This window comes from Lysobacter korlensis (assembly GCF_042434515.1).
In genome coordinates this window covers 552600-667942 of record NZ_JBHLTG010000002.1, presented here as the reverse complement: position 1 = coordinate 667942, position 115343 = coordinate 552600, and the positions used below count along the sequence as shown (strand labels likewise).

At 70.4% G+C, this 115343-nt stretch carries 106 protein-coding genes (1 of these 106 only partly in view); 75 read left to right on the top strand and 31 right to left on the bottom strand.

All coding sequences use genetic code 11. The annotated features are described in order from the left end of the window. Positions 1-241 precede the first annotated feature (241 nt). The 8 genes from ACFFGH_RS12605 to ACFFGH_RS12570 all read left to right on the top strand — a co-directional run bounded on the left by ACFFGH_RS12605 (position 242) and on the right by ACFFGH_RS12570 (position 8934). A complete protein-coding gene (locus ACFFGH_RS12605) occupies positions 242-1282 on the top strand; it encodes a TerC family protein (RefSeq protein ID WP_386668744.1) in 1041 nt (346 codons plus the stop codon). Between the two features lie 73 nt (positions 1283-1355). Beyond that, a complete protein-coding gene (locus ACFFGH_RS12600; RefSeq protein ID WP_386668743.1) occupies positions 1356-2267 on the top strand; it encodes a hypothetical protein in 912 nt (303 codons plus the stop codon). A 148-nt stretch (positions 2268-2415) separates the two neighbouring features. After that, complete coding sequence (gene leuC / locus ACFFGH_RS12595) at positions 2416-3912, top strand: 3-isopropylmalate dehydratase large subunit (protein ID WP_386668741.1); 1497 nt, start codon at positions 2416-2418, stop codon at positions 3910-3912. Next, the gene (gene leuD / locus ACFFGH_RS12590; RefSeq protein ID WP_386668739.1) at positions 3912-4529 is read left to right on the top strand and encodes a 3-isopropylmalate dehydratase small subunit; all 618 of its coding nucleotides are present in this window, start codon (positions 3912-3914) and stop codon (positions 4527-4529) included. The genes leuC and leuD overlap by 1 nt, the downstream gene beginning before the upstream one ends. Then, positions 4526-5893: a UDP-N-acetylglucosamine 1-carboxyvinyltransferase gene (gene murA / locus ACFFGH_RS12585; RefSeq protein WP_386668737.1), complete on the top strand. Its 1368-nt coding sequence runs from the start codon at positions 4526-4528 to the stop codon at positions 5891-5893. Before leuD ends, murA begins: the two co-directional genes overlap by 4 nt. Before the next feature lie 7 nt (positions 5894-5900). Beyond that, entirely contained in the window at positions 5901-6656 is a 756-nt protein-coding gene (locus tag ACFFGH_RS12580) for a lysophospholipid acyltransferase family protein (protein ID WP_386668735.1), read from the top strand. Between the two features lie 115 nt (positions 6657-6771). After that, positions 6772-7773, top strand: coding sequence for an NAD(P)H-dependent glycerol-3-phosphate dehydrogenase (locus ACFFGH_RS12575; RefSeq protein WP_386668733.1), 1002 nt, complete (start codon positions 6772-6774; stop codon positions 7771-7773). An 81-nt stretch (positions 7774-7854) separates the two neighbouring features. Next, positions 7855-8934: a D-alanine--D-alanine ligase family protein gene (locus ACFFGH_RS12570; protein ID WP_386668732.1), complete on the top strand. Its 1080-nt coding sequence runs from the start codon at positions 7855-7857 to the stop codon at positions 8932-8934. A 2-nt stretch (positions 8935-8936) separates the two neighbouring features. On the opposite strand, the gene ACFFGH_RS12565 is transcribed toward ACFFGH_RS12570, so the two are convergent. Further along, positions 8937-9413 (bottom strand): DUF3515 domain-containing protein, encoded by a 477-nt coding sequence (locus ACFFGH_RS12565; protein WP_386668731.1) that lies wholly within the window; start codon positions 9411-9413, stop codon positions 8937-8939. A 24-nt stretch (positions 9414-9437) separates the two neighbouring features. Here ACFFGH_RS12565 and thiL point away from each other — a divergent pair, with 24 nt between their 5' ends. Both thiL and ACFFGH_RS12555 read left to right on the top strand, forming a co-directional pair. Further along, positions 9438-10418 carry a thiamine-phosphate kinase gene (thiL, locus tag ACFFGH_RS12560; RefSeq protein ID WP_386668729.1) on the top strand — a complete coding sequence of 327 codons (981 nt, stop codon included), beginning with the start codon at positions 9438-9440 and terminating at the stop codon, positions 10416-10418. Between the two features lie 111 nt (positions 10419-10529). After that, positions 10530-11837: a glycoside hydrolase domain-containing protein gene (locus ACFFGH_RS12555; RefSeq protein WP_386668727.1), complete on the top strand. Its 1308-nt coding sequence runs from the start codon at positions 10530-10532 to the stop codon at positions 11835-11837. Between the two features lie 17 nt (positions 11838-11854). On the opposite strand, the gene ACFFGH_RS12550 is transcribed toward ACFFGH_RS12555, so the two are convergent. Beyond that, complete coding sequence (locus ACFFGH_RS12550) at positions 11855-12076, bottom strand: hypothetical protein (protein ID WP_386668725.1); 222 nt, start codon at positions 12074-12076, stop codon at positions 11855-11857. Positions 12077-12097: 21 nt separating this feature from the next. Further along, positions 12098-12664, bottom strand: a complete 567-nt coding sequence (rsmD, locus tag ACFFGH_RS12545) for a 16S rRNA (guanine(966)-N(2))-methyltransferase RsmD (protein WP_386668723.1) — start codon at positions 12662-12664, stop codon at positions 12098-12100. Positions 12665-12884: 220 nt separating this feature from the next. On the opposite strand from rsmD, the gene ACFFGH_RS12540 reads away from it, so the two are divergent. From ACFFGH_RS12540 to ACFFGH_RS12505, 8 genes are all read left to right on the top strand, one after another. After that, positions 12885-14597 (top strand): acyl-CoA dehydrogenase family protein, encoded by a 1713-nt coding sequence (locus ACFFGH_RS12540; protein WP_386668722.1) that lies wholly within the window; start codon positions 12885-12887, stop codon positions 14595-14597. Between the two features lie 42 nt (positions 14598-14639). Next, positions 14640-16835 (top strand): ATP-dependent DNA helicase RecG, encoded by a 2196-nt coding sequence (locus tag ACFFGH_RS12535; RefSeq protein ID WP_386668720.1) that lies wholly within the window; start codon positions 14640-14642, stop codon positions 16833-16835. 106 nt (positions 16836-16941) lie between these two features. Next, a complete protein-coding gene (gene coaD / locus ACFFGH_RS12530; RefSeq protein ID WP_386668718.1) occupies positions 16942-17427 on the top strand; it encodes a pantetheine-phosphate adenylyltransferase in 486 nt (161 codons plus the stop codon). Between the two features lie 50 nt (positions 17428-17477). Beyond that, positions 17478-18467 (top strand): TIGR03557 family F420-dependent LLM class oxidoreductase, encoded by a 990-nt coding sequence (locus ACFFGH_RS12525; RefSeq protein WP_386668716.1) that lies wholly within the window; start codon positions 17478-17480, stop codon positions 18465-18467. Continuing rightward, entirely contained in the window at positions 18467-19297 is an 831-nt protein-coding gene (locus tag ACFFGH_RS12520; protein WP_386668714.1) for a coenzyme F420-0:L-glutamate ligase, read from the top strand. The genes ACFFGH_RS12525 and ACFFGH_RS12520 overlap by 1 nt, the downstream gene beginning before the upstream one ends. Next, positions 19294-20316 carry an AAA family ATPase gene (locus ACFFGH_RS12515; RefSeq protein ID WP_386668712.1) on the top strand — a complete coding sequence of 341 codons (1023 nt, stop codon included), beginning with the start codon at positions 19294-19296 and terminating at the stop codon, positions 20314-20316. Before ACFFGH_RS12520 ends, ACFFGH_RS12515 begins: the two co-directional genes overlap by 4 nt. 1 nt (position 20317) lies before the next feature. Further along, entirely contained in the window at positions 20318-21571 is a 1254-nt protein-coding gene (locus tag ACFFGH_RS12510; RefSeq protein ID WP_386668710.1) for a DUF58 domain-containing protein, read from the top strand. Next, positions 21561-23789: a transglutaminase TgpA family protein gene (locus ACFFGH_RS12505; protein WP_386668709.1), complete on the top strand. Its 2229-nt coding sequence runs from the start codon at positions 21561-21563 to the stop codon at positions 23787-23789. The genes ACFFGH_RS12510 and ACFFGH_RS12505 overlap by 11 nt, the downstream gene beginning before the upstream one ends. On the opposite strand, the gene ACFFGH_RS12500 is transcribed toward ACFFGH_RS12505, so the two are convergent. Genes ACFFGH_RS12500 through ACFFGH_RS12490 form a run of 3 tightly spaced genes read right to left on the bottom strand, consistent with a single transcriptional unit; the run spans position 23764 to position 26565 of the window. Then, positions 23764-24567 carry an ABC transporter ATP-binding protein gene (locus ACFFGH_RS12500; protein ID WP_386668707.1) on the bottom strand — a complete coding sequence of 268 codons (804 nt, stop codon included), beginning with the start codon at positions 24565-24567 and terminating at the stop codon, positions 23764-23766. The genes ACFFGH_RS12505 and ACFFGH_RS12500 overlap by 26 nt on opposite strands. Beyond that, positions 24564-25595 (bottom strand): putative F420-0 ABC transporter permease subunit, encoded by a 1032-nt coding sequence (locus ACFFGH_RS12495; RefSeq protein ID WP_386668705.1) that lies wholly within the window; start codon positions 25593-25595, stop codon positions 24564-24566. Before ACFFGH_RS12495 ends, ACFFGH_RS12500 begins: the two co-directional genes overlap by 4 nt. Next, the gene (locus ACFFGH_RS12490) at positions 25588-26565 is read right to left on the bottom strand and encodes a putative F420-0 ABC transporter substrate-binding protein (protein ID WP_386668703.1); all 978 of its coding nucleotides are present in this window, start codon (positions 26563-26565) and stop codon (positions 25588-25590) included. The genes ACFFGH_RS12495 and ACFFGH_RS12490 overlap by 8 nt, the downstream gene beginning before the upstream one ends. A gap of 224 nt (positions 26566-26789) precedes the next feature. Here ACFFGH_RS12490 and ACFFGH_RS12485 point away from each other — a divergent pair, with 224 nt between their 5' ends. From ACFFGH_RS12485 to mutM, 12 genes are all read left to right on the top strand, one after another. Next, the gene (locus tag ACFFGH_RS12485; protein ID WP_386668701.1) at positions 26790-27638 is read left to right on the top strand and encodes a nitrilase-related carbon-nitrogen hydrolase; all 849 of its coding nucleotides are present in this window, start codon (positions 26790-26792) and stop codon (positions 27636-27638) included. Between the two features lie 28 nt (positions 27639-27666). Further along, positions 27667-29100 carry a dihydropyrimidinase gene (gene hydA / locus ACFFGH_RS12480; RefSeq protein ID WP_386668699.1) on the top strand — a complete coding sequence of 478 codons (1434 nt, stop codon included), beginning with the start codon at positions 27667-27669 and terminating at the stop codon, positions 29098-29100. A gap of 107 nt (positions 29101-29207) precedes the next feature. Next, entirely contained in the window at positions 29208-30224 is a 1017-nt protein-coding gene (locus tag ACFFGH_RS12475; RefSeq protein WP_386668697.1) for a TIGR03842 family LLM class F420-dependent oxidoreductase, read from the top strand. Then, a complete protein-coding gene (locus ACFFGH_RS12470) occupies positions 30221-31138 on the top strand; it encodes an ABC transporter permease (RefSeq protein WP_386668695.1) in 918 nt (305 codons plus the stop codon). Before ACFFGH_RS12475 ends, ACFFGH_RS12470 begins: the two co-directional genes overlap by 4 nt. Next, positions 31135-31980: an ABC transporter ATP-binding protein gene (locus ACFFGH_RS12465; protein WP_386668693.1), complete on the top strand. Its 846-nt coding sequence runs from the start codon at positions 31135-31137 to the stop codon at positions 31978-31980. Before ACFFGH_RS12470 ends, ACFFGH_RS12465 begins: the two co-directional genes overlap by 4 nt. After that, positions 31977-32798 (top strand): ABC transporter permease, encoded by an 822-nt coding sequence (locus tag ACFFGH_RS12460; RefSeq protein WP_386668691.1) that lies wholly within the window; start codon positions 31977-31979, stop codon positions 32796-32798. Before ACFFGH_RS12465 ends, ACFFGH_RS12460 begins: the two co-directional genes overlap by 4 nt. Positions 32799-32827: 29 nt before the next feature. After that, the gene (locus ACFFGH_RS12455; RefSeq protein ID WP_386668689.1) at positions 32828-34003 is read left to right on the top strand and encodes an ABC transporter substrate-binding protein; all 1176 of its coding nucleotides are present in this window, start codon (positions 32828-32830) and stop codon (positions 34001-34003) included. Positions 34004-34111: 108 nt separating this feature from the next. Then, complete coding sequence (locus ACFFGH_RS12450) at positions 34112-35437, top strand: aspartate aminotransferase family protein (protein ID WP_386668687.1); 1326 nt, start codon at positions 34112-34114, stop codon at positions 35435-35437. A gap of 145 nt (positions 35438-35582) precedes the next feature. Then, on the top strand, positions 35583-36134 hold the full coding sequence (locus ACFFGH_RS12445; protein WP_386668685.1) for a YceD family protein: 552 nt from the start codon (positions 35583-35585) through the stop codon (positions 36132-36134). Between the two features lie 3 nt (positions 36135-36137). Continuing rightward, on the top strand, positions 36138-36341 hold the full coding sequence (gene rpmF, locus ACFFGH_RS12440; protein WP_386668683.1) for a 50S ribosomal protein L32: 204 nt from the start codon (positions 36138-36140) through the stop codon (positions 36339-36341). Positions 36342-36357: 16 nt separating this feature from the next. Beyond that, positions 36358-37053, top strand: a complete 696-nt coding sequence (rnc, locus tag ACFFGH_RS12435; protein ID WP_386668681.1) for a ribonuclease III — start codon at positions 36358-36360, stop codon at positions 37051-37053. Between the two features lie 16 nt (positions 37054-37069). After that, positions 37070-37987 (top strand): bifunctional DNA-formamidopyrimidine glycosylase/DNA-(apurinic or apyrimidinic site) lyase, encoded by a 918-nt coding sequence (gene mutM / locus ACFFGH_RS12430; protein ID WP_386668679.1) that lies wholly within the window; start codon positions 37070-37072, stop codon positions 37985-37987. Here the strand turns inward: mutM and ACFFGH_RS12425 are convergent. Next, a complete protein-coding gene (locus ACFFGH_RS12425; protein ID WP_386668677.1) occupies positions 37984-39090 on the bottom strand; it encodes a GNAT family N-acetyltransferase in 1107 nt (368 codons plus the stop codon). The genes mutM and ACFFGH_RS12425 overlap by 4 nt on opposite strands. A 130-nt stretch (positions 39091-39220) precedes the next feature. On the opposite strand from ACFFGH_RS12425, the gene smc reads away from it, so the two are divergent. Continuing rightward, entirely contained in the window at positions 39221-42829 is a 3609-nt protein-coding gene (smc, locus tag ACFFGH_RS12420) for a chromosome segregation protein SMC (RefSeq protein WP_386668675.1), read from the top strand. Positions 42830-42860: 31 nt separating this feature from the next. Here the strand turns inward: smc and ACFFGH_RS12415 are convergent, their stop codons facing one another. Genes ACFFGH_RS12415 through ACFFGH_RS12400 form a run of 4 tightly spaced genes read right to left on the bottom strand, consistent with a single transcriptional unit; the run spans position 42861 to position 46830 of the window. Continuing rightward, positions 42861-43289, bottom strand: coding sequence for an SRPBCC family protein (locus tag ACFFGH_RS12415; protein ID WP_386668674.1), 429 nt, complete (start codon positions 43287-43289; stop codon positions 42861-42863). Then, positions 43286-44158 (bottom strand): helix-turn-helix domain-containing protein, encoded by an 873-nt coding sequence (locus ACFFGH_RS12410; protein ID WP_386668672.1) that lies wholly within the window; start codon positions 44156-44158, stop codon positions 43286-43288. Before ACFFGH_RS12410 ends, ACFFGH_RS12415 begins: the two co-directional genes overlap by 4 nt. Positions 44159-44209: 51 nt before the next feature. Continuing rightward, entirely contained in the window at positions 44210-45865 is a 1656-nt protein-coding gene (locus ACFFGH_RS12405; RefSeq protein WP_386668670.1) for an alpha-amylase family protein, read from the bottom strand. Next, positions 45862-46830 (bottom strand): TIGR03885 family FMN-dependent LLM class oxidoreductase, encoded by a 969-nt coding sequence (locus ACFFGH_RS12400; protein WP_386668668.1) that lies wholly within the window; start codon positions 46828-46830, stop codon positions 45862-45864. Before ACFFGH_RS12400 ends, ACFFGH_RS12405 begins: the two co-directional genes overlap by 4 nt. Positions 46831-46952: 122 nt before the next feature. Here ACFFGH_RS12400 and ftsY point away from each other — a divergent pair, with 122 nt between their 5' ends. Beyond that, positions 46953-47828, top strand: coding sequence for a signal recognition particle-docking protein FtsY (ftsY, locus tag ACFFGH_RS12395; protein WP_386668666.1), 876 nt, complete (start codon positions 46953-46955; stop codon positions 47826-47828). A 1-nt stretch (position 47829) separates the two neighbouring features. Next, a complete protein-coding gene (locus tag ACFFGH_RS12390) occupies positions 47830-48129 on the top strand; it encodes a hypothetical protein (RefSeq protein ID WP_386668664.1) in 300 nt (99 codons plus the stop codon). Here the strand turns inward: ACFFGH_RS12390 and ACFFGH_RS12385 are convergent. Beyond that, on the bottom strand, positions 48122-48646 hold the full coding sequence (locus tag ACFFGH_RS12385; RefSeq protein ID WP_386668662.1) for a gamma carbonic anhydrase family protein: 525 nt from the start codon (positions 48644-48646) through the stop codon (positions 48122-48124). The two genes, ACFFGH_RS12390 and ACFFGH_RS12385, sit on opposite strands and share 8 nt — an antisense overlap. 34 nt (positions 48647-48680) lie before the next feature. Between ACFFGH_RS12385 and ffh the strand changes: the two genes are divergently transcribed. From ffh to ACFFGH_RS12370, 3 genes are all read left to right on the top strand, one after another. Next, positions 48681-50246 carry a signal recognition particle protein gene (gene ffh, locus ACFFGH_RS12380; RefSeq protein WP_386668660.1) on the top strand — a complete coding sequence of 522 codons (1566 nt, stop codon included), beginning with the start codon at positions 48681-48683 and terminating at the stop codon, positions 50244-50246. Positions 50247-50403: 157 nt separating this feature from the next. Then, positions 50404-51300 (top strand): META domain-containing protein, encoded by an 897-nt coding sequence (locus ACFFGH_RS12375; RefSeq protein ID WP_386668658.1) that lies wholly within the window; start codon positions 50404-50406, stop codon positions 51298-51300. Positions 51301-51347: 47 nt separating this feature from the next. After that, positions 51348-52130, top strand: coding sequence for an LLM class F420-dependent oxidoreductase (locus tag ACFFGH_RS12370; protein WP_386668656.1), 783 nt, complete (start codon positions 51348-51350; stop codon positions 52128-52130). A 28-nt stretch (positions 52131-52158) separates the two neighbouring features. Here the strand turns inward: ACFFGH_RS12370 and ACFFGH_RS12365 are convergent, their stop codons facing one another. Then, positions 52159-53295: a glutamate--cysteine ligase gene (locus tag ACFFGH_RS12365; RefSeq protein ID WP_386668654.1), complete on the bottom strand. Its 1137-nt coding sequence runs from the start codon at positions 53293-53295 to the stop codon at positions 52159-52161. A gap of 136 nt (positions 53296-53431) precedes the next feature. Between ACFFGH_RS12365 and ACFFGH_RS12360 the strand changes: the two genes are divergently transcribed. The 6 genes from ACFFGH_RS12360 (at position 53432) to ACFFGH_RS12335 (ending at position 58040) form a co-directional block, all read left to right on the top strand. Beyond that, positions 53432-54364 carry a DMT family transporter gene (locus ACFFGH_RS12360; RefSeq protein ID WP_386668652.1) on the top strand — a complete coding sequence of 311 codons (933 nt, stop codon included), beginning with the start codon at positions 53432-53434 and terminating at the stop codon, positions 54362-54364. Between the two features lie 125 nt (positions 54365-54489). Continuing rightward, positions 54490-55014 (top strand): 30S ribosomal protein S16, encoded by a 525-nt coding sequence (gene rpsP / locus ACFFGH_RS12355; RefSeq protein WP_386668651.1) that lies wholly within the window; start codon positions 54490-54492, stop codon positions 55012-55014. Between the two features lie 3 nt (positions 55015-55017). Beyond that, the gene (locus tag ACFFGH_RS12350; RefSeq protein WP_386668650.1) at positions 55018-55254 is read left to right on the top strand and encodes an RNA-binding protein; all 237 of its coding nucleotides are present in this window, start codon (positions 55018-55020) and stop codon (positions 55252-55254) included. A 1-nt stretch (position 55255) separates the two neighbouring features. Next, entirely contained in the window at positions 55256-55942 is a 687-nt protein-coding gene (gene rimM / locus ACFFGH_RS12345; protein WP_386668648.1) for a ribosome maturation factor RimM, read from the top strand. Continuing rightward, positions 55939-56856, top strand: a complete 918-nt coding sequence (locus ACFFGH_RS12340) for an NTP transferase domain-containing protein (RefSeq protein ID WP_386668647.1) — start codon at positions 55939-55941, stop codon at positions 56854-56856. Before rimM ends, ACFFGH_RS12340 begins: the two co-directional genes overlap by 4 nt. Beyond that, positions 56853-58040, top strand: a complete 1188-nt coding sequence (locus ACFFGH_RS12335) for a molybdopterin molybdotransferase MoeA (RefSeq protein ID WP_386668645.1) — start codon at positions 56853-56855, stop codon at positions 58038-58040. Before ACFFGH_RS12340 ends, ACFFGH_RS12335 begins: the two co-directional genes overlap by 4 nt. An 86-nt stretch (positions 58041-58126) precedes the next feature. Here ACFFGH_RS12335 and ACFFGH_RS12330 read toward each other — a convergent pair whose 3' ends face one another. The 6 genes from ACFFGH_RS12330 to nirB all read right to left on the bottom strand — a co-directional run bounded on the left by ACFFGH_RS12330 (position 58127) and on the right by nirB (position 68091). Next, a complete protein-coding gene (locus ACFFGH_RS12330; RefSeq protein WP_386668643.1) occupies positions 58127-59755 on the bottom strand; it encodes an FAD-dependent oxidoreductase in 1629 nt (542 codons plus the stop codon). Then, a complete protein-coding gene (locus ACFFGH_RS12325; RefSeq protein ID WP_386668642.1) occupies positions 59752-61875 on the bottom strand; it encodes a molybdopterin oxidoreductase family protein in 2124 nt (707 codons plus the stop codon). Before ACFFGH_RS12325 ends, ACFFGH_RS12330 begins: the two co-directional genes overlap by 4 nt. Before the next feature lie 37 nt (positions 61876-61912). Continuing rightward, a complete protein-coding gene (locus tag ACFFGH_RS12320) occupies positions 61913-63334 on the bottom strand; it encodes an MFS transporter (protein ID WP_386668640.1) in 1422 nt (473 codons plus the stop codon). Positions 63335-63575: 241 nt separating this feature from the next. Then, positions 63576-64715, bottom strand: coding sequence for a uroporphyrinogen-III synthase (locus ACFFGH_RS12315; protein ID WP_386668638.1), 1140 nt, complete (start codon positions 64713-64715; stop codon positions 63576-63578). Next, positions 64712-65491, bottom strand: a complete 780-nt coding sequence (gene cobA, locus ACFFGH_RS12310; protein ID WP_386668636.1) for a uroporphyrinogen-III C-methyltransferase — start codon at positions 65489-65491, stop codon at positions 64712-64714. Before cobA ends, ACFFGH_RS12315 begins: the two co-directional genes overlap by 4 nt. Further along, positions 65488-68091, bottom strand: a complete 2604-nt coding sequence (gene nirB, locus ACFFGH_RS12305) for a nitrite reductase large subunit NirB (RefSeq protein ID WP_386668635.1) — start codon at positions 68089-68091, stop codon at positions 65488-65490. Before nirB ends, cobA begins: the two co-directional genes overlap by 4 nt. A 200-nt stretch (positions 68092-68291) precedes the next feature. Between nirB and nirD the strand changes: the two genes are divergently transcribed. From nirD to trmD, 3 genes are read left to right on the top strand one after another with little or no spacing between them, the layout of a single operon-like run. Continuing rightward, a complete protein-coding gene (gene nirD / locus ACFFGH_RS12300) occupies positions 68292-68663 on the top strand; it encodes a nitrite reductase small subunit NirD (protein ID WP_386668633.1) in 372 nt (123 codons plus the stop codon). Beyond that, on the top strand, positions 68660-69400 hold the full coding sequence (locus ACFFGH_RS12295; RefSeq protein WP_386668631.1) for a sirohydrochlorin chelatase: 741 nt from the start codon (positions 68660-68662) through the stop codon (positions 69398-69400). Before nirD ends, ACFFGH_RS12295 begins: the two co-directional genes overlap by 4 nt. A 58-nt stretch (positions 69401-69458) precedes the next feature. Further along, a complete protein-coding gene (gene trmD / locus ACFFGH_RS12290) occupies positions 69459-70160 on the top strand; it encodes a tRNA (guanosine(37)-N1)-methyltransferase TrmD (protein ID WP_386668629.1) in 702 nt (233 codons plus the stop codon). Positions 70161-70268: 108 nt separating this feature from the next. Here the strand turns inward: trmD and ACFFGH_RS12285 are convergent, their stop codons facing one another. After that, positions 70269-70946: a phosphotransferase gene (locus ACFFGH_RS12285; protein ID WP_386668627.1), complete on the bottom strand. Its 678-nt coding sequence runs from the start codon at positions 70944-70946 to the stop codon at positions 70269-70271. A 112-nt stretch (positions 70947-71058) separates the two neighbouring features. Beyond that, a complete protein-coding gene (gene map / locus ACFFGH_RS12280) occupies positions 71059-71832 on the bottom strand; it encodes a type I methionyl aminopeptidase (protein ID WP_386668625.1) in 774 nt (257 codons plus the stop codon). Between the two features lie 97 nt (positions 71833-71929). On the opposite strand from map, the gene ACFFGH_RS12275 reads away from it, so the two are divergent. From ACFFGH_RS12275 to ACFFGH_RS12250, 6 genes are all read left to right on the top strand, one after another. Further along, positions 71930-72430, top strand: coding sequence for a hypothetical protein (locus ACFFGH_RS12275; protein ID WP_386668624.1), 501 nt, complete (start codon positions 71930-71932; stop codon positions 72428-72430). A gap of 192 nt (positions 72431-72622) precedes the next feature. Continuing rightward, entirely contained in the window at positions 72623-72970 is a 348-nt protein-coding gene (rplS, locus tag ACFFGH_RS12270; RefSeq protein WP_386668622.1) for a 50S ribosomal protein L19, read from the top strand. A 67-nt stretch (positions 72971-73037) separates the two neighbouring features. Beyond that, entirely contained in the window at positions 73038-73787 is a 750-nt protein-coding gene (gene lepB, locus ACFFGH_RS12265; protein ID WP_386668620.1) for a signal peptidase I, read from the top strand. 21 nt (positions 73788-73808) lie between these two features. After that, a complete protein-coding gene (gene rnhB, locus ACFFGH_RS12260) occupies positions 73809-74507 on the top strand; it encodes a ribonuclease HII (RefSeq protein WP_386668618.1) in 699 nt (232 codons plus the stop codon). Between the two features lie 121 nt (positions 74508-74628). Further along, entirely contained in the window at positions 74629-74952 is a 324-nt protein-coding gene (locus tag ACFFGH_RS12255; protein ID WP_386668616.1) for a DUF2469 family protein, read from the top strand. A 135-nt stretch (positions 74953-75087) separates the two neighbouring features. Next, the gene (locus tag ACFFGH_RS12250) at positions 75088-75504 is read left to right on the top strand and encodes an ester cyclase (protein WP_386668614.1); all 417 of its coding nucleotides are present in this window, start codon (positions 75088-75090) and stop codon (positions 75502-75504) included. Between the two features lie 21 nt (positions 75505-75525). On the opposite strand, the gene ACFFGH_RS12245 is transcribed toward ACFFGH_RS12250, so the two are convergent. Both ACFFGH_RS12245 and ACFFGH_RS12240 read right to left on the bottom strand, forming a co-directional pair. Then, positions 75526-75735 (bottom strand): hypothetical protein, encoded by a 210-nt coding sequence (locus tag ACFFGH_RS12245; RefSeq protein WP_386668613.1) that lies wholly within the window; start codon positions 75733-75735, stop codon positions 75526-75528. A 3-nt stretch (positions 75736-75738) separates the two neighbouring features. After that, positions 75739-76299 (bottom strand): GNAT family N-acetyltransferase, encoded by a 561-nt coding sequence (locus ACFFGH_RS12240; RefSeq protein ID WP_386668611.1) that lies wholly within the window; start codon positions 76297-76299, stop codon positions 75739-75741. A 106-nt stretch (positions 76300-76405) separates the two neighbouring features. On the opposite strand from ACFFGH_RS12240, the gene ACFFGH_RS12235 reads away from it, so the two are divergent. The 3 genes from ACFFGH_RS12235 to dprA are packed head-to-tail and all read left to right on the top strand — an operon-like array spanning position 76406 to position 79528. Beyond that, positions 76406-76762: a YraN family protein gene (locus tag ACFFGH_RS12235; RefSeq protein WP_386668609.1), complete on the top strand. Its 357-nt coding sequence runs from the start codon at positions 76406-76408 to the stop codon at positions 76760-76762. Between the two features lie 25 nt (positions 76763-76787). Continuing rightward, the gene (locus ACFFGH_RS12230) at positions 76788-78323 is read left to right on the top strand and encodes a YifB family Mg chelatase-like AAA ATPase (RefSeq protein ID WP_386668608.1); all 1536 of its coding nucleotides are present in this window, start codon (positions 76788-76790) and stop codon (positions 78321-78323) included. After that, a complete protein-coding gene (gene dprA, locus ACFFGH_RS12225; protein WP_386668606.1) occupies positions 78320-79528 on the top strand; it encodes a DNA-processing protein DprA in 1209 nt (402 codons plus the stop codon). Before ACFFGH_RS12230 ends, dprA begins: the two co-directional genes overlap by 4 nt. A gap of 19 nt (positions 79529-79547) precedes the next feature. On the opposite strand, the gene ACFFGH_RS12220 is transcribed toward dprA, so the two are convergent. Continuing rightward, positions 79548-80555, bottom strand: a complete 1008-nt coding sequence (locus tag ACFFGH_RS12220) for a serine hydrolase domain-containing protein (RefSeq protein ID WP_386668604.1) — start codon at positions 80553-80555, stop codon at positions 79548-79550. 289 nt (positions 80556-80844) lie between these two features. Here ACFFGH_RS12220 and ACFFGH_RS12215 point away from each other — a divergent pair, with 289 nt between their 5' ends. The 5 genes from ACFFGH_RS12215 (at position 80845) to ACFFGH_RS12195 (ending at position 87634) form a co-directional block, all read left to right on the top strand. After that, on the top strand, positions 80845-82095 hold the full coding sequence (locus ACFFGH_RS12215; protein ID WP_386668602.1) for an MFS transporter: 1251 nt from the start codon (positions 80845-80847) through the stop codon (positions 82093-82095). A 116-nt stretch (positions 82096-82211) separates the two neighbouring features. Further along, positions 82212-84764, top strand: coding sequence for a serine/threonine-protein kinase (locus ACFFGH_RS12210; protein ID WP_386668600.1), 2553 nt, complete (start codon positions 82212-82214; stop codon positions 84762-84764). 68 nt (positions 84765-84832) lie between these two features. Further along, on the top strand, positions 84833-85318 hold the full coding sequence (locus ACFFGH_RS12205; protein WP_386668599.1) for a VOC family protein: 486 nt from the start codon (positions 84833-84835) through the stop codon (positions 85316-85318). 124 nt (positions 85319-85442) lie between these two features. Beyond that, positions 85443-86621, top strand: a complete 1179-nt coding sequence (locus ACFFGH_RS12200; protein ID WP_386668597.1) for a class I SAM-dependent methyltransferase — start codon at positions 85443-85445, stop codon at positions 86619-86621. A gap of 74 nt (positions 86622-86695) precedes the next feature. Next, positions 86696-87634 (top strand): phosphodiesterase, encoded by a 939-nt coding sequence (locus ACFFGH_RS12195; protein ID WP_386668595.1) that lies wholly within the window; start codon positions 86696-86698, stop codon positions 87632-87634. A 71-nt stretch (positions 87635-87705) separates the two neighbouring features. Here the strand turns inward: ACFFGH_RS12195 and ACFFGH_RS12190 are convergent, their stop codons facing one another. Continuing rightward, positions 87706-88440 carry a hypothetical protein gene (locus ACFFGH_RS12190; RefSeq protein ID WP_386668593.1) on the bottom strand — a complete coding sequence of 245 codons (735 nt, stop codon included), beginning with the start codon at positions 88438-88440 and terminating at the stop codon, positions 87706-87708. Between the two features lie 111 nt (positions 88441-88551). Between ACFFGH_RS12190 and ACFFGH_RS12185 the strand changes: the two genes are divergently transcribed. After that, entirely contained in the window at positions 88552-90513 is a 1962-nt protein-coding gene (locus ACFFGH_RS12185) for a sensor histidine kinase (protein ID WP_386668591.1), read from the top strand. Then, positions 90510-91199 (top strand): response regulator, encoded by a 690-nt coding sequence (locus ACFFGH_RS12180; protein WP_386668589.1) that lies wholly within the window; start codon positions 90510-90512, stop codon positions 91197-91199. Before ACFFGH_RS12185 ends, ACFFGH_RS12180 begins: the two co-directional genes overlap by 4 nt. Before the next feature lie 56 nt (positions 91200-91255). Here the strand turns inward: ACFFGH_RS12180 and fdhD are convergent, their stop codons facing one another. Next, positions 91256-92116, bottom strand: coding sequence for a formate dehydrogenase accessory sulfurtransferase FdhD (gene fdhD / locus ACFFGH_RS12175; protein ID WP_386668587.1), 861 nt, complete (start codon positions 92114-92116; stop codon positions 91256-91258). A gap of 60 nt (positions 92117-92176) precedes the next feature. Between fdhD and ACFFGH_RS12170 the strand changes: the two genes are divergently transcribed. Together ACFFGH_RS12170 and ACFFGH_RS12165 are read left to right on the top strand one after the other, a co-directional pair. Beyond that, positions 92177-94498: an FdhF/YdeP family oxidoreductase gene (locus ACFFGH_RS12170; protein WP_386668586.1), complete on the top strand. Its 2322-nt coding sequence runs from the start codon at positions 92177-92179 to the stop codon at positions 94496-94498. 57 nt (positions 94499-94555) lie between these two features. Beyond that, positions 94556-95458 carry a tyrosine recombinase XerC gene (locus tag ACFFGH_RS12165; RefSeq protein WP_386668584.1) on the top strand — a complete coding sequence of 301 codons (903 nt, stop codon included), beginning with the start codon at positions 94556-94558 and terminating at the stop codon, positions 95456-95458. Between the two features lie 100 nt (positions 95459-95558). Here ACFFGH_RS12165 and ACFFGH_RS12160 read toward each other — a convergent pair whose 3' ends face one another. Continuing rightward, positions 95559-96050: a M23 family metallopeptidase gene (locus tag ACFFGH_RS12160; RefSeq protein WP_386668583.1), complete on the bottom strand. Its 492-nt coding sequence runs from the start codon at positions 96048-96050 to the stop codon at positions 95559-95561. 345 nt (positions 96051-96395) lie between these two features. On the opposite strand from ACFFGH_RS12160, the gene rpsB reads away from it, so the two are divergent. The 9 genes from rpsB (at position 96396) to ACFFGH_RS12115 (ending at position 103331) form a co-directional block, all read left to right on the top strand. After that, a complete protein-coding gene (gene rpsB / locus ACFFGH_RS12155; protein WP_386668581.1) occupies positions 96396-97499 on the top strand; it encodes a 30S ribosomal protein S2 in 1104 nt (367 codons plus the stop codon). 84 nt (positions 97500-97583) lie between these two features. Then, complete coding sequence (gene tsf, locus ACFFGH_RS12150; protein WP_386668579.1) at positions 97584-98411, top strand: translation elongation factor Ts; 828 nt, start codon at positions 97584-97586, stop codon at positions 98409-98411. 99 nt (positions 98412-98510) lie between these two features. After that, positions 98511-99215 (top strand): UMP kinase, encoded by a 705-nt coding sequence (pyrH, locus tag ACFFGH_RS12145; RefSeq protein ID WP_386668577.1) that lies wholly within the window; start codon positions 98511-98513, stop codon positions 99213-99215. Between the two features lie 84 nt (positions 99216-99299). Beyond that, complete coding sequence (frr, locus tag ACFFGH_RS12140) at positions 99300-99854, top strand: ribosome recycling factor (protein ID WP_386668575.1); 555 nt, start codon at positions 99300-99302, stop codon at positions 99852-99854. A gap of 2 nt (positions 99855-99856) precedes the next feature. Beyond that, positions 99857-100831, top strand: a complete 975-nt coding sequence (locus tag ACFFGH_RS12135; protein ID WP_386668574.1) for a phosphatidate cytidylyltransferase — start codon at positions 99857-99859, stop codon at positions 100829-100831. Between the two features lie 62 nt (positions 100832-100893). Further along, positions 100894-101445, top strand: a complete 552-nt coding sequence (locus ACFFGH_RS12130; protein WP_386668572.1) for a DivIVA domain-containing protein — start codon at positions 100894-100896, stop codon at positions 101443-101445. Between the two features lie 87 nt (positions 101446-101532). Further along, positions 101533-102234 (top strand): aggregation-promoting factor C-terminal-like domain-containing protein, encoded by a 702-nt coding sequence (locus tag ACFFGH_RS12125; RefSeq protein WP_386668570.1) that lies wholly within the window; start codon positions 101533-101535, stop codon positions 102232-102234. A gap of 51 nt (positions 102235-102285) precedes the next feature. Then, entirely contained in the window at positions 102286-102588 is a 303-nt protein-coding gene (locus ACFFGH_RS12120) for an Rv1322 family protein (protein ID WP_386668568.1), read from the top strand. Further along, the gene (locus ACFFGH_RS12115) at positions 102585-103331 is read left to right on the top strand and encodes an alpha/beta hydrolase (RefSeq protein WP_386668566.1); all 747 of its coding nucleotides are present in this window, start codon (positions 102585-102587) and stop codon (positions 103329-103331) included. Before ACFFGH_RS12120 ends, ACFFGH_RS12115 begins: the two co-directional genes overlap by 4 nt. A 3-nt stretch (positions 103332-103334) precedes the next feature. Here ACFFGH_RS12115 and ACFFGH_RS12110 read toward each other — a convergent pair whose 3' ends face one another. Continuing rightward, on the bottom strand, positions 103335-104402 hold the full coding sequence (locus tag ACFFGH_RS12110; RefSeq protein ID WP_386668564.1) for an AI-2E family transporter: 1068 nt from the start codon (positions 104400-104402) through the stop codon (positions 103335-103337). Positions 104403-104417: 15 nt separating this feature from the next. Next, entirely contained in the window at positions 104418-106304 is a 1887-nt protein-coding gene (locus ACFFGH_RS12105) for a hypothetical protein (RefSeq protein WP_386668563.1), read from the bottom strand. Between the two features lie 269 nt (positions 106305-106573). Here ACFFGH_RS12105 and ACFFGH_RS12100 point away from each other — a divergent pair, with 269 nt between their 5' ends. Both ACFFGH_RS12100 and ACFFGH_RS12095 read left to right on the top strand, forming a co-directional pair. Then, a complete protein-coding gene (locus ACFFGH_RS12100; protein ID WP_386668561.1) occupies positions 106574-108328 on the top strand; it encodes a DUF8094 domain-containing protein in 1755 nt (584 codons plus the stop codon). Next, positions 108325-109260, top strand: a complete 936-nt coding sequence (locus tag ACFFGH_RS12095) for a co-chaperone YbbN (protein ID WP_386668559.1) — start codon at positions 108325-108327, stop codon at positions 109258-109260. The genes ACFFGH_RS12100 and ACFFGH_RS12095 overlap by 4 nt, the downstream gene beginning before the upstream one ends. Before the next feature lie 20 nt (positions 109261-109280). On the opposite strand, the gene glgB is transcribed toward ACFFGH_RS12095, so the two are convergent. Both glgB and ACFFGH_RS12085 read right to left on the bottom strand, forming a co-directional pair. After that, complete coding sequence (gene glgB, locus ACFFGH_RS12090; RefSeq protein ID WP_386668557.1) at positions 109281-111515, bottom strand: 1,4-alpha-glucan branching protein GlgB; 2235 nt, start codon at positions 111513-111515, stop codon at positions 109281-109283. Continuing rightward, complete coding sequence (locus ACFFGH_RS12085; RefSeq protein WP_386668555.1) at positions 111515-113512, bottom strand: alpha-1,4-glucan--maltose-1-phosphate maltosyltransferase; 1998 nt, start codon at positions 113510-113512, stop codon at positions 111515-111517. Before ACFFGH_RS12085 ends, glgB begins: the two co-directional genes overlap by 1 nt. Before the next feature lie 142 nt (positions 113513-113654). Between ACFFGH_RS12085 and glgP the strand changes: the two genes are divergently transcribed. Further along, positions 113655-115343, top strand: partial view of an alpha-glucan family phosphorylase gene (gene glgP / locus ACFFGH_RS12080; RefSeq protein WP_386668554.1) — the 5' portion only. The gene runs 861 nt beyond the window's last position; the window shows 1689 of its 2550 coding nt (coding positions 1-1689); its start codon is at positions 113655-113657; its stop codon lies off the right edge, out of view.

The following is a 115343-nucleotide window of genomic DNA, read 5'->3' as shown; positions in this document are numbered from 1 at the left end:
CCGGAGCGGCCGCCAGTGCCGAAAGTCCCGGACACGTGGACCCGACGTTCAGCGCGCATGGAGCGCCCTCAAGTGTTCGGTCTCACCCCGTGCGGTAGCATTGGCACCGCGAAGGGGAGTATCCCGATTGCCGTGATCGTCATCACGAGCCGCTGTGCTGGGGCTCCGGGCACGGTGCATCCGATTCTCGGATGGGGAGAGACTTTCGAGTCTTGCCGACCCATACCCTGAAGGACGCTCATTGGAACTCGCCCTGCCCGCCTGGTTCGAGATCGGGACGTACATCGTCCTCCTGCTGATCCTGGCGATCGACGTGACGCTCGCGTACAAGCGTCCCCACGTCCCGTCGACCCGTGAGTCCGCGCTCTGGATCGGGTTCTACGTCACGCTCGCGCTCGTCTTCGCGGGGCTGATGTTCCTTCTCGGGGATGCAGAGCACGGCGGACAGTTCATCGCGGGATGGCTCACCGAGTACAGCCTGTCGATCGACAACCTGTTCGTCTTCCTCATCATCATGAGCAGGTTCTCCGTGCCGAGGAAGTACCAGCAGGAGATCCTGATGGTCGGCATCATCCTGGCGCTCGTCTTCCGCGGGATCTTCATCATCCTGGGCGCCCAGCTGATCGCGAACTTCAGCTGGATCTTCTATGTCTTCGGCGCATTCCTCATCTGGACCGCGGTCCGGCAGGCCTTCATGGACCACGAGGATGAGGAGGAGAAGGAGAACGCGATCATCCGCTTCCTCCGGAAGCGCATCCCGATCACCGACGAGTACTCGGGCGGCAAGCTGCGCATCACCAAGAACGGCGCCAAGGTGTTCACCCCGGTGATCGTCGTCTTCATCGCCCTCGGCACCACCGACCTGGTGTTCGCGATCGACTCGATCCCCGCCATCTTCGGAATCACGCAGAGCCCGTTCATCGTCTTCACCGCGAATGTCTTCGCGCTGATGGGCCTGCGGCAGCTCTACTTCCTGCTCGGCGACCTGGTCGACAAGCTCGTCTACCTCAAGTACGGCATCGCGTTCATCCTCGGCTTCATCGGCGTGAAGCTGTTCCTCCACGCGCTGCACGAGAACGAGCTGCCGTTCATCAACGGCGGCGAGCACGTCGAATGGGCGCCGGAAATCGGCACGTGGACCTCGCTCGCCGTCATCGTCGTCTCGATGGCCATCGCGGTGGTCGCGAGCCTCATCAAACTCCGCCGCGAGGGGCTCAAGGTCGTCAAGGACGAGCGGCACGAGGATGTCGCGGTCACCGTGGAGCCGGACGACACGAAGTAGGACCCACGTCCCTGGCCTGTCCGCACGCCGCCTGCTAGCGTGCCGGGTGCAGGCCGAGGGAGCGGGGAGTGTCATGGCGCAGCTGCTGGATCCTGAGCAGTGGGGGCGAGGTCAGCAGCCGCGATCCGGCTCCGACGAGCCGATCGACTCACGTCCGCCCGGACCCCGGCGCAGCGCCTCCTCCAGCGCGCCCACCCTGTCGGTTCCGCCCGCATCGGCTGCCGAGCAGTCGTGGGATCCGTTCGCTGACGAGCCGGGGGCTGCCGCAGCACCACCCCAGCCACCGCGCAGAACACCACCGCCGCCGACGAAACCGCCTCGCCGCGAGTCGCGGCTGCCGCTGATCCTCGCGATCGTGCTGGTCGCGCTGGCGCTGGTCGCGGGCGGCGTCTGGGCGGCCGCGAGCGGGCTCCTGCCGTTCGGCGGCGGGAACGGCGGCGCGGCGCCCGAGACACCCGGGGCATCCGCTCCCGCGACCGACGAGCCGCAGCCGTCCGAGACACCATCGACGCCGGCGGATCCCGCCGCAACACCGCTTCCCGCGTCCTGTGACGAGCTCTACAGCGACTCGATGCGCGGGACGATCGAGAACGCCGGGCTGGCGCTGAACCCGGAGTGGTACGTGTCGGGCGGTGACGTGCGACTGCCGTCGGAGGACAGCCAGCTGCAGGAACTCCTCGGCACGGTGGACCGGGTCGACTGCGCCTGGGTCCAGCCGGAGGGCGGCGGCGAGGTCGGTATCTTCACCTCCGTCTCGCAGCTGACCACGGACCAGGCGGCCGCCGCCAACGCGCGTCTGATCGAACTCGGCTACGGCGCGATCGAGGAGCTCGGCGGGGTGCGCTACGTCACCGAGACGACCGGAGAGGGCAACACACTGGGGGAGTCCCATTTCATCCGGGACGGGCTGTGGTTCGGGACCCTGTGGATCAACTTCGGGCCCGCCGGCTACACCGCAGACATGGTGACGCAGGTGCTCGGCTGACACGGCCGCGCACCCGGCTGGATGGTACCCTCGGTGAATGCTGTTCGATCGGCTTCTCCTTCGTCGCCGCGACGAGTCCTAGTTCTGGCCTCACTCGTCGCGGTGTCCGACGTCGGCCTCCCTCCCGATCGAAGAAGGACTTGCAGGAATGAACGACACTTCCGTGCGGCCGCGCACGCTGGCTGAGAAGGCCAGAACTCTCGCTGAGAAGGTTTGGGACGACCACGTCGTCGTCAAGGGCGAAGACGGAACCCCCGACCTCATCTACATCGACCTGCACCTCGTGCACGAGGTGACGAGCCCCCAGGCGTTCGACGGCCTTCGCGTCGCCGGCCGGCCGGTCCGCCGGCCCGACCTCACCATCGCCACCGAGGACCACAACACGCCGACCATCGGCATCTTCGAGCCCATCGCCGACCGCATCAGCCGCACCCAGATCGAGACGCTACGGACGAACGCGAAAGAGTTCGGCATCCGGCTGCACTCGCTCGGCGACGTCGAGCAGGGCATCGTCCACGTCGTCGGCCCTCAACTCGGGCTGACCATGCCGGGCATCACGGTGGTCTGCGGCGACTCGCACACCTCGACCCACGGCGCGTTCGGCGCGATGGCGTTCGGCATCGGCACGAGCGAGGTCGAGCACGTGCTCGCCACGCAGACCCTGCCGCTGAAGCCGTTCAAGACCATGGCCATCACCGTGGAGGGCGAGCTCCGCGATGGCGTCACCGCGAAGGACATCATCCTCGCCGTCATCGCCAAGATCGGCACCGGCGGCGGCCAGGGGTATGTGCTCGAGTACCGCGGCAGCGCCATCCGCGCGCTCTCCATGGAGGGCCGGATGACGATCTGCAACATGTCGATCGAGGCCGGCGCCCGCGCAGGCATGGTCGCACCGGACGAGACCACCTACGCCTACCTCAAGGGACGCCCGCACGCCCCGGAAGGTGCCGACTGGGACGCCGCGGTCGCCTACTGGGAGACGCTGAAGACCGACGAGACGGCGGTGTTCGACGCCGAGGTGTTCCTCGACGCGAACGAGCTCGAGCCGTTCGTCACCTGGGGCACCAATCCGGGCCAGGGGGCGTCACTGAGCGATCGGGTGCCCGACCCGACGACGATCCTCGACCCGAACGAGCGCGCCGCCGCCCAGCGGGCCCTCGAGTACATGGACTTGAAGGCCGGCACCCCGCTGAAGGACATCCGCGTGGACGCGGTATTCATGGGCTCCTGCACCAACAGCCGCATCGAGGACCTCCGCGCGTTCGCGTCGATCGTCCGCGGGCGGAAGAAGGCCGATGGCGTGCGCGTCATGGTGGTGCCCGGCTCCGCCCGGGTCCGGCTCGAGGCCGAAGCCGAGGGGCTGCACAAGGTGTTCGAGGATTTCGGCGCCGAGTGGCGCTTCGCCGGCTGCTCCATGTGCCTCGGTATGAACCCCGATCAACTCGCACCTGGGGAGCGCTGCGCCTCCACCTCGAACCGCAACTTCGAGGGCCGGCAGGGCAAGGGCGGGCGCACCCACCTGGTGTCCCCGCTGGTCGCCGCCGCCACCGCGATCCGGGGCACCCTGTCGAGCCCGTGGGATCTTCGGAATGAATCGGACGCCCGGCTTGTAGAACACAGCAGCGGATCGGGGGTGAACGCGTAATGGAGAAGGTCTCTCGCATCTCGGGCGTCGGTGTGCCGCTTCGCGGCTCGAACATCGACACGGACCAGATCATCCCCGCCCAGTTCCTGAAGCGGGTCACCAAGACCGGCTTCGAGGACGCGCTCTTCTCCGCCTGGCGCCAGGACCCCGGGTTCATCCTGAACACCCCGCCATACGACCAGGGACGAGTGCTCGTCACCGGGCCCGACTTCGGAACGGGGTCGAGCCGGGAGCACGCCGTCTGGGCGCTCCGCGACTTCGGGTTCCGGGCGGTGCTCAGCCCGCGGTTCGGCGACATCTTCCGCGGCAATTCCGGCAAGCAGGGCCTGCTCGCGGCAGTCGTCGCGGAGCCGGAGATCGAGCGGATCTGGTCGCTGCTGGAGGCGACGCCGGGTCTCGAGGTCCAGGTCGACCTCCCGACACAGACCGTCACAGTCGGCGAGCTCAGCGTCACCTTCGAGATCGACGCCTACACTAAATGGCGGCTGATGGAGGGGCTCGATGACATCGCCCTCACTCTCCGCGACGAAGCAGAGATCACCCGATTCGAATCCCGCCGCGAAAGCTGGCGGCCGGCAACGCTCCCGGTGAGAGAGCAAGCGAAAGTGGTCAAGTGAACTCACTTCTCCGTGATGCCCAGGAGCACGGCAAGCGCGTCGGGCTGAAGTCCGACAAGCTCATCGTGAACGGCGGCAAGCCGCTCAAGGGCACCATCACCGTCCGTGGCGCCAAGAACCTGGTGACGAAGGCGATGGTGGCCTCCCTGCTCGGCGAGACCGAAAGCCTGCTCCGTGACGTTCCGGAGATCAGCGACGTCAACATCGTCCGCGGCCTCCTCGAGGCACACGGCGTCCTGGTGACGAGTCCGGAGACCGGCGAGCTGCTGCTCGACCCCCGGAACGTGGAGAGCGCGCACTTCGCCGAGATCGACGCGCACGCCGGCTCCAGCCGCATCCCGATCCTGTTCTGCGGGCCCCTGCTGCACCGGCTCGGCGAGGCGTTCATCCCGGACCTCGGCGGCTGCCGCATCGGCGACCGGCCCATCGATTTCCACCTCGACGCGCTGCGAGCGTTCGGCGCCGTGGTCCACAAGGGCTATGAGGGCATCCACCTCACCGCCCCGAGCGGCCTGAGCGGCGCGAACATCGAGCTCCCGTATCCGAGCGTCGGCGCAACCGAGCAGGTGCTGCTCACCGCGGTGCGCGCGAAGGGCGTCACGGAGCTGAAGAACGCGGCCATCGAGCCCGAGATCATGGACCTGATCGCCATCCTGCAGAAGATGGGCGCGATCATCACCGTGGAGCCGAACCGCGTCATCTTCATCGAGGGCGTCGACTCGCTGCGCGGCTACACCCACACGGCGATCTTCGACCGCAACGAGGCCGCCAGCTGGGCGTCCGCCGCGCTCGCGACCGAAGGCGACATCACGGTCAAGGGTGCACGTCAGCAGGAGCTGATGACGTTCCTCAACATCTTCCGCAAGGTCGGCGGCGCATTCGACGTGGAGGAGGACGGCATCCGGTTCTACCACCCGGGCACGCCGCTGAAGCCCGTCGTCGTCGAGACCGACGTGCATCCCGGATTCATGACCGACTGGCAGCAGCCGCTCGTCGTCGCCCTGACGAAGGCGGAGGGCACCTCGGTCGTGCACGAGACCGTGTACGAGAACCGCTTCGGCTTCACCGAGGCGCTCATCGAGATGGGCGCGAACATCGAGGTGCACAAGCAGGGGATCGAGTCGATCACCCGCCGGGTGCCGCGCCGGCCGCTCGAGCAGGCCGCCGTCATCACCGGCCCGACGAAGCTGCACGGCGCCGACGTGCACGTCCCCGACCTGCGGGGCGGATTCAGCCACCTGATCGCCGCGCTCACCGCGGAGGGACGCTCCACGATCAGCAACGTCGGGATCATCAGCCGCGGCTATGAGCACTTCATCGACAAGCTGAACCTGCTGGGGGCCGACTTCGACTTCGCGAGTTAGGCCACCCGTGCCAGTCGGCAACCTCAAGGCCGGGAAGTCGGAGAAGACCTTCGGGTGGCGCGTGATCGCCGCGGTCGTGATTCCGCCGTTGCGGATGGCGGCGAAGTTCCGCATCATCGACGGCGGCAAGGTTCCGCGAACCGGTGCGTTCGTGCTCGCGCCCAACCACTACAGCGAGATCGACCCCATCATCATGGGATACGCGATGTGGAAGCAGGGCCGGGTCTCGCGGTTCCTGGCGAAGGCGTCGCTGTTCAAAGTCCCGATCGTCGGAGCGATCCTGCGCGGGACCGGGCAGATCCCGGTCGAGCGCGCGGGCAGCAGCCGCAACGCCGACCCGCTCGCCGCCGCGAAGTCGCTCGTGCAGAAGCACTCGGCGGTCATCGTTTACCCGGAGGGGACCCTCACTCGCGACCCAGACCTGTGGCCGATGCGCGGCAAGACCGGCGCGGTCCGGCTGGCACTCACGGCCGGTGTGCCTATCATTCCTGCCGCCCACTGGGGAACCCAGCATCTGATGCCGCGGTACGCCAAGCGCATCCACGCCTTCCCGCAGAAGACGATCGAGGTGGTATTCGGCGATCCCGTCGATCTCTCCGCGTTCGCCGGGCGGCCGCTCGACAACGCCACGCTGACGGAGGCGACCGCGGTGGTGATGGCCGAGGTGACGAGGCTGCTCGAGCGGCTCCGCGGGGAGACGGCGCCCGCCGAGCGCTGGGATCCGGCGAAGAACAACCAGAAGGAGACCGGCCGCTTTGAGTGATGCTTCGACAGGCTCAGAACCGGCGAGCGGCTCAGGGCAGGCTCAATACCTTCTGGACTCGGCGGAGTTCCCGCGCCCATACGCGGGGCTTCGGCGGGAGGAGGCCGTCGCAGGCATGCACCGGGTCGCCGTGCTCGGGGCCGGCAGCTGGGGCACGACCTTCGCCAAGGTGCTCGCCGACGGCGGCGCCAGCGTGTCGCTCTGGGCGCGGCGTCACGAGCTCGCCCGGGAGATCAGCGAGTCCCGCCGGAACAGCGACTACCTCCCGGGCATCGACCTGCCGCAGCACCTCTGGGCGAGCCCGCGCCTGCCAGAGGTGCTCGAGGGCGCCGAACAGGTCTACCTGTCGGTGCCGAGCCAGTCGCTGCGGGAGAACCTCAAGCTCGTGCGCGAGCTCATCCCGCGCGGTGTCCCGGTGGTGTCCCTGATGAAGGGCGTGGAAAAGGGCTCCGGATACCGCATGAGCGAGGTGATCCAGCAGGAGCTGCAGATCGACCCGGCGCGCATCGCGGTCGTCTCAGGGCCGAACCTGGCGCTCGAGATCGCCAAGGAGCAACCCACCGCGTCCGTCGTCTCGTCGACCGACTCCTCCACCGCCGCCGCTGTCGCGATGGCTGCGAACACCCCGTACCTTCGCAGCTTCGTCAACAACGACGTGATCGGCACGGAGTTCGGCGGCGTGCTGAAGAACCTCATCGCAGTGGCGATCGGCATCGTCGACGGGGTCGGCTACGGCGAGAACACCAAAGCGTCGATCATCACGAGGGGGCTTGTGGAGATGACGGACTTCGCGGTCGCGTACGGCGCTCGTCCGGAGACGCTCTCGGGGCTTGCCGGGCTGGGCGACCTGATCGCCACGTGCGAGTCGCCGCTGTCGCGCAACAACACCGCCGGGCGACTGCTCGGGCAGGGGCTCAGCTTCTCGGACGTCGTGCGGCAGATGAATCAGACCGCCGAGGGACTCGCCTCAGTGGCGCCGATCCTCGAGCTCGCCGCGGCGAAGGGCGTCGACATGCCCATCGTCGGGCAGGTGGCCGAAGTCCTGGCCGGCACCCTCGCGCCGCGCGACATCGCACCGCACCTCACCACCGACACCGACGAGCCGCAAGGCGAGTGAAGACCGACACCGACGAGCCGCAAGGCGAGTGACCGGCACAGCCCGGCCGCATCAGCCAGATCGACCCTTAGGAGCACACCCTTGATTCGAGTCGCCCTCCTCTTCGGCGGACGCTCCAGCGAGCATGCCATCAGCTGCGCCACGGCTGGGGGCGTGCTCGCGGCCATCGACCGCTCCAAGTACGAGGTGGTGCCGATCGGCATCACGGTGGACGGTGCCTTCGTGCTGGAAGAGGACGACGCCGAGAAATTTTCCCTCAGCCGGGAGCTCCCGTCGGTTGCTGACAACGGAAGCCGCATCCAGTGGCCGGCATCGGCGAGCTCCCGCGAGCTGCACGTCACCGACGCGTCGGGCATCCGGTCGTTGGGGGAGATCGACGTGGTGTTCCCGATCCTGCACGGCCGGTTCGGTGAGGACGGCACGCTGCAGGGCATGCTCGAGCTGCTCGGGCTGCCCTACGTCGGCGCCGGGGTGCTGGCCTCCGCCGTCGGCATGGACAAGCACTTCACCAAGACCGTGCTGCAGAGTGCCGGCATCCCGGTGGCGCCGTGGCGGACCGTGACCGCATCCGAATGGGCGGCGAAGCCGGACGCCGTCGTCTCGGCTGTGCAGCACCTGGGCTGGCCGCTGTTCGTGAAGCCGGCTCGCGCCGGCTCCAGCGTCGGCGTCTCGCGCGCGACGGACCGTGGAAGCCTCGCTGAGGCGATCCGCGTGGGACTCGCGGAGGACAGCAAGGTGCTCATCGAGACGGCCATCGTCGGCCGTGAGGTGGAGTGCGCGGTGCTCGCCAGCCGGAACGGCGGACGCCCGCGCGTCTCGGTCGCCGGAGAGATCGTGACGCCGGAGGGCCAGTTCTATGACTTCGAGGCGAAATACCTCGACGCGGATGCGGCGGCACTGGTCTGCCCCGCCGAGCTCCGGCCGGAGCAGCTGGCGGAGATGCAGGAGATCGCCGCGCGGGCGTTCGAGGCGATCGACGGCACCGGGCTCGCCAGAGTGGACTTCTTCCTCACTGATACGGGCTTCGTCGTGAACGAGCTGAACACCATGCCGGGGTTCACGCCGATCTCGATGTTCCCGAAGTGCTGGATCGCGAGCGGCATGAGCTATCCGCAGCTGCTCGACGAGCTCATCGAGCTCGGACTCGCCACCGCCCGCTGAGGTCATCGCACGTCGGTCACGTCCACGCATTCGCGCTCGGCGGGCACCTGCGACACGGCGCCCGCAAGGCCGGTCAGCACCGGTTCTCCGCCCACGACGGCGCCGTCGATGATCACCTGGACGGCGGGGTCGCGGCCGTAGGTGGTGAACACGGTGACCGGCTCATCGGCCGCGTCGCGGAGCCAGTCCACGCCGTCGACGGTGATGCACGGGAACTCGGCGGTCGGCGCGGGCACCGGCACGCCGCACCGCAGCCGCACGCTGGTCGGATCGCCCCACGCCTTGGTCGACTGCGCGTCGGTCTCCCGGGGCACGAGTCCGGCAAGCCGCTCCGGGACATTGACGATCACCGATGCGCATTCCGGGTTGTTCGCGTCGGGCGCCGGATCCATGGTGACCGGTCCGCTGCAGCCCGCCAGGGCGGCTGCCACGAGAGTGCCGAGCACGGCGGCCGAGATCGCCCCGCTCGTCCGTTTCATCGCCTCCAGGCTACCGTGGACCACATGCAGGCCGACGCGACCACTCTCGGCTCCGTCGGTGAGGTGGCGGCCCTCGCCCGGGTCTTCCCGCGGCTCCCGACCTCGACGGCGACCCTCGTCGGACCGGGCGACGACGCCGCGGTGCTCGCCGCCCCGGACGGCCGGTTCGTCGCGACGACGGACATGATGATCCACGGCCCGGACTTCCGGCTGGCCTGGTCGACGCCCTTCGACCTGGGCTGGAAGGCGGCCGCGACCAATCTCTCCGACGTCGCCGCGATGGGGGCGACGCCGACCGCCCTGGTGGTGGCGCTCGCCGTGCCGGCCGGCATCGAGCTCGAGTTCCTGGACCGGTTCGCGGACGGGCTGCGCGCCGCGTGCGAGGAGCTTGCGCCCGGCTGCGGTGTCGTGGGCGGCGACCTCAGCGTCTCCGACACGCTCACCGTCGCGGTCACCGCGTTCGGCGATCTCGGCGGACGCGCCCCGGTGCTGCGCTCGGGTGCGCGCCCGGGCGACACCGTCGCCGTGAGCGGGCAACTGGGGTTCGCAGCCGCGGGATTGCGGCTGCTGTTCGAACAGGCGGTCGATGAGTCGGGCGCGCCGGACGCCGCACTGGCGGCTGCAGCCGCGGAACGCGAGCCCGAACGGATCGGCGCGCAGCTGCGACCCCGCCCGCCCGTCCTGGACGGCGTGCTGGCCGCGGTCGCGGGCGCGACCGCCATGCTCGATGTCAGCGACGGCCTGGCTCTCGACGCCAGCCGCATCGCGGCCGCGAGCGACGTGGCGATCGACCTCTCCCGCGGGGCGGTGGGCTCGCCGGAGGCGCTGACCGGGGGAGAGGATCACGCCCTCCTCGCCACCTTCCCGGCGTCCGCTCCGCTGCCGGGCGGATTCCGGAGGATCGGCACGGTGGCGGACGGCTCCGGAGTTCTCGTCGATGGCCACCCCTACGACGACCGTGGCGGCTGGGATCCCTTCGAAGGCTGGAACGGCGCCGCCGGCTGACTGGCTGCACACGGCGTACGGGGTCCAAAGACCCTGTCCCTGTCCGCGCAGGCGGGATGCAATTGCCTCGAGGTCATCGGATGGGCCGGTGGCGACGAGGTGAGGCGAGCCATGTCCAGGTATGGCAGAGCCGCGTGCGTGGCGGTGCTGCTGGCCGCGCTCGTCGGCGTGAACGCGTCGAGTGCTTCGGCGGAACCGGCGACGTCGGTGTCCTATCCGCAGGCCGCCTCCGCCACCCGATTCAACGGCCTCGCCTTCGACGCCTGCGATGCGCCGTCATTGACCGCGATGCGGGCCTGGGAGTCGTCGCCGTACGGCGGTGTCGGCGTCTACATCGGCGGTCCGAACCGCACTTGCGCGCAGCGCAACCTCACCGCGCCGTGGGTCTCCACCGTGTCCCGGGAGGGATGGCGGCTGATCCCGATCTACATGGGGTCCCAGGCCCCGTGCACCACCCGGCCCAATTCCGTCGAGTTCACCGCAGCCACCGCGTCGGCACGAGGAACCACCGAGGCCGCGGACGCGGTCACCAGAGCGAAGGCGCTGGGGATGCTCCCCGGCAGCGCGATCTACGGCGACGTGGAGCATTACACCCCGACCGACAGCGCGTGCCGCACCGCGGTGCTGGCGTACGTGTCCTCGTGGACCAAGGAGCTGCACCGGCAGGGCTACCTGGCTGGCATCTACGCGGGCCTCAACTCGGGTGCGCTGCACCTCTCCCAGGCCTACAACTCCACGAGCACCGCTCGCCCCGACGCACTCTGGATCGCACGCTGGGACGAGATCTCCGCGCTCACCGGCTGGGCGGGGATCCCGAACACGCACTGGGCGAACCACCAGCGCGGCAAGCAGTACCGTGGCGACCACGACGAGACGTACGGCGGGGTGACGATCAACATCGACAACGACCGGTTCGACGCACCCGTCGCCACCGTGGCGCACTCCTATCTGCAGCGCGGATCCACCGTCGTCAGCGCGCGGCGGGGCCCGACGACCTCCAACACCATCGCCAAGCGCTATGAACCGGGGGCCACCGTCCAGGTCATCTGCCAGACGGCGGGCTCCAAGGTCGGCTCATCGACGGTGTGGGACCTGCTGGCCGACGGCTACTACGTCCCCGACTACTACATCAGCACCCCGTCCAACACCGGCTACAGCCGGCCGCTGCCGCGGTGCACGTATCCCTACCAGGTCATCTCCTCCGCGCTCTACGAGCGCACCGGACCGGGCACCGGGTACGCAGTGGCACGCACCCTCTACGCGGGCGGCCTCGCGTGGGTCTCCTGCCAGCGGTCCGGAACGCGGGTCGGCACCTCAGCGGTCTGGGATCGGCTCGAGTACGGCAACTTCGTGTCGGACTACTACGTCGCGACCCCCAGCTCGACCACCTACAGCCGGCCTCCGATCCCGCGCTGCTGAGGCGACCGGGCGGCGGCTCACCGCTTCGGCAGCTTCCGCAGCCCCACCAGGCTGAGCACGATGTTCAGCACGCCTGCCGCGACCATCAGCAGGCCGATCACGATCTCGAGCGTCGTGTTCTCACGCCCCCACAGCGGGTTGCCGAACGCATAGAAGAGCCCGACCACCAGCACGACGCTTCCCGCCCAGATGCGGATGCTGTGGGCGCGCCGCACCCGGGCTGCGGTGTCCTCGTCCATGGCCAGAAGTCTGCCACCCGCTCAGGCCGCGCTGAGCCAGTAGATCGCCGTCTCCCCGTAGTCCTTCCGCCGCTCGGCGGCGAGTCCCTCCGGCCAATCCGGCTCCGGGTCGCGGGCGCTCCGCTCGAGCACCACGACCGCGTCGGGGTTCAGGTGCCGGGCGAGCGCTTCCAGGTTGTGCAGCAGCTCCGCCTCGCGCAGGTCATACGGTGGGTCCAGGAACACCACATCCCAGGAATCCACGGCGGCGTTGAGGAACGACTGCACCGGCTGCGACGAGACCACGATCTCGACTTGGGCGTCCTTCGGCGCCTGTCGCCGGACGAGCGCCGCGTTCTGGCTGCCGATCCGGCTGGCCGCGTTGGCCCGGTCCACCAGGGTCACGTGGGCGGCGCCGCGCGACGCCGACTCCAGCCCCAGCGCCCCTGACCCCGCGTAGAGGTCGAGCACGCGCGCGCCCGCAAGCACGCCACGCGCATCCAGGGCACTGAAGATCGCCTCCCGCACCCGGTCGCTTGTCGGCCGGGTTCCCACCGGCGGCACTTTCAGCCGCAGCGAACCGGCGAACCCCGCGATGATCCGAGTCACCCGGCGAGCCTACCGAGGGCGGCTCGGCCGTGCCGTCCCGCGGATGATCGCGCTTCCGTCAGATGGTTGCGACGCTTCATGCCTCTTCGACAGGAACGCGCTCATTTCGTCGCGGCCAATGTGGGTGACGTATGACAGGGCGTCGGAGTGATCCGCCGCAGATTGGAGACTGACGACAACGGATTCGATCATCCGTACCCGCAGCTGAACAATACGAGACATGTCCAGCGTCGATCGTTCCGTCAAGCCCTCGTTCACCAAATCGATGTTCCTTGGGGCGCTGCAGTCCGAGCTCGTGATGCCGTACCCGCTGCTCGACGCGGAAGAGCGTGCCCGGGTCGATGAGGCGGTCACCACCGCTCGGGAGTTCCTCACCGCCACGTACGACCCGTGGCGCACCGAACGGGACGGCTGGGTCGGCGACGACACCATCCGGGAGCTGGGGGAGCGCAAGCTGACGGGCCTCTTCATCGACGAGCAGTATGGCGGCCGGGGCCTCAGTCAGAGCGGCTACTGCCGGGTCATGGAGGAGTTCGGCAAGGTCGACGGCACCCTCGCCGTCGTGATGGGCGTGCACCAGTCGATCGGCACCAAGCCGCTGCACCTCTACGGCACCGAGGAGCAGAAGGCGCGCTGGCTGCCTGACCTCGCCGCCGGCCGCAAGCTCGCCGCGTTCGTGCTGACCGAGCCGAACGTCGGCTCCGACGCCTACAACCTCGAGACGCGGGCCGAACGGCAGAGCGACGGGTCGTGGCTGCTCAACGGGGAGAAGCGCTGGATCGGCAACGGTGACAAGGACGTGCTCACCGTCTTCGCGCAGAGCGACCTCGGCCACGTGGCGCTCATCGTCGAGAAGGGCATGGAGGGGCTCTCCACCGGGCCGCGATTCGAAACCCTCGGCTTGAAGGGCAACTCACTGCAGCGGGTGCACTTCAGGGATGTGCGGGTGCCCGCCGAGAACCTGCTCGGCGAACCGGGAGACGGCTTCCGCATCGCGATGAACACCCTCAACAACGGCCGCATGTCGATGGGCACCTCGATCTCCGGCGGTATGAAGCGATTCCTCGACCTTGCCCTCGAGCACACGTCCACCCGCCGCCAGTTCGGCCGTGAGCTCATCGACTTCGAGATGGTCGAGGAGAAGCTCGCCTGGATGAACACCAGGATCTACGGCCTGGAGTCGGCCTCCTACCTCACCACGGGACTCGTCGACCGGGGCGAGGCTGACTTCTCGCTCGAGTCGGCGATGACGAAGGTGGAGGCGAGCGACCTCGGCTGGTACGGGCTGAACCGTGCCTTCCAGCTGCACGGCGGCACCGCGTTCATGGCGGACCACCCGCTCGCCAAGGCGCTCCGCGACTTCCGCATCTTCCCGATCTTCGAGGGATCGAACGACGTCATGCGCGCCTACGTCGCACTGAACGGACTGAAGGCGCTCAGCGAGGACCTGCCGGATGTCGCGAGCCTGAAGATCACCGACCCGGGGAAGGCGATCGGCGTACTGGGCCCGTATGTTGCGGGGCGGATCACCCGCCGGGTGCGCCCGGAGAAGCTGCGCGGCGCGCATCCGACGTTCGCCGGCCGGGTCAATGCGGTGTCGGAGCAGACGGTGCGGCTGCGGGACCGCGCGGAGGCGGCGCTGCGCAAGCACGGCAAGAAGGTGCAGGAGAAGCAGCTGATCCAGAAGCGGCTCGCCAACGCGGCGTCCGGCATCTACGCCCAGGTGGCGGTGATCAGCCGGGCGAGCGCGGTGTTCGAGCGTGACGGGCTGCAGATCTCCGGCGCTGAGAAGACCGTGGCGATGAACTTCCTGAAGTCCGCCGAGCGCGAGGTCAACCGGCAGCTGCGGTCCCTGGAGATCAACGACGACCGCTTCGTCCAGCAGATCGGCCGCGCCGTGCGCCAGACGAACGGCTACGCCTTCGACCTGTGACCAACGGGCGGTGAGGTCCGCCGTCTTGGGTAGCCTTCTCGGGTGACCTCGCCGCTCGACGCCAAGCTCGCGAACACGCTCGGCGGGCGCTCGGCGGGCGCGTTCGAGCGCGCGTTCGGGCACCGCACCGTCGGCGACCTGCTCAGCCACTACCCCCGCCGGTACGCGCTCCGCGGTGAGCTGACCGCGCTCAACACGCTTCCCGTCGACGAGAACGTCACCATCGTCGCCGAGGTCATCGAGGTGAAGAACCGGCCGATGCGGCAGCGCCGGGGGTCGATCCTCGAGGTGAAGATCACCGACGGGAAGGGCGTGCTGACCCTCACGTTCTTCAACCAGGCCTGGCGCGACAAGGAGCTGCGGCCGGGGGTGCGCGGCATCTTCGCCGGCAAGGTGGGCGACTACCGCGGCGCGCTCCAGCTGGCCCATCCGGACTACGAGCTCTTCGACGCGGAGGCCGCGGCCGACCCCGAGACCGCGCGCCGGTGGGCGGAGCACCCGATCCCGATCTACCCGGCGACCTCCACCGTGGCATCCTGGCAGGTGCAGAAGGCCGTCGGCGTCGTCCTCGACGGGCTCGGGGCGCTCGACGACCCGGTGCCCGAGCCGATCCGGGCAGACCGGAAGCTGCTCACGTTCGCCCGGGCGCTGGAGCTCATCCACCGCCCGGAGTCCGAGGCAGACTGGAGCTCGGCGCGGACGACGCTGCGCTTCCAGGAGGCGTTCGTGCTGCAGGCGGCGCTGCTGCAGCAGCGGGCGCAGCTCCGCACCCGCGCGGCCACCCCGCGCACACCTGGGCTGCTCGCCGGCCAGTTCGACGGCGCCCTCCCGTTCGCGCTGACCGGAGACCAGCGGCGGGTCGGCGAGGAGATCGCGGCCGACCTCGCCGGGAACGCCCCGATGAACCGGCTGGTGCAGGGTGAGGTCGGTTCCGGCAAGACGCTCGTCGCGCTCCGCGCCATGGTGACGGTCGCCGACTCGGGCGGCCAGAGCGCGCTCCTCGCCCCGACGGAGGTGCTGGCCGCGCAGCACCTGCGCTCCATCGTGCGGTCCCTGGGGCCGGATCTCGCGGCGCGGCTCCGGCCGACCCTGCTGACCGGGCAGATGCCCGCCGCCGAGCGCCGGAAGGCCATGCTGGCCGTGGTGTCGGGGGCCGCGCACATCGTCGTCGGCACGCACGCGCTGCTGAGCGAGAACGTGTCGTTCTTCGACCTCGGGTTGGTGGTCGTCGACGAGCAGCACCGCTTCGGCGTCGAGCAGCGGGAGGCGCTGCGCCTCAAGGGCAACACGCCGCCGCACGTGCTGGTGCTCACCGCCACGCCCATCCCGCGCACGGTGGCGATGACGGTGTTCGGCGATCTCGATGTCTCCACCATCGCGGAGCTGCCGGCCGGCCGGTCGCCGATCGCCAGCCACGTCGTTCCGCTCGCCGACCGGCCGGGCTGGCTGAACCGGGTCTGGGAGCGCACGGCGGAAGAGCTCGAACAAGGGCGGCAGGCGTTCATCGTGTGTCCGGCGATCGACCGCACCACCGACGAGCCGGCCGATGCGCCGGAGGCCGACACGGATGCGCCGCCCGCGCCGAGTGGGAACGGCGGCGGCGCGTGGACGGGGATGGGCACGGAGCGGGCGAACGTCACGGACGTCACGGCGGCGGTCCGCGCGCACCCGCTGCTGGCGGCACGTCGGGTGGAGCCCCTGCACGGGCGGATGCCCGCCGACGAGAAGGACGCCCGGATGCGCGACTTCGCCGCTGGGCGGATCGACATCCTGGTCGCCACCACCGTGATCGAGGTGGGCGTCGACGTGCCGAACGCCTCGACCATGGTGGTGCTCGACGCCGACCGGTTCGGGGTCTCGCAGCTGCATCAGCTGCGCGGCCGGGTCGGCCGGGGGAGCGTGCCCGGCCTCGCCCTGTTCGTCACGGCGGCGGAGCGGGAGACGCTGGCTCGCGAGCGCGTGGAGGCTGTGGCGTCGACGACCGATGGATTCGAGCTGGCGCAGAAGGACCTGGACCTCCGGCAGGAGGGCGACGTGCTCGGCAGCGTCCAGTCCGGCGGGCGGTCGTCGCTGCGGCTGCTGCGGGTTGCGAAGGACGGCGAGCTCATCGCGGATGCCCGCGCCCTCGCCACCCCGTTCGTCGAGGCCGACTCGGAGCTGACCGGACATCCGGCACTCCTCGAGGCGATCGGGCGCCGCCTCGACGACGGCGAGCGGGACTTCCTCGCGAAGAGCTGAGGCTGCTCCACCGGGTTCCTGAACCGCCGCGGGCCGACGGCGGGCGCGGCCGGCGCCAGCGCGCCTGTAACGGAACGGTAACAAGCGACCGATAGGGTGGGCGATCATGAGCAGGATCGCGGTCGTTCCTGGGTCGTTCGACCCTGTCACCAAGGGCCATCTGGACGTCATCTCCCGGGCGGCGCGGCTGTTCGATCAGCTGCATGTGGTGGTGGTGCACAACCCGGAGAAGTCGGCGATGCTGCCGATCGCGAAGCGGGTCTCACTCATCCAGGAATCCTTGGACGACGCCCGTGTGCAGGGCGACGTGGTCGTCACGGCCTGGAGCGTCGGCCTGCTGGTCGACTACTGCACCGATGTCGGGGCCAGCGTGCTGGTGAAGGGCGTCCGGTCGCAGATCGACGTCGCCTACGAGACGCCCATGGCGATCGTGAACCGCAACCTCGCGAACGTCGAGACGATCTTCATGCTGCCGGATCCCGCCAACGCCCACGTCTCCAGCTCGCTGGTGCGGCAGGTGGCGGCGCTCGGCGGTGACGTTTCCCCGTACGTGCCGCGTGCGGTGTCGACCTACCTGACCAGCCCGAAGTAGTACCCGGACGCCACCGCGCAAGCTCCAGCGCGCAGTGGAAGGATGATGGCATGGCTTCCCTGACCGTCGGCTACGCCGCCATGCTCGAGCAGTTCCATCCCACCGAAGCGGTCGAGCTCTCCGCCTACGCCGAGAGCAGAGGCTTTTCCGGGGTCATGGCGGCGGACCACTTCCAGCCGTGGGTGCCGCAGCAGGGGCAGAGCGCATTCGTCTGGAATGTGCTCACCGCGATCGGCGAGCGGACCACCGGCGACATGGGTCCCGGCGTGACCGCGCCGACGTTCCGCTGGCACCCCGCGATGGTGGCGCAGGCGAGTGCCACCCTCGCCGCCATGTACCCCGGCCGTCACTGGCTGGGGCTCGGCTCCGGTGAGGCGCTGAACGAGCACATCACCGGCCAGTACTGGCCGGAGGCGCCCGAACGCATCACCCGGATGTTCGAGGCGATCGACATCATCAAGAAGCTTTTCACCGGCAAGGACGTGAAGCACTCCGGGCAGTTCTACAAGCTCGAGTCGACCCGTCTCTGGACCATGCCCGAGACGCCGCCGGAGATCCTCGTCGCCACCGCGGGTCCCGTCACGGCGAAGCGTGCCGGCCGCACGGTGGACGGGCTCATCACGGTCGGGGCGCCGCTGGAGAAGATCTCCGGCCTGTTCGCCAAGTTCGATGAGGGCGCCCGCGAGGCGGGCAAGGATCCCTCCACCATGCCGAAGGTGCTGCAGCTGCACCTGAGCTGGGCGCCCACGGACGAGGAGGCACTCACCAACGCCATGGTCGAGTGGCCGAACGGCGGCATGAAGTTCCCCAAGGGCGACATCCGCTCGCCGTTCGAGCTGGAGCAGATGGCCAAGCTCGTGCGCCCGGAGGACTTCGAGGGCCGCATGGTGATCTCCAGCGATCCCGACGCGCACCGCGCCTACATCCAGCGCTTCGTCGACCTCGGCTTCGACCGCATCTATCTGCACAACGTCGGCCGCAACCAGCGGGAGTGGATCGACGTCTTCGCCGAGCAGGTGCTGCCGAAGCTCACCCGGTGATGGCTGCGACACCAGCGTTCAGCGTGTTCGCGATCGACGGCATCCCGGAGGTCCGGCCCGGCGATGATCTCGCCGCCGTCGTCGGCGACGCGCTGGACGGCTCATTGGCGGACGGCGACATCCTCGTGGTGACCTCCAAGATCGTGAGCAAGGCGGAGGGCCGCAAGGTGTCCGCAGCCGACCGCGAGGACGCGATCACCGCCGAGACGGTGCGTGTCGTCGCAACGCGGGCACACCCTGGCGGCATGACGCGCATCGTCGAGAACCGGCAGGGGCTGGTGCTCGCCGCCGCCGGCGTCGACTCCAGCAACACCCCGGAGGGGACCGTGCTGCTGCTGCCCGAGGATCCCGATGGCTCGGCGCGGGCGCTGTGCGTCGCGCTTCGCGAGCGGTTCGGGGTGCGGCTCGGCGTCGTCGTGAGCGACACGCTCGGCCGGCCGTGGCGGCTCGGGCAGACCGACGTCGCCATCGGTGCCGCGGGCGTCGTCGTGCTGGACGACCTGCGCGGCTCGGAGGATGCGGGCGGTCGCCGTCTCGAGGCGACGATCGTCGCGGTCGCCGACGAGCTGGCCGCCGCCGCCGAACTCGTCAAGGGCAAGGCGGACGGCCGGCCTGTCGCCGTGATCCGCGGACTGGCGCACCTGGTGACCGAGCAGGATGCGCCCGGCGCGCGCAGCATCGTGCGGCCATCATCCGAGGACCTGTTCCGGCAGGGCAGTGACGAGGCATGGCGGGCCGGGTTCGAGGCAGGGCGGGCGGCGTCCGGCGCTGTCAATCCCTCAACCTCCCAGGCGCTCTCCGAGCGATCATCTGGCAGACTCGACGCGTGAACAGCTTCGCGGCGGGGTCACCCTCCGAGCACACCGACGTGCAGTCGCCTTCAGAGATGGCGACGCCCGACGAGCTCGGCCGTGCCGCGAGGTCCATCGTCACCGCCGTCGAGTCCGTGATCGAGGGAAAGCGCGACGAGATCGAGACCGCGCTGATCGTGATCCTCGCCGAGGGGCACCTGCTCATCGAGGACGTGCCGGGCGTCGGCAAGACGATGCTGGCCCGCGCGCTGGCACGGAGCCTCGACTGCAGCGTGTCGCGGATCCAGTTCACCCCCGACCTGCTGCCCGCCGACATCACGGGCGTCTCCGTGTGGGATGCGGTCGAGCGGGTGTTCGAGTTCAAGCCGGGACCCGTGTTCGCGAACCTCGTGATCGGCGACGAGATCAACCGGGCGTCCCCGAAGACGCAGTCGGCGCTGCTCGAGAGCATGGAGGAGCGTCAGGTCACCGTCGACGGCGAGACCTATCCGCTCGCCATTCCGTTCACCGTCATCGCGACCCAGAACCCCATCGAGATGGAGGGCACCTACGCCCTTCCCGAGGCGCAGCGGGACCGGTTCATGGCGAGAATCTCCCTCGGATACCCGGACGCCGCGAGCGAGCTGGCGATGCTCCGGCAGCGTGAGACGTCGAGCCCGCTGGATGCGCTCCTGCCCGTCGTCGGAACCCACGAGCTGCTGGCGATGATCGCCCAGGTGCGGCGCGTCTACGTGAGCCCCGCCGTCGAGCACTACGCCGTCGCCATCACGCAGGCCACCCGGCGCGACCGTGAGCTGCGGCTCGGGGCGAGCCCACGCGCCACACTGCAGCTGGTCCGGGCCGCGAAGGGTCGGGCGGCGCTCGACGGCCGCGACTTCGTGCTGCCCGACGACATCGACGCGCTCTCGGTTCAGGTCCTCGAGCACCGACTGGTGCCGAACGCACGCAGCGTCGGAGTCGGGGATGCGACCATCGCCGACATCGTACGCCGCATCGTCGCCGAGACGCCGGTGCCTCTCGGGCCGGCACCGGTGTGACATGGCGCACACGCGAGGGCGACTCCGTCTGAGCCGCCGCGGCTGGGCGATCTTCGTCGGCGCGTTCACAGCGGTGGTGATCGCCTACGCCGCCGGATACCGTGAGGCGCTCTACCTCGCGAGCTTCGCCGCGGCACTGCTGGCGGCCAGCATCCTGGTTTCGGTGCTGCGGCGGCCACGCCTCGCCGTGGTGCGACGCTTCGGGCCGCCGGTCGCGACCGCCGGGGCGCCGGTCGCCGTGGAGATCGATGCCAGGAACACCGGCTGGACGCCGTCCGGGGGCGCGGAGGGGGCCGATCAGGTGGCGTGGAGCACGGCCCCGGGTCCCGTCATCCCCATCCCGCCGATCGCACCGCGCCGCGCCACCCGGCTGCGCTACACGATCCGGGCGCCGCACCGCGGAATCTTCGCGGTGGGGCCGTTGGTCGTGGACTACGAGGACCCGTTCGGGCTGGTGCGCACCACGCTCCGGGTCGGGTCGGGGGACCGGCTCATCGTCGCTCCGCCGCTCGTGCGGCTCCCGACCACCGGCGGCGCGCTCACCCGGGCCGAGGGGGAGTCGACAGTGATCCAGCGGCGGGCATCCGGCAGTTTCGACGACCTGATCACCCGGGAGTACCGGCCCGGCGACGCGCTTCGCCGTGTGCACTGGAAGGCGTCCGCGCGGCGTGGCGACCTCATGGTGCGCCAGGAGGAGCCGCGAAGCCACCCGGAGGTCCGGCTGGTGCTCGACACGCGTCGGGCCGCCTACGACGATGTCGCATTCGGCCCCATGCTCGGACCGAGCGAGAGTGAGAGCTTCGAGTGGGCGATCCGGATGACCGGGTCGATGGCGGCGCACCTCAGCGACCAGGGATTCCGCGTGACGATCCTCGAGTCTGCGGGCGCGCAGCTCATCGCGCCGGTCGAGGGCATGACCGACGCGACCCGCGACGGTGCGTTCCTGGAGTCGCTGGCAGCGGCTGAGCTGCTCGACGCCCGAGAGCCGGAGGGCCGGCCGCAGCACTGGATGGACCATCCGGCGCCCGTCCTCGCCGTCGTGGCGGATTCGTCGACCCGCATGGTCCGGTGGATGTCGGACCTCCGCTCCGGCCGCGACCGCGCGACCGCGTTCGTGCTCCCGTCGGCCGGACGGTCCACCCGGGAGCGCCTGGAAGCGGCCGGGTGGCTCTGCGTCTCGGTCGACCCGGCTTCCGACCCCGTCGAGGCCTGGTCCCTGGCCGTCCGGCAAGGGGAGCCGCTCCGTGTCCGCTGATCTCCGACCCTCTGCTGCCACCCGCGGGAGGCGCCCGCGCTCGTCGGTCCGCCAGGACTGGGCGCTCTCCGGAGCGCTGCTGCTGCTCCTCGCCTTCTCGCTGGGGTCGCTCTCGGTGCTCCTCACCGGCGGTGCCTGGTGGCTGCCACCGCTGCTGATCGCCGGCCTGGTGCTGGCGGCGGCCGGAGTCGTTCGGGTCGCGCGGCCGGGGCGGGTGCTGCCGCTCATCGCCGGGGCCGCCGCCCTGGTCTGCGGACTCACCCTCGTCTTCGCGGGCGACACCGCACTGCTCGGGCTGGTGCCGCTCGAGGGCAGCTTCGAGCGCGCCGGCGAGCTGGTCCGGGAAGGCCGGATCTCCATCGCGGAGCAGGCGGCTCCCGCCGACGTCACGACGGGGATCTCGTTCCTCGTGGCACTCGCCCTCGGCTTCCTCGCGCTCGCCGCCGACACCTTCGCCTTCCCGCTCCGCGCGCCCGCGCTCACCGCCGTGCCGGCTCTCGCGCTGATGGCGGTGCCCGTGGTCGTCCGTCCCGGAGACTTCGACGCCGTCTTCTTCGTCCTCACCGCGGCCACCTACCTCGCACTCCTGCAGCTGCAGCGGCGGCGGCGCGAGCCCGTTCGTGCCTTCGCACTCGGCGCGTCGGCGCTGGTGCTCGCCTTCGTGCTGCCGGGTGCGGTCCCGTCCCCGAGCGCCGCGGGCGGACCAGGCGCCAGCGGCGCCGCCAGCATCGGGATCAACCCGGTGATCGACCTCGGGCAGGACCTCCGGCGGCCGAACTCCACGCTCGCGTTCACCTACACGACGAGCTCCACCGAGGCCGTCTACTTCAAGCTCACCACGCTCACCCGCTTCTCCGGCGACCGCTGGGAGCCGCTGCAGGTGCAGACCCAGCTCGAGAACACGGTGGTCGAGTTCGCCGACCCGCCGGGACTCACGGATGCGGTGGCGCGCACCGAGGTGAGCACCACCGTCGAGATCGGTGACCTCGCCGCCCGATGGCTCCCGGTGCCGTACCCGACGACGAGCATCGAGGGGCTGGAGGGATCCTGGTTCTGGGAGCGGGACGGACTCGCCGTTCGGACACCCGATGCGAACGCCCGCCGCCAGCTGTACACCGTCTCCAGCCTCAGCCTCCGGCCGACGGAGGAGCAGCTCGACGCCGCGCCGTCGGTGAGCACGCCGCCGCAGCTGACCGCAGTCCCCGACAACCTGCCGGAGAACATCGCGGCCACCGCCGTGGAGGTGACGAGGGACGCAGACACCGACTACGACCGCGCCGTCGCGCTGCAGAGCTTCTTCACGGACGGGGAGTTCCGCTACTCGGAAGAGGCGCCGGTGGACGGGGAGTTCGACGGCACCGGCATGGACGCCGTCAGCGAGTTCCTCGAGGTCCGCAGCGGCTACTGCGTTCACTTCGCATCCGCCATGGCCGTGATGAGCCGCACGCTGGAGATCCCGGCGCGGGTCGTCGTGGGCTTCCAGCCCGGTCAGCCGCAGTTCCGGGATGGCGAGTTCAGCCACTTCGAGGTCACCACGCACGACCTGCACGCGTGGCCGGAGCTGTACTTCGAGGGCGTCGGCTGGGTCCGCTTCGAGCCGACCCCCGGTCGCGGCGACCGCCCGGACTACCGCGCCGAGACGACGCCGGACGACCCCTCCACGCCGGAGGTCGACGAGTCCCAGCCGACCGCGCAGCCGACGACAGCGCCGACGCGGGCGCCGGTGGAGCTGCCGGAGGACGAAGCGACTGCAGGCGCGCCGCTCGGTGGCGGCGCCGACGCCTCGGGGCCACTGCTCGGGGCGGGGATTCTCCTCGGAGCCGTCGCGCTCCTGCTGGTGCCGGCCGGCACCCGCGTGGTCCGGCGGCGTCGCCGGTTGCGGAACGTGCGGAGCGGGGCGGAACCCGCCACGGCGGCGTGGACCGAGACGCTCGACACGGCTCGTGACCTCGGCATCCCGATCCGCTCGACGGAGACCGCACGGGTGGCAGCGGGACGGATCGCCCAGGGGCTTCCCCCGGACGCCCAGGACGCGGTGAGCCGGCTTCGGCAGTCAGTGGAGGCGGAGTCCTACGCGTCGACCCGGGTCGCGCCGTCCCCCGAGGACGTGGATGCCGTGCGCGACGCGCTGTCCCGGCTGCGGGGGCTCGGGGAGCGGCTGCTGGCGTTCCTCGCGCCGCGGTCGCTGCTGCTCATGCTTCCGGGGTCCCGGGACTGAACGAGATCACCGGCCGGCCGTCGACCGGGCTCTCCAGCAGCACCGCCCGCACGCCGTAGACGTCGCGCAGCAGGGCGGGGGTGAGGGTCTCGCGAGTCGATCCGGCGGCGACGACCCGGCCGCCCGCCATCACGATCACGCTGTGGCAGAAGGCCACGGCGAGCGTGAGGTCGTGCAGCGCCGCGAGCACCGTGGCGCCCGTCGATGCCACCCGTTCCAGCAGGGCCAGCACCGACAGCTGCGCCGCGATGTCCAGGTGGTTGGTCGGTTCGTCCAGCAGCAGCAGCGGCGTCTGCTGGGCGAGTGCCTTTGCCAGCAGCACGCGCTGCCGCTCACCGCCGGACAGCGTCGGCAGCTCCCGGTCGGCGAATCCCGTCATCCCGACCAGGGCGAGGGAGCGGCCGACGATGTCCGCAGCGTCCGAATCCGTGCCGCCCAGCAGCGATTCGTGCGGCAGGCGGCCGAGGGCCACGGTGGAGCGCACCGTCAGCGGCAGATCCGTGACGGCGTCCTGCTCCACGAGCGCCGCCAATCGTGCGCGGGCCCGCCGGCGCATCGCGAAGAGGTCGTCGCCGCGGAACCGGACCTCGCCACTGTCCGGCCGGTCGATTCCGGCGAGTACCCGCAGCAGGGTGGACTTCCCTGCGCCGTTCGGGCCCACCAGCGCGGTGAGCGATCCGGGTTGCACGCGCAGGTCGACGCCGTCGACGATCAGCTTTCCGCCGGCGCGCACCTGGACCCGCCCGGCCTCCAGCCCGCTCGCGCCCAGAGAACTCATGCCATGCTCCGGCGACGCAGCAGCAGCGCCGCGAACACGGGCGCGCCGACCATCGCCGTGACGATTCCGACTGGCAGCTCCCGCGGGTCGAACAGGGTGCGGGCCAGCGTGTCCGCCCAGACCAGGAAGACCGCGCCGACCAGCGCGGACAGGGGCAGCAGCGCCCGGTGGCCGGGGCCGAAGACGAGCCGGACGGCGTGGGGCAGGATGAGGCCAACGAACCCGATCGAACCGCTGACGGCGACCAGCGCGCCGGTCAGCAGCGCCGTCGCGCCGAGCATTATCCAGCGGGTGCGCTGCACCTCGATGCCGAGCGCCGCGGCGGACGTGTCGCCGAACGCGAAGGCGTCGAGGACCCGGCCACCGGCGACCAGCGGGAGCCCGACGACCACGACCGCCGTCGCGGCGATGGCGACCGCCGGCCAGCGCGCGCCGCTCAGCGAGCCGAGCAGCCAGCCGAGGATCTCGCGGTAGGAGTCCCCGGTCGCGCTCCAGAAGATGACGAAGCTCGTCACCGCCGACGCGAGGGAGGACACGGCGAGTCCCGCGAGAATCGTGCGGGTCGGCGTGATCCGGCCCATCGCGCTCGCCAGCAGGAGGGTCAGCACCAGCGCCGCCAGCGCGCCCGCGAACGCCGCGGCGGGGAGCAGCACCGACACGCCGAGCAACAGCACCGCCACGGCGCCGAGCGACGCGCCGGAGGAGAGCCCCAGCAGGTACGGGTCGGCCAGCGGGTTCCTGGTGAGCGCCTGCATCACCGCACCGCAGATCGCGAGCCCCGCCCCGACGCAGGCCGCCGTCAGCACCCGCGGCAGACGCAGCTCCCAGACGATGCCATCCCGAAGGCGGCTGAGCGGGCTCTCCCCGAGCCCCAGGTGCCCGCCGATCGACGCCCACACCTCGCCGAAGGTCAGTTCCGCCGGCCCGAACGTCACGGCCAGTACCAGCGACCCGACGAGCGTCGCCGCAAGCACGGCGGCCGCGACGACCGGCGCCGACCGCCGGCGACGCCGAGCGGGGTCAGTCAAGGCCGAGGGTCGCCAGCTGGTCCGCCAGCTCCGCGACCGCCGAAGCCGTGCGGACGCCCGCCTCGGTCGCCGCGAAGTCGATGGTCAGATACCGCTTCTCGCGCACCGCGGTGAGGTTCGCGGTGGCGGGATTCGACTCGAGCACCTCGATCTTCTGCTCCACCGGGTTCCAGTCGGCGTCGACCAGCACGATCACGTCCGGGTCGGCGTCGACGACGGCCTCCCAGTTGAACGGCGCCCACGAGTCCTCGATGTGCTCCGCGACGTTGGTGAGGCCGACCGTGTCGAGGATCAGCTGAGGGGCTCCGATGCCGGCGCCGACGAACGGGGTGTCGGTGCCCGACGAGAACCACAGCGCCGATGCCGGCTCCGGCAACGGCGTCACCTCCGCCAGCAGCGCCTCCTGCCCGGCGATGAGCCCCTCGCCGGCGGCGGATGCCCGGAAGATGCTCGCGACCTCACGGATCTCGGCGAACACGTCGTCGAAGGTCAGCGGGTTCGGACGGTAGCCCTCGCCCTTGCACGCGGAGGGGGCCACGTAGGTGCGCACTCCGAGCGCCTCGAGGGACTCCCGCTCGCCGGCACCGTCCGCCGTGAAGTTCGACTCCCAGCCGGCGTAGACGAGCTCCGGCTCCTGCTCCAGCACGACCTCCTGGGACGGCACGCGATCGGCCAGCACCGGCAGCTCCGGTGCCTCGGTGGCCCACTCCTCCGGCACCGGCCCGTCCGGGTACGCGGTCGCCACGATCCGGTCGCCGACGCCGAGGGCCAGCAGCATCTCGGTGGTGCTCGACTTGATCGTGACCACGCGCTCGGGCGCGGTGTCGAACGTCACCTCCCTGCCGCAGTTGTCCACCGTGACGGCCGCCCCGGCGGCGCCCGTCGCGGCCTGCTCCGGCGACGCGTTGGCGCAGCCCGCGAGAAGCAGGCCCGCGAGGCCGAGGGGACCGAGCATTGTGACCGAGCGCATGACAGAACCTCCGGTGCGACGTCTCGCGACACTGGGAGCGGGCGGAACAGCGGCTGGGAGCCGCGGACAATCGACGCCACCTGACCCAAGACGGATCAGCTCACCGCGCCAAATCGGGTGCGGGGGTTCGTTGTCAACAACTCTATTTACCTCCGGGTCACAAAGGGAAATACTCAGGAAACAACTTCCCCGAACAATGGGGTTCTCGCAGCAGGAGGTTTTGTATGCCAGTAGTCCGCGTCGCCATCACCCAGACCACCTGGACGGGCGACAAGGAGTCGATGATCGCCAAGCACGAGCAGTTCGCCCGAGACGCGGCGGCGCAGGGCGCGCAGATCATCTGCTTCCAGGAGCTCTTCTACGGTCCCTACTTCGGCATCACGGAAGACCCGAAGTACTACGACTACGCGGAGCCGGCCGATGGGCCCACGGTCCAGCGGTTCCAGAAGCTCGCCAAGGAGCTGGGCATCGTGATGGTGCTTCCGATCTACGAGGAGGACCAGCCGGGCGTCTACTACAACACCGCGGTCGTCGTGGAGAAAGACGGCACCATCCTCGGCAAGTACCGGAAGCACCACATCCCGCACCTCGACAAGTTCTACGAGAAGTTCTATTTCCGGCCCGGGAATCTCGGCTACCCGGTGTTCGACACCTCGGCCGGCAAGATCGGCGTCTACATCTGCTACGACCGCCACTTCCCCGAGGGCTGGCGGGAGCTGGGCCTCAACGGCGCCGAGATCGTCTTCAACCCGAACGCCACGAAGCCCGGCCTCTCCAACCGGCTGTGGGACCTTGAGCAGGCGACGGCTGCGGCGGCCAACGGCTACTTCGTCGCCGCCCCGAACCGGGTCGGCACCGAGGACAACGAGTACGGGGACCTCGCCGTCACGTTCTACGGCACCAGCCAGTTCGCCGACCCGCAGGGCAATTTCGTGGGGGAGCGCGGCAGCAACGAGAAGGAGGAAGTCGTCATCAGGGACCTGGACCTCGACATGATCCGCCAGGTGCGCAATCAGTGGCAGTTCTACCGGGACCGCCGCCCGGACTCCTACGCCGCCATCACCAAGCCGTGACCGCCGACTGCTGCAAAGGAGCACGAGCATGAGGATCCTGATCAAGAACGGCACCGTGGTCAGCGCCACCGGGCGCGGTGCGGCGGACGTGCTGGTCGACGGGGAGACGATCGTCGCGGTGCTGGAGCCGGGCTCTGCCCGCCTCGGCTTCGACCTGGAAGGCAGCGTCGACACCGTGATTGACGCGGCCGGCAAGTACGTCATCCCGGGCGGCATCGACGCCCACACCCACATGGAGCTGCCGTTCGGCGGCACCGCCGCGAGCGACACGTTCGAGAGCGGCACCCGTGCCGCGGCCTGGGGCGGCACCACGACGATCATCGACTTCGCCGTGCAGCGAACCGGGGAGCGGGTGCAGGACGGGCTCGCGGCGTGGCATGAGAAGGCGGCAGGCAACTGCGCCATCGACTACGGCTTCCACCAGATCATCGGTGGCGTGGACGAGAACGCGCTCGCAGCGATGGACGGCCTGATCGACGAGGGTGTCACCAGCTTCAAGCTGTTCATGGCCTACCCCGGCGTCTTCTACAGCGACGACGCGCAGATCCTGCGGGCGATGCAGAAATCCGCCGACACGGGCCTGCTCACGATGATGCACGCGGAGAACGGCCTGGCCATCGATGTGCTGGCCGAGCAGCTGGTCGCGCGGGGCAAGACGGATCCGTACTTCCACGGCATCGCGCGCGCCTGGCAGATGGAGGAGGAGGCAACTCATCGCGCCATCATGCTGGCGCACCTCACGGGCGCCCCGCTCTATGTGGTGCATGTCAGCGCCAAGCAGGCGGTGGAGCAGCTGGCCTGGGCACGGGATCGTGGCCAGAACGTGTTCGGTGAGACCTGCCCGCAGTACCTGTACCTGTCGCTCGAGGAGCAGCTCGGCGCCTCCAGCGAGAACTGGGGCAGGTTCGAGGGCGCGAAGTGGGTGTGCTCGACGCCGCTCCGCTCGCGCGCGGAGGGGCACCAGGACTCGATGTGGCAGGCCCTGCGCACCAACGACCTGCAGATGGTCTCGACCGACCACTGCCCGTTCTGCATGAAGGACCAGAAGGAGCTCGGGCTCGGTGACTTCCGCAAGATCCCGAACGGCATCGGCTCCATCGAGCACCGCATGGACCTGATGTACCAGGGTGTCGTCACCGGCGAGCTGACGCTGGAGCGCTGGGTGGAGCTCACCTCCACGACGCCGGCCCGGATGTTCGGCCTCTACGGCACGAAGGGGGTGATCCAGCCGGGCGCGGACGCCGATCTGGTCGTCTACGACCCGAACGGGCACACCTCGATCGGGATCGAGAAGACCCACCACATGAACATGGACTACTCCGCGTGGGAGGGCTTCGAGATCGACGGGCACGTCGACACGGTCCTCAGCCGCGGCAAGGTCGTGGTCGATGGCAACCAGTACCTCGGCGCAAAGGGCGACGGCCGCTACCTCAAGCGCGGCCTCTCGCAGTACCTCGTCTGATGGGCGTCCACTCCCGAATGCGGGCCGCTTCGGCGTATCCGGCCCGCCGCGGCGCACCGATCACGCCGAAGTCGGCCGTTTTCGCACGGAAGCGCGAGGTGTAGCGAATGGAATTCGGCACCGTACTCCAGACCAACCCGCCGTCATCGCGCACCGTCGCCCTCGCGAAGCTCGCCGAGCAGCACGGGTTCGACTACGTGTGGACATTCGACTCGCACCTGCTGTGGCAGGAGCCGTTCGTGATCTACAGCCAGATCCTCGCCGAGACCCGGCGGGTGAAGGTCGGACCGATGGTCACGAATCCTGCGACGCGCGACTGGACCGTGATCGCATCACTGTTCGCGACGCTGAACGAGATGTACGGCAACCGCACGATCTGCGGCATCGGCCGCGGCGACTCGGCGGTGCGGGTCACCGGCGGGTCGCCGACGACGCTCACCACCCTCCGGGAGTCGATCCATGTCATCCGGGAGCTCGCCAACTCCCGCTCGGTCGACTACCACGACGCGACGCTGCATTTTCCGTGGAGCGTCGGCAGTGAGCTGGAGGTGTGGGTCGCGGCGTACGGGCCGAAGGCGCTCGAGTTGACCGGGCAGGTCGGCGACGGATTCATCCTGCAGCTCGCCGACGTCGACATCGCGAGATGGATGATCCGATCGGTGCGCGAGGCGGCGGAGAAGGCCGGCCGGGATCCGGATGCGATCAAGTTCTGTGTCGCCGCCCCGAACTACATCGGGGACGACTGGGCGCACATGCGGGACCAGTGCCGCTGGTTCGGTGGGATGGTCGGCAACCACGTCGCGGACATCGTGGCGCGATATGGCTCATCCGGCGCCGTGCCGCAGGCGCTCACCGACTACATCGCAGGCCGCCAGGGCTACGACTACAACGAGCACGGCAAGGCGGGGAACACGCACACCGCCTTCGTGCCGGACGAGATCGTCGACCGCTTCTGCCTCCTCGGGAGCGCGGAGCAGCACATCGAGAAGCTCGAGGAGCTGAAGTCCATCGGCGTCGACCAGTTCGCGGGGTATCTGCAGCACGACAACAAGGAAGAGACCCTGCGCGTGTACGGCGAGACCGTGATCCCCGCGCTCGCCGACAAGATCGCCGCCCGCACATGACCGCTCAGGACGCACCTCCCGCGCTGCGCCGGCGCCGGTCGAGCCGGGCCACCGCCATCCGGTGGGGGATCGGTGTGCTCGGCGTGCTGCTCGTCGCGGCGCTGTGGGAGGCATACAAGCTCCTCGGCCCGGTCGAGGGCCTCCTGATCGGCGACACCCGCGTCCTCCCGCGCACCACGGATCTGGCGATGCCGCACGTCTGGGACATGGCCGGCCGATTGCTGGCCCCCGTCACGCGGGCGGAGGGTGCCCTGCCGCTGTGGCTGGAGGTCGCCCGGGCATCGATGGCGACACTCGGGGTCGCCGCGGCCGGCTGGCTCGTCGGGGTGGTCGTCGGCGTCGGTCTCGCGCTCGTGATGCTCCGCTGGCGGCTCGCCGAGTACGCCCTCCTCCCGTGGGTGGTGCTCAGCCAGACCGTGCCGCTCATCGCATTCGCGCCGGTCGTGCGCAGCTGGGGCTCGCGGATCGAGCTGGGTGCCTTCGAGTGGCAGGACTGGATGAGCGTTGCGGTGATCGCCTCGTACCTGGCGTTCTTCCCCATCGCGGTCGGTGCCCTCCGGGGGCTGCAGGCCCCGGACACCATCCACACGGAGCTGATGCGCACGTACGCCGCCGGCTGGTGGCGCACCCTCGTCAAGCTGCGCTTCCCGGCAAGCGTGCCGTACCTGCTGCCGGCGCTCCGGCTTGGGGCAGCGAACGCCGTCGTCGGTGCGATCGTGGCCGAGGTCTCCACAGGCCTCCAAGGCGGCATCGGCCGCATGATCATCCAGTTCGCAGGCCAGGCCAGCGGTGACCCGTCCAAGGCGTGGGGGCCGATCTTCGGCGCCGTCGTCCTGGGGCTCGTCGCCGCGGGTTCGGTCGCGCTCGTCGGCGGGGGGCTGCGCAATTACCGGCGTGCGGAGGTGAACGCGTGACGCTATCCGGATCTCAGCGGCCCGACACCGCGGCCGGGGTGGACTCGGTCGTGGTTCGCGGGGTGGAGAAGATCTTCGACACGGCGTCCGGCCGGATGACCGCCCTCACCGAGGTGAGCCTCACGGTCGGTGCGGGAGAGTTCGTGTCGCTGCTCGGCCCGTCCGGCTGCGGCAAGAGCACCCTCCTGCGTCTGATCGCGGACCTCGACGAGCCGACCGCCGGAACCATCGAGGTCTTCGGCAAGACGGCGCGGCAGGCGCGACTCGATCAGGACTACGGCATCGCCTTCCAGCAGGCTGGGCTGCTGCCCTGGCGCACCGTGACCGCCAACGTCGAGCTGCCGCTGGAGCTGCACGGCACCGGCTCCGCGGCCCGGAAGGCGCGTGCCAGGGAGCTGCTCGACCTGGTGGGACTGAGCGAGTTCGGCGACCGGTACCCGGACCAGCTGTCCGGCGGCATGCAGCAGCGGGCGGCCATCGCCCGCGCCCTTGCGGAGCGGCCGAGCCTGCTGCTGATGGACGAGCCGTTCGGCGCCCTGGACGAGATGACCCGCGAGTACATGCAGACCGAGCTCGTGCGGATCTGCGCGGAGACCAGGGCCGCCGTCGTGTTCGTGACCCACTCCATCCCCGAGGCGGTGTTCCTCTCGGATCGGGTCGTCGTCATGTCGCCGCGGCCGGGCCGCGTGGAGGCCGTCGTGCCGATGCACCTGGGCGCGACGGCGGACCGGGCCGACGACCTGCGGGAGGACGCCGCCTTCTTCGAGATGGTGACGGCGGTCCGTGAAGCCCTGCACACCGGTTCGCAGGCCGGCCGGCGACCCGGATCGAGGACACCGTGACGGTTCAGCCCGCATCACGAAGCGGTGCCGCGGCGCGCGACACCACCGCGCGCATCGCGGCGCCGCTCGCCTTCGGGATCCTGGTGATCGCGATCTGGCAGTCGCTGGTCAGCTTCGCCGGGGTGGATGACTATCTGCTGCCGAGCCCGTTCGCCATCGGCGCGGAGTTCGTCGAGTTCTGGCCGACGGTGGTCTCCGCGGGGGTCATCACCGGCACGAATGCGCTCATCGGATTGGTCGCCGGATCGGTGGTCGGCATCCTGCTGGCGCTCCTCGCCTCCGCGAGCCGCGTCGCCGACTCGCTGGCCGCTCCGCTCGTCGCGTCGCTCGCGGTCGTGCCGATCGTCGCGCTGGCGCCGGTCCTCAACTCGATGTTCGGCGCAGACTCGCAGGTCGGCCGCCAGGTGATCGCTGCCCTGGCGGCGTTCGTGCCCGTCTTCGTGAACACCCTCCGCGGACTCCGGCAGACGAGGCCCGTGCACCGGGAGTTGATGCGGTCGTATGCGGCGAAGCCCGGACAGGTGATGCGGGTGCTCACGCTTCCCGCCGCGCGTCCGTTCATCTTCACCGGCATCCGCATCGCCTCCTCCCTCGCCGTCATCTCTGCCCTCGTCGCGGAGTACTTCGGCGGGCCGCGCGGCGGGCTCGGCGGCGTCATCTCCACGTCGGCGGCCTCGAGCGCATATGCGCGCGCCTGGGCTTACGTCGTGGGCGCGATCATCCTCGGTCTGGTGTTCTTCCTGGTCACCGCCGCATTGGAGCGCCTCGCATCTCCCGCGTCAGCCCGCCCATTCGGGCGAGCGGGCGGTAGGCAGTAACACCGCAACACCGATCGAAGGGAAACGACATGATTCACAGCAGACGTCGTGCAACCGGCCTTGCCGGCCTCGGACTGTCCGCGGCACTCGTGCTGTCAGCGTGCGCAGGCGGGGGCGGTGGCGGCGGAACGGACGGCGGAGGAGGCGGCGGCGGCGGCGACGGCGAGCTCACCGAGGTGCGGCTGCAGCTGCAGTGGCTGCCGCAGGGCCAGTTCGCCGGATACTTCGCCGCCATCGATCAGGGCTACTTCGAAGAGGAGGGCCTGCAGGTCGAGATCGTTCCCGGCGGCGCGGACATCCTGCCGCAGACGCCGCTCATCGACGGCGACGTCGACTACGCGATCGCCTGGGTGCCGAAAGTGCTCGGTGCGATCGAAGAGGGCGCCAACATCACCAACATCGCGCAGATCTTCCAGCGCTCCGGCACTCTCCAGGTCTCCTTCGCCGACAGCGGCATCGAGTCGGTCGCCGACTTCGAGGGGAAGCGGATCGGCAGCTGGGGCTTCGGCAACGAGTGGGAGATCTTCGGCGCGATGGCCGAGGAGGGGCTCGACTCCCAGACGGTGGAGATCATCACGCAGGATTTCAACATGAACGCGTTCCTGCAGGGCGACATCGACGCCGCGCAGGCGATGACCTACAACGAGTACGCCCAGCTGCTGGAGTCCGTGAACCCGGAGACCGGTGAGCTCTACACCGAGGACGACTTCAACGTGATCTCCTACGAGGAGACCGGCGGGGCCATGCTGCAGGACGCGATCTGGGCCGACACCGCTCGACTCGAGAGCGACGAGGAGTATCAGGAGACCACCGTCTCCTTCCTCAAGGCGGTCATCAAAGGCTGGGCCTTCGCGCGGGACAACCCGGAGGAGGCGGCGAGCATCGTGAGCGCCGCCGGGTCCGCCTGGCCGGAGGGGCATGAGCTGTGGATGGTCAACGAGACCAACAAGCTCATCTGGCCCTCGCCCGACGGGATCGGGATCATTCCCCAAGACCGGTGGGACCAGACCGTGGCGCTCTCACTCGAGACGACCAACGAGAACGGTGAGCGGATCATCACCCAGGAGCCGCCGGAGACCGCGATGACCAACGAGTGGATCCAGCAGGCGCTGGACGAGCTGGAGGGTGAGGACGTCGACGTCACCGGCGAGAACTTCGAGCCCATCGAGGTGACGCTGCAGGAGGGCGGGGAGCTCGCCGAATAACATCCCGATCCGCCGGTCGGCGAGCGCCCCCTAGCGCGCTCGTCGACCGGCGCGATCGCCGCGGGCGGCCTCGTCGACCGGCGGCCGGTTCACGACAGAATGGATTCCATGAGCAACGCTGCTGACCTCGACCCTGCCGACGGCGCCCGCGCCTACGAGCTCGACCGGGAGCATGTCTTCCACTCCTGGAGCGTGCAGAGCGCGCTGAAACCGCTCGTGATCGCCGGCGGCAAGGGCACGACGGTGTGGGACTACGACGGGACCGAGTACCTCGACTTCTCCAGCCAGCTCGTGAACGTCAACATCGGGCACGGTCACCCGGCGCTCGTCGAGGCGATCCAGCGGCAGGCGGGGCAGCTCGCCACGGTCGCACCTGCCCACGCGAATCTCGCCCGAGGTGAGGCGGCGAAGCGGATCCTCGAGAAGGCCGGCCCATCCTTCCGTCGCGTGTTCTTCACCAACGGTGGTGCGGACGCGATCGAGAATGCGATCCGCATGGCGCGGCTCTCGACGGGCAGGGACAAGGTGCTCAGCACCTACCGCTCGTACCACGGCAACACCGGAGCGGCGATCGTCTCGACGGGTGACTGGCGGCGGATCCCGAACGAGTACGCACGCGGACATGTGCACTTCTTCGGGCCGTTCCTATACCGCTCCGAGTTCTGGGCCGAGACCCCGGAGCAGGAGAGCGAGCGCGCGCTGCAGCATCTGGAGCGCGTGATCCAGGCCGAGGGGCCAGCCTCCATCGCGGCGATCCTGCTCGAGACCGTGCCCGGCACCGCCGGCATTCTCGTGCCGCCGCCCGGCTACCTCGCCGGTGTGCGCGCGATCGCGGACCGCTACGGCATCAAGCTCATCCTGGACGAGGTGATGGCCGGGTTCGGTCGCACGGGGGAGTGGTTCGCCTTCCACGCGTTCGACGTCGTGCCCGACCTCATCACCTTCGCGAAAGGCAGCAACTCCGGCTACGTGCCGGTCGGCGGGGTGGTGATGAGCGAGGAGATCTCCGACGCGTTCGAAGACCGGATGTTCCCGGGCGGACTGACCTACAGCGGCCATCCGCTCGGCGCGGCATCGATCGTGGCTTCCATCGACGCCATGGAGCGTGAGGGCATCGTGGCGAACGCGAAGCGGATCGGGGAGGACGTGCTCGGCCCGGGCCTCGCCGGCCTCGCCGAGAAGCATGAGGTGATCGGAGAGGTCCGCGGACTCGGCGTGTTCTGGGCGCTCGACCTGGTCGCGGACCGGGCGACGCGTGAGCCGGTCGGCGCCGGCGAGATCGCCACCCTGAAGTCGGAGCTGACCGCGCGCGGGCTGCTGCCGTTCACCGCCGACAACCGCTTGCACGTGGTGCCGCCCTGCGTGGTCACCGACGACGAGGCGGCCCGCGGGCTCCAGCTCATCGATGAGGCCCTCAGCGTGCTCGGCGGTTGAGGAGCGCGCCGGCGCGTGTCGAAACCACGAGCCACCGGTCGGGGTGGTTTCGAGACGCCTCCTCCGTCGGCTCCACAGCCACCGGGCTCTCGCCGTCCGCGAACATCCCGGCGCGGCCGAGCGGCGGCGCGTACACTCGACCCTCGTGCGTGCCCCGACCAGCCCATACTCCGTTCTCGTCCGTGATCTCATCCACCGCCCGGGTGAGCACCGCGAGAGCTCCATCGACCTCACCGTCCCGGAGAAGCTCGGCGAGGGCGTGGTCCACGTGAACCCCGGTACACCGCTGCACATCGACCTGCGGCTCGAGAGCCTCCATGACGGCATCCTGGCCACCGCGGAGCTCGACACGCAGGCGGCAGGACAGTGCGTCCGGTGCCTCGACGACCTCACCCTCGACGTCCAGGTCGAGTTCCAGGAGCTTTTCGCGTATTCTGTCGACGAAGCTTTTGACTACACGGTTCAAGACGACCACGTGGATCTTGAACCAGTAGTCCGGGATGCGGTGGTGTTGTCGCTGCCGTTCCAGCCGGTCTGCCGGCCGGACTGCCCAGGACTCGACCCGGAGACGGGGGAGCGCCTGAAGGATGGTTCGGTGCCCGACGAGGTGATCGACCCTCGCTGGGCCGCGCTTGAGAGCTTCCGGACCGCATCAGACGACTCGGACACGATCCGTGCCCAGGAAGAGAAGAGATAAGCCATGGCCGTTCCCAAGCGGAAGCAGTCGCGCTCCAACACCCGCTCGCGTCGTTCGCAGTGGAAGGCGGAAGTGCCCACCCTGGTGAAGACCATCGAGAACGGCAAGACCGTCTACAGCCTCCCGCACCGCGCGAAGGTCGTCGAGGACTCCGCGGGCACCCCGCTGTTCCTGGAGTACAAGGGCCGCAAGGTCGCCGACGTCTGAGCCGGCACGGGACTCCGTGTCTGAGCTGCCCGATCGAGGGGCGCTCGTCGGCGCGCTCGGGATCGACATCGATCCCGCGCTGCTCGAGCTCGCCCTGACGCATCGGTCGTTCGCGTACGAGAACGGCGGGATTCCGCACAACGAGCGCCTCGAGTTCCTCGGTGACGCGATCCTCGGCCAGGCGGTGACCGTGAAGCTCTACACCGAGCTGCCCGCGGTCGACGAGGGCGAGCTGGCCAAGCGCCGTGCGGCGCTCGTGAGCAGCGTCGCGCTCGCGGAGATCGCCCGCGGCATCGGGCTCGGTGCACATATCCGCCTCGGTCGCGGCGAGGAGCTGACCGGCGGGCGGGAGAAGTCCTCCATCCTCGCGGACACCGTGGAGGCGATCCTCGGTGCCGCCTACCTCTCCGCCGGACCGGAGCAGGCCCGGCAGCTGGTGCTTCGCCTGGTCGAGCCGCTGTTCGCGGACCCGGACCGCTTCGGCGCCGCGATGGATCCGAAGACCAGCCTGCAGGAGCTCGCCGCGAAGCTCGGCCGCGACGTGCCCGTCTACCGGGTGACCGACACGGGGCCAGACCACTCCAAGAAGTTCCACGCGACCGTGAGCCTCGGTGGCGAGGACATCGCCACGGGCAGCGGATCGAGCAAGAAGCACGCAGAGATGGGCGCGGCGCTCGAGGCGTGGACGCTGCTCTCTCGCGCACAGCTCTGAAGTCGAATCAGCACTGATGCCGGAGCTGCCAGAGGTCGAGGTGGTGCGAGCCGGGCTCGAGCCGGCGGTGACCGGCGCACGGGTCACCGGAGTGACGGTGCGCGACGAGCGATCGCTCCGCCGCCATCGCGGCCCGTCGGAGGACTTCGTCGACCGCCTCACCGGCCGTGGGCTGCTCGTTCCGCGCCGCCGAGGGAAGTTCCTCTGGATCCCGCTCGCGCCTGCGATCCCTGGGCCCGTCGAAGGTACCGGCGGGACCGAAGCGCTCGTCGTGCACCTCGGGATGAGCGGGCAGGTGCTGCTGCGCGAGCCCGGCGTCGAAGACAAGCAGACCCGCATCCGCATCGACCTCGAGCACCCGCTTCACGGACCGCTCCGCCTGAACTTCGCCGACCAGCGGATCTTCGGCTCGATGGCGCTCGACGTGCTGCGCCCGACCGGCGTGCCCGGTGACACCGTCCCGAGCCAGGTGGCGCACATCGCGCGCGATCCGCTCGATCCGCTGTTCTCCGACGCCGCGTTCCTGACCGGACTCGCCCGCCGCCGCACCGGTGTGAAGCGGGCGCTCCTCGACCAGACGCTGATCAGCGGCATCGGGAACATCTACGCCGACGAAGCGCTCTGGGCGGCCCGGATCCACTACGACCAGCCGACCGAGTCGCTGAGCCGGTCACGCGCGAAGCTGCTGCTCGGCGAGGTACGTGCGGTGCTGTGGAAGGCGCTGGCAGAGGGCGGCACCAGCTTCGACGCCCAGTACGTCAACGTGAACGGCGCCTCGGGCTATTTCTCGCACTCGCTGAACGCCTACGGGCGGCAGGGGGAGCCGTGCTCCCGCTGCGGGCGTCTCCTCGTCCGGGACACCTTCATGAACCGCGGCTCGCACTACTGCGCCTTCTGCCAGCGCATCCGCGTCCGCAGGGCACCGGCGGACTAGGCCTCCGGCACCACCACGTCCGGCGGTGGCGCATCGAGCACCTTCTTCCAGCCGCCCTCGTAGGCCATCGGCGCGAACCCCACCGCCTCGTTCACGCTCAGCATGTGCCGGTTCTCTTCGGCGTTGAAGGTCAGCACCGACGGATGTCCGGGCCGCTCGCGCTGCAGGTGCAGCAGGTTCGCCACCTTCAACAGCATTCCGAGGCGCTTGCCGCGGTGCTCCCTGAGCACGAGGGTGTCCTCCTGGCTCACCGGACGGTCGAGCTCGGCGGGGACCGACAGGATGGTGAAACCCGCGAGCCGCCCGGACGGCACATGCTCGACCGCCGCGGCGAGGGCGGTCCGGGGGCTCTGCTCCTCCTTCTCCTCGGTCGCGACGAGGCGCTCGACGGTCCAGATGTCCTCCGGCTCCTCCAGCCCGGCGGTCGGCGCATCCGTGCTCATCCGGGTGAAAAGCAGCGCCATGTCCTCGCGCCACCGCTCCGGGGTGCGGTCGGTCCACGTGTGCAGCCGGTAGTCCGCCCCTGACGCCGCCGATGCGGAGGCGAGACGCTCCTCGAGTGCACGCTCCTCGATCGGCAGCGGCAGCCGGCTGCCGCGCTCGACCTGCTCCAGGGTGTAGCCCCGGCCGAGCAGGAAGCGCACCTCCGGGTTGCCGAGCGGCACGGAGCCGAAGCCGGTCGGCGGCTCAAGACGCTCGCCTGGCCCCTGCTTGCTGACCGCGTACACGATCACCTTCCGCTTGCCAGCTTCAGCGGCCAGATCCTCCAGACGGTCGGAGAGGGCGGTGCCGATTCCGAGCCCACGGTAGTCGGGGTGCACCTGCACCTGCAGCCACGCGGACTCTGTCTCATTCGGCTGCGTCTCGTAGATCCCGCGGGCGACGATCTCGCCGCGTACGCGCGCGGCGAGCAGCCGCTTCGGCTCGTGCTCGACGTTCTGCCAGCCGGGCAGCAGCTCCTCGGCGCTGTACGAGAGCTCGTCGGTTCCGTACCCGTCGCGCTCGCAGGCGTTCCGGACGGCCACCGTCGCGCGGAAGTCGTCCGCATCCGGGACGTCCAGGCTCGCGGGGATCGTCAGCTCATCGATCGTGAACTCATCCATCAAGGCTCCTCGTCGGGCTGTCTGCCGGCTGAAGACGGCAGCCGACCAGCCTAGCGAGGTGCCGGGGCGCCGGTCGAGTGTCGGGTACCGTAGTCGCATCGAGCGGCGCGAGTAATGGACGGGAGGGCTCGTGTATCTGAAGAGCCTGACCCTCAAGGGCTTCAAGTCCTTCGCCCAGCCGACGACCTTCGCATTCGAGCCGGGCGTCACCTGCGTCGTCGGCCCGAACGGATCCGGCAAGAGCAACGTCGTCGACGCGCTCGCCTGGGTGATGGGGGAGCAGGGGGCGAAGACCCTTCGCGGCGGCAAGATGGAGGACGTCATCTTCGCCGGGACGGCCACGAAGGGACCCCTTGGCCGCGCCGAGGTGGTGCTCACGATCGACAACTCCGACGGCGCCCTGCCGATCGAGTACACCGAGGTGACGATCAGCCGCACCCTGTTCCGCAACGGAGGCAGCGAGTACGCCATCAACGGCGAGACCTGCCGGCTGCTGGACGTGCAGGAGCTGCTGAGCGACTCCGGTCTCGGTCGCGAGATGCACGTCATCGTCGGGCAGGGCCAGCTCGACGCCGTGCTCCACGCCACCCCAGAGGAGCGCCGCGGCTTCATCGAGGAGGCGGCCGGCATCCTGAAGCACCGCCGGCGCAAGGAGAAGACGCTCCGCAAGCTGGACGCGATGCAGACCAACCTGACCCGGCTGAGCGACCTGGCGGGTGAGATCCGCCGTCAGCTGAAGCCGCTGGGGCACCAGGCGGAGATCGCCCGAGAGGCGCAGGCGATCGCCGCAGTCGCGCGCGACGCGAAGGCGCGGTTGCTGGCCGACGATGTGGTGCAGCTGCGCACCGCCCTCGGCGACTTCACCCGCAGCGAGCATGAGCGCAAGAGCGAGCGGATCGTGCTGCAGGAGCAGCTGGACCAGGCGCGCCTGCGGGTGAGCCGGATCGAGCAGGCCATGGTCGGCGACGCTGTCGACACCGCTCGTCGGACCGCTTTCGGGCTGGAGCAGGTGCAGGAGCGTCTGCGCTCGCTCTACGGACTCGCGAACCAGAAGCTCGCCCTGCTCGGCTCCCAGGTGGAGACCCCGGGCACCGGTCCGACGGTGACCGCGCAGATGGTCGCGGAGGCGCGGGACGAGGCCGACCGGCTCCGCGCGGACGTCGCCGCCGCAGAGCAGCAGGTGGGCCGAGCCGCGGCGCAGACCGCCACCGCGAAGGCGAGCCTGGACTCCCTCGACGAGGAGATCAGCGCCCAGAGCGCCCTCGTCTCCCAGCACGACCTCGCGCTGGCGAGGCTCGGCAGCGCGGTCGACGTCGCGCAGTCGAAGCTCGCGGCCGTCCGGGGAGAGGCGGCCCGGCAGCGCGCCGCACTCGAGCAGGCCGAAGCGCGGCGGAATGACAGCCGGGCGGCGCTCGACACGCTGGAGGACGAGTACGCCGTCGACGACGACGATGCCGACGCCTCCGCAGATGGCCTGGACGACGCCCACGAGAGCGCGGAAGCGCGCGTCGCGGAACTGCAGACGGAGATCGAGGCGCTGCGCGACGAGCTGCACACGCTGGAACGCGAGCGGGACGCCCTCGCCGCCCGCAACTCCGCCCTCAGCTCGGCCGTCGATCAGCGCGACGGGTCGACGGACCTCGTCGCGGCGAACCTGGCCGGCGTGCGCGGGCTCGTCGCCGAGCACGTCCGCGTGGAGCCGGGCTTCGAGACGGCGATCGCCGCGGCCCTCGGATCCCTCTCCGACGCCGTGCTCGCGGAGGACCGGACCGCAGGGCTCGAGGCGCTCGCGCACACCCGCACGCACGATCTCGGCCGGGTGGAGCTGGTGCTCGCCGCGGAGGGCGGCCGATCCGAGCCCGCACTCCAGCTGCCCGACGGGGTCCGCAGGGCGAGCGACGTCGTCGCGGCGCCCGCCGGGGTGCTTGGGCTCCTCGCCGGAACGCTCATCGCCGACGACCTCGACGCCGCCCGCACCGCGTGGGCAGCGCTCGGGAAGGACACCGACGCCACGATCCTCACCCGCACCGGCGATGTGCTGACCCGCTACGTGCTGCGTGGCGGCAGCGGAGCGAAGCGCAGCCGGCTGGAGCTCGTCGCCGAGCGGGATGCCGCAGCCGAGCGCCTCGCCGACGTCTCCATCCGGATCGAGTCGAGCCGGACACTGCTCGCCGAACGCCGCGAGGCGCTGTCCGAGGCGAAATCGTCGGCGGCCGCGGCGCTCGCCGCACTGCGGGACCTTGACGCCCGGCTCGCGGAGCACAGCCAGCGGCTCTCCCGCGCCCGCGGGCAGTTCGAGGCGGCGCAGGCGGAGTGGGAGCGGCTGAGGTCTACGGTGGAGCTCTCGGGTGAGGCCGTCCACCTCGCCGAGGCCGCGGTGGAGTCGGCCGCAGCCGAACGCGACGCCTACGCCGCCCGGCCGCGTCCGATCCTCGACGCGTCCGCCCGGGACGGGCTGGTCGGCGAGCTGGAGGCAGCCCGGGCGGCGGAGCTCGAATGCCGCATCCAGCTGGAGACGGCCAGGGAGCGGGTCCGTGCCGAGGTTGCGCGCGCCGACTCGCTCGAGCAGCGCCGTGAGGCGGAGCGGGCCGCCGCGGAGGAGCAGGCGCGGCTCGCGGTGATCCGGGCGCGCCAGATCGCGACGGCGACCTCCGTGCTCCAAAGCCTCCCGGCCGTGCTGGACTCGGTCGACCGGTCGGTCTCCGAGGCGCGGGTGCGGCTCGCCGCTGCCGAGTCCGAGCGGAGCGCGCAGAACGAGGAGCTGTCGCAGCTTCGCCGCACCGAGGCGGAACTGCGGGAGCGACTGGCTGCGGTCAGCGAGAACGTCCACGGCCTCGAGATGCAGATCTACGAGAAGAAGCTGCAGCTGTCCAGCCTCCTGGAGCGTGCCGGCGCGGAGCTCGGCCTCGTCGAGGACGTGCTCGTCGCCGAGTACGGTCCCGAGGTGCAGGTGCCGGAAGAGGGAACCTCCGTCCCTGAGCTCACCGAAGCGACCGACACGAGGAACTCGGATGCGGACGCTTCGACAAGCTCAGCGACCGGCACCGAACCCGCAACCGGCATCCCCTTCGTGCGCGCCGATCAGGAGGCGCGGCTCGCACGTGCCGAGCGGAAGCTCGCCCAGCTCGGCCGGGTGAACCCGCTGGCGCTCGAGGAGTTCGCGGCGCTGGAGCAGCGCCACAAGTTCCTCACGGAGCAGCTGAGCGATCTTACGAACACCCGCCGTGATCTGCTGAAGATCATCGAGGAGCTCGACGAGCGGATGCAGGACATCTTCGGCGCCGCGTTCGAAGACACGAAGGCGGCGTTCGACCAGGTGTTCCCGGTGCTGTTCCCTGGTGGCTCCGGCAGCCTGCAGCTCACGAATCCGGACGACATGCTGACGACCGGCATCGAGGTCACGGTGAAGCCGGCCGGCAAGAAGATCGAGCGGCTGTCGCTGCTGAGCGGCGGCGAGCGTTCGCTCGCGGCGGTGGCCCTGCTGATCGCGATCTTCAAGGCACGGCCGAGCCCGTTCTACATCATGGATGAGGTGGAGGCCGCGCTCGATGACGCGAACCTCGGCCGGCTGCTGACGATCTTCGAGGACCTCCGGCAGAGCTCACAGCTCATCGTCATCACGCATCAGAAGCGGACCATGGAGATCGCCGATGCCCTCTACGGCGTCTCCATGCGGCAGGACGGTGTCAGCGCCGTCGTCGGCCAACGCGTGGTGCAGCCCGACGAGCGCGCCAGCTGACGCCGCCGGCCGTTCCGCGAGCCGATCACGATCAGGCGGGATGCAGGGATTCGATGAGACGCTTCAGGCGGTCGAGCTGGCCGGAGTCCGCCTTCGCGATCGCCGCGCGGATGACCCGGGCGAGCAGCCGCATCGCGCCCGAGGTGCGGACGTCGGCCGTGAGATCGACGCGCGTACCGCCGGCCGCCGGCGTGAGGACGTACGTGTAGGCGGCGTGCACCTTGCCGACGGTCGACGCCAGCGTCAGCGACCGCTCGGGCGCCACAGCCGTGACGGTGCTCGTGCGCTCCTTGCCTCGTGCGGTGTAGTGCAGCACCGTTCCGGGCCGGAGCGGCCCCTCCAGCCGGAATGAGCTGGTGCCCGGCATCCACTCAGGGGCGCGTGACCAGTCGGTGATCGTCGCCCAGACCCGCTCGGGCGGCGCCGCGACGTTGGTGCTGGCGGAGAAGGCTTCGGTCATGACCGCACGCTATGGCCGCCGGTGGGCCGGGGGATTGGACGGAATTGACCTCGGGCCGGAACGTCCGGCGCGAACCCCGGCTCGTCCTCGCCTGGTGCGTAGACGGCCCGATAGGCGGCCACGTACGCGGACGGCGACATGCCGGTCAGCTTCCTGAAATCCCGGATGAGGTGCGCCTGGTCGAACCAGCCCAGCTCTGCTGCCCGGTCGGTCCAGGCCACCGTGCCGAAGACGTCGATCGAGTGGAGCAGGGCCCGCATGCGGAGGATGCGCGCGAGCGTGCGCGGTCCGAGCCCCACGATCCGGGCGAACTCGCGATCCAGGTGCTCGTGTGAGACGCCGAGCCGCTCCGCGAGGTCGCCGATCGGCTGCGCCGGGTCCTCGGTCAGAAGCTCGACGGCCTGTTCCACGCGGTCGACTCCTGGAACCGCAAGAGCCCCGAGGTCGAGCACGCCCTCGACGACCTCCAATGCCGATCCGGGGTCGGCGGCGGCACGCAACGCCTCCCGCACTTCCCCGAACGGCGCCCACGCCTCCGCTCCGACGACCCGGCCGCGAAGCGGCTGCGGATCGATCCCGAGTGCGGCGCGGCAGCCGAACGGCGTCGTCACGATCCCGACGCACCACGTCTCGCCGCTCGGCCGGTTCACGATCGGCTCGTCGTGCGGTCCGATGAGGAAGCCGGTCGCTCCGCGATGCGTCTCGCCGCGGCCGTTCCGCGGCGTCTGCTCGATCGGCGGTCCGAGCACGATGCCGAGCACCGTCGATCCGGTCGGCGCCACCCGCTCCGACTCGACCCGCAGGCTCCCGCGCGCCCACCAGACCGCCTCGACGAACCGCCCAGCGGGACCGCCGGGGCGTCGGGTCACGTAATGGAACGGCTCCACAGCGCCACTCTTCCGCGACCTCAGAGCGGGGAATCAGGTGAGCCGCTGGTCGCCGGGACGGATCACCCGCAGCCAGCGGTACCCGTAGCCGTCGAGCGGCTGCTCGAACGGTCCCTCCTCGGGCCAGGTGTATTCGTCTGCGTCGAGCAGGCTGGTGACCACGGTCCCGGGCTCGACGTCCTCCAGCTCCAAGCGCACGGTGGCGGGCTCCGGCGCGAAGTTGTGCAGCGCAACCAACCGCCCCTGACCGTTCTCGATCTGATGCGCCAGCACGGCCCGATCGGGCTGTTCGAGCACCGTGAACCGGCCCCACCCGATCTCCGGCGAGTTGCGGTAGCACTGGATCAGCAATCGTATGAAGTTCAGCAGCGAGCCCTCGTCGTGCCGCTGCTGCGAGGCGTTGACGTGCGAGGGCGCGAACCCGTCCCCCGTCACCGGAGCCACGAGGTCTTCCGGGTCCGCCTTCGAGAATCCGCCGTTCGCGCCGGACGTCCACTGCATCGGCGAGCGCACCGACGTGCGTCCCGGCAGGTCGAGGTTCTCGCCCATCCCGATCTCCTCGCCGTAGAACAGCACCGGGGTCCCTGGCAGTGAGAAGAGCAGGCTGTAGGCCATCCGGATGCGGCGGGGATCCCCGTGCAGCATCGGCGGGAGCCGGCGCACGATGCCACGACCGTAGACCTGCATCCGCTCCTCGGGCGCGAAGGCGTCGAACACCTCCTGGCGCTCGTCCTCGGTCAGTTTGTCGAGGGTGAGCTCGTCATGGTTGCGCAGGAAGTTCGCCCACTGCGCCACCTCAGGCAGCGCCGGTCTCGCGGCGAGGGTGTCGGCGAGCGGTGTGGCGTCCTCCCGGGCGAGAGAGAGATAGATCTGCTGCATGCCGACGAAGTCGAACTGCATGGTGAGCTCATCGTCCGCATCGAGGCCGCCGAAGTACTTCAGCTGATCCTCGTACGGCAGGTTCACCTCGCCGAGCAGCACGCCCTCGCCGCTGCGCCGGCCGATGTAGGAGCGCAAGGACCGGAGATAGTCGTGCGGCCCCTCGAAGCCGGGCTGCTCGATGAAGAACGGCACGGCGTCCACCCGGAACCCGCTGATCCCAAGCTCCATCCAGAAGCCGATCACCTTCGCGATCTCCTCGCGCACCCTCGGGTTCGCGACGTTAAGGTCGGGCTGGTGCTTGTAGAAGTTGTGCAGGTAGTACTGCTTCGTCTTCTTGTCGTACTCCCAGAGGCTGTCCTCCTGATCCGGGAACACCGGCTCCGGCTGCTTCGCCGGCGGCTCGTCCGCCCAGACGTAGAAATCCCGGAACGGCGACTCACGGCTCGATCGGGCCGAGACGAACCATGGATGCTGGTCCGACGTGTGATTGACCACCAGGTCGGCGATCACACGCATCCCGCGGTCCTTGGCCGTTCGGATCACCTCGACGAGGTCGCCGTGGTGCCCGAGCCGGGCGTCCACGCCGTAGTAGTCGGTGATGTCATAGCCGTCGTCCCGGTCGGGCGACGGGTAGAAGGGCATCAGCCAGATGCAGGTGACGCCCAGCTCGGCGAGGTAGTCGAGCCGGTGGGCGAGCCCCTCGAGGTCGCCGCAGCCGTCGCCGTTCCAGTCCATATACGTCTCGACGTCGAGGCAGTAGACCACCGCCGTCTTCCACCACAGGTCACTCGTGTCGGTGACTCTCATGCGGTGGCCTCCCGCAGCTGGGGGAGCACCTGCTCGCCGAACACGTCGAGGAACTCGGACTGCTCCTTCCCGACGTGGTGCAGGTAGACCTCGTCGACTCCGAGAGCGACATACGACGCGAGCCGGTCGACGAACTCGGCCGGGCTCGACGATACGAGCACGCTCGACCGCACATCATCCGGCTGCACGAATTTCGAGGCCTCGTCGAACTGCTCGACCGTCTCGAGATCCCAGCAGAGCGGGGGCGAGAAGACGTTCGACCGCCACTGGTCGTACGCGATCGCGAGGGCGCGCTCATCGTCGGCGGCGTAGCTGACGTGCACCTGCAGCACAACCGGACCGCGCCCGCCGGCCGACCGGTACGCGTCGATGACCTTGGCCACGGCGTTCTGCTCCGCATTGATGGTGGCGAGACCGTCGGCCCACTCAGCCGCCCAGCCTGCGGTCTCCGGTGACACGGCGGGTGCGATCAGGGGCGGCTGGGTGGTGGGCAGAGTGTAGAGGCGGGCCCGATCGACGGTGACGAAGCCGTCATGCGAGACCTCCTTGCCGGCGAGCAGGTCGCGGATGATGTCGACGCATTCGCGCAGGCGGGCGTTGCGCTGCTCCTTGCGCGGCCAGGAGTCGCCGGTGATGTGCTCGTTGGCGTTCTCCCCGCTGCCGAGCGCCGCCCAGAACCGGCCGGGGTACATCTGCCCGAGGGTCGCGATCGCCTGCGCGATGATCGCCGGGTGGTAGCGCTGACCCGGCGCGTTCACGACTCCGAGCTTCAAGTTCGTCGCCTCGAGCGCCGCTCCGAGCCATGACCAGGCGAACCCCGACTCGCCCTGCCGGTCGCTCCAGGGCGCGATGTGGTCGGAGCACATGGCCGCGTCGAAGCCCGCCTGTTCGGCGTGCTTCACGTCGTGCAGCAGCTGCCGCGGTGTGATCTGCTCGTGGGATGCGTGGAAGCCGATTACCGTCATCGGCCCGACACTATTGGCCGGAAGCGGGTCGCGGGTGTGGCTTCCTGGGCACTCTCAGGCAACGGCGGGCGCACTCCGGTCGCCGCACCGGGCGGATTCCGTCCGTCGTCTAGCCTGGAGTCATGGCTGAACGCACCCCCTGGTCCCTCTCGGGCGCGCTCCGGGGCATGTTCGCCAAGAAGACCATCGACGAGGAGACCTGGGACGACCTCGAGGCCGCGCTCATCATGGCCGACTTCGGCCCGGACATCACCGACGAGATCATGGACGACCTCCGCGACAACGTGGAGCGGCACCGCACCACCGACCCCGCGGATCTCAAACGCATGCTCCGCGAGACGCTCGAGGAGCGGTTCTCCCGCCTGAACTCCACGCTCACCCTGAGCAACCGGCCCGCCGTCGTGCTGGTCGTCGGGGTGAACGGCGTCGGGAAGACGACCACGATCGGCAAGTTCGCGAAGTTCCTGCGCAACTTCGACCGCAGCGTGCTGGTCGGCGCGGCGGACACCTTCCGCGCCGCCGCGGTGGAGCAGCTCGCGACCTGGACGGAGCGAGGCGGGGCGCAGATCGTCCGGCCGCAGCACGAGGGGCAGGATCCGGCCTCCGTCGCCTACCAGACGGTCGAGAAGGCGCAGCGCGAGGGCTACGAGATCGTGCTCATCGACACGGCGGGGCGGCTGCAGACCAAGGCCGGCCTGATGGACGAGCTGTCGAAGATCCGCCGGGTGGTGGAGAAGCTGACGCCCATCGCCGAGGTGCTGCTGGTGCTCGACGCCACCACCGGGCAGAACGGGCTGGCGCAGGCGCAGGCGTTCGTGCAGCACGCCGGGGTGACCGGGCTGGTGCTGACGAAGCTCGACGGCTCCGCTCGCGGCGGCTTCGTGCTGGCGGTGCAGGAGCAGACCGGCATCCCGATCAAGCTGATCGGTCAGGGGGAGGGGATCCGGGACCTCACCGGCTTCACCCCCCACGTGTTCGTGCAGAACCTGGTCGGCTGACGTGACCAGGCCGGCGCCGGAACCGAGCCGGCTGTTCCGGATGGTGGCGCTCGCCGCGATGGTGCTCTCGGTGCTCGCCATCACGATCTTCGTCGTGATCCTGTTCATGGGGATGGGCGGCTCGACCGAGGTCGGCCGGGTCTTCGGCCCGTTCGGGATCGCGGCAACCGTGCTGGGGCTGATCGCCGGCGTCTGGGCGACGCTGCACCGCGGAACGCGGGCAGCCGGGGTCGTCTCCCTGGCGATCCTGGTGCCGTGCGTGTTCCTGGCCTTCGTGAGCCTGGTGGCACTGCTCAGCTAGGGCCTCGGCCGATCTGCGCGTGGTTGTTCGCGTACTCGAGGTAGCGGACGGCGTTCTGCCGGACGCTCTCCACTTCCTCGTCGGTGAGCTCCCGGCGCACCTTGCCCGGCACCCCGGCGACGAGGGAGCGCGGAGGGATGACCGCGTCCTGCGGCACCACGGCACCGGCCGCCACGAGCGACTCCCGTCCGACGACCGCACCATTCATCACGATGGCGCCCATCCCGATGAGACAGTCGTCCTCGACGGTGCAGCCGTGCAGCACCGCGGCGTGCCCGACGCTGACCCGGGCGCCGACGGTCGCCGGTGAACCGCGATCGCAGTGCACGACCACGTTGTCCTGGAGGTTGCTGCCCTCGCCGATCCGGATGGCGTCGGTGTCGCCTCGCAGCACCGCCCCGTAGAAGAGGCTCGCCGCGTCGCCCACCACCACATCCCCGATCACCATCGCGGTGGGCGCGATCCAGGCGGACTCGGACACGTGCGGCGACGTGTCGCCGTAAGGGAGAACGGGCATGACCCAACCGTACGGCGGCTAAACTGTCGGGACCATGGCCACTTTCGGGACACTCTCCGACCGCCTCGTCGCGACCTTCAGCAACCTCCGCACCAAGGGAAAGCTGAGCCCCGCGGATGTCGACGGCACCGTCCGCGAGATCCGCCGCGCGCTGCTGGACGCCGACGTCAACCTGGACGTCGTCAAGCAGTTCACCGGCCGGGTGCGCGAGCGCGCCCTCGGCGACGAGGTGAATCGTGCGCTGAACCCCGCGCAGCAGGTGGTGCAGATCGTCAACGAGGAGCTCATCGGCATCCTCGGCGGGCAGCAGCGCCGGCTGGAGTTCGCGAAGCAGCCGCCCACCGTCATCATGCTGGCCGGCCTGCAGGGTGCCGGAAAGACCACACTCGCCGGAAAGCTCGCGAAGTGGCTGGCAGGCCAGAACCACACGCCGATCCTCGTCGCGGCCGACCTGCAGCGCCCGAACGCCGTGCAGCAGCTGCAGATCGTCGGCGGGCAGGCGGGCGTGCCGGTGTTCGCGCCGGAGCCGGGAAACGGTGTCGGCAACCCCGTGAGGGTCGCCAAGGACGCGATGAAGTACGCCCGCGACCGCCAGCATGACGTGGTCATCGTCGACACCGCCGGGCGCCTCGGTGTCGACCAGGAGCTGATGCGGCAGGCCGCCGACATCAAGCGCGCCATCGACCCGGACGAGGTGCTGTTCGTCCTCGACGCGATGATCGGCCAGGACGCAGTGGCGACGGCCAAGGCCTTCCAGGACGGCGTGGACTTCAGCGGCGTCGTGCTGACGAAGCTCGACGGCGACGCCCGGGGCGGCGCGGCGCTGTCTGTGGCGAGCGTCACCGGCCGCCCGATCATCTTCGCCTCCACCGGTGAGCGGCTGGACGACTTCGAGCCGTTCTACCCCGACCGCATGGCGAGCCGCATCCTCGACCTCGGTGACGTGCTCACCCTCATTGAGCAGGCGCAGAAGGCGTTCGACGAGGAGGAGGCCCTCAAGGTCGCGGAGAAGTTCGCGACCGACACGTTCACCCTCGAGGACTTCCTCTCGCAGATGCAGCAGCTCAAGAAGATGGGCTCGCTGAAGGGGATGCTCGGCATGCTCCCCGGCGCGAAGGGGATGCGCGAGCAGCTGGAGAACTTCGACGAGCGCGAGCTGGTGCGCACCGAGGCGATCATCCAGTCCATGACCCCGGCGGAGCGCCGGAACCCCAAGCTGCTGAACGGCAGCCGGCGCCTCCGCATCGCCCGCGGCTCGGGGATGACGGTGACCGACGTCAACGGGCTCGTCCAGCGGTTCGAGCAGGCGGCCAAGATGATGAAGACCGTCGCCCGCGGCGGGGTGCCGAACATCCCCGGCATGGGTCCCGTGCCCGGGCAGAAGTTCTCGGGCGGCAAGAACAAGAAGCAGCAGAAGAAGGGCGGCGGGTCCCGCTCCGGCAACCCGGCGAAGCGGGCGGCGGAGAACGCCGCCAAGGCGAGCGCGGTCAAGCCGACCGGTGCGGCGGCCGGCTCCGGATTCGGACTCGGGGCAGGCGCGGGCGCCGGCCAGCCGAGCGAAGAGGATCTCGCCGCGCTGCAGCGCATGCTCGGCCGCTGACCTCGCGGAACGCCGCGAGTTGCGGCGAATCGCCGGCGCGGCGCGCCTCAAGCCACGAGCTGCCGCAATTCGCGGAGGGTGCACGGGTGCCGGCGACGCCCGAAACGCGCCGAACGTTGGGTGGTGCTTTGCTCGGCGCACTCCTACCGTGAGAGTCATGAGACGTGTGTGGACCCTGGGTGCCGGCGCCGCGACCGTCGTCGCCGGACTGCTGCTGAGCGGATGCGCGGCGACCGCGGACCCCCCGCTGAGTGCCGCGCCGGGGAACGGGGGAGGGAGCGAGGTGGACGCCGTCGGTCTGCTCGATGTGTGGCGCGTGTCCGGGGCCGAGGGCGAGGACGAGGACACGTGGCTGAAGTTCGGCGTTCACGAGTTCGTGCTGTGGCACGAGTGCGCTGTGGTGTTCGGGTCGTTCCGTGCGTCCGGCTCGCTGCTGATCGCGAGCCCGGATGCCGCGCACGGCTGGCCGGAGTGCACCATGCTGGAGGGTCCGCCGATGGTGCCCTGGCTGACGTCCGTGACGGAGTTCACCGAGACGGAGGGTGGCTACGAGCTGCTGGATGCCGATGGGACGACCGTCGCGACGCTGACGATCGACGGCACGCCACCGGAGACGCCCGGACTCGACTCGAGCATCCGCGAAGCACCGGAGGTGACGCCCGAGGTCGAGGCGCTCTTCGCGGTCCCGGCATCGCTTCCGGCCGGACTCGAGCCCGTGGAGGAGCTGGTGGGCCGGTGGCTCCCGGTTGTCCCGCCGGCCGAGGGCGACGAGGCGGAGCAGCCGACCACCGAGCCGTTCATCGAGCTCGCGGCTGACGGCACCTGGTCGGGTTCCGACGGGTGCAACGGCCACGGAGGCCGCTGGGCCGCGACGGTGGATGGGAACCTGATCGCGACTGCCGGTGCGTCTACGCTGATCTACTGCGAGGGCGCCCCGGTCGGCACCTGGATGTCGGCGACGGCGCTCGCCGGCATGGTGGACGATGAGCTGGTGCTGCTCGACAACGCCGGCACGGAGCTCGGTCGCCTCGTGCGGGGCCTGCCCGCCGACTGACCTGGATGTCTGCAGGGAGTGCGCTGACCTCCTCGTAGGCTTGACGGATGGTGTCTTCGCGTCCCGTCCGCATCGGTGTCCAGCTTCAGCCGCAGCACGCCCCATACTCGGCGTTCCGCGACCGGGTGCGGGAGCTGGAGGACCTCGGCGTCGACATCCTGTTCAACTGGGACCACTTCTTCCCGCTGAACGGCGACCCCGACGGGCTGCACTACGAGGCGTGGACGATGCTCGGGTCATGGGCCGAGCTCACCTCCCGCGTCGAGCTCGGCACGCTCGTGAACTGCAACAGCTACCGCAACGCCGACCTGCAGGCCGACATGGCGCGGACCCTCGACCACATCAGCGGCGGCCGGTTCATCTTCGGCACTGGCGCCGGGTGGTTCGAGCGCGACTACGACGAGTACGGCTATGAGTTCGGCACCCCTGGCACGCGGCTGGCCGCGCTTGCCGAGGCAATGCCACGGATCGAGGCGCGGTGGGCGAAGCTCAACCCGCCGCCCATCCGCGACATCCCCGTGATGATCGGCGGCGCAGGCGAGAAGAAGACCCTGCGCATCGTCGCGCAGCACGCCGACATCTGGCACAGCTTCGCTGATCCCGAGACCCTGGACCACAAGCTCGCCGTGCTCCGCGAGCACGGCGAGGCGGTCGGCCGCGACGTGAGCGAGATCGAGCTCTCGAACGAGATCCGGAACCGTGACGAGAAGATGGCGGACCGGCTCCACGAGCGCGGCGTCACCCTGTTCACGATTGGCGTCTCCGGCGACAGGTACGACACCGCACTCATCGAGAAGTGGCTGCGCTGGCGCGACGCCCTCAACGGGTGAGTTGAGCAGCAGCCTGATCGGCGGGTGGTCACGCGCCGAGGGTGCCGAGCTCCAGGTCGGTGACGAGTGAGTCGACCACGGCGGCGAGGTCGCCGTCGGTGTGCGCGTCGACGGCGAGCTGCCGCTGATAGCTCGGTCCGACGGTGAGGATGTCGTCGACGCTCCGCAGCTCTGCAGCGCAGCCCAGCCGCTCGGCGACCGGCTCCAGGCGGTCGATCAGCTTCTGCACCTCCTCGAGCAATGGGCGCTCCACGCCGTCGGGGGCGATGATCGCGTCGCACTCGAGACCGAACCGAGCCGACCGCCACTTGTTCTCGCTGACGAACCAGGGTTGCAGGTCCGGCATCGGGTTCCCGTCGTCGAGACGGGTGCTGAGGTCCTCGACGATGCACTGGGTGAGCGCCGCAACCGCCCCGACCTCCGCGACGGTCGCCGGGGCGTCGCAGATCCGCACCTCGAGGGTGCCCCACCGGGGCGACGGCCGCACGTCCCAGCGGAGCTCGGAGGACTCCGCGACGATGCTGGTCTTCACCACGTCGTCGACGTACCGCTCGTAGTCGTCCCACTTGTGGATGGATGGCGGGAGGCCGGCCGTCGACGCCTGCTGGAAGAGCATCGCCCGGTTGGAGGCGTACCCGGTGTCGACGCCGCAGTAGTACGGGCTCGACGCGCTGAGGGCCTGCAGGTGCGGGAAGAAGTTCAGCACCCCGTTCATCAGCGCGAGCGCCTTGTCGCGGTGCTCGACCCCGACGTGTACGTGCACGCCCCAGATGAGCAGCTGGCCGCCCCACCAGCGCATCTCCTCCATGAAGTTGGTGTAGCGCTCCTTCTGGGTGACCTGCTGGTCGTCCCAACGGCTGAACGGGTGCGAGCCGGCGCTCATGATCAGCGCGTTGTGCTCGAGCGCGACGCTGCGGACCTCGCGGAGCATTCCGCTGAGATCCGCCACCGCCTCAGCGACGCTCGCGTGGGCGCCGCTGACGATCTCCACCGTGTTGGTGAGCAGCTCTTCGGTGATCTGCGGGTACGTGGAGTGGTCGTCGTCGAGCTGCGCGAGGATCGCAGGAGCAGCCGGGGTGAGCTCCTTGGATTCCGGGTCGACGAGCGCCAGCTCCCACTCGATGCCGAGCGTGGATCTGGCCGAGCTGGCGAACTCGATCGGCACCGCGCACCTCCTGGTCGACTGAGCAGATTCTTGCAGAGCGTGCCTGGCAGGGGCAGATTCGGTCAGCTTCCGTGGAGCCACTGCCATGTCCGGTTCCCGCGGGTTCGGTGTCGGAGGCCGGAACTACCGTTGAGGAGTGCAGCGATCCGCCCCCAGGGCATCTGTCCTCGTCCTCGTCGCGATCGTCGTGACGGTGCTCGCCTGGGCGAGCGCCTTCCTCGTCATCCGCGGGGCGGGTCTGCACTTCTCCGCCGGTGCGCTGGCGCTCGGCCGGCTGCTCGTCGGCGCGGTCGCACTGAGCGTGCTCCAGCTCGGGCGCAAGTGGGTGCGCCCGACCGGGCGGGACCTGCTGTTTCTCGCGCTGTTCGGCCTGCTGTGGTTCAGCGCCTACAACGTGGCCCTCAACTTCGCCGAGCAGACGCTCGACGCGGGCACCACCGCGATGATCGTGAACATCGGCCCGATCCTCATCGCGCTCGGCGCCGGGCTGTTCCTCGGCGAGGGGATTCCGAAGTGGCTCGCGATCGGCGCGGGCGTCGCGTTTCTCGGCGTCGTCCTCATCGGCATCGGGGTCGGCGGGGGATTCGGCGACGGCACCGGCGTGCTCTGGTGCCTGGTCGCAGCGGTCACCTACGCCGCCGGTGTGCTGTTCCAGAAGCCGACGCTGCGGCGCCTGCCTGCGATCCAGGCCACCTGGCTCGGTTGCATCGTCGGCGCGGTCGCCTGCCTGCCGTTCACCGGCGACCTCCTCCGCGACGCCGCCGACGCACCCGCCGCTGCACGGTGGGGAATGGTGTACCTGGGTGTCGTCCCCACGGCCATCGCCTTCACCACGTGGGCGTACGCGCTCTCGCGGATGCCCGCGGGGCAACTCGGCGTGACGACGTACATCGTCCCGCCGCTGGTCATCGTGTTCGGTGCACTGTTCTTCGGCGAGATCCCCGCGCTCCTCGCGATCATCGGTGGCGCCGTCTGCCTCGCCGGGGTGGCGCTGTCGCGGCGACGGAGCGTCGCCAGACCCGAGCGGCCCGCCGTGGTCCGCGAGCCCGCTGAAAATCTGCCACAATAGTCTGTCGAGTCTGCGCGCGCCCGACCCTCTAATCAGGCCCCGCGGACCCCATCAGAGCTTTCCTGCCGGTGTGCCCCCACGCGCTCGGCGAGCAGTTCAATCCGACCAAATCACACAGGAGAATTGTGGCCGTCAAGATCCGTCTGAAGCGCCTCGGGAAGATCCGGGCACCCTACTACCGCATCGTCGTCGCCGACTCGCGCACCAAGCGCGATGGTCGCGTGATCGAGGAGATCGGAAAGTACCACCCGACCGAGGAGCCCTCGCTCATCGAGGTGAACTCGGAGCGCGCGCAGTACTGGCTGAGCGTCGGCGCCCAGCCGACCGAGCAGGTGCAGGTGCTGCTGAAGCTCAGCGGCGACTGGGGCACCTTCAAGGGCGAGAAGGGTGCGAAGAGCACCATCCGCACCCCCGAGGCGAAGGCCGCCTTCTCGGCCGACGAGAAGAAGCAGCCGGTGCTGAAGCCCAAGGCTGCGGAGCCCGCCCCCGAGGCGACCGCAGCTCCGACCCCGGTCGAGGCCGACGCCGAGGCCGACGCCGCGGTGGTCGACGCCGCGGACGCTTCGCCCGTCACCACGCAGGAGACGCCCGAGGCCGTCGACAACAGCGCGGTGGACGCGGTGCACGCCGCGGACACCGACAAGGCGTAGTTCGTGCTCGCAGCCGCTCTTGAGCACCTCGTCAAGGGGATCGTCGATCACCCGGACCAGGTGCAGGTCGTCGCCAAGGATTCGCCGCGCGGCGAGGTGCTCGAGGTTCACGTGAACCCCGAGGACCTCGGCCGGGTGATCGGCCGGTCCGGCCGCACCGCGAAGGCACTCCGCACGCTGGTCGGCGCCCTCGCCGACGGCAAGCGGGTGCGAGTCGACGTCGTCGACTCCGACGCCTGACGTGGCTCGGCCATCCGTGCCGAACCCGGGCAAGACGCAGTTGCGGGTGGGCAGACTGCTGAAGGCCCACGGGCTCAAGGGCGCCATCAAGCTCGAGCTCTACACCGACGACCCGGAGCGGCGCTTCATTCCAGGCGCGGTGTTCTCGCTGCAGGTTCCGACGACGTCCCCGTGGCATGGCAAGACGCTGGAGCTGACCGAGCTCCGCTGGTACAACACGCATCCGGTCGGCTTCTTCAAGGACGTCTCCGACCGCACGCAGGCCGAGTCGCTGGTGAAGGCGATCCTCTGGATCGATCAGGACGCCACCGAGCTGCCCGAGGAGGAGGACGCCTGGTACGACCACCAGCTGGTCGGCCTGACCGTGCTCCGCGAGGGCGAGAAGGTGGGCGTGGTCGCCCGGGTGGATCACCTGCCCGCGCAGGACCTGCTCGCCGTGGACACCGGTGACCGTGAGGTGCTCGTTCCGTTCGTGAAGGCGATCGTGCCCGCGGTCGACCTCGAGGCCGGCACCGTGACGATCACCCCGCCGGATGGCCTGTTCGAGGAGCTGGCGGACGAGGACGACGAGACCGGCGCGCCGAAGCCGGTCGAAGCGTCCGATGCCCGGGCGTCCGCCGACGATGCCGGGAGCCCCGGCGACACCCCGGCCGCTTCGTCCGGTCCGGGCTCCGACACCGCGCAATGACTCAGGGCGGCGTCGCACCGGGCTCTCCGGCGTTCGACGCCGTTCTCCTGGCCGGCGGGCGCGCATCGCGGCTCGGCGGGCTGGACAAGCCGGCGTTGCGATTCGGCGGGCGCTCACTGCTGGCTGCCGCCGTCCACGCCGTGCGGGATGCCGAGTCGATCGTCGTCGTCGGACCCGAACGGGACCTCCACGAGGTCGGGGAATCGACCCGCTCCCGGTTGACGTTCACCCGCGAGGACCCGCCCTTCGGCGGGCCCGCCGCGGCACTCGGCGCGGGCCTCGATGCGCTGGGTGCGGACGCCGCACCCTCGGTCGTGGTGCTCGCGGCCGATCAGCCGAACGCGCCCGCAGCGGTCGAGCGCCTGCTCGCCGCCCGCGACGGCGGCGACGGCGTGCTCGCGGTCGACAGCTCCGGACGGCGTCAGTACCTGCTTGCGAGGTACCGTTCGGAGGCGCTCCGCGACCGGCTCATGCGGCACCGCAGAGGCGGCTCGCTGACGGGGTCATCGCTGCGGAATCTGATCGACGGACTGGACCTCGCTGAGGTTGTGCTGACCGATGATCTGTGCTCGGATGTCGACACCGAGGAAGACGCCCGGCGCTTCGGGATCCGGCTTCCTTCGAGCAGACCCGAGGGGCACGGTTCGAGCATGACCACACGGCACCCGGCGGAACTGGACGACTGGGCCAGGCGCCTGATCGAGGCGCTCGGCATCGAGCTGGACTCCGTGGACATCGACCTCATCCTCGACGTGGCGCGCGACTCCGCCCACGCGGTGATGCGTCCCGCCGCTCCGGTGACCACGTTCCTCGTCGGCTACGCGGCGGCCGCGGCCGGCGGCGGAGCGGAGCAGATCGAACGGGCGAGTCGCATCGCGCAGCAGCTGTCGGGCACCGGCGACCACCTGCCGTGAGCGTCACCTGGGACGCCGCTCGCGAGCTTGCGTACACCACCGGCCGATCGGTCCAGATCCCGACGGAGAAGGTCCGCGTCGACCGGGCGGTCGGGCGGGTCGCCGCCGCGGCGCTGAGCGCGCTGGTGCCGCTGCCCACCACCGACGTGAGCGCAATGGACGGCTGGGCCGTGGCGGGCGAGCCGCCATGGACGCTGGGAGACCCCGTGCCGATGGGGAGCCGTCCGGATGCCGAACCCTTCCCGGCGGGCACCGCGCGCGCGATCCCGACCGGCGCCGCGGTTCCGGCGGGTGCCAGCGGCGTGCTCCGCGCCGAGCACGGCCGGGTGTGGCCCGGCGCCCACGGCACGGTCCTCGAGCCGTCGGACGACGCGCCGCCGGTGTCCGGCGCGAACGTGCGGCGCCGCGGCGACGAGCTGGATGCCGGGACCCCGCTGTTCCCGGCCGGGACCCTGCTGACGCCGCCTCGCGTCGCCCTCGCGGCGGCGACCGGGCACGATCGGCTGCCGGTGATGGCGCTTCCTCGGGTGGCGGTGCTGGTGTCGGGTGACGAGGTGGCCGCCGCGGGGGAGCCGGCACCCGGCACCGTTCGAGACGCCCTGGGCCCCGTGCTGCCGTGGCTCATCCGTTCCGCAGGCGGCACGACCTCGAGCCCGGCATACCTTCCCGACCGCCTCGACGACACGGTCGTTGCGCTGGCTGCAGCGACCGTTGACCTGGTCGTGGTCACCGGCGGCAGCTCCCACGGCCGGGGCGACCAACTGCGCCACGCGATCCAGTCGTCGGGCGGGGAGATGCTGGTCGCGAGCGTGCAGATGCGGCCCGGTCATCCCGTCGTGCTTGCGCTCACCTCGGATCGCCGCCCGATCCTGGGCCTCCCCGGCAATCCCTTCGCCGCGTTCGCGGCTTTTCTCAGTTTCGGTGTCCCGCTGCTCCGGGGTGCGCTCGGCCTGCCGCTGGGCGAGCTGGAGTCCGTGGACGCTCCCGAGATCGTGGCGCAGGTCGCCCCAACAGCACGGGGGAACGCCGTGATCGTGCCGGTCACCTGGCACGCCGGGGCTGCGCGCCCCGTGGAGTGGCGCGGCTCGGCGATGCTCCGCGGCGTCGCCGAGGCCGACGGGCTGCTCGTCGTGGAGGCCGGCGACGGCGCGCCCCGGGTTCGCCGGCTCGGCCTGCCCTGGTGAGATCCCGGCGCCTCGCCGGTTGAGGAGCGCCCGCCGAAGCGCGTATCGAAACCACGGGGGTCTCGATGCGGCCGCTCGCGGCCTGCTCAACCCGCGACCGGCACCTCCTGCGGGTCGGCGAAGCGGCTGAGCAGCTCGCCGATCCGCCGCTTGCAGCCCCCGCATCCCGTGCCCGCCCGGGTGTCCTTGCCGACGCAGGCGACCGTGGTGCTGCCGCTCGCCACCGACTCCTCGATCGCGGCAACGGTCACCCCGTTGCACCAGCACACCGTCGCCGTGGGGGCGAACACGTCGGAGGCGGAGGCGGTCGCCGAATCGGGCCCATCCAACCGCAGCAGGATCGAGCGATCGGACGGCAGCTCGCTGCGCCGCTCGAACAGCATCGCCAGCTCCGCCGCGGTCCGCGGCATTCCGACGCACACGAACGCCTCGAGCACCCCGCCTCGGGTCACCATCTTCACGTAGCGGCCGTGCTCCGGATCCGCCCACTGGGCGACGCTCCGCCGCCCGGGGTCGTGCCCCTGGCAGCGCGGCGGCTCCTCATCCCACGGCTCTCCTGCGACATCGCCCGCCGCGACGACGTCGACTCCCTCCGCCTTGAGCATCACGATCGGCACTCGCTCCGCAGGCGGCGCAGCCTCCGCGACCCGGCCCCGCACCTCATCTGCGAAGCGCTCGGCGAGCCAATCGGCCTGGGCCCAGCCGGGTCCGATCAACCCGGACGGGGTGCCGGGCAGCACCTTCTGGAGCCGCAGCTCTTCGGTCGGCTCGAGTACCTGAGCGCAGTCGCCGATCGCGTAGACGGCGTCGTCGGACCAGGATCTGAGGTCGCGTCCGACGACGATCCCCGCCCCGACGCGGAGGCCGGCGAGGATGGCGAGATCGGTGCGGGCGGACACGCCGCAGGAGAGCAGCAGCAGGTCACCGGGGATCTTCTTGCCGTCCGCGGTGGTCAGGAAGCCGAAGTGCGGGGTGGCGTCGTCCCCGTCGGTGCGGAATCCGATCGCCTCCGCCCGGCTTTGGCCGATCACGGTCACGCCCGCGCGGCGGAGTGCGGCGGCGAGCACGGTTCCCCCGCCGCGGTCGAGGTTCCGGGGCATCGGCACGGGGCCGTGGTGCACCACGCAGACCTCGGCCCCCTCCCGAGCCGCGGCGAGCGCGATCTCGAGCCCGAGCACGCCGGCGCCGAGTACCACGATCCGCTTCGCGTCCCGGACGACGCCGCGCACCGTGTCGGCGTCCGCGAGGTCCCGCAGCACGGTGACGCCCGCCGGCAACGGGTCGTCGCCGGAGAGCAGCGTCGAGCCGTACTTCTCGAGTGTTCTGCTGTCGCGCCGGATCTTCTGCACCCCGTCGAGGGTGGGCACGTTGGCGCGGGCGCCGGTGGCGAGCACCAGCCGGTCGTAGGGGAACTCCTCACCGGTCGCGAGCTGCACCGTGCGGCCGGCGCGGTCGATCGCCGTCACGCCGGTGCCGAGCCGTACCACCACACCGGCGCCGGCGAGCTCTCCACTCGAGGCGACGGTCATCGTCTCCAGGTCGGTGTGCCCGACGGCGTAGTCGGCGACCAGCACGCGGTTGTACGCGTCCACGGGCTCGAGGCCGACGACCGTCAGCGCGATCCGCTCGGCCCGCACCTCCGGAAGCAGCTGCTCGGCGAACCGGGCGCCCACCGGTCCGAACCCGACGAGGACGACGCGCTCCGCGGCCATCATGCCTGCACCTCGACGCGTGCGGCTCGCACGTGGACGGCGGCCGTCTTGAAGTCCGGCATCCCGGAGATCGGGTCCGTCGCGTCTTGCGTGAGGAGATTCGCCGACGCGTCGCCGGGGTAGTGGAATGGCAGGAAGACGGTGTCGAGGCGGATGTCGGCGCTGACGCGGGCGGGGAGCACCATCACGCCCCGGTCGTTTCGGAGCTCGACCGGCTGGCCGTCGGCGACGCCGATGCGGGCCGCCGTCGCGGGGTGCAGCTGCGCGAAGGCCTCGGGCTGGGCGTCGTTCAGCTCCGCGACCCGCCGCGTCTGAGTGCCCGACTGGTACTGCTCCAGCAGGCGCCCGGTGATCAGCGTGAGGGCGCCGTCGCGATGCAGCTCCTCGGCCTTCGGGCGCGGCGTCACCGGCACGAGCACGGCGCGCCCGTCCAGGGTGAAGAACCGGTCGGCGAAAAGTCTCGGTGTGCCCGTCGATCCTGGCGGGTAGGGCCAGAACGCCGGCGCGCCGGAGTCGAGCAGTTCGTAGCTGAGCCCCGAATAGTCGGCGATCCCGCCGGCCGATGCGCGGCAGAGCTCGTCGAAGACGGCGCTCGCGTCGCTGTCGAACCGTGCGGGCGAGCCGAGTCGCCGCGCCAGCTCCGATAGGATCCACAGTTCGCTGCGCACGCCGCCCGGCGGCTGCGTGGCCTGCCGGCGGCGGATCACCCGGCCCTCGAGCGAGGTCATCGTGCCCTCCTCCTCCGCCCACTGCGTCACGGGCAGCACGACGTCGGCGAGGGCTGCGGTCTCGGAGAAGAAGATGTCGCTCACGACCAGCAGATCGAGGCTCGCGAGGCGTTCCCGCACCGGACCCGCGTTCGGCGCCGAGACCACGACGTTCGAGCCGTGCACCAGCAGGGCCCGGATGCCGCCGGGCACGCCCAGCTGCTCGAGCAGCTGTACCGCGGGGATGCCGGGGCCAGGGATCGACGACTCGTCGACGCCCCAGACGGCGGCGACGTGCCGACGGGCGGCCGGATCGGTGATCCTGCGGTAGCCCGGCAGCTGATCGGATTTCTGTCCGTGCTCGCGCCCGCCCTGCCCGTTGCCCTGCCCGGTCAGTGTGCCGTAGCCGGAGCCCGGCCGCCCGGGGAGGCCGAGCAGCAGGGCGAGATTGATGGCGGCGGTCGCGGTGTCGGTGCCGTCGACGTGCTGCTCGACGCCGCGTCCGGTGAGGATGTAGGTGCCCGCCCCGGAGGCGAGCCTGCGGGCCACCTCCCGCAGCTGCGCAGCGGGGACGCCGGTGGAGGCTGCGACCCGCTCCGGGTACCACGTGCTGACGCTCCTGCGGACCGCCGCGAATCCATTCGTCCTGGTCGCGACGAACGCGGCGTCGTACAGCTTCTCGGCGAGCACGATGTGTGTGAGACCGAGCAGCAGGATCAGGTCGGTGCCCGGGGCGGCCTGCAGGTGCATGCCGCGACCCTCCTCGGTGAGCCGCACCGTCGCCGACCGCCGCGGGTCGACCACGATCAGCCCGCCCGCCGCCTGCGCCCCGGCGAGGTGCCCGAGAAAGGGCGGCATCGTCTCCGCCACATTGGTGCCGAGCAGCAGGATCATCGCTGCTCCGTCGAGGTCCTCGACTGGGAAGGGCAACCCCCGGTCGACGCCGAACGCCCGATTGCCGGCGGCCGCGGCGGACGACATGCAGAACCGGCCGTTGTAGTCGATCCGGCTGGTGCCGAGCGCAGTGCGGGCGAACTTGCCGAGCGCGTACGCCTTCTCGTTCGTCAGCCCGCCGCCGCCGAAGACGCCGACCGCATCCGTCCCGGACTCGACCCGGATCGCGGTGAGCGACTCCGCGATCCGGTCCAGCACCATCTCCCACGCGGCCTCCCGGAAGCCGCCGTCGGCGGTCCGGACCAGCGGCGCCGTGAGGCGCTCGGGGGAGTCGAGCAGCTCGGCGGCGGTCCAGCCCTTCTTGCAGAGCCCGCCGCGGTTCGTCGGGAAGTCGCGGCCGGAGACGGTCAGCAGCGGACGCCGTCCGCCGGTCGCGTCGTGCGGTGCCGGGTTGAGCGTCATGGCGCACTGCAGCGCACAGTACGGGCAGTGGGTGTCCGTGTGCACTGCGGTGCTGCTCATGGCGTCCTTCCGGGGGAGTGCTGGGTGGTGCGACGCGTCAGATGCGCTGACCGGCGAGCGACGAGTTCCGCCGCAGGTAGACCACCGAGGTGATCGCCATGAACAGCACGTATGCGCCGACGAAGCCGTAGAAGGCGTGAACGTAGCTGCCGGTGGCGCCGTGCGAGAGGTTCAGCACCTGCGGGATCACGAACCCGCCGTACGCGCCGATCGCGGAGATGAGGCCGAGCGCCGCCGCGGCCTTCCGCTGGGTGCTCACATCGCCGCTGCTGGTGTGCGCCGACCGGGAGCCGCCGCGCGCGGCGAAGACGCTCGGGATCATCCGGTAGGTGGAGCCGTTGCCGACGCCGGAGGCGACGAAGAGCAGCAGGAAGCAGCCGAGGAACAGCCAGAAGCTGCCGAGTGGGAGTGTCCAGACGACGGCGAGGGCGCCGACCGCCATCACACCGAACGCGGCGACGGTGACGATCGCGCCGCCGAACCGGTCGGCGAGCTTCCCGCCGTACGGCCGGGAGAGCGATCCGACCAGCGCGCCGAGGAAGGCGAGCGACAGCGATGCCTCGCCGACGGAGAAGCTGGAGAAGCCGGGGAACGAGTCCGCGATGAGCTTCGGGAAGACGCTGGCGAAACCGATGAAGGAGCCGAACGTGCCGATGTAGAGCACGGCAAGGATCCACAGGTGCGGCTCGCGGAGCGCCGCGGCCGAGCCCGCGAAGTCCGCCTTCGCCGACGAGAGGTTGTCCATGTACCGGTAGGCGCCGAACATCGCGAGCAGGATGAACGGCACCCAGATCCAGCCGGCGAGCGGCAGGTTGAGGGTGGCGCCGGCGCCGATGGTCACCGCGATCGGCACGACGAACTGGGCGACGGACGCGCCGAGGTTGCCACCCGCCGCGTTGAGGCCCAGCGCCCATCCCTTCTCGCGCAGCGGGTAGAAGAAGGTGATGTTCGACATGGAGCTCGCGAAGTTGCCGCCGCCGACTCCGGCAAGCGCGGCGACGCCGACGAGGACTGCGAAGGGGGTCGCCGGGTTTGTCACGACGATGCCGAGCGCGATGGCCGGAATCAGCAGCAGACCGGCGGAGACGATGGTCCAGTTGCGGCCGCCGAATTTCGCCACCATGAAGGAGTACGGGAACCGCAGTGTGGCGCCGACGAGGCTCGGGATCGAGATGAGCCAGAACGTCTCGGTGGTCGAGAGCACGAAGCCGGCGCCCGGCAGCATCACGACGACGATGCTCCAGAGCTGCCAGACCACGAAGCCGAGGAACTCGGCGAAGATCGACCAGCGGAGGTTGCGGCGCGCGATGCCGCGTCCCTCGCGGTTCCACTGGCCGACGTCTTCAGCATCCCAGTTGTCGATCCACCGGCCGCGCCGGCGGACGAGCTCGAGGTGTTCGGTCTCGGTGGTCGGGGAGATGCGCGGGTCGAGCGGCGGTGCGGTGAGTTCCGTGGTCATGCCTGCTCCAAGCTGTCGGGGAATCCGCACCGTCGAGGAGTCCGGGAGATCGTTGATCGGATGGCGCGTTCGCCGTCGTGGTCCCGACGCTATAGAGCCCGTGTTTCGGTCCCGGGTGCGGGGCGTTAACGGTTGATCACCTGTCCCTCACACCCCCGCGGGGTGGCCGCAAGGTCCGCGTCACACCGAAGTCACGAGCGCGCCGGGGTGGGTGAGACTGTGCCGGGATGCCGGCGGGCGGTCAGACGTCGAGGCGGTAGCCGCGCTTCACGACGGTGCTGATCAGGCCCGGCAACCCGAGCGTCGACCTCAGCCGGCTCATCGTCACCTCGAGGGCGTGCTCGTCGGTGGTGCCGGGCATCCCCGCGGCGAGCGCCCTGCGGGAGACTACCGCGCCGCGCGCACGCGCAAGGGTGCGGAACATCGCCAGCCCCGAGGGGGAGAGCTGCACGCGCTGGTCCGGCAGGTCGACGACACCGCCGCGGACGGAGATCACGCCGTGCCGGGTCTCGACCCGGATCACGCAGTGCTGCTCGAGGTGCTCGCAGACCAACCGGATGAGGGCGCCCATCCGGAACCGCTCCGGCACGATCGGCGCGATGCCCGAGGCCAGCAGTGGCGCCGCGGTCACCGGCCCGACGGCGGCGGTCAGCACATCGCCGCGCAGCGCCTCCGCCACGGCGGCATCCATCCGGAGCGCCTCGGCGGCGGAGAACAGCGCATCGACGGCGGGTGCGCTGGTGAACGTGACGACGTCGAGAGTTCGCGCGACGATCGCCTCGAGCAGCTTCTGCACGCGGTCGTCAGTGTCTTCGGGGTTCACCCAGCGGTACGGCGCCACGGTGAGCACCTCATCACCCGCGGCACGCAGCCGCTCCAGCTGCGACTCGTCGGTGTAGCCGTGCTGCTGCACGGCGATGGTCCGCGCGCCCGGGTACTCCGCCAGCACCTTGTCGACGAGCGACTTGGTGGTCTCCTCGTCGCTCATCCCGACATCGTCGAGGCCGGCCGCGCGGATCGCGCCGCGCGCTTTCGGGCCGCGGACGAGGATCGCGGTGCCGGCCAGCGCGTCGAGCAGCTCGTGCCCGAGCCCGGCGGCGTCGGCGACCTCGAACCAGCGCCGGATGCCGTACGACGTCGTGGCGAGCAGCACGTCGGGCTTCGCCTCGACGATCCGCCGAGTGTCTTCGATGAGTGGCTCGTCGTGTTGAGCGTGGGCGATGTGCAAGGTCGGCGCATGGAGCACTGTGGCGCCGCGACGCTCGAAGGCGTCGATGAGGTCCTCGCTCCGGCGGTCGCTCGTCACGCCGATCCGGAAGCCCGCGAGCTGGTCGGGCCGGAAGCCGGGGACCGGTGCCGGCGGGGCCTCGCCAGGAATCATCCGAGGGCCGCCACCCGCTCAGCCCGCTGCATCAGCTCGGTCGCACCGAGGTCGCCGGAGAACGCCAGCTCGACGACCCGGCCGATCACGATGACCGCGGGCGAGCTCACGCCGGCGAGCGATGCGGCCTGGACGATCGTGCCGAGGTCCGCGATCGTGGTGCGCTGTTGCGGGCTGAAACCGCGCTCGATGATTGCGACGGGCATGTCGGCCTCCATGCCGTGCCGCTGCAGGCCGAACGCGAGCGGCGGCAGCGTGCCGACGCCCATCAGCACCACGATCGTGCCGCCGAGGCCGGCGAGATGCTCGAGCTCCGGCTCGGTGAGGGGCACGTGGCCGCTCACAACGGTGAAGAGGCGGCTGACACCGCGGTGGGTGAGCGGGATGCCGGCCGTCGCGGGCACGGCGACGGCGCTGGTCACGCCGGGGATGACCCGGACCGGGATTCCGGCGCGGTGGCAGGCGAGCACCTCCTCGCTGCCGCGTCCGAAGATGTACGGGTCACCGCCCTTGAGCCGCACCACGTTGGCGCCGGCCCGGGCGTGCTGAACGATCTCCGCCTCGATGCCGGCCTGGTCGATGGGGTGGTGCCCGGGTGTCTTGCCGACGTTGATCAGCGTCGCATGCGGGGCGAGCTCGGACAGCACGGAGTGCGGGGCGAGCCGGTCGTAGAGCACGACATCGGCCGAGCGCAGGGCGGCGGTCGCCGCGACGGTGAGCAGCCCTTCGTCGCCTGGGCCCCCTCCGACGAGCGTGACCGTGCCGGCTTCGGTCATCGCGCTCCTTCCCTCACAGGAAGGGTAGGTCCGAGGAAGACGGCCTCCCCTCGCGAGACCTCCTCCCGCGTAGCAGGGCGTAACTGACCGCGCTCCTCGACGCGCGCGACCGTCGGATCGGCAGTGGTCGGCGCGTTGACGAACGGACGGAACTTGCGCAGACGGTCGGGGTCGGCGAGGGTCGCCGCCCACTCGTCCTCGTAGTTCTCGACGTGCTTCGCCATCGCCTGCTCGAGTTCGTCGGCGAGGCCGAGCGAGTCGTGCACCACCACATCGCGGACGTGGTCGAGGCCGCCGTCGAGGTCCTCCATCCACCGGGCGGTCCGCTGCAGCCGGTCGGCCGTGCGGATGTAATACATCATGTAGCGGTCGATGTACCGGATGAGGGTCTCGTCGTCGAGGTCGGCGGCAAGCAGCTGACCGTGGGCGGGCTGGAAGCCCCCGTTGCCGCCGACGTACAGGTTCCAGCCCTGATCGGTGGCGATCACGCCGACATCCTTCCCCCGCGCCTCCGCGCACTCCCGGGCGCATCCGGAGACGCCGAACTTGAACTTGTGCGGCGCACGCAGTCCCCGGTAGCGCAGCTCCAGCTGCACCGCCATGCCGACCGAGTCCTGCACCCCGTACCGGCACCAGGTGGAGCCGACGCAGCTCTTCACGTTCCGCAGCGACTTGCCGTACGCCTGCCCGGACTCCATCCCCGCGTCGACGAGCCGCTTCCAGATCTCCGGCAGCTGGTCGAGTCGGGCGCCGAACATGTCGATGCGCTGACCGCCGGTGATCTTCGTGTAGAGCCCGAAGTCGGTGGCGACCTGCGCGATCACGGCCAGCTTCTGCGGGGTGATCTCGCCGCCAGGAATGCGCGGGACGACGGAGTACGTGCCGTCCTTCTGCATGTTGGCGAGCGCCCGGTCGTTGGTGTCCTGCAGCCGGCCGCGTCCGCCATCCAGGATGTAACCGTCGTGCTGGCTGGCGAGGATCGAGGCGACCGCGGGCTTGCAGACGTCGCAGCCGCGGCCGGTGCCGAACCGGGCCAGGATCTCGTCGAAGGAGCGCAGCTCCAGCACCCGCACCGACTCGAAGAGCTCCTGCCGGGAGAGGGCGAAGTGCTCGCAGAGCGCCCGGGAGATCGCGATGCCGGACTTCGTCAGCTCCGTCTCGAGCAGCTTCTTCACGAGCGGCACGCAGGAGCCGCATTGGGTACCCGCCCGGGTGCAGGCCTTCAGCGCGCCGAGCTCGGTGCAGGCGTCGCCGTGGACACCGTTGATCGCATCCCGGACGCTTCCGGCAGCGACGTTGTTGCAGGCGCAGACCAGCGCCGAGTCGGGCAGGTCGTCCCCGGCGGGTGGCTCCATCCCGGATGCCGAAAGATACGCCGCCGGCTCCGACGACAGCTCGCTGCCGAGCAGGGGACGCAGGGACGCGTACGGTGAGGCGTCGCCCACGAAGATGCCGCCGAGCAGCGTCTTCGCATCGTCGGTGAGCACCAGCTTCTGGTACAGCCCGCGTGCGGGATCGGCGTAGACGATCTCGAGGCAGTGCTCGGTGCGGCCGAGGGCGTCACCGAAGCTGGCGACATCCACGCCGGAGAGCTTCAGCTTCGTGGCGTCGTCGATGCTCGTGAACTCCGCGGCGCCGCCGAGCAGCCGGTCGGCGACCACCTCGGCCATCGCATTCGCCGGCGCGACCAGGCCGGTGCAGCGACCCTCGAAACAGGCGACCTCGCCGATCGCCCAGACGTCCTCGAGCGATGACCTGCAGTCGGTGCCGATGACGATGCCCCCGCGCGGGCCGAGCTCGATCCCGGCTTCCCGGGCCAGCTCGTCGCGCGGGGTGATGCCGATGGCGAAGATGACGAGATCAGCGGCGATCTGCTGCCCGTTCGTGAACTTCACGCCGGTGACGAGGCCATCCTCCGAGATCACCTTTTGCGGGCGTGTGCCGAGGTGCAGGCCGATGCCCTGCGCGGAGATGATCCGCCCCAGTGCGCGCCCGGCACCCTCATCCAACTGCGCGGACATCAGCCAGCCGCCGGAGTGCACCACGCTGGCGTCGGCGCCACGGCGGGCGAGCCCACCGGCCGCCTCCAGACCCAACAGGCCGCCGCCGGCGACCAGCACCCGCGCCGGACGCCCGAGCCGGACTGCCAGCTCGTCGACCTCGCGGGAGAGCGAGTCGACGTCGTCGATGGTGCGGTACACCGTGCAGAGCTCCCGGCCGATGATGTCGGGCACGGGCGCGGAGGAGCCCGTCGCGAAGACGAGGTCGTCGTAGCGGAGCGTGCGTCCGGCAGACGTGGTGACGGTGCGGGTGGCCGCGTCGACCGACTCGGCGCGCTCGCCGAGGAGCAGGCGAATGTGCTCGTTCTCCCAGATGCCGCTCGGCTGCAGCGTCAGGTCGGTGTTCTGCTCGAGGCGCCTGCTGAGCGCGACGCGGTCGTAGGGCAGGTGCCGCTCCTCGCAGATCACAGTCACGTGCAGGGCACGCTCCCCGTCCCTGCTGTGCAGGGCGTCGGCGAGCCGGTGCGCAGCGGGGCCGCCGCCGATCACCACGACTTCCCGGCGATCAGCGGGCGCCTGGTCGAGAGGGCTCACGCTCATGACCCGTTCCTTCCGTCGGACGCCTTGAGCGTAGAGGGGAGGGATTTCGCCGCCGTTTCCCGCATGTATCGGGGAGTTGTCTTCGGCCCCACAGCGACCCCGGTGAAGTGTGAGGGCGGTTTCACACGGGCGAAACATCCGCTTGGTCTGGCCGAAACAGGGCCGCCATACCGTGGGGCACAGCTGGAAAGGCAGGACCCATGACTCTGACCGCAGTCGAACGCTCAAAGCCGACCTCGTCGAACGGCGCCTGGGAACGTGTGTGCGCCACATCGGACCTCGAGCCGGAGTGGGGCGAGGTGGCGCTCTTGGGCGCCCGGCAGGTGGCCGTCGTCAAGCTGGCCGAGGACGAGGTGTATGCCGTGAGCCACACCGACCCGCACACCGGCGCGAACGTCATGGCGCGCGGGATCGTCGGCTCGCGAGGCGACCGTCCGACTCTCGCATCACCGCTGCACAAGGAGGTCTACGACCTCGGCACGGGGGAGTGCTTCACCGACCCGAGCCTGTTCCTGCAGTCGTTCCGCACACGCGTCGTCGGCGGCTTCGTCGAGGTCGAGCTGGCCGAATGACGCTGCTCGCACCGGCTCGGGTCCGCACGAGCGTCGCACCGGCGCTCGTCGCCGTCTCGCACGGCACCTCGTCGCCGTTGGGGCAGCGGGCCGTGGCGTCGCTGGTCGCCGCGGTTCGGCTGACCGCGCGCGACCTCACCGTGTCCGCGGGCTTCGTCGACGTGCAGCAGCCGGATGTGCCGGCCACACTCGGTGCCCTGCCGCCGGAGCGGAGCGCCGTCACCGTGCCGCTGCTGCTCTCCGCCGGCTACCACGTGCACGTCGACCTCAGGCGTGCACTCGGCAAGGAACTCCGCCCCACCTCGCTCGCCGGCGCGCTCGGCCCAGATGAGCGTCTGGTCGATGTGCTGGTCCACCGGCTGCGCCAGTCCGGGCTTCGCCGGAGCGACCGGATCGTGCTCGGCGCCGCGGGATCCAGCGACGCCCGCGCCGTCGCGGACTGCGACGACATGGGCCGCAGGCTCGCCTCGCGGCTCGGCCGGCCCGTGACGGTCGGGTTCATCTCGGCGGCGAGCCCGCGACTTCCGGACGCCGTGGCGCGGGAGCGCGAGCGGCACCCCGGAGCGCGGGTGGTCGTCAGCACCTACCTGCTCGCACCCGGGTATTTCGCCGACCTCGCCGCATCCTCAGGAGCGGACGTCACGACGGCGCCGCTGCTCGACGGACGAAGCGAACCGCACGCCCAGCTGGTGGACCTGGTGCTCGACCGCTACGACGAGGCGCAGCGCGACCGGTAGCGCGCCGACTCTGCCGGTCAGGAGAATCTGTGCTGGTCAGGAGAACTAGGGTCGGTGTGTGCGCATCGACATCGTCACCATCTTCCCCGAGTTCTTCTCGGTGCTGGACGTGTCGCTGCTCGGCAAGGCGCGGACCAGCGGGCTGCTCCGACTCGGCGTGCACGACCTCCGCGACTACACCCACGACCGGCACCGCACCGTCGACGACACTCCGTACGGCGGCGGTGCGGGCATGGTGATGCGCCCGGAGCCCTGGGGTGAGGCGCTCGACGACGTGCTTGCGTCGGAGCAGCGGGACCCTGCGGCGCCGCTGCCCGTGGTGGTGTTCCCGTCACCGGCGGGTGAGGTGTTCGCACAGACGACGGCCCGCGAGCTCGCGGGGGAGGAGCACCTCGTCTTCGCCTGCGGACGGTATGAGGGCATCGACCAGCGGGTCGTCGACCACACCGCCACCCGGGCCCGGGTGCGGGAGATCAGCCTCGGGGACTATGTGCTCAACGGCGGGGAGGTGGCAGCGATGGCGATGATCGAGGCCATCGGCCGACTGGTGCCCGGCGTAGTGGGGAACCCGGAGAGCCTCACCGAGGAGAGCCACGAGAACGGACTGCTCGAATATCCGAGCTACACCAAACCCGCGGAGTGGCGCGGCCTCACGGTGCCGCCGATCCTGCTGAGCGGCAACCATGGGGCGATCGCGCAGTGGCGGCACGGCCAGCAGGTTGAGCGCACCCGCCGCGTCCGCCCCGAGCTCCTCGACTGACCCGGCTTTCATCATTCAGGAGTCGGCGTGTTCTGAGTGACGACTGAAGGTCGCGGGGTCCCGCCGGCCGGGCGACATCCGTCAAGCAACCTCCTGAATGATGAACGTTCAGAGGCTGAGGCGGGCGATCGCGGCGGCGGACTGCTCGAGGAGCCGGGAGTTCCCCTGGCGGTACTGCACCGCCATGCCCGGATCGCCGGCTCGGCCGAGCCGCTCCACCGCCGCCGCCGTGTACCGCACCCGCCGCGCCACGAGATCCCGGAACTCCACCACGTCGCCGTGGTAGCCGTACCGGTCGAGCAGCATCCGCAGCCGACGGGGCCGCTCCGCGTCGAGCTCGGAGTCGTACAGCGGCACCCACGCGAACGCGAGATACGCGAGGTCCCACACCGGCTCCGCCGGCCCGGCGAAGTCCCAGTCGAAGAACCCGCGGATGCGGCCATCGCCCCAGGCCGCGTTGTGCGGCCCCGCGTCGTTGTGCGCCACGATCAGCCCGGGGCGCCAGACCTCCCCGAATCGCCACCGCGCCGAGGCGGGCGGCACGTACCCGGCGACGACCGAGTGGTATTCGCGAAGCCAGTCGACGGCGTCGAGCATCGCAGCCTCGGAGCGGGTCCACTCCGGCCACGGCTGATCGGTGGCGGTGTCGCCCGGCAGGAAGCTCAGCACCTCCCGCCCCCGCTCGTCGTAGCCGAGCGCCCGCGGGGCACGGTCGAACCCGACGCGTTCCAGGTGCGCCAGCAGGTCGTGCACCGCCGGTGTCCAGAACCCGGTGGACCGGCGCACCGTGTCGCCGACCCGCCAGGCTCCGCCCGAGCCGCCGCCGGGCAGCCGCTCGCCGTTCAGCAGTCGCTTCCCGTCACGCCGCCCGTCCTCGGGGATCCGGCCATCCCCGGGCTCACGACCCGGCGCGCTCCGTGAGCACCACCGGGCCGTCGTCGGTCACCGCGATGGTGTGCTCTGCGTGCGCCGCCCGGGAACCGTCGGCGCTGCGGAGCGTCCAGCCGTCCTTGTCGGTGTAGATCTCGTCGGTGCCCAGCATCAGCCACGGCTCGATGGCGAACACGAGTCCGGGGCGCAGTCTCATACCTCGTCCGGCGCGGCCGTTGTTGGGGATGTGCGGGTCGCCGTGCATGACGCGGCCGACGCCGTGCCCGCCGAAGTCCGTGTTGACGGAGAGACCGGCGGCCTGCGCGATGTCGCCGATCGCCGCCGAGATGTCACCCACCTTGTTGCCGGGCTGCGCCGCGGCGATCCCGGCGGCGAGCGCGCGCTCGCACGTCTCGATGAGCTTCAGGTCCTCGTCACGCGGGGTGCCGACGACGAGGCTCAGCGCGGAGTCCGCGACCCAGCCGTTCACCTTCGCGGCGAAGTCCAGCGAGAGCAGGTCGCCATCCCGCAGCTTGTAGTCGTGGGGGAGCCCGTGCAGGGCGGCGTCGTTCACCGATGTGCAGAGCACCTTGCCGAACGGCGATGCGCCGAACGACGGGTGGTAGTCGATGTAGCAGCTGTCCGCACCGGAGCTGCGGATCATGTCGTGTGCGAGCCGGTCGAGGTCCAGCAGGTTGACCCCCACGTCGGCGGCAGCGGCGGTCGCCGTGAGCACACTCGCGACGAATGCGCCGGCCGGCTGCATCTCCTCGATCTCGGCCGCGGTCCGGAGCTCGATCACGACGCGCTCCGCTCCGGGAAGGCCGCGGGAGCCCCGGCGGGCGCGATTCTCGTCGAACGACTGAACTGGATCACCTAGCGAAGATACCCTTAAGGCCATGTGGTACCGCAGAGCCGTCTTCTACGCAATGCTCGGGGCGGTCATCGTGCTGCCGGCGTGGCTGCTGGTGAGTCGCGGGATCATCTTCACCGACACCGGCTGGGACTTCCTCGGCTATCTGGTGCTCGCGCCGCTCCTCGCCGTGGCGCTCGGCATCGTGGCCGCCGTCGTGTGGGCACGCAAGTCGGTGCGCGCCACCCGCGCGGTCTCACCGCTCGACGCGGCGCTGCTGACCGCCTGGTATCTCTCGATCGCCCTGTACGGGGCATCCGGGGATGAGGGCGTCGCCACCGCGGTCGCCGTGGTGGGGGTGCTCCTCGCCGTGGCGAGCTTCTGGGCGGCCGTCTGGCAGCTGGTGCGGGAGACGCGTTCGAGACTCCGGAACATCGTGACGACGTTCGAGCAGCAGGCCATGCCGCGCGATGGGCAGGGGCCTGGCCAGAACGCCGGATCCGGGCCGGTCATCCGCATCGAGCCGCCGACCGACCGCCGGCCCTGACCGGTCACCGGCACCGGCCGACCCGTCCCGGATGCGCCGTGCTCGCGGGGCCCTGCCGACTATGGCAGAATGGTCGATTGTGCCTCAGCTCGGCTCTGCCACAGGGGAGCCGGCTCGCTTCGAGGCCCTTTTCCGTGTCGTGAACCACTGAACCCGCGTTCGACCTGTGGCGGTCGCAGAGAGCGAAAACCCATGCACATCCTCGATTCCGTCGATGCGGCCTCACTGAAGGCGGACATCCCCGACTTCCGCGCCGGCGACACCGTCAAGGTGCACGTGAACATCACCGAGGGCAGCCGCTCCCGCATCCAGGTCTTCCAGGGGGTCGTCATCGGGCGCTCCGGCGAAGGCGTCCGCGAGACCTTCACGGTCCGCAAGGTCAGCTTCCAGGTCGGCGTGGAGCGCACCTTCCCGGTGCACTCGCCGATCATCGACCACATCGAGATCGTGACCCGCGGTGACGTCCGCCGCGCGAAGCTCTACTACCTGCGCGCGCTGCGCGGCAAGAAGGCGAAGATCAAGGAGAAGCGCGAGTTCTGATTCGCGCGGTTCCGTACCAGACCTGAGCTCCCTGCATCGTAGGCTTGCAGGGAGCTCAGGGGTTTAAGTGTCAGAACAAGTGGAATCGACGCGGGCGGTCGCCGTCCGACGCGACCGTCAGCGCCGATCACGCAGTGCACGTCTCTTCGTCCGGGACATCCTGCTCATCTTCCTGGCGGCGCTCGTCATCTCCTTTCTGGTCAAGACATTTCTGATCCGCTCCTTCTACATCCCGTCCGAGTCGATGGAGGACACCCTCCAGCTGAACGACCGGATCATCGTCAACCAGCTGGTGCCCGAGCTGACTCCGGTCTCGCACGGCGACGTGGTCGTGTTCCGGGATCCCGGCGGATGGCTCACCCCGACCGTCGAGCCGGAGCAGAACTGGTTCGTCAGCGGCGTCGACGCGGTGCTCGCCTTCGTCGGCCTCAGCGCACCGGACAGCAACGACCACCTGATCAAACGCGTCATCGGGCTCCCCGGCGACACCGTCGTCTGCTGCAACGAGTTCGGCCAGCTCACCGTGAACGGCGTCTCGATCGACGAGAAGGCCTACGTGAAGCTGCCCGCGAACGCGTCGCAGGTCACCCGCGACACCTTCGAGGTCACCGTGCCAGACGACGCCCTCTGGGTGATGGGCGACAACCGCTACAGCTCCGCCGACTCCGCGTACCATCGCACCGAGCCGAGCGGCGGATTCGTGCCCATGGACAACGTGGTCGGGCGCGCACTGGTGGTCAGCTGGCCCATCAACCGGTGGCAGTGGCTCGACGACTACCCGTTCGTGTTCCGCGATGTCGAGAAGTCGGCTGAGTAGAGCGGGCGCCGGGGGAGCAGCATGACGGTCGCCGATCCGAATCTCCGCGTCGAGAAGGCGCTGCTCCGCGACGGAGCGCGCTTCATCATCGGCTGCGACGAGGTCGGCCGGGGGGCCATCGCCGGGCCGATCGGCGTCGGCGTCGCGATGATCGACGCTGCACCGAAGCGGATCCCGAAGGGTCTCCGCGACTCCAAGATGCTCAGCGAGGCGCGCCGGGAGGAGCTGTATCCGAAGGCTGGGCGCTGGGCCATGTTCTCCGCGGTCGGCCTCTCCAGCAACGAGGAGATCGATCGCCTCGGGCTCACCGCCGCGCTCGGGATGGCCGGCGCGCGGGCCATCGCCGCGCTGGCGGAGCAGGGGGCCCCGATCGATGACGCCGTGGTGATCCTGGACGGGCATTGGGATTGGCTGAACCCGGCGCTCGAGCGCCGGATGACGGTCAGGACCCGCATCAAGGCGGATCGGGACTGCGCATCCGTCGCCGCCGCATCCGTGCTGGCGAAGGTGCACCGGGACCGGATGATGATCGCGGCGCACGAGACCACGCCGGTGTACAACTGGGTGAGCAACAAGGGGTACGCCTCCAGCGCCCACTACGCCGCGATCGACCAGCACGGCCCGAGCGAGCTGCACCGTCTGACCTGGCTGCGCACCCCGTCGCTGCTCGACGAGATCTGGGACGAGGAGCTCGAACCCGTCCTGCAGGACTCGCAATAGTTCCCGTTTCGGCTCGATGTTCCCGCCGCGGCAGTCACATCGAGCCGAAATGGCAACAAATGGGGTGCGACCGGGAGACTCGCGCATCCGCTTCGGGCCCGCGACATAGACTTGTCGGGCCATGGATGACGACGACTTCGAAGACTACGACCGGGAGATGGAGCTCGCGCTCTACCGCGAGTACCGGGACATCGTGGGCCAGTTCCGCTTCGTCGTCGAGACGGAGCGCCGGTTCTACCTCGCGAACGAGGTCAAGCAGATCGTGCGCGAGATGGGCAACGACTTCTACTTCGAGCTCGAGATGCACGATGTCTGGGTCTGGGACGTCTACCGCGCCGACCGGTTCGTGAAGAACGTGCGGGTGCTGACGTTCAAAGACGTCAACGTCGAGGAGCTCACCAACCGGGAGCTGGAGCTTCCGAAGGAACTCGCGCTCGACGAGTAGCACTCACTGTCGCAGCCACCCGTCGAGCGGTGGTGTGGTCGTCGGACGGGACGTTCGGCCCTCGACGGATTCACTCGCCAGGCGTTCACTGGGATAGCCCGACCGGCCGTCGAGCGCCGGGGAGTGGAGGTCAGCATGGGTGAGGCGCGTGAGGCGATGGACCGGACCACAGCGGCCACAACGTCTGGGGACCGGACGGAGGTGGGCGGCTGCTATGCCGAGGACGCGGTGCTGAGCACCCCGGACGAAGGTGAGCTCCGTGGTCGTGACGCCGTTGCCACCTATCTGCTGCAGCTTCGCGAGGCGTTTCCGGACGGCGGGTACGAGCATCTCAACAAATATGAAGACAGCACGACGGCGATCGACGAGGGGTTCATCACGGGGACCCACACCGGAGTGCTGCGGCTGCCGTCGGGCGAGTCCATCCCGCCGACCGGGAGGCAGATCCGTGTGCGCAGCTGCGACATCGCGGAGGTGGCGAACGGCGTGATCACCCATCATCGCCTGTACTTCAACCCGGCGGACTTCGCCGAGCAGCTCGGTCTGGGCTAGCGAACGCTCCCGGAGGAGCGCTCAGCGTCGGACGAGGAGACCGGCAATCATCAGCCCGAGCCCGATCACGACCGGGACGGCTCCGCCGATCATCCCGGCCCACATCACCTCCCGGCCAGCCGGCGTCGTCCCGATCACCAAGGCGAGCAGCCCGATGAACAACCCGCCGCAGATGAAGCCGGCGCCGACGACCAGCAGTCGTCTGCGCAGGCTGAACTCGCGCTGGGCCATCGCTCAGACGCCGCGCGGATCGGTGGCGAGGATGCCCATCAGGATCGAGTCGACCCATTCGCCGTCCCAGTTCATCGTGTGCCGCTGACGGCCTTCGACCAGGAACCCGCACTTCTCGTAGACCCGCTGCGCGGCCGGGTTGAACGAGAAGACGTCCAGCGAGATGCGGTGCAGCCCCACGGTGTCGAACCCGTGGTCGAGCACCGCGCGGACGGCTTCCGTGCCGTAACCGCGTCCCCGCGCGGCGTCGCCGGACAGCGCGATCCGCAGGTTCATCGATTCGTTCTGCCCGTCGAGGTCGTTCAGCACCACCTCGCCGATGTGGGTGCCGTCCTCGAGCCGGATCACGGCCCAGTCGGCGCGGTCGTGCCGGTCTCCGAGGCCGGCGAGCCAGGTGCGGATCTGATCCTCGGTGAAGGTGCTCTGCGTGCCGGTGAGCCGCATCGACTCCTCGTCCTGGAGGGCGGCCCACGAGCCCTCGAAATGCTCCGGACCGAGCGGCTCCAGGCGGAGGCGCTCGGTGGTGAGTGTCGGAACGGTCGCGAAGACGTCGTCGGAAATCACCGGGACAGCGTAGCGACCTCTCGTCATGAAGCCACACCCGCCCAACGCACTCCACGGACGGTTCTGAACCGCGGGTGTACGAGGATGGATCCGCGACGCTCGATGCATGGCGGCGAAGGATGTGCTCGGGCGGCGGGGTGAGCGACTCGCCGAGGACTACCTGACCGGCGCCGGCCTCGTCATCCTCGACCGCAACTGGCGGTGCCCGCAGGGGGAGATCGACCTCGTCGCGCGGGACGGCGACGAACTGGTGTTCGTCGAGGTCAAGACCCGCGCGAGCACGGCCTTCGGCCACCCGCTCGAGGCCATCACCGCGGCGAAGCTGGCGCGGCTGCGGAGGCTGGCAGCCGCATGGTGCGCCGAGCACCAGTCCAGAGCGCGGGGCATCCGCCTCGACGCGGTCGCCGTGCTCGCCCCGCGAACCGGCGAGCCGGTGATCGAGCATCTGCGGCGGATCTTCTGATGCATTCACCCCGGAAGGCGCGCTGATGGCGGTCGCGCGCACGCACTCCGTCGCCCTCCTCGGACTCACGGGCGCCGTCGTCGAGATCGAGGCCGACATCTCCGGCACCCTGCCGGGGTTCACGCTCATCGGGCTTCCGGACAGCGCCCTTTCGGAGGCGCAGCATCGGGTGCGCGCCGCGGCGACGAACTCCGGCTGCGCGCTCACCTCGCACAAGCTCACCATCAACCTGTCGCCCGCGGCGCTGCCGAAGCACGGCTCGGGCTTCGATCTCGGCATCGCCATGGCCTGCCTGGCCGCGGCGGGGAACGTCGGCGCGGAGAGCGTCGACCGGGTGCTCCACCTGGGGGAGCTCGGCCTCGACGGCCGGCTCCGGCCCGGCGTCGGCGTCCTGCCGGCGGTGCTCGCCGCCGCGCGGGCCGGCTTCACGACCGTGATGGTGCCCGCCGGGAACGCGGATGAAGCCTCGCTGGTGCCGTCCGTCCGCGTGGTTGGGGTCGCGTCACTTCGCGACGCGGCCATCTGGCATGGCGGCGACTACGACCCGCGACCGGTGGACCCGCTCCTGCCGCCCGCGAGCACCGACTGCGAGACGCAGCCGGTGCTGGACCTCGCCGACGTGATCGGGAACGCCGACGCCGTGGAGGCGCTGCAGGTCGCCGCGGCCGGCGGTCACCACATGTTCCTGCTCGGCCCGCCAGGCGCAGGCAAGACGATGCTGGCGTCCCGGCTCCCGGGCATCCTGCCGCCGCTCGATGCCGATGCGGCCCTCGAGGTGACGTCGATGCGGTCACTGAGCGGGCTGCCCGTCGGGCGGGCGCTCATGACCACGCCGCCGTTCGAGAGCCCGCATCACACCGCCACGGCGGCCGCGCTGGTCGGCGGCGGCAGCGGCCAGATCCGGCCTGGCGCAGCAGCCAGGGCGAGCTGTGGTGTGCTGTTCCTCGACGAGGCACCGGAGTTCAGCAGCGCGGTGCTCGACGCCCTGCGGCAGCCGCTCGAGTCCGGGGTCATCTCGATCCACCGGGCCCGGTCGACGGCGCATTTCCCGGCACGGTTCCAGCTCGTGCTCGCAGCGAACCCGTGCCCGTGCGGCAACTACGGCGTGCGGGATGCCGAGTGCTCGTGCCCGCCGCAGGCCAGGCGGCGCTACCTGGGCCGGCTCTCCGGTCCGCTCCTCGACCGGATCGACATCCAGCTCCGGGTGCAGCGGATCACCAGCACCGCCCTGAAGCTCGGCGAGGCACCGACCGCGACCAGTGCTGCGGCCCGGCAGCGCGTGCAGGCGGCGCGCGCTGCTGCGGCGGACCGGCTGTCGGAGTCGCCATGGCGGGTCAACGGCGAGGTGCCCGGCAGCTGGCTCCGCGGACCGGGCCGCCGTCTTCCCTCGCCGGTGACCGCGGTGCTAGACCGCGCGCTGGAACGCGGCGGCATCACGATGCGCGGCTACGACCGTGTGCTGCGCGTCGCCTGGACCCTCGCCGACCTCGACTCGGCGACCTCCCCGACCGCGGACCATCTCGGCCGCGCTCTCTATCTGCGAAGGGCGATCTCGGCATGACTTTCTTCGGCGTTCAGGAGGCGATCGCCGCCCAGCTGGTGCGGACGGTCGCTGGGGCAGAGCTCGACCGAGCCGCGCTGGAGGAGCGGTTCGCGCGGGCGGCGTGGACGGGCATCGCCGAGCCGGGGGATGGCGCAGCCGGCGTGCTCGTCGGTGCCCTCGGGCCGAGCCGGGCGCTCACCGCGCTGATCGACCGGGTACCGCCCGAACAGCTCGGGGTCGAGGTGTCGGATACGGGCGGTCAGCTGGACACGGCGGACCTGACCGAGGCGGTCGCCCGCTGGCAGCCGCGGCTGAAGTCCGCGCTCGCGCTGCTCGCACTCCGCCAGGCCGGGCGCTACGGCATGCGGCTGCTCATCCCGGGCGACCCGGCTTGGCCGGACGGACTGGCGGATCTGGGCCCCCACGGTCCGCTGGCGCTGTGGGTGCGCGGGGACGTGTCCGCCCTCGATCGGCTGGCGCGCTCGATCTCGCTGGTCGGCGCCCGGGCGGCCACCGGCTACGGCGAGCACGTGGCCATGGAAGCGTCGGCCGGGCTGGTCGACCGCGGATTCGCGATCGTCTCCGGGGCCGCATACGGGATCGACGGGATGGCACACCGAGCGGCGCTCGCGAGCGCCGGCACCACGATCGCGGTGCTCGCCGGGGGATTGGACCGCTTCTATCCGAGCGGCCACGAGGCGCTGCTCACCCGGATCGTCGCGTCCGGCCTGGTGGTCAGCGAGGTGCCGCCGGGAACGCCGCCGACGAAGTGGCGCTTCCTGCAGCGCAACCGGCTCATCGCCGCCGTCAGCTGCGCCACCGTGGTGCTCGAGGCGGGCTGGCGCTCCGGCTCACTCAACACGGCCGGCCATGCCGCGGCCCTCGGCCGGCCGCTCGGCGCCGTGCCCGGCCCGGTCACCTCCGCCGCATCGGCGGGATGCCACCGGTTGATCCGCGAGTACGACGCGGTGCTCGTCACGAACGCGGCGGAGATGGCGGAGCTGGCCGGGGAGCCCGCGCCCGAGCCAGGCGGGGATCCGGCGAGCCGCTCTGCAGAGGACACGAGAGTGCTCGATGCGCTGTCGGAACGGACGCCGCGGGCCGTCGATGACATCGCTCAGCGCAGCGGCCTGTCACTCGCCACCGTGCAGTCGGTGCTCGGCGCGCTGGAGCTCGACGGCGCGGCGTCGTTGCGGGAGCGAGGATGGGTGCGCACGACCTGAGCTGCGCCGCACCCTGCCGCTAGGAGTTCCGGTACGCGCGGTAGAGCGGCCAGGCGCCGTCGGGTGTGTTGGAGACGATCGTCATCGTGGTGCGGGTCGCCGGGTCGAACCGGGTGACGATCGACACGCCGGCGTCGCCTCCGATCAGGATGGGGTCCGGTTTCGTCAGGTCGATCCAGAAGCCGCGGCCGTAGCGCATGCCCTCCTCCTCGACGGTCCGGCGAGGCCGAAGTACCTCCGCAACGGTGGGCTGCGGCAGGATGCGGCCGTCGGTCAGGGACCGCCAGAAGCGGCTCAGGTCGCCCGCCGTGGTGTACGCGCCGCCGTCGCCGTTCCCGCGCACGGGAAGGTGCAGCACGTTCGTGCGGTCGCCGATCCCGAGGTAGCCGACGGCCGCGTCGCCGGGGAGCTCATCGAGCCGCAGGTAGCCGGTTGCCGTCATCCCCGCGGGCTCGAACACCCGCCGCGCGACGAGCTCGTGGAATCCCACACCCGCGACCCGCTCCGCCACCAGGGCCAGCACGATGTAGCCGCCGTTGTTGTAGGCGAAGCGCTCCCCGGGAGGAGAGACCTGCGGATGACCGTCGATGGCGGACAGGAACGACTCGGTGTTCGCGAGCGTGTGCGTCGGGACCGTCAGCACGTAGTCGGTGCTCTCCAGGTCGTCGGACTCGTCGAGATAGTCACCGATCCCGGAGGTGTGCTCGAGCAGGTGCTGCACCGTCACACCGTCGTCGATCACGCTGAGGTCCTCGCCGAGGACCGACCGGACCGGTGTGTCGAGCTCCAGGGAGCCGTCCTCGATGAGCGCGTGGATCGCAAGAGCGGTGAAGCCCTTGCTGACACTCGCCGTCCCGAAGCGCGTCTCGAGCGCGTTCGGGATGCCGTGGGCACGGTCGGCGAGCCCATACGCCTGTGCGAGGACCGCGTCCCCGTCGGCGTCGAGGCTGATCGCCCCGCTGAAGTCCTGTTGCACCGCGGTGTCGTGGAGTGTGCGGGCGAGCGACTCGAGGTCAGTGGGCGGCATGCTGACAGGTTAGGCCTCGGAGCGGATCCGCCGCCCGAGACCGGACGACCCGCTCCTGAGACCTGGCTGGAATCCGGAGCCGATCACCGGTCCCGGATGCATAATCGTCGTGAGCCACCGCGCTGTATCTGTCCAGACGTTGAGTCGCGAATCGCACTCACTGACGATCACACGGTGGCCCCTCTCGTTGCGTCGCCGTCTGCCGGCCACGCCCGGTCGGCCGTTCGGCCTTTCGGTAGATTGCGACTGCGGATGCCGTGGACGGTGTCGCGGAGCGGGAGGAGTGCCGATGACGGACGCGCGCCGGGCTGACCGCGTGCTCCGGATCCCCGCGTTCGCCAAGTACTGGTCCGCCGCGACGATCGGCGGATTCGGCACGTTCGTCACGATCGTCGCCGTACAGGTGCTGGTCGTCGAGACCCTCGACGCGACGCCGACCGAGGTCGGACTGATCAACTCGGTGCAGTTCCTGCCGTACATGCTGCTCGGCCTGATCGCAGGCGGACTCGTCGACCGGTGGAGGCGGAAACCGGTGCTGGTGGCCACGGCCTTCGGCCGGTGCCTGCTGCTGCTGACCATCCCACTGCTGTGGGTTACCGGGATGCTGTCCCTCCCCGCCCTCGCAGTCGTGCTCTTCGGGTTCGGCACGCTCGCGATCTTCGGCGACGCGGCGGCGCAGTCGTTCCTGCCGCGCCTCGTGCCGCGGGGGTCCCTCCTCGTCGCGAACGCCCGTGTCGATCAGAGTCTCACGGTCGCCCAGACCTCTGGCCCCGTGATCGGCGGAGGGCTGGTGAGCCTGGTCGGCGCCCCGCTCGCCGTGCTGGTGGATGCGCTCGCCTACGCCGCGAGCGGCGTGCTGGTCGGCCGGATCCGGGTGTCCGAGCCGAAGCCCGCCCGGACGGCCCCGCGCGGTCGGCTGCTGCGCTCCGTCGCCGAGGGCGTCCGGTTCGTCTACCGGCACCGCACGCTTGCCCCGATGGCGTGGTCGACCCACGTCTGGTTCCTGGGCCACAGCATCCTCTTCACCGTCTTCGCCCCGTTCGCTCTCCGCCCGCTCGGGCTGAACCCGCTGCAATTCGGCTTCGTGCTCGCCCTGGCCGGTGTCGGGGGCCTCGTCGGCGCGACGCTCGCCACCAGGATCGGGCAGCGGATCGGCGCCGGACACACGATCCTGCTCGGGAAAGCGCTGATCCCGGTTGCCTGGGTGATGATCGCCCTCGCACCGCCGAGCGACACTGCCGGGGCGGTGATCACGCTCACCGTCGTCGGCGCGGCGCAGCTGCTCCACGGCTTCTCGATGGGGGTCGAGAACCCTAACGAGATGGGCTACCGGCAGGCGGTGACCCCGGACGCGCTTCAGGGCCGCATGAATGCCACCATGCGGTCGATCAACCGCAGCATGGTCGTGGTCGGGGCGCTCGTCGGCGGGCTCCTGGCCGACACGCTCGGCTACCGGCCGGCGATCTGGATCGGGCTGGGGGTCTTCGTGGTCTCCGCCATCGTGGTGGCGGCGTCGCCGCTGCGCTCAGTACGGCACTGAGCTCGCTGCCCTCGGATCGCAAGAGCCGATCACGCTGGGAATTTGTTCCGGTCCCAGGCTCCGGCACATCCACCCGCCGTAGGCTCGACTCTCAGCTTCGAAAGGAGGGAGTCCCGGTGAGCCTGCCGCAGACTCTCCTTGCTGAGCGCTACCGCCTGGTGCGCGTCATCGCGACCGGCGGCATGGGCGTGGTCTGGGAGGCGTGGGACGAACGCCTGCAGCGACCGGTCGCCATCAAAGAGCTGCGCACCGGAGCCGGCGTCACGGATGACGAGGCCGAGCAGGCGAAGAACCGCGCCATGCGGGAGGCGCGGATCACCGCCCGCCTGCACCACCCGCATGCGGTCCCGGTGTTCGACGCCGTCGAGCATGAGGGGCGGCCGTGCCTGATCATGCAGTACCTGCCGTCGACGCCGCTGTCGGCGATCCTGCGCCAGCGCGGCCGGCTCCAGCCGCACGAGGTCGCCCGCATCGGCGCGGAGATCGCATCGGCGCTTGCGGCCGCGCACAAGCTCAAGATCGTGCACCGCGACGTGAAGCCCGGCAACATCCTCATCACCGAGGAGGGCACGGCCCACATCAGCGACTTCGGCATCTCCCACGCACTCGGCGACGCGACCCTCACCCGCACCGGGATGGTCTACGGCACCCCCGCGTATCTCGCGCCGGAGGTTGCGCGAGGAGGCGACTCGACCTACGCCTCGGACGTGTTCTCGCTCGGATCGACGCTCTATGCGGCACTCGAGGGTGAACCGCCGTTCGGGTCCGACCCGAACTCGATCGCGCTGCTGCACCGGGTCGCGTCCGGCGATATGACGCCGCCTCGGCACGCGGGCGTGCTGGAGCCGTTCCTGCTCGACATGCTCGCGTCCGAGCCGAAGAAGCGGCCGTCGATGAAGGCGATCGCGTCGCTCCTGGCCGGGTTGCAGAAGGACGTCGGGTCGGAGAAGCCGACGCTGCCCATCCCGGCCGCGGCGGGCGGAGCGGGAGTCGCGCTTCAGGAGCCACTCCGCGAGACGGGCGACGAGCCGACCCGAGCCGGTGGCTCGGGGCTGCCGTGGCCGTTCAGCAGGAGAGGGCACGGCACACCGAAGCCGGCTCCGGCGGGAGCGGTTGGAGGCGGAGCCGTTGCGGCCGGTGCGGTGGCCGCTGGCGCGGCAGCGGGTGCCGCCGTTGCCGCCGCCGTCGGTGCGGCCGGGGGTGCCGCGGGTGCGGCACCGCTCTCCACCGATCGGATGCCGGAGGCGGCGACCGTTGCATCCGCTGACGCGACGCCGCGCGCGGATTCCGAGACGGCCGCCACTGCGCGCGCCGAGCCGGATGCGAGCGCGGCGCCGGCGGCGGTCGAGCCGGAAGCCGAGGAGGCTGCTGACACGGCGGTCGAGCCGGAAGCCGAGGAGGCTGCTGACACGGCGGTCGAAGCGGAAGACGAGGCTGAGGCAGCAGAAGAGGAGACAGAGGCAGCCGACGCCGGGGCCGCAGCAGCCGACGCGGAACCCGAGGCAGACGCCGACGCGAGCGCGGCGACCGCAGCAGCCGGCGCAGCGGAACCCGAAGCCGAGTCCGACGGCGAACCCGAACCGGAACCCGAGGATCAGGCGGAACCGGCGAGCGAACCCGAACGGGAACCCGAACCGGAGCCCGAACCGGAACCGAAGCCCGAACCGGAAGCGGAACCCGAACCCGTACCCGAACCCGTATCCGAGTCGCACTCGGAGCCCGAGGGCGGCGAGAACGTCCGGCCGGTCGCCGGAGCGGGGATCGCCGGCGCGGGGATCGTCGGCGCGGCAGGACTCGGCGCGGCGGCAGCCTCAGCAGCGGCTCCGCCGGCAGCACCCGCTGATGCGCCCCCTGCCGCGGACGCTGCCGCGACGTCCCCGACGATCACCCGCGCGGCGCCAACCGTGCCGGCCCCGACGCGCCCGGCGAAGACGCTCGCGGCCGCCACCGTGCAGGCACCGGCCGCCGGAAGCGCTGCGACGGTGGCAGCGCCCACTGCACCCACCGAGACCGGGGGCACGCCGCCGTCCACGACACGCCGACGCAGGGGCGTCGTTGCGCTGCTGCTCGCCGCCGCCGCGGTGGTGCTCGCGGCGATCTTCGTCGTCCCGATGCTGAGTCAGCTCGGCCAGGGCTCGCAGGGGAACCCGGGGCCCGCCGCCGCTCCCGAGTCCGCCGATCCGGACGAGCCGTCGCCGAACGAGTCGGGGTCGTCCGGTGAGGCGGAGGGGGAGACGAAGGCGCCGACCCCCGACCCCGAGCCGTCCGAGGAACCGAGTGAGCAGCCGAGCGAGGAGCCCGCCGAAGAGCCGAGCAAACAAGAACCGGATAAGGAGGAGCCTGAGCCGGAGGACCGAGAGCAGGCGACGACGCCAGGGGGAGCGGTGACCGGCTACTACGCCCTGCTGCCGGATGACACCGACGAGGCGTGGGAGCGGCTGACGGCCAAGTATCAGCAGGGCGAGGCGATCAGCCGGGACTACTACGAAGAGTTCTGGGACCGCTTCGAGGACGTGACCGTCACGGAGGTGACGCCGATCTCCGATACCGAGGTGCAGGCGACGGTCACCTACATCTACGACGACGGGTCGCAGGAGCCGGAGCGCCGATACTTCCGCTTCGTCCGGGAGGACGGGATCCTCAAGATCGACGACTCCGGCACTGTGTGAAGCCGCGCTGACCCGATCTCCACACCGCACTTGACCTTGCCGCTGCGTCAACTCCTAGCGTGGGTCGCATGACCGACGCACACGCCGCTCGATCCCGGCTCGACCCCGGCATCGACCGGGACATCTACCCGATGCCGTCGTTCACGACGTTCCCGGTGGCAGACCTCGACCGGTCCCGCGCCTGGTACGAGGCGCTCGGGTTCATCACTCTCGCCGTCGTGCCGGCGCCGGACGGCGCCCCGCTCGTCGTCCACCTCCGGCGGATGCGCTACCAGGACATCCTGCTCGTGCCCGGCACGCCCACGCCGGGCTTCCGGGTGTCCTTCGCGGCGGGTGAGGTCGACCTCACCGCCGTGGCCGAGACCGCACGGCGACGCGTGCATGCCGCGGAGCGTGCGGGCACGATCTCAGGTCCCGAGCGGACCCCCTGGTACGCGCTCGAGCTCACTGCCATCGACCCGGACGGCTACGCCATCGTGCTGACCGCGCCGCTGCTCGACGACTCGGCGCGAGACGACGACTGGAGCCGCCGCGTCACCGGCTCCGTGCTCTGAACCTCGCGCCGGACCGCACACCACCGGGGTATTGCGCCCGCATGCCGCCGAGAGGAACATCGGCCGCAACGCGACCCGGCCCTTCCGAGCGGCCGCTCAACCGTCACTTCTTGAAAGGTTCGCAATGGAAACCGACTCGATCGACTCCGGCACCATGACGACAGCGACCGCGGCGGACGCCGACGCGTTCGCCGACCGCGTGCTGAACTCGACGCTCGGCCTCATCGACATGCTGAGCATCTACCTCGGTGATCGGCTCGGCTGGTACCGCGCACTCGCCGACGCCGGCGACGGCGGGATGGATGCGGCCGGCCTCGCCGCTTCCACCGGCACCCAGGAGCGCTACGCCACGGAATGGCTCGAGCAGCAGGCCGTCACCGGCATCCTCGGAGTCGACGGTGGCGACAGCGGTCCCCGTCGCTTCGTCTTGCCCGCAGGCCCGCGAGAAGTGCTCGCCGACCCGGACTCGCTGTCGTACATGGCCCCGATCGCGCGGATGTTCGGCGCATCGATGGCGCAGCTCCCGGCGCTCGTCCGGGCGTACCGGACGGGAGGCGGCGTCTCCTGGGAGCAGCTCGGCGACGACGCCCGCGAGTCCCAGGCCGACGTCAACCGGCCGCTGTTCGAGCAGAGGCTCGCGCCCGCGCTCGGCGGATCCCAGGAGCTGACGACGCTCCTTTCGAAGCCGGGCGCCCGGATCGCCGACGTCGGATGCGGGCTCGGCTGGTCGACGCTGGCACTCGCCCGCGCGTACCCAGAGGCATCGCTCGTGGGGATCGACATCGACGAGCCGTCGATCGCGCGGGCGAAGGAGCACGCCACTGCGGCGGGGGTTTCGGGTCGCGTCGAGTTCCGGGCCGGCGACGCATCGAGCCTCGGTGGCGTCGGGGCGCCGGCGTCCGAGCTGGCGGCCGAGGGTGAGTTCGACGCCGCAGGACTCACGTCGGAGGGGGAGTTCGACGCCGCGTTCATCCTCGAGGCGCTGCACGACATGCCGCATCCCGTGCCGGTGCTCCGGGCGGTGCGGTCGGCCCTCACCGAGACCGGTGTCCTGGTCGTCATGGACGAGGCGGTCGCCGATGAATTCGCGCCGAACGGCGACGAGGTGGAGCGGCTGATGTACGGCTACAGCCTACTCGTCTGCCTGCCGGACAGCCTGTCGACCCCCGACTCGGTCGGCACCGGCACCGTGATGCGCCGCACCACGCTGGAGCGCTACGCGCGGGAAGCCGGCTTCTCGTCGGTCGAGGTGCTGCCCGTCGAGGACCTCGGGTTCTTCCGGTTGTACCTGCTGCGTCCCTGACCGGCGTCGGGCTTCGTCGGCGGCGGGGGCTAGAGTCTCCGCGTGGCGGGATGCCGCAAGGGGAGGGGCCTGGAATGGAACGGTCGGCGGTGCAGCTCGGACAATACCCGCCCGCGCGCCAGGTCATCGCGCACCTCAGCGAGCCGCATTTCCTCGCCGGGGGAGCGCCGCTCCACGGGGCGGCGGCCACCGTCGACAACCTGCGGCAGGCGCTCACGCAGCTCGAGCGCTCGGAGCACCGCATCACCGCACTCGTCTTCACCGGCGACCTGACCGATCTCGGCGAACCGGACGCCTACGAGCGCCTCCGCGACCTCGTCGAGCCGTTCGCCGAGCGGATGGGCGCCCAGTTGATCTGGGTGATGGGCAACCACGACGAGCGACCCGAGTACTCGCGGGTGCTGCTGCGTGAGGAGCCGAGCGATGCGCCGCAAGACCGTGTCTACGATCTGAACGGCCTGCGGCTGATCGTGCTCGACACCAGCGTGCCGGGCTACCACCACGGTGACCTGACGGAGGGGCAGCTGGACTGGCTCCGCGCCGAGTTGCGCAGCCAGGCGCCGAACGGCACCCTGCTCGCGCTGCACCACCCGCCCATCCCGACCATCATCGAGGTGATGGCGACCCTCGAGCTGCTCGATCAGCACCGGCTGGAGGACGTCGTTCGCGGCACCGACGTGCGCGGCATCCTCGGCGGTCACCTGCACTACGCCACCTCGAGCGTGTTCGCGGGTGTCCCCGTCTCAGTCGCTCCCGCCAGCTGCTACGCCCTCAGCCTCACGGCCGAGAACCGGCTGCTGTCCGGACTGAACGGCGGGCAGGCGTTCAACCTCGTGCACGTCTACGACGACCGGATCGTGCACTCCGTCGTGCCGATCGGCGAGTTCGCCGAGATCAGCGCGCTGGGTGCCGAGGCGCTGCCCGGCATCCTCGCCATGAGCCCGGAGGAGCGGCGCGAGCAGCTCTCCGCGAAGCGCGCCTTCGCGAACCTCGGCGATGAGCCGAGCGCTTGACGCGGGCGAAACGGGCCGAATCGGCGAATCCGGGCCGGCCCCGATTCGCGATTCGGCCCGCTCGTGACCGGTCAGGCGCGTGAGATCGCCGGCGCGGCCGTGCGGCGGCGGAGCACCAGCGCGAGCACGGTGACCCACCCGGCGAAGAGCAGCGACGAAATGCTCGCGATCCCGAACAGCGGCTGCAGGATGAAGGTACCCGTGCCGACGAGGCCGAGGACCGCGATGGCGTAGCCGGAGACCTTCAGGCCGCGCCCGGCAAGGCCCACCCGGGCGAGCAGCACCACGACGGCGAGAAGCAGCACCGCGCGCGGGAAGCCGCCGAGCGCCACCGACATCGGCATCACGCCGTCGATCGCCTTCACCACCGCGCCGGCCGCGGCGCTCGTGTCGGCGGCACCGATGGCCGGGCTGATCGCCGAGACGAGCGATCCCATGGCCGGGATGAGGAAGCTCGCGATGCCGGCGGAGACGGCAGCACCGACGAGCGGCCCGTCGCCCGTCCGGCGGAGCACGGAGCCCAGGCCGCCGAGGAACAGCAGGCCGAGCGGCAGGCCGAGCATCGCCAGGAACGTGCCGATGCCCACCATCAGGCCGGCGTCGCGGAACCCGATCGCGGCCTCGACCGGGGTGGCATCCATCGGAGGGTGCGTGGTCGCCATGAAGGCGACGATGAAGATCAATCCGGCCAGGTTGGCGACGCCGAACAGCACGCCGCTGAACAGCAGCCGTCGTTCATCCCGGACAGGTCCGGCCGAGTCGGATGCGGAGGAGACGGGAAGCGGGGAACGGAGTGGAGTAGTCATGGTGCAACGCTCCCCCCGCCCGCGTCCGCCCCGCCTGAGCCGCCGGTCTCGATTCCGGTCGGGACAACGCGTCCCATGACAGTGGGACGCCCCCTGCGGGAGGATTGCCGCGTGAGAATCGTGCTCGGCGTGTCCGCCGTGATCGCCGGTCTGGTCGGCGCGATCCTGCATGCCTCGAACGAGGCCGCCGGCCGGGATTTCGAGCCGTCGTTCTGGCTGCTGGGGCTGCTCGGCGCGGTGGCGTACGGCGGCACCGGCGCGATCCTCGGCGCGCGGTCCCGGGTCGAGCGCATTCCGCAGGTGCTCGGCGGGATCGGTCTGGGCCAGGGCCTCTCCCTGCTGCTGAACGAGTACGCGCTCCTCGGCCCGACCCCGCTCGACTGGGCGGCGCTCTGGATCGGCTCCTGGTTGTGGGCACCGTCGCTCATCGCCTCCGCGGTCCTGTTGCCGCTGCTCCTCCCGGACGGCCGCCTTCCGTCCCGCCGCTGGCGACCTGCCCTGGTCCTCTCGATCGTCGCGGTGGGGTGGACCGCGCTGAGCTGGGCGCTCACCCCGTACGAGCTCCAGGACTTCCCGATCCGCGTTCGCGACCTGGCGAATCCCGTCGGGCTCGCCGCCGCCGCGTCGCCGGTCGTGATGGGCGCCGGGATCGCCCTGATCCTGCTCGCGCTCGTGCTGGCGTTCGCCTCGGTCGGTGCCCGGTGGCGCGCCTCGACGGGAGAGCGCCGGCAGCAGCTGAAGTGGATCCTCGTCGGGGCCGTGGTCACGGTCCTGGTCTTCGCACTCGGCTTCGTCGTCCCGCAACCGGCCGGTGAGGTCGTCTCGGCGCTCGCCGTCATCCCCATCCCGGCCGCCTGCGGGGTCGCGGCACTGCGGCACCGGCTCTGGGACGTCGATCTCGTCGTCTCCGTCGGGCTGCGGTACGCCATCCTCTCGGTCGTCGTGATCGCCGTGTACGCCGGCGTGGTCTCGGTGCTCGGCGCCATGACCGGCGCGCCCGTGATCGCCACCGCCGTCGTCGCGCTCGTGCTGCTTCCGCTTCACTCCCGGCTGCAGCGATGGACGAACCGGCTGGTGCACGGCGAGCCGGACGATCCCACGACCGCGCTCGCCCGGCTCGGGGAGCGGCTGGAGGCGACCTCCGATCCTGCGGACGTGGCCGACCGGCTGCTGCCGGAGGTGGTTGCGCGGATCGCGCGGCTGCTGAACGCCGAGTACGTCGCCATCGACCTCGCCGACGGGGGAGTCGTCTCCGTCGGCGAGCCGCCGGCGTCGGTCGACCGGGTGCCGCTGCAGTACGGCGGCGCCGAGGTCGGCGAGCTGCAGCTCGCCCGGCGCAGCCGCTCCCTCCGCGAGCAGCAGCGCATCGAGCAGCTCGGACGTCAGGCCGCCGTCGCCGTGCACTCGGTGCTCCTGACGCGTGAGGCGCGGCGGGCCCGGCAACTCGTCGTCGCCGCTCGCGAGGAGGAGCGGCGGCGCCTGCGGTGGGACCTCCACGACGGGATCGCGCCGTCCATCGCTGCACTCGCGCTGCAGGCGGAGACCGCCCGTGATCTGGTGCAGGAGAACCCGGCCGCCGCGACACAGATCCTCGATCGGCTCGTGCCGCGGCTCAACGGCGCGGTCGCCGACGTCCGTTCGCTCGTGCACGAGCTCCGCCCGCCGACCCTCGACGAGCTGGGCCTCGCCGGCGCCGTGCGGGAGCTCGCCGCCCGGTTCGCCGGGCCAGGCCGCCACGTCGAGGCGCAACTCGGCGATGTCGAGGGGCTGCCGGCCGCCGTGGACCTCGCCGCCTACCGCATCGTCTCGGAAGCGCTCGCCAACGCCGTGCGGCACGGCGGCGCAACCGAGATCCAGGTGCGGCTGCAGCGAGACCGGGACTGGCTCCGCGTCGAGGTGTCCGACGACGGCACCGGCATCGACCCCGACGCGGTGCCCGGCGTCGGCCTCGCGTCGATGCGCGCCAGGGCGGAGGAGCTCGGCGGCTCCTTCACGGCCGGTGCCGGCGCCGGTACCGCCGGCACCACGATCACCGCCCTGCTGCCGCTGTCCGTCGAGGAGGAGAACGAATGAGCGTGCGTGTCCTGGTGGTCGACGACCACCCGATGTACCGCGAGGGCCTCGTCACGGCCATCGCGGCGATGCCCGGTGTGGAGGTGATCGGCGACGCCGCTGACGGCGCCGAGGCGGTGCAGAAGACGCTCGAGCTGACTCCGGATGTCGTGGTGATGGACCTCCACATGCCGCAGCTGAACGGCATCGACGCCACCCGCCGCATCGTCGCTGACCGGCCGGGAACCGCCGTGCTCGTGCTCACGATGCTCGACGGCGACGACTCCGTCTTTGCCGCCATGCGGGCAGGTGCGCGCGGCTACCTCCTCAAGGGAGCGGATCGGGCGCAGATCCTGCGGTCGATCGAGGCGGTGGCGCAGGGCGAGGTCGTGTTCAGCTCCGGCATCGCGTCCCGCGTGCTGGCCTTCTTCGCCGCGGGGCCGGGCGCCGCGGCGGTGGTGCCGTTCCCCGAGCTCACCGACCGGGAACGGGAGATCCTGGACCTCGTGGCGCGGGGTCTGACGAACACCGAGATCGCGCAGCGGCTGTTCCTCTCCCCGAAGACCGTGCGCAACCATGTCAGCAACGTGTTCACCAAGCTGCAGGTCGCCGGCCGGGCGGAGGCGGTCGCGCAGGCCAGAGATGCCGGTCTCGGGGCACCCCGGGCGACGCCCTCAGCCGATCTCCGCCGCGACCCCGCCGGCTGAGAGCCGGCCGCCCGGGCACGCTCGGCAGGACTTCGATCCCGGGTCGGGCAACGGGATCAGCCCCCGGCTGCGGGCTCCCGGATCCGGTCCCCGCGGCTGTAGACATTGAGGCTCGAGCCGCGGCTGAAGCCGGCCAGGGTCATTCCGGCCCGGTTCGCCAGATCCACCGCCAGCGACGATGGAGCGCTCACCGCCGCCAGGATGGGGATTCCGGCGAGCTGCGCCTTCTGCACCAGTTCGAACGAAGCGCGACCCGAGACCTGCAGCACCGTGCCGCGCAGCGGCAGCCGCCCCTCACGGAGCGCCCATCCGACCACCTTGTCGACGGCGTTGTGGCGGCCGACGTCCTCCCGCAGGCAGAGCAGCTCCCCGGTGAGATCGAAGAGACCCGCCGCGTGGACTCCGCCCGTGCGGTCGAAGACCTCCTGATGCTCCCGGAGCCGGTCGGGGAGGCTCGCGAGCACGCCGAGGCCGATCGGCGCCGGGTCGTCTGCGACGACGAAGTGCGCCACCTTGGAGACGGCATCGATGGATGCGGTTCCGCAGATGCCGCACGAGCTGGAGGTGTAGACCTGCCGCGCCGACACCGATGCCGGCAGCCGGGCTCCGCCGGCGAGCCGGGCGTCGATGACGTTGTACGTCTGGTGGCCGTCCTCGTCGACGCCCGAGCAGTACCGCATTGCGGCGAGGGAGTCAGGGTGCGCCAGGATCCCTTCCGACACCAGGAAGCCGGCTACCAGGTCGAAGTCCTGGCCTGGCGTCCGCATGGTGACCGAGAACGATTCCCCGTTGACGCGCACCTCGAGGGGCTCCTCGACGGCGAGCACGTCCTCACGGCTCGATCGCTGCCGGGCGTCGCCTCCCGACCCGACCAGGGTCAGCCTCGTGATCCGTCGGCGCTGGGTCAGTCGGCTCATGGCGCCCCTCTCGTGGCACCTACCATGGTCGCACGGGCGATGGCGGCTGGAGGGTGGCGAATGGCGAAGAAGGCACCGCGGGAGGGCGTCGACGAGACGAGGCTCAAGGTGACGCCCCCGAAGACGCACGCGGTGGGCATCCCGGCGATCCTCTCCGCGATGGAGATGTCCCTCGAGCAGATGGGAGTCGTCCGAACCGCTCGCACACTGCTGCGCGTCAACCAGAAGCAGGGCTTCGACTGCATGGGCTGCGCCTGGCCGGAGGGGAACCACCGGCATGCCGCCGAGTTCTGCGAGAACGGGGCCAAGGCGGTCGCGGAGGAGGCGACGCTCCGACGGGTCGGTCCGGAGTTCTTCGCCGAGCACTCGGTGGCGTCGCTGCTGCAGCGGGACGACTACTGGCTGGGGCAGCAGGGGCGGCTCACCGAGCCGATGGTGCTCGAGGAGGGCGCCTCCCACTACACGCCGATCTCCTGGGATGCGGCCCTCGACCTGGTCGCCGAGGCGCTGCGCGACCTCCCGAGTCCCGACGACGCGGTGTTCTACACCTCGGGTCGAACCTCCAACGAGGCGGCCTTCCTCTACCAGCTGCTCGTGCGAGGCGTCGGCACCAACAACCTGCCGGACTGCTCGAACATGTGCCATGAGTCGAGCGGTTCTGCGCTGACCGAGACGATCGGCATCGGGAAGGGGTCGGTGCGGCTGGAGGACGTGCACGACGCATCCCTCATCCTCGTCGCCGGCCAGAACCCGGGCACCAACCACCCCCGGATGCTGTCCGCCCTGGAGAAGGCCAAGCGCAACGGGGCGATCATCGTCGCGGTCAACCCGCTGCCCGAGGCGGGGCTGATCCGCTTCGAGAACCCGCAGACGCCGCGGGGGCTTCTGCTCGGCGGCACCGTCCTCGCGGACGACTTCCTGCAGGTGCGGCTCGGCGGCGATCAGGCGCTCTTCCAAGGGCTCGGGAAGTACCTCCTCGAGGTCGAGGAGCACGGGCGTCCGGTGCTCGACTACACCTTCATCCGCAACCACACCGCCGGGTTCGACCAGTATGCGGAGCACCTTCGCGCCCTGTCCTGGCAGACGATCGTCGAGGCGACGGGGCTTCCGCTCTCGCAGATCCGCGCCACCGGAGAGCGTCTCGCCAGCTCCCCGGCGACCGTGGTGTGCTGGGCGATGGGTCTCACGCAGCACAAGCATTCCGTTCCGACCATCCGTGACGTCGTCAACGTCCTCCTGATGCAGGGCAACATCGGAAAGCCCGGTGCGGGCGTCTGCCCGGTGCGCGGACACTCCAACGTGCAGGGTGACCGGACGATGGGGATCTTCGAGCGGATGCCGGAGCCGTTCCACGCGGCACTGGACGCGGAGTTCGGCTTCGTGTCGCCGCGCAAGCACGGGTACGACACGGTCGCCGCGATCGAGGCGATGCACGCAGGCCGGGTGCGGTTCTTTCTGGGCATGGGCGGCAACTTCGTGCGCGCCACCCCGGACACCGAGGTCACCGAGGAGGCGCTGCGCCGCACGGAGATGACCGTGCAGGTGTCGACCAAGCTCAATCGCTCGCATCTGATCACCGGACGCCGCGCGCTCATCCTCCCCACCCTTGGACGCACCGAGCGTGACGTGCAGGCCGCCGGCGAGCAGCGGGTCACCGTCGAGGACTCGATGAGCTCCGTGCACGCGTCGCGGGGACGCCTTGCCCCGGCGAGCGACTCCCTCCTCTCCGAGGTCGCCATCGTCGCCCGCATCGCGCGGCGGCTGTTCACGGGGGATCACCCCCTCCCGAACGCGCCGGTCGCCGACTGGGCGGCGCTGGAGGGCGACTACGCCCGTGTTCGGGAGCACATCGCCCGCGTCGTGCCCGGCTTCGGGGATTTCGAGAAGCGCATCCAGAAAGGCGGCAGCTTCCTCCTGCCGAATGGCGCACGCGACGGGCGCTCGTTCCCGACGGCGACCGGCAAGGCGAACTTCACCGCGAACGAGCTGTGGTATTCGCGGATCCCGAAGGGCCGTCTGCTGCTGCAGACGCTGCGCTCGCACGACCAGTACAACACCACGATCTACGGCAAGGACGACCGGTATCGCGGGATCCGCAACGGTCGTCGGGTCGTTCTGGTGAACCCGGATGACCTCGTCGAACTCGGCTTCGCCGACGGGGACCTCGTCGACCTGATCTCGGAGTTCGACGGGGCGGAGCGCCGGGCGCCAGCGTTCCGGATCGTCGCCTATCCGACGACGCGTCGCAACGCGGCCGCGTACTATCCGGAGACCAATGTGCTCGTGCCGTTGAACTCCTTCGCCGACGTGAGCCGCACGCCGACCTCGAAATCGGTCGTCATCCGCCTGGAGTCCGCGAAGGAGCCTGCAGTTCGCGTGTGAGCAGGCCGAACTGGCGCGCCGCCCGCCAGTTCGGCGGCGGCGAGGGACGATGGTTCCGTGGACGTTCAGCGGGTTGCCGATGCGTATCTGCGGCACCTCGCGCGCGAGCGCGGGTTCAGCCCGAACACCGTGCGCTCGTACCGCTCGGATCTGACGCAGCTCGTCGCGTTCGCGGAGGACCGGGGCGTGACCCGGGTCGAGGAGCTGGACCTGGAGCTGCTGCGCGACTGGCTGTGGGTCAGCGCGCAGCAGGAGCTCTCCCGCGCCACGCTCGCTCGCCGCGCAGCCGCCGCCCGTGGGCTGACCGCGTGGCTCGCGCGGAACGACGAGGTCCCGGTCGACCCTGGAGCCCGCCTGCGCGCACCGAAGCCGGACCGGCACCTGCCGCGGGTGCTCACAAGGACCCAGATGGACCGGATGCTCGACGGGCTGCAGGCGAGAGCGGCGACGGAGGATCCGAACGCGCTCCGCGACCTCGCCGTCATCGAACTGCTCTACGCCTCCGCGTTGCGGGTCAGTGAGGTGACCGGGCTCGACGTGCCGGACGTGGATCTCGGCCGGCTGACGGTGCGGGTGACCGGGAAGGGGTCGAAGCAGCGCACCGTGCCGTTCGGGGTCCCGGCCGCGAGGGCGCTCCGGCGCTACTTCGAGCAGGCGCGCCCGAAGCTGCTGGCCGAGCCGACGCTCGCCATGTTCCTCGGACCGCGCGGTGGTCGGCTGGGGAGCCGCGCCGTCTACTCCCTGGTGTCGGCCCTGCTCGAGGAGACGCCCGGCTCCGGACCTGCCGGCCCGCATGCGCTCCGGCACACCGCGGCCACGCACCTGCTCGACGGCGGCGCGGACCTGCGCGCGGTGCAGGAGATGCTGGGTCACGCCAGCCTCGGAACGACGCAGATCTACACCCATGTCTCGCGCGAGCGCCTCACTGAGGCGTACAAGACGGCGCACCCCCGCGCGTAGCGCCCGCGGCCGTCTCGAAACCCGTGACCGCGCTCGGTCGTTGAGCTCGTCGAAGCGGCCGAAGCAGCTGACGGTTTCCGGTTCGGTCCCTTCGACAGGCTCAAGGACCGGGGCGGCCGTGTTCGGAGCGCCGCGTTGGGAGGAGGACCGAGCGCGGGATACCGCCCAGGTACCGCAGCGGCGAGACGTACTGGCCGAGCACCCGCGCACCGACGTGCAGGCATGGCACATCGCAGTGGCCGGGGAGCAGCGTGCCGATCACGTCGCCGGCATCCACCAGGTCGCCTCGCTCGAGGTCGCTCTCCACCGGCTCGAAGCTCGACAGCACCCCGTCGTCGTGTCGGATCGAGAGAACGGGCCGGTCGACGACGAATCCGGCGAAGTGGACCACCCCGCCGGCGGGCGCCCGGACGGCGGCGCCCTCATGCGCGGTCAGATCGGCCCCACGATGGCCACGGCCGTACGGCGATGGCGGAGCAGAATACGGCCGCGCCACGACGTGCGGGCCGTCGACGGGCCACAGCCATGGCGGCGGGGGCAGCGTCGCCACGACGGCGGCGGCGCTCAGCAGGAGAGTCAGCACGCTCGGCATGCCCCAACCCTCGACTGCGGTGGCGCCATGCGATGCTCACGCCGGCATTCGGTGGACACCGCCTCCAACCCACACCGCGGTGGGGGAGCGGACCCCGGCGACCGCGCACGGGCGGTGCTATCATCGAGGAGCACCTTGCGAATGCGAGGTGACTTCGCGTGCCCACGGGCCGCCCCCGGATCGGCTGATTCCTCGGCCGGACCGGATCGCGGCTGGCAGCGCATCCATCAGTCCCTCACTTCACAGTGCGGGCGGATGTGCGCCGGGCACCAGGATCGGCCGCCACACGGCGGAACGAGAACAACTGAGAACGGCGTGTCCGCACGCCAGAGAAGGAGCACGGCCATGGCCGTCGTCACGATCCGCCAGCTGCTCGACAGCGGCGTCCACTTCGGGCATCAGACCCGTCGGTGGAACCCGAAGGTCAAGCGTTTCATCCTGACCGAGCGCTCGGGCATCCACATCATCGACCTCCAGCAGTCGCTGGCCTACATCGACAAGGCCTACGACTTCGTGAAGGAGACGGTCGCCCACGGCGGCACCGTCCTTTTCGTGGGCACCAAGAAGCAGGCGCAGGAGTCCATCGCCGAGCAGGCGACCCGCGTCGGCCAGCCCTACGTCAACCAGCGCTGGCTGGGAGGTCTCCTCACCAACTTCCAGACGGTCTCCAAGCGCCTCGCGCGCATGAAGGAGCTCGAGGAGATCGACTTCGACGACACCACCAAGGGCTTCACCAAGAAGGAGCTCCTCATCAAGCGTCGCGAGCTCGACAAGCTCCACAAGACGCTCGGCGGTATCCGCAACCTCACCCGCACCCCGTCCGCGATCTGGGTCGTCGACGCGAAGCGTGAGCACCTGGCCGTCAACGAGGCGACCAAGCTCGGCATCCCGGTGATCGGCATCCTCGACACCAACGCGGACCCGGATGAGCTGCAGTACCCGATCCCGGGCAACGACGACGCGATCCGCTCCGTGGCGCTGCTCACCCGCATCATCGCCGACGCTGCGGCCGAGGGTCTCATCCAGCGTCACCAGAAGCCCGGCGAGGGTGAAGAGGCCGCGGAGCCGCTGGCCGAGTGGGAGCGCGAGCTGCTCGAGCAGGGTGGCGCCGTTGCGCCCGCCGCTGACGCAGCGCCGGCTGTCGAGGCCACCCCGGCGGATGTCGCGGACGCCGCAGCGGATGTCACCCCCGGCAGCCCCGAGGGCACGCCCGCCGGCCAGACCGAAGGCGTCGGCGCGACCGTCGAGGAGAACGACGCGGACGCCGCGGCCCAGGCCGTCGAGCCGACCACCGAGGCGGAGCCGGTGCACGCACCGGAGACGCGGGCCGAGGTCGAGGAGAAGATCGAGGCCGCCGCGACCGAGGACGAGAAGACCCCGGCCGACGACGACGCTGCCGCCGAGAAGCCCGCGCGCAAGACTCCGGCGAAGAAGGCCGCCGCCAAGTAACACCGGCGGCCGGCCGCCGAATTCACCAAGGACCGCGGTCCGGGCCACAAGCCCGGGCCGCGGCAGAGAACGTAAGGAACACGGATGGCAAACTTCACCCTGGAAGACGTCAAGTCCCTGCGCGAGCGCCTCGGCACCGGCATGGTGGACACCAAGAACGCGCTCGTCGAGGCCGACGGCGACGTCGAGAAGGCCGTCGAGATCCTCCGCCTCAAGGGAGCCAAGGGCAACGCCAAGCGCGCCGACCGCTCCACGAGCGAGGGGCTCGTCGCCGCGAGGGAGACGGACGGCGCGACCACGCTCATCGAGCTCGCCTGCGAGACCGACTTCGTCGCGAAGAACGACAAGTTCGTCGCGCTCGGCGAGAAGGTGCTCGACGCGATCGCAGCGGCCGGCGCCGGCAGCCTCGAGGAGGCGCTCGCCGCCCCCGCCGAGGGCGGCACCGTCGCGCAGCTGATCGACGACCAGGCCGCGACCATCGGTGAGAAGATCGAGCTCCGCCGCGTCGCCGTGGTCAAGGGCGAGAATTCGGCCGTCTACCTGCACCGCACCAGCAAGGACCTGCCGCCGCAGATCGGCGTCGTGCTCGGGTACTCGGGCGAGGACGCGGAGACCGCGCGCAGCATCGCGCAGCACATCTCCTTCGCGGACCCGCAGTACATCAGCCGTGAGGACGTCCCGGCGGATGCGGTGGAGAACGAGCGTCGCATCGTCGAGGAGATCAGCCGGAACGAGGGCAAGCCAGAGGCCGCCCTGCCGAAGATCGTCGAGGGTCGCCTCGGCGCCTTCTTCAAGCAGGTGGCGCTGCTCGAGCAGGACTACGCGCGCGACAACAAGCTCGCCGTGCGGAAGGTGCTCAGCGACGCAGGCCTGACCGTCAGCGGCTTCGCCCGCTTCAAGGTCGGCGCCTGAGCCGAGGAATGATACGGGGTCCGGAACGAGAAGTTCCGGGCCCCGTTTTCTGCAGCCAGGCACGAACGCCAATATGGACCAGAAACAAGGGGAGACGTTTTGGACAAGCGACGACGGGTTCTGCTGAAGCTTTCCGGTGAGTCGTTCGGAGGGGGCCAGCTCGGCGTCAATCCGGACATCGTCGCCGGCATCGCGCGCGAGATCGCGGAGGCGGCGAAGAGCGTCGAGGTGGCGATCGTCGTCGGCGGCGGGAACTTCTTCCGGGGAGCGGAGCTCAGCGAGCGCGGCATGGACCGCGGACGCGCGGATTACATGGGCATGCTCGGCACCGTGATGAACGCGCTGGCGCTGCAAGACTTCCTGGAGCAGGACGGCGCGCAGACCCGCGTCCAATCCGCCATCTCGATGACCCAGGTCGCCGAGCCGTACATCCCGCGCCGGGCCGAACGCCACCTCGAGAAGGGCCGCGTCGTCATCTTCGGCGCGGGCGCCGGGCTGCCGTACTTCTCCACCGACACCGTCGCCGCTCAGCGCGCCCTGGAGATCGACGCCGACGTGGTGCTGGTCGCCAAGAACGGTGTGGACGGCGTGTACTCCGCCGACCCGCACATCGACCCGACGGCGTCGAAGATCCAGGAGATCAGCTACCAAGAAGCGCTCGTGCGCGGTCTGAAGGTGGTCGACTCGACGGCGTTCAGCCTTTGCATGGACAACAAGATGCCGATGGTCGTGTTCGGCATGGCTCCGGAGGGCAACGTGCTGCGGGCGATCCTCGGTGAGGAGATCGGCACGCGGCTGCGCTGACGCCCGCCCCCGACTGCGTCCGGGCGGCGCGGGAGCCACGCCGCACCCGGGCGATACACTCGATCCGAGACGAAGGAGCCGCAGTTGATCAGCGACGTTCTGGCAGAGGCCAAAGAGAAGATGACCAAGGCCGTCGAGGTCGCGAAGGATGACTTCAGCACCGTCCGCACCGGCCGGATCAACGCCGCCCTGTTCCAGAAGATCCCGGTCGACTACTACGGGACCCCGACGCCGCTCGCACAGCTGGCGAGCCTGCAGACGCCGGAGGCGCGCACGCTGATCGTGACGCCCTACGACAAGTCGGCGCTGAAGGAGATCGAGAAGGCGATCGCGACGTTCCCGAACCTCGGTGCCAGCCCCACGAACGACGGCACCATCGTGCGCGTCACCATCCCCGAGCTCACGCAGGACCGCCGCAAGGAGTTCGTCAAGATCGTGCGCGGCAAGGCGGAGGACGCCAAGGTCTCGGTGCGCAACATCCGCCGGCGCAGCAAGGACGACCTCGACGCGCTGAAGAGCGAAGTCGGCGACGACGAGGTGGCTCGCGCCGAGAAGGAGCTCGAGTCGATCACGAAGACCTATGTCGACGCGATCGACGAGGCCCTGAAGCGCAAAGAAGCCGAACTCCTCGAGGTCTAGGGGTGACCGAGAGCCCGCCGCCGCGCTGGGGCCGGCGAAGACGGGCCGCGCGGCTGGAGTTCGAGGCTCGCGCGCAGGCCACGGTCGCCGAACTGGAGGCGCGGGTCCACGCCACCAGGGTCCAGCTGGACGCCCTGGATGAGCGGATCCAGGCGCGCACCGGCCGGAACCTGCCGATGGCGATCGGGATCGGGCTGGTGCTCGGGTTCGCGCTGCTGTTCAGCATCGTCTGGTACAAGGAGCTGTTCATGCTCCTCGCCGGAGCGCTGATCGGATTCACGAGCTTCGAGCTTGCGAGCGCGCTCCGCTTCGCCGGCCACGACGTGCCGCGCATCCCCAGCGTGATCGCCGGGCTCGCCATCGTGCCGGCGGCGTTCTACTGGCACGCCGAGGGCCAGTGGTTCGTGTTCCTCGCCGGGGTGCTGTTCGTCGGCGGGTGGCGCCTGGTCGAGCAGCTTCGCCCGAGCTCCCGCGCGCCGGCGAGGAGGCTGCTCACCGACCTCGCCGCCGGCACGTTCGTGCAGGCATACGTTGTGCTGCTCGGCAGCTTCGCGGTGCTCCTCACCAGCGAGGACGGCGGCCAGTGGTGGACCTTCGCGTTCCTTCTCGTCGTGGTCGCCGCCGACACCGGCGCATACGCGTCGGGGCTGGTCTTCGGCAAGCATCCGATGGCGCCCCGGATCAGTCCGAAGAAGACCTGGGAGGGCTTCCTCGGGTCGGTCGCGATCGCCGTCGTGACGAGCCTCTTCCTCGCGGAGTTCATGATCGGGGTCGAATGGTGGGCAGGCATCCTCCTCGGGGTGGTCATCGTCGGGACCGCGACCCTCGGCGACCTGATCGAGTCACTGATCAAGCGGGATCTCGGCATCAAGGACATCTCCACCTGGCTTCCCGGGCACGGCGGATTCCTCGACCGGATCGACTCGGTGCTGCCGTCCGCAGCTGCCGCATATGTGCTGTACCTGCTGCTGGCCTGACCTTCTCGCCGCCGGCGCGCGCGCTCCCGGGAGATGGGCCGGCCATCCGGCAGTATTGACGCGTGAGTGATCTCTTCCCGCGGGTCAAGCGGCACGGGTACGACGCCGAAGAGGTGAAGCAGTTCCTGGACGCCGCACGGGAGGCGTATTCCACCCCGATGTCGGAGCCGGCGAAGCTCACCGCCGAGGAGATCCGGCACACCGCATTCTCGATGCGGAAGGACGGCTACTCGCCGGCGCACGTCGACGCCGCGCTCGAGCGGCTCGAGGACGCGTTCGCGGCTCGGGAGCGCGACCGGGCCCTGGCAGAGGCCGGACCGGAGGCATGGACGGCACACGTGCGGAGCACCGCGCAGGCGATCCTGGACCGCGCGGCACGCCCGGACGGACACAAGTTCAAGCGAGTCGGTGTGCTCACCACCGGCTATCACCCCGAGGACGTCGACCGGTTCGCCAGGAAGATCCGCGGATACTTCGAGCAAGGCAAGCCGCTCACCGTCGACGAGGTGCGCACCGTGGCGTTCCGGCCGCGCCGCGGCGGGTACTCGGAGACCCAGGTCGACCTCGTGCTCGACAGCGTGACGAGCGTCATGCTGGCGGTCAAACAGCAGTGAGGAGACGGCGGCAGCCCGCGAAAAGGGGGGATGTGCCGTCGTGCCGAATGGGCTATTCGTGACGCAACGGTTACACTTGTCCCTTAGATGGCCAAGCACTCTTCCGTTTTCCAGCCCGAGGGGCGGCGCAGCGGCGCCGCCGCTCCTGCTGATGGACGGCACACTCGGTCCGGTTGGTCCCTCCCCGTCTTCGGCTTCCTCGCCACCTGCAGCTTCCTGCTGGTGAGCATCGTTGAGCCGTATTCCGGGGCGTACGCCACCACCCCGGCGACGGTCGCCCCCGCTCTGCAGCAGCAGGCCGCGCAGTCGCTGACGGTGGCCGGGAACCACGAGAACGAGGCGCAGCGCGACGGCTTCAAGGTCGTGGAGCTGCCCAAGCCCAAGCCGAAGGTCGTGGCACCGCCGCCCGCCGAGAGCGGTGGCGGCGATGGCGCCGCGGCCGCTGCGCCCGCGCCCGCGCCCGCCCCGGTGGCGGGTCCGGTCGACCCGGGCAGCGCACAGGCCATCGCCCGCGACATGGTCGCCGCCCGGGGCTGGGGCGAAGGGGAGTTCAACTGCCTCGTGTCGCTCTGGAACAAAGAGTCGGGCTGGAACGTCTACGCCCAGAACCCCTCCAGCGGCGCGTACGGCATCCCGCAGGCCCTGCCGGGCAACAAGATGGCCTCGGCCGGCGCGGACTGGCAGACGAACCCCGCCACGCAGATCAGCTGGGGTCTCGGCTACATCGCCGGCCGCTACGGCGCGCCGTGTGGCGCCTGGAGCCACTCGCAGAGCGTGGGCTGGTACTGATCGACTTCGTCGGTCGCTGAGCCCGTCGCCGTCGAGCTTTAGGGTGGAAGCATGCCTCGCTCCAATCGACCGTCCCGGCGGCGAGGTTCGTTCGAGCCGCATGACGAGTTCGACCCAACCCGCGTGCTGTTCGGCACCCGCCGCACGGTGGCGAAGCGGGACGGGATCTGGAACGTGCAGCCACTCGCGCCGACGTCGGCCCAGAAGACGTATCTCTGCCCGGGTTGCAGCCTCGACATCGGACCAGGCACGGGCCACGTGGTGACGTGGCGGGCCGACGGCCTGTTCGGCGAGCAGGACGACCTCGCGGCACGACGCCACTGGCACAGCCACTGCTGGAACATCCGCCCGTGAGTGACGAGCAGGGCGCGGGCGCGACGACCCCCATCCGCAGCGGCAGCGAGCTTCCTGCCCGGCGGGAGGACATCGAGCTGCGGACGGCCGACGGACTGACGCTCGTGGGGGAGCTTGCGCTGCCGGAGTCCGCCCCACCGGTCGCCACGCTGGTGTGCCTGCATCCGCTGCCGACCCATGGCGGCTTCATGGACTCCCACATCCTCAGGAAGGCGGCCGCCCGTCTTCCGGCGATGGCGGACATCGCAGTGCTCCGCTTCAACCTGCGCGGGACGTCGTCGCCGCGCGGCGCCTCCGAGGGCGAGTTCGGGGACGGCATAACCGAGGAGCACGACCTCGCCGCCGCGATGGGCTTCGTGCGCGAGCGTGGCCTGCGGAGCCCGTGGCTGCTCGGGTGGTCGTTCGGCACCGAGGTGGCGCTGAAGCACGGGCTCGAGCACGACGATCTCGAGGGCCTGATCCTGCTGTCGCCGCCGCTGCGGCGGACCACGCCGGAGGAGCTCACGGCGTGGGCGGGCAGCGGCAAGCACATCGTCGCGGTCGTCCCCGAGTTCGACGACTTCCTGCGGCCGGCTGAGGCGGCGGAGAGGTTCGCCGTGGTGCCTGAGGCGGAGCTGGTGGCCGTCGAGAACGGCAAGCACCTGTGGGTGGGGGAGAGCCAGACTTACCGCGTGCTCACTGAGATCGTCGCGCGCCTCAACCCGGGTGTGCTCCCGCTGCCGACGGAGTGGCCTTCCGCCTGAGCGTCAGAGCGTGTTCTGCCGCGGGATGACGACCTGCTTGAAGATGAGCAGGATCGACGCCGCCACGGGAATGGCGACCAGCGCGCCCAGGATGCCGGCGAGGGTGCCGCCGGCCAGTGCGGCGATGACGACCACAACGCCCGGCACCTTCACGGCCGCCCGCATGATGTTCGGGCTCAGCAGGTACGCCTCCACCTGCATGTACACGAGGTAGTAGATCGCGGCGATGATCCACGCGGGAACCGCCCATTCGGTCGTCGCGTCCGGCGGGAACAATGCCAGGCTCGCGACGATGATCGTCGACCCCGAGATCGTTCCGACCAGCGGCACGAGCGAGAACAGGAACGCGATGAACGCCAGCAGCGCGGAGTACTCCGCCCGCAGGATCGACATGAAGATGAAGGTCAAGATGCCGTTCGTGAAGGCCAGCGCGAGCTGCCCGACCACGAACCGGCCGACCGCGACGCTGATCTGCTCGGAGAGGTCGATGAACTTCTCGCGCTTCGAAGCGGGCACCAGCTGGTACATCGCGCGCTTGATGTTGTGCAGCGACGCGACGAAGTAGATCGTGAGGATGAGCACGATGACGAACCCGAAGACGCCGCCCGCCACGGCGATACCCGTCTGGAGCACCCCGCCGAAGATGTTCGTGATGGTGTCGCCGCTCTGCGCCCAGGCGATCGCCTCGTCAGCGATGTCGTCCACGGGGAGGAACGGGAACGTGTCCTGCGCCCATTCCCGCGCCGTCCCGTCGACCAGGAGGTCGATGAAGTCCGGGAGCTGCTGAATCAGGGTGCTCACCTGAGCGCTGATCACCGGGATGATCGCCAGCACCAGCCCCGTCACGGCGCCGAGCAGCACGAACAGCACGATCAGGATCGCGAGCCAGCGCTTGACGCCGCGTTTGTCGAGCCAGGTGACCAGCGGGTCGATGCCCATGGCGATGAACAGCGCAGCGCCGATGTAGGTGAGGATCGTCGCCAGATTCAGGAACGCGACACCGATGCCGATGGCGACGAGGACGCCGAGTCCTCCGAAGAGCCCGAGACGGAACGGGTTCTGTATTCTCAAGCTCGTCCTTGGGGCCTAGTGTTCGGCGGTCACCTTCTCTGCTTGTGACAATACCCCGCGGAGCCCTTCCACATAGCTCGCCACGGCCTCGCGCTCCTCGCGGAGCTCCGCCAGGCGACGTTCAGCGTCGGCGACGAGTTGGGCCGAGCGCGTCTGCGCGTCGTCGAGCATCGCCTTGGCGCGGGCCTCGGCGTTGGCGAGAGACTCGCGGGCGGTGGCTTCGGCCTTCTCGCGGGAGTCCCGCAGCAGCGCCCTCGCCTGCGCCTCGATGCTGTCGGCCTCGAGACGCTTCTCGGATGCCCGCTGCGTCGCATCGGCGAGCTGGGCCTGCGCCTCGTCGAGGTAGCGCTGGGTCTGGGCGACGGCCTCCTCGTGCCGGGCGAGCAGCTCCTTCTCGGCGTCGTCGCGGCGCGCCTTGAGCTCCACGTCGAGGTCGATCCGCGCCTGCTCGGCGTCGCGGGTGAGGGAGCTCCGTGTCTCCGCCGTCTCGTGTGCCAGCGCCGCCCGCGTCGCCTCGACCTCACCGGCGAGCTCGCTGCGCACCTTCTCGGCCTCCCGTGCGAGATCGGCCTCCTGCTTGTCGGTGTCGTGGGCGAGTCGGGTCCGGGCGTCTGCGAGCTCGTTGTCGAAGGCGGTGCGCGCGTCGCGCAGCTCGAGCTCGAGAGCCTCACGTGCGCCGGCGGCCTTCGCCGTGACGTCTGCGCGGAGCGCCGCCGCCTCGTCGGCAGCATCGGTCCGCACCTTCTCCGCGTCCAGGTCCGCAGCCGACCTCACGCGCTCCCCGTACACGTCCGCCTCCTCCCGCACCCGGTCCGCTTCGGCCGTCGCCTCGCGCAGCGTGCGCTCGGCCTCGGCGGTCGCCGCACCGAGCGTCCGCTCCGCTTCCGCCGTCGCGTCGCCGAGCACCCGCTCCGCCTCGGCCGTCGCCTCGCGCACCGTCTGCTGCGCGTTCCCATTCGCCTCCGTGACCAGCCGCTCGGCCTCATGGGCCGCGTCGGAGCGGCGCTTCTCGGTCTCCCGCTCGGCGGTGGACCGCAGCTGCTCGACCTCGGCGGCGACCTCCGCACGGGTGCGCCGCGCCTCCTCGTCGACCGTGGTGCGAGTCGACTCGACGTGCGCGTCCAGCTCCGCCGTCCGGCGGGCGATCTCACGCTCCAGGTCGGTGCGCTCCTGCTCGATGTACCGGGCGAGCTCGTCGCGCAGCCGGGCGTCCTGGTTCTGGAAGTCCGCCCGTGCCTTCTCGGTGTCTCGTGCCAGCACGGCCGCCGCTTCGCGTGCCTCGGCCGCCTCGTGACTCGCCACGGCCTTCAGCTCCGCGACCTCCCGTGCGGCCTCCGCGCGCACGGCGGCGGCCTCCCGCTTGCTCGTGGAGCGCAGCTCCGCCGCCTCCGTCGCCACCGCGCCCCGGATCGCCGCGGCCTCGCGCACGGCGTCCTGGGTGAGGGTCTCCGAGTCGGTCTCCGCGCGGGCGCGGATGTCGTCGGCGTCGGCGCGGGCGTGGGCGAGGATCTGCTCAGCCTGCTCCCGGGCCTCGGTGAGGATGCGCTCCGCCGCGTCGGCCGCCTCCGTCCGGAGGCGCTGCACGTCGGCCTGCACGGAGCTGCGCAGCCGCTCGGCGTCGATGTCGGCCTGGCTGATCAGCCGCGTCGCCTGCTCCTCGGCGAGGCGCAGCGTGCGCTCCAGGCGGATGCCGAGGCCGGAGTACGTGGGGCTGCCCGTCTCGTCGAGCTCCGCCTGCAGATCCTCCGCCAGCGCGGCGAGCCGCTTCGTCTCTTTGGCAGCCTCCGCGCGATCGCTGTTGGCCTTGATGAGGTCGCGCCGGAGCTCGGAGATCGCCCGATCGACCTCTTCCTTCCGGTACCCCCGCAGTTCGGTCCCGAACCCAGTGTCGTCAGCCGACATGGTGCCCCCTCTTGGCATCTCGCGTCGACGCTGCCGCGTCGGAAGAAGTGTAACGAGCGCCCCTGAGGCGCGGCGCGGTCGCCGGTCGCCGGTCCCGGCGGACTGCGCGGCCGAACCCCGGTTTCCGGTTTCGGGGGACGTCAGCTATTCTGGAATGTCTTTGCTGTTCCCCGCCCGCTGTCCCGAGTCTCGCGGGCAGGGTAACCCGAGCGCTGTGCGCCGGGCCTGCTGGTGAAGCACCAGCCGGGGGGAACACGAAAGGAGTACCAGTGCGTTTTGTTGTGGCCATCGTGCTGTTCGTGACCGCCTTCGTCGCCATCGGCGTCGGCATCGCGCAGCGCACGGTCTGGGCCGGCCCGGATTCGCTGACCCTGACCGCTGACACCGACTCGGCCGCCGTGCTGACCCTGCTCGAGGGCAGCGTGCTCAACGCCCATGAAGGCCGGCAGTCGGTGGAGATCAGCGGCAGCGAGCAGGTCGCCGCCGCGACCGGGCGAACCGACGACGTGCTGGCCTGGATCGGCGACGCCCGGTACAACCGCATCGACATCGACCCGGAGACCGGCGAGTTCGTCACCGAGGTCGTCGAAGGCTCCGAACTGCAGGTCCCGCCCATCACCGGGTCCGACCTCTGGCTGAACGAATACACGCAGGAGAATATGCTGACCTTTGCCGTCGACGTCCCGGAGGATTACTCCATGATCATTGCCGCGGACGGCGCCGAGCCGGCGCCGAGCAACATCAGCGTCACCTGGCCGCTCGACAACTCCGCCCCGTGGGCCGAGCCGCTCGTGATCGCGGGACTGACCCTGCTGCTCCTCGGACTCGCCGCGCTGATCTGGGCGCTGCTGCACCTGCGCCGGTCGCGAGGACCGCGTCGCAAGCAGCCGCGGCTCCCGAAGCCGCCACGCGCGCGGCGGTACAAGCCAGCCCAGCGCGCAATGACCTCCACCGGGTCCGGCCGGCGGAACATGATCGCTACCCCGGTCGCGCTCGCCGGCCTCCTCGCGATCGGCGGGTCCGCCATCGTGGCCACCCCCGCGACGGCCGACCCGGTCGGCGCAGCGTCTGCCGGGGAGACCGCTGCGCCCGAGATCGAGCTGCCCCCGACCGCGGTCACCGAGTCGCAGCTGCGCCGCATCGTCGCCAACATCGGCCAGACCGTCGCCGAGGCGGACGAGGAGCGGGATCTCAAACTCGCCCGTGGGCGCCTGGAAGGCGCCGCACTGCAGTTCCGCAAGGCCAGTTATGAGATCCAGGAAGAGGACGACGAGCTCGGTCAGCTTCCCGTGATCCCGCAGCGCAGCGTCAAGCTGACCCTCCCGCAGCAGCTGTCGCTGCCCGCGCAGGGCGAGACCTGGCCGCGCACCGTCTTCACGATCGTGCAGGACGGCAGCGAGGAGTCCGCACCGCCGGTCGCCCTCATCCTGGTGCAGCGCGACCCGCGCAGCCAGTACAAGGTGCACTTCGCCATCACGCTGGAGCCGGAGACGGTCATCCCCGACGTCGCCCCTCCGACCGTCGGCGCCGCCCGGCTGCCTGAGGACACGAAGCTGCTCGCGGTCGCGCCCAAGGACCTCGCGGCCGCCTACGGCGACGTGCTGCTGAAGGGCGAGGAGAGTGACTTCGCTGAGCTCTTCGACCTCACGGACGACACGCTGCTGCCGCAGATCGGCGTGGAGCAGAAGGACAAGCGCGAGAAGAAGATCCCCGAGACCGCCGAGATCGAGTTCTCGAACGCACCCGGCAAGAGCGAGACCATCGCCTTCGCGACGAATGACGCCGGAGCCCTCGTCGCCCTCGCCGTGAACGAGAAGGAGACCGTGCGACCGGTCGAGGAGGGTGCCGCGGTGAACCCCGACGGCGCTGTCAAGGCCCTGTCCGGCAAGAAGCAGTCCACCAAGGGCATCACCGCCACCTATGGCAACCAGTTGCTGTTCTACGTCCCCCCGGTGACCGAGGGGGGCAAGATCCAGCTTCTCGGCTACAGCACCAGCCTCATCGCGGCGTCGGAGGTGGGATGAGCGACGCTCCTCCGCCGGTCGGCAACCTGAGAGGCGCCGTCGACCTGTCGTCGCTCGTGCGACCCCGGCAGCAGCCGTCTCCGGCAGGCGCAGGCCAGCCGAACGGCCCGGCCGGGTCGGCCACGGCGCCGGGCGTCGTGCTGGAGGCCCGCGACGAGACGTTCAGCTCCGTGCTGGACCTCTCGAACCGTGTGCCGGTCATCGTCGAGTTCTACGCCGAGGGCATCGAGCCGTCGCTCGGCACCGTGGTGACGAGCTACGGCGGCCGCCTGGTGCTCGCGACCGTCGACGGCAACGCGAACCCGCAGCTCGCGCAGGCGTTCCAGGTGCAGCAGGTCCCCGCGGTGGCCGCCGTCGTCGCGGGCCGCCCGCTGCAGCTCTTCGTCGGCATGCCGGCAGAGGATGAGGTGCGGCAGGTCTTCGACCAGGTGCTCGAGCTCGCGGCGCAGAACGGCGTCACCGGCTCCGTGCCGGTCGACGGGGCCGACGACGCCGCTCCGGAGCCGGAGGAGCCGCCGCTGCCGCCGCTGCACCAGGAGGCGTACGACGCCATCGCCCGCGGCGACTTCGCCACCGCGGTGAAGGCCTACACGACCGCGATCGCCCAGGACCCGCGCGACGCGATGGCGGTCGCGGGCCTCGCCCAGGCGAAGCTGCTGCAGCGACTCGACGGCGTGGTCCCGGCGGACGTGCGTTCGGCCGCAGCCGACCGGCCGAAGGACGTCGATGCCCAACTCGGCGTGGCGGATCTCGACATCAGCGGCGGTCACGTCGACGACGCGTTCGGCCGGCTGCTCGACGTCTTCCCGGCGCTGAAGCCGGATCAGAAGGACAAGATCCGCGTGCGGCTGCTCGAGTACTTCGAGATCGTCGGCGCCGAGGACCCTCGCGTGATCGCGGCCCGCCGCCGCCTCACGATGCTCCTGTACTAGCTCCAGCTACGACAGTGGAGCTAGGCGGCTTCGGTGCCGCCGTCCGGCTCGCTGCTGGCGTCGAGGGCCTCCTCGGCGGGTGCCGGCTTGGCCGCGCTGGCGCTCTCGCGCCGCGGGGTGAGGTACAGCGCGCCGAGCGGCGGCAGCGTGAGCTCCACCGACGCGGGGCGGCCCCACCAGTGCTCGTCGCTTGCGGTGACGGAGCCGAAGTTGCCCACTCCCGACCCGCCGTACTCCTCGGCGTCGGTGTTCACCACCTCGTCCCAGACGCCGCCGAACGGCAGGCCGACCCGGTAGGTCGGGATGGTGTTGCCGCTGAAGTTGAACAGGCCGGCGATGGGCTGGCCGTCCGTCGACCAGCGGAGGAACGCCACGACGTTCTGCCCGGAGTTGCCGCCGTCGAGCCACTCGAATCCGCGGTCCGTGTTGTCCTGCTCCCAGAGGGCGGGGTGATCCCGGTAGACCGTGTTCAGCCGCGACACGAGTCGCTGCAGGCCCTGGTGCACCGGCTGCTCGAGGATCCACCAGTCGAGACCGCGCTCCTCGCTCCACTCACCCGGCTGCCCGAACTCGCTGCCCATGAACAGCAGCTGCTTGCCGGGATGCGCCCACATGAACGCCAGGTACGCGCGCACGTTCGCGAGCTTCTGCCACTGGTCACCCGGCATCTTGCCCAAGAGCGACCCCTTGCCGTGCACGACCTCGTCGTGGCTGATGGGGAGCATGAAGCTCTCACTGAACGCGTACATGAAGCTGAACGTGATCTCGCCGTGGTGGTACGAGCGGTACATCGGGTCTTCCGACATGTACTTCAGCGTGTCGTGCATCCAGCCCATGTTCCACTTCAGGCCGAAGCCGAGACCGGACATGCTGGTGGGCTTGGTGACACCCGGCCAGGCGGTCGACTCCTCGGCGATCATCACGATGCCGGGGTTCCGCTTGTAGGCGGTGGCGTTCACCTCCTGCAGGAAGCTGATCGCCTCGAGATTCTCCCGGCCGCCGTACTTGTTCGGCAGCCACTCCTCGCGCGAGTAGTCGAGGTACAGCATGCTCGCGACCGCGTCGACCCGGAGCCCGTCGATGTGGAACTCTTCGAGCCAGTACAGCGCGTTGGCGACGAGGAAGTTCCGCACCTGCGAGTCGCCGAAGTTGAAGATGAGCGTGCCCCAGTCGAGCTGCTCGCCGCGGCGCGGGTCTGCGTGCTCGTACAGCGGCCGCCCGTCGAAACGGGCGAGCGCCCACTCGTCCTTCGGGAAGTGGCCGGGCACCCAGTCCATGATCACGCCGATGCCGGCATTGTGGAGGCGGTCGATGAGGTGCTTGAGGTCGTCGGGGGAGCCGAACCGGCTGGTGGGGGCGTAGTACCCGGTGACCTGGTAGCCCCAGGACCCGCCGAAGGGGTGCTCCGCCAGCGGCAGGAACTCCACGTGGGTGAAGCCGAGCTGCGTCACGTACTCGATCAGCTGATCCGCGGCGTCCTGATAGCTGAGCCCCGGTCGCCATGAGCCGAGGTGGACCTCATAGACGCTCATCGGGGAGTTGTGCGGATCGCGCTGCGCCCGCTGGTCGAGCCACGCGGAGTCGGTCCACTCGTAGCGCGAGTGCGTCACCTTCGATGCGGTCGCCGGCGGCACCTCCGCGGCGCGCGCCATCGGGTCGGCGCGCTCGACCCAGGTGCCGTCAGGGGTGAGGATCTCGAACTTGTAGGAGGCGCCAGGCTGCACTCCGGGAAGGAAGATCTCCCAGATGCCGACATCGTCGAGACGGCGCATCGCGGAGTTCACGCCGTACCAGCCGTTGAAGTCACCGATCACGCGCACCGACCGCGCGTGCGGGGCCCAGACCGAGAACGAGGTGCCATCGACGCCCTCGTGCGGCCGGTAGTGGGCGCCGAGCACATGCCACACCTGCTCGTGCCTGCCCTCGCCCCACAGGTGGCGGTCGATCTCGCCAACCGAGGGGACGAACCGGTACGGGTCGTCCGCGATCCAGTTCGGCCCACCGGCGTAGGCGGCGTTCAGCTGGTACGCCTGGCCGGGCGCATCGTAGGAGCCCTCCCAGACCCCCTCGCCGATGTGCTCGAGGGGCACGCGGGTGCCGTCGGCGAGCACCGCCGTGACCGACTCCGCGAGCGGCCGGAGCGCGCGGAGCACGAACCGCATGCCCTCTTGGCGCTGGCCGAGATGGTCGTGCGGCCGCGGGTGGCTGCCGGACGCGATCCAGCGCACCAGGTGGGCATCGAGGGTGGTCGGCATCATGCTCCTCTCGGGTACTCGACGCTCAGGATGTGGACCGGCTCCTGATAGGCGTCCAGTCGGACGAAATTGCTGACGCCCCAGGTCCAGGTTTGGTTGGTGAGCAGCTCGGTCACCTGGTAGGTCGACGGGTAGGGGAGCCCCAGCTTCGTCAGATCAAGGTGGATGTTGGTCTCCCGGACGGAGTGCGGGTCGACGTTCGCGACGACGATGATCCCGTCCGGGCGTGCGCCGCGTCCGATGTGCTCCGCCGCGAGGAACTTCGTGAAGACGAGGATGGCGCCGTCGTCGCTCCAGTGCACGTCGAGGTTCCGGAGCTGCTTCAGCGCGGGGTGGTTGTCCCGGATGCGGTTCAGCTGCCGCAGGTACGGTGCCAGCGAGTGGCCCTCGGCCTCCGCTGCGGCGAAGTCGCGCGGCTTGTACTCGTACTTCTCGTTGTCGATGTTCTCCTCGGACCCCGGCCGGGCGACATCCTCGAACAGCTCGTAGCCGGAGTACACGCCCCATGACGGCGACGCGGTGGCCGCCAGGGCGGCACGGACCTTGTACGCCGCGCGCCCGCCGAACTGCAGGTACTCGGTGAGGATGTCCGGGGTGTTCACGAAGAAGTTCGGCCGGAACCAGGCGCTCGTCTCCTTCGAGACCTCGGTGAGGTACTCCTCGAGCTCCTGCTTCGTGTTGCGCCAGGTGAAGTAGGTGTAGGACTGCTGGAACCCGACCTGGCCGAGCGACTGCATCATCGGCGGTCTCGTGAACGCCTCGGCGAAGAAGATGACATCCGGATGCGCCGCGTTCACCTCGTGGATCAGCCACTCCCAGAACCGCAGCGGCTTCGTGTGCGGGTTGTCGACGCGGAAGATCTTGACGCCGAGGTTCACCCAGTGCAGCACCACTCGGAGCAGCGCCTGCGTGAGCCCGTCCCAGTCGTTGTCGAAGTTCAGCGGGTAGATGTCCTGGTACTTCTTCGGCGGGTTCTCCGCGTACGCGATCGTGCCGTCGGGGAGCGTCGTGAACCACTGCGGATGCTCGGTGACCCATGGGTGGTCGGGGGCGCACTGGAATGCCAGGTCGAGCGCCACCTCGAGGCCGTTTCGCTTCGCCTGGTCGAGGAAGAAGGTGAAGTCCTTCTCGGTGCCGAGGTCGGGGTGGATGGCGTCGTGGCCGCCCTCCGCCGCGCCGATTGCCCATGGCGAGCCTGGGTCGTTCGGGCCGGCGTTGAGGGTGTTGTTCGGACCCTTCCGGAAGGCACGCCCGATCGGGTGGATCGGCGGCAGGTAGACGACGTCGAAGCCCATGCGCTTGACCTCGGGGAGCCGCTTCGCCGCGGTGCGGAACGTGCCGCTGATCCAGCTGCCGTCCTTCCGCTGCTTCGCGCCGATGGAGCGGGGGAAGAACTCGTACCAGCTGCCGACGCCGGCACGCGAGCGCTCGACGCGGATCTCGTGGGGCTCAGAGTCGGTGACGAGGCTTGCGAGCGGCTTCGTCTCGACCAGTGCCGTCAGCTTCGGGTCGAGCGCGAACGCGAGGCGCTCGCCGGCGCTCTGCGTGGGGTCCGAGAAGGCGGCGAGGGCCTGCAGCACGGGCTTGGACCGCCCGGCCCGCTTCAGCAGCTGGGCGCCGATCTGGAACATGAGCTCGACATCCACACCCGCCGGGACCTTGATCTCGGCGTTGTGGAGCCAGGTGAGCCAGTCATCGACGAAGGCGCGGACGCGCCACGTCCAGGCGCCCTCCTGGTCGAGCTGACCGACCGCATGCCAGCGGTCGACCGCCTGCTCGATCGGCAGTTTCGTCATCCGCGTGACGCGAACCGAGCCGTCCGGCGCCGTCAGCAGGAGCTGGGTGCCGAGCTGGTCGTGACCCTCCTTGAACACGGTGGCTTCGAAGGGCACGACCTCGCCGGCGAAGGCCTTCGTGGGCCAGCGATCCTCCGGTTGGAGCGGCGAGAGATTGCGGATGGGGATGCGTCCGATGCGAGGTTCATAGGCGGTCTCCACACCTCGACCGTATCCGGTGTGCAGAGAACGCCGATGCGCAATCCAGCGACCTGTCAGAGACAACGACGGGGATTTGGAGGCCCGGAAGGCGCACCGGCGGGGTGTTGGGCAAGCGCTTCCAACTCGGCCTAGGCTTGGCCGGGTGAAGGCTATCCGACGGTTCACCGTCCGCACCGTGCTCCCGGAGTCGCTGAAGGCGCTCGACGAGCTCGCCACGAACCTCCGCTGGTCCTGGCATGAGCCGACGCTCCAGCTGTTCCGCTCGATAGACCCGGTGCTGTGGGAGTCGACCGGCCACGACCCGGTCGCCCTCCTCGGCGAGGTGGCCCCGGAGCGGCTGGCGGAGCTTGCGAGCGACTGGAGCTTCGTCGAGCGCACGAACGCGCTCCGCGACGACCTGCACAGTTACCTCCAGGAGCCGCGCTGGTATCAGTCCCTCGAGGACGCTCCGCGTGCGATCGCCTACTTCTCGCCGGAGTTCGGCATCGCCGCCGCGCTGCCGCAATACTCCGGCGGCCTCGGGATCCTGGCCGGCGACCACCTGAAGAGCGCATCCGACCTCGGTGTGCCCATCGTCGGTGTTGGGCTCTTCTACCGCGCCGGGTATTTCCGTCAGGGCATCTCCCGGGACGGCTGGCAGCAGGAGAGCTACCCGGTGCTCGATCCGGACGGCCTGCCGCTGACCGTGCTGCGTCAACAGGACGGTTCCCCGGCGCAGGTCGCCCTGGAGCTTCCCGAAAACCGGGTGCTGCATGCCCGGATCTGGCAGGCGCACGTCGGGCGCATCCCGCTGCTCATGCTCGACACCGACATCCCCGCCAACGATGACGACCTGCGCGGAGTCACGGACCGGCTCTACGGCGGCGGCGGGGAGCACCGGCTGCTGCAGGAGCTGCTGCTCGGCGTCGGCGGGGTCCGCGCGATCGACCTGTACTGCGAGCTCACCGGCGCACCGGCGCCCGAGGTGTTCCACACCAACGAGGGTCACGCGGGCTTCCTCGGGCTCGAACGGATCAAGAAGCTGGTCGGCAAGGGACTCGCCTTCGGCGAGGCGCTGCAGGTCGTGCGGGCAGGCACGGTGTTCACCACGCACACGCCGGTGCCCGCCGGCATCGACCGGTTCGACCTGGGGCTCGTGGAGCGCTACTTCTCGACCGGCCTGCTGCCCGGCGTCGACGTCGAGCGGGTCCTCGCCCTCGGTGTCGAGAACTACGACGGTGGCAGCCCCAGCACGTTCAACATGGCGGTCATGGGCTTGCGGCTCGGGCAGCGGGCGAACGGGGTGTCGCAGCTGCACGGCGAAGTGAGCCGCGGGATGTTCGGCGCCCTGTGGCCGGACTTCGACACCGAGGACGTGCCGATCACGTCGGTCACGAACGGCGTGCACGCTCCGACGTGGACCGACCCGATGCTGCTCGACCTGATCTCGGACCGGCTGGGCGCGTGGGACACCACCACGGTGGACTGGAACAATGCGGCGATCAGCGACTGGGACCTCTGGGACGTCAAGGGCCGGATGCGGTCGCAGCTGGTGCAGGACGCCAGGGCGCGCACCATCGCGTCGTGGGTGGAGCAGAACCCCGGCGCCGGTGTGCCCGCCTGGTTCAACGAGCTCCTGGACCCGAATGTGCTCACCATCGGCTTCGCCCGGCGTGTGCCAACCTACAAGCGGCTGACGCTGATGCTGCACGACACGGAGCGGCTGCGCGCGCTGCTGACGCATCCGGAGCGACCCGTGCAGCTGGTGATCGCCGGAAAGTCCCACCCGGCAGACGACGAGGGCAAGCGCCTCATCCAGAAGCTCGTCCAGTTCGCGTCTGAGCCGGACGTG

Excerpts from the sequence above, each read along its gene's own strand:
- ACFFGH_RS12600 (WP_386668743.1), top strand. The coding sequence starts at position 1,356 with ATGGCGCAGCTGCTGGATCCTGAGCAGTGGGGGCGAGGTCAGCAGCCG.
- leuC (WP_386668741.1), top strand. The coding sequence starts at position 2,416 with ATGAACGACACTTCCGTGCGGCCGCGCACGCTGGCTGAGAAGGCCAGA.
- leuD (WP_386668739.1), top strand. The coding sequence starts at position 3,912 with ATGGAGAAGGTCTCTCGCATCTCGGGCGTCGGTGTGCCGCTTCGCGGC.
- ACFFGH_RS12575 (WP_386668733.1), top strand. The coding sequence starts at position 6,772 with ATGCACCGGGTCGCCGTGCTCGGGGCCGGCAGCTGGGGCACGACCTTC.
- ACFFGH_RS12565 (WP_386668731.1), bottom strand. The coding sequence starts at position 9,413 with ATGAAACGGACGAGCGGGGCGATCTCGGCCGCCGTGCTCGGCACTCTC.
- thiL (WP_386668729.1), top strand. The coding sequence starts at position 9,438 with ATGCAGGCCGACGCGACCACTCTCGGCTCCGTCGGTGAGGTGGCGGCC.
- ACFFGH_RS12555 (WP_386668727.1), top strand. The coding sequence starts at position 10,530 with ATGTCCAGGTATGGCAGAGCCGCGTGCGTGGCGGTGCTGCTGGCCGCG.
- ACFFGH_RS12550 (WP_386668725.1), bottom strand. The coding sequence starts at position 12,076 with ATGGACGAGGACACCGCAGCCCGGGTGCGGCGCGCCCACAGCATCCGC.
- ACFFGH_RS12540 (WP_386668722.1), top strand. The coding sequence starts at position 12,885 with ATGTCCAGCGTCGATCGTTCCGTCAAGCCCTCGTTCACCAAATCGATG.
- coaD (WP_386668718.1), top strand. The coding sequence starts at position 16,942 with ATGAGCAGGATCGCGGTCGTTCCTGGGTCGTTCGACCCTGTCACCAAG.
- ACFFGH_RS12525 (WP_386668716.1), top strand. The coding sequence starts at position 17,478 with ATGGCTTCCCTGACCGTCGGCTACGCCGCCATGCTCGAGCAGTTCCAT.
- ACFFGH_RS12520 (WP_386668714.1), top strand. The coding sequence starts at position 18,467 with ATGGCTGCGACACCAGCGTTCAGCGTGTTCGCGATCGACGGCATCCCG.
- ACFFGH_RS12510 (WP_386668710.1), top strand. The coding sequence starts at position 20,318 with ATGGCGCACACGCGAGGGCGACTCCGTCTGAGCCGCCGCGGCTGGGCG.
- ACFFGH_RS12500 (WP_386668707.1), bottom strand. The coding sequence starts at position 24,567 with ATGAGTTCTCTGGGCGCGAGCGGGCTGGAGGCCGGGCGGGTCCAGGTG.
- ACFFGH_RS12490 (WP_386668703.1), bottom strand. The coding sequence starts at position 26,565 with ATGCGCTCGGTCACAATGCTCGGTCCCCTCGGCCTCGCGGGCCTGCTT.
- ACFFGH_RS12485 (WP_386668701.1), top strand. The coding sequence starts at position 26,790 with ATGCCAGTAGTCCGCGTCGCCATCACCCAGACCACCTGGACGGGCGAC.
- hydA (WP_386668699.1), top strand. The coding sequence starts at position 27,667 with ATGAGGATCCTGATCAAGAACGGCACCGTGGTCAGCGCCACCGGGCGC.
- ACFFGH_RS12475 (WP_386668697.1), top strand. The coding sequence starts at position 29,208 with ATGGAATTCGGCACCGTACTCCAGACCAACCCGCCGTCATCGCGCACC.
- ACFFGH_RS12470 (WP_386668695.1), top strand. The coding sequence starts at position 30,221 with ATGACCGCTCAGGACGCACCTCCCGCGCTGCGCCGGCGCCGGTCGAGC.
- ACFFGH_RS12455 (WP_386668689.1), top strand. The coding sequence starts at position 32,828 with ATGATTCACAGCAGACGTCGTGCAACCGGCCTTGCCGGCCTCGGACTG.
- ACFFGH_RS12450 (WP_386668687.1), top strand. The coding sequence starts at position 34,112 with ATGAGCAACGCTGCTGACCTCGACCCTGCCGACGGCGCCCGCGCCTAC.
- rpmF (WP_386668683.1), top strand. The coding sequence starts at position 36,138 with ATGGCCGTTCCCAAGCGGAAGCAGTCGCGCTCCAACACCCGCTCGCGT.
- mutM (WP_386668679.1), top strand. The coding sequence starts at position 37,070 with ATGCCGGAGCTGCCAGAGGTCGAGGTGGTGCGAGCCGGGCTCGAGCCG.
- ACFFGH_RS12425 (WP_386668677.1), bottom strand. The coding sequence starts at position 39,090 with ATGGATGAGTTCACGATCGATGAGCTGACGATCCCCGCGAGCCTGGAC.
- ACFFGH_RS12415 (WP_386668674.1), bottom strand. The coding sequence starts at position 43,289 with ATGACCGAAGCCTTCTCCGCCAGCACCAACGTCGCGGCGCCGCCCGAG.
- ACFFGH_RS12405 (WP_386668670.1), bottom strand. The coding sequence starts at position 45,865 with ATGAGAGTCACCGACACGAGTGACCTGTGGTGGAAGACGGCGGTGGTC.
- ACFFGH_RS12400 (WP_386668668.1), bottom strand. The coding sequence starts at position 46,830 with ATGACGGTAATCGGCTTCCACGCATCCCACGAGCAGATCACACCGCGG.
- ftsY (WP_386668666.1), top strand. The coding sequence starts at position 46,953 with ATGGCTGAACGCACCCCCTGGTCCCTCTCGGGCGCGCTCCGGGGCATG.
- ACFFGH_RS12385 (WP_386668662.1), bottom strand. The coding sequence starts at position 48,646 with ATGCCCGTTCTCCCTTACGGCGACACGTCGCCGCACGTGTCCGAGTCC.
- ffh (WP_386668660.1), top strand. The coding sequence starts at position 48,681 with ATGGCCACTTTCGGGACACTCTCCGACCGCCTCGTCGCGACCTTCAGC.
- ACFFGH_RS12375 (WP_386668658.1), top strand. The coding sequence starts at position 50,404 with ATGAGACGTGTGTGGACCCTGGGTGCCGGCGCCGCGACCGTCGTCGCC.
- ACFFGH_RS12370 (WP_386668656.1), top strand. The coding sequence starts at position 51,348 with ATGGTGTCTTCGCGTCCCGTCCGCATCGGTGTCCAGCTTCAGCCGCAG.
- ACFFGH_RS12340 (WP_386668647.1), top strand. The coding sequence starts at position 55,939 with ATGACTCAGGGCGGCGTCGCACCGGGCTCTCCGGCGTTCGACGCCGTT.
- ACFFGH_RS12330 (WP_386668643.1), bottom strand. The coding sequence starts at position 59,755 with ATGATGGCCGCGGAGCGCGTCGTCCTCGTCGGGTTCGGACCGGTGGGC.
- ACFFGH_RS12325 (WP_386668642.1), bottom strand. The coding sequence starts at position 61,875 with ATGAGCAGCACCGCAGTGCACACGGACACCCACTGCCCGTACTGTGCG.
- ACFFGH_RS12320 (WP_386668640.1), bottom strand. The coding sequence starts at position 63,334 with ATGACCACGGAACTCACCGCACCGCCGCTCGACCCGCGCATCTCCCCG.
- ACFFGH_RS12315 (WP_386668638.1), bottom strand. The coding sequence starts at position 64,715 with ATGATTCCTGGCGAGGCCCCGCCGGCACCGGTCCCCGGCTTCCGGCCC.
- cobA (WP_386668636.1), bottom strand. The coding sequence starts at position 65,491 with ATGACCGAAGCCGGCACGGTCACGCTCGTCGGAGGGGGCCCAGGCGAC.
- nirB (WP_386668635.1), bottom strand. The coding sequence starts at position 68,091 with ATGAGCGTGAGCCCTCTCGACCAGGCGCCCGCTGATCGCCGGGAAGTC.
- nirD (WP_386668633.1), top strand. The coding sequence starts at position 68,292 with ATGACTCTGACCGCAGTCGAACGCTCAAAGCCGACCTCGTCGAACGGC.
- ACFFGH_RS12295 (WP_386668631.1), top strand. The coding sequence starts at position 68,660 with ATGACGCTGCTCGCACCGGCTCGGGTCCGCACGAGCGTCGCACCGGCG.
- ACFFGH_RS12275 (WP_386668624.1), top strand. The coding sequence starts at position 71,930 with ATGTGGTACCGCAGAGCCGTCTTCTACGCAATGCTCGGGGCGGTCATC.
- rplS (WP_386668622.1), top strand. The coding sequence starts at position 72,623 with ATGCACATCCTCGATTCCGTCGATGCGGCCTCACTGAAGGCGGACATC.
- rnhB (WP_386668618.1), top strand. The coding sequence starts at position 73,809 with ATGACGGTCGCCGATCCGAATCTCCGCGTCGAGAAGGCGCTGCTCCGC.
- ACFFGH_RS12255 (WP_386668616.1), top strand. The coding sequence starts at position 74,629 with ATGGATGACGACGACTTCGAAGACTACGACCGGGAGATGGAGCTCGCG.
- ACFFGH_RS12250 (WP_386668614.1), top strand. The coding sequence starts at position 75,088 with ATGGGTGAGGCGCGTGAGGCGATGGACCGGACCACAGCGGCCACAACG.
- ACFFGH_RS12245 (WP_386668613.1), bottom strand. The coding sequence starts at position 75,735 with ATGGCCCAGCGCGAGTTCAGCCTGCGCAGACGACTGCTGGTCGTCGGC.
- ACFFGH_RS12235 (WP_386668609.1), top strand. The coding sequence starts at position 76,406 with ATGGCGGCGAAGGATGTGCTCGGGCGGCGGGGTGAGCGACTCGCCGAG.
- ACFFGH_RS12230 (WP_386668608.1), top strand. The coding sequence starts at position 76,788 with ATGGCGGTCGCGCGCACGCACTCCGTCGCCCTCCTCGGACTCACGGGC.
- dprA (WP_386668606.1), top strand. The coding sequence starts at position 78,320 with ATGACTTTCTTCGGCGTTCAGGAGGCGATCGCCGCCCAGCTGGTGCGG.
- ACFFGH_RS12220 (WP_386668604.1), bottom strand. The coding sequence starts at position 80,555 with ATGCCGCCCACTGACCTCGAGTCGCTCGCCCGCACACTCCACGACACC.
- ACFFGH_RS12215 (WP_386668602.1), top strand. The coding sequence starts at position 80,845 with ATGACGGACGCGCGCCGGGCTGACCGCGTGCTCCGGATCCCCGCGTTC.
- ACFFGH_RS12205 (WP_386668599.1), top strand. The coding sequence starts at position 84,833 with ATGACCGACGCACACGCCGCTCGATCCCGGCTCGACCCCGGCATCGAC.
- ACFFGH_RS12200 (WP_386668597.1), top strand. The coding sequence starts at position 85,443 with ATGGAAACCGACTCGATCGACTCCGGCACCATGACGACAGCGACCGCG.
- ACFFGH_RS12195 (WP_386668595.1), top strand. The coding sequence starts at position 86,696 with ATGGAACGGTCGGCGGTGCAGCTCGGACAATACCCGCCCGCGCGCCAG.
- ACFFGH_RS12190 (WP_386668593.1), bottom strand. The coding sequence starts at position 88,440 with ATGACTACTCCACTCCGTTCCCCGCTTCCCGTCTCCTCCGCATCCGAC.
- ACFFGH_RS12180 (WP_386668589.1), top strand. The coding sequence starts at position 90,510 with ATGAGCGTGCGTGTCCTGGTGGTCGACGACCACCCGATGTACCGCGAG.
- fdhD (WP_386668587.1), bottom strand. The coding sequence starts at position 92,116 with ATGAGCCGACTGACCCAGCGCCGACGGATCACGAGGCTGACCCTGGTC.
- ACFFGH_RS12170 (WP_386668586.1), top strand. The coding sequence starts at position 92,177 with ATGGCGAAGAAGGCACCGCGGGAGGGCGTCGACGAGACGAGGCTCAAG.
- ACFFGH_RS12160 (WP_386668583.1), bottom strand. The coding sequence starts at position 96,050 with ATGCCGAGCGTGCTGACTCTCCTGCTGAGCGCCGCCGCCGTCGTGGCG.
- rpsB (WP_386668581.1), top strand. The coding sequence starts at position 96,396 with ATGGCCGTCGTCACGATCCGCCAGCTGCTCGACAGCGGCGTCCACTTC.
- tsf (WP_386668579.1), top strand. The coding sequence starts at position 97,584 with ATGGCAAACTTCACCCTGGAAGACGTCAAGTCCCTGCGCGAGCGCCTC.
- ACFFGH_RS12125 (WP_386668570.1), top strand. The coding sequence starts at position 101,533 with ATGGCCAAGCACTCTTCCGTTTTCCAGCCCGAGGGGCGGCGCAGCGGC.
- ACFFGH_RS12120 (WP_386668568.1), top strand. The coding sequence starts at position 102,286 with ATGCCTCGCTCCAATCGACCGTCCCGGCGGCGAGGTTCGTTCGAGCCG.
- ACFFGH_RS12105 (WP_386668563.1), bottom strand. The coding sequence starts at position 106,304 with ATGTCGGCTGACGACACTGGGTTCGGGACCGAACTGCGGGGGTACCGG.
- ACFFGH_RS12095 (WP_386668559.1), top strand. The coding sequence starts at position 108,325 with ATGAGCGACGCTCCTCCGCCGGTCGGCAACCTGAGAGGCGCCGTCGAC.
- glgB (WP_386668557.1), bottom strand. The coding sequence starts at position 111,515 with ATGCCGACCACCCTCGATGCCCACCTGGTGCGCTGGATCGCGTCCGGC.